Source organism: Sulfitobacter sp. G5_S2_6_S6 (assembly GCF_054968505.1).
Genome location: NZ_JBQKUI010000003.1, coordinates 222,519 through 335,021 on the forward strand (window position 1 = coordinate 222,519; position 112,503 = coordinate 335,021).

Annotated in this window: 105 protein-coding genes, 1 tRNA gene and 1 riboswitch (2 of these 107 running past the window's edge); of the genes, 70 read left to right on the forward strand and 36 right to left on the reverse strand. The window is 62.2% G+C overall.

Annotation, left to right across the window (positions count from 1 at the left end; genetic code table 11):
- The 3 genes from murJ to ACTRWK_RS07380 all read right to left on the reverse strand — a co-directional run.
- On the reverse strand, positions 1-907 hold the 5' portion of the coding sequence (murJ, locus tag ACTRWK_RS07370; RefSeq protein ID WP_074636055.1) for a murein biosynthesis integral membrane protein MurJ. The gene continues 686 nt to the left of window position 1, outside the view; the window shows 907 of its 1,593 coding nt (coding positions 1-907); the start codon lies at positions 905-907; its stop codon lies off the left edge, out of view.
- Positions 908-1,015: 108 nt separating this feature from the next.
- Positions 1,016-3,799 carry a [protein-PII] uridylyltransferase gene (locus ACTRWK_RS07375; protein WP_037964853.1) on the reverse strand — a complete coding sequence of 928 codons (2,784 nt, stop codon included), beginning with the start codon at positions 3,797-3,799 and terminating at the stop codon, positions 1,016-1,018.
- A 13-nt stretch (positions 3,800-3,812) separates the two neighbouring features.
- Positions 3,813-4,997 (reverse strand): penicillin-binding protein activator, encoded by a 1,185-nt coding sequence (locus ACTRWK_RS07380; protein ID WP_009825954.1) that lies wholly within the window; start codon positions 4,995-4,997, stop codon positions 3,813-3,815.
- 89 nt (positions 4,998-5,086) lie between these two features.
- Here ACTRWK_RS07380 and rsmI point away from each other — a divergent pair, with 89 nt between their 5' ends.
- The 4 genes from rsmI to ACTRWK_RS07400 are packed head-to-tail and all read left to right on the forward strand — an operon-like array spanning position 5,087 to position 8,246.
- On the forward strand, positions 5,087-5,947 hold the full coding sequence (gene rsmI / locus ACTRWK_RS07385) for a 16S rRNA (cytidine(1402)-2'-O)-methyltransferase (protein ID WP_005851274.1): 861 nt from the start codon (positions 5,087-5,089) through the stop codon (positions 5,945-5,947).
- A gap of 1 nt (position 5,948) precedes the next feature.
- Positions 5,949-6,338, forward strand: a complete 390-nt coding sequence (locus ACTRWK_RS07390) for a YraN family protein (protein WP_005851276.1) — start codon at positions 5,949-5,951, stop codon at positions 6,336-6,338.
- Positions 6,339-6,396: 58 nt separating this feature from the next.
- Complete coding sequence (gene gshB, locus ACTRWK_RS07395) at positions 6,397-7,332, forward strand: glutathione synthase (RefSeq protein WP_009825956.1); 936 nt, start codon at positions 6,397-6,399, stop codon at positions 7,330-7,332.
- Positions 7,329-8,246, forward strand: a complete 918-nt coding sequence (locus ACTRWK_RS07400; protein WP_462843856.1) for an alpha/beta hydrolase — start codon at positions 7,329-7,331, stop codon at positions 8,244-8,246. Before gshB ends, ACTRWK_RS07400 begins: the two co-directional genes overlap by 4 nt.
- Here the strand turns inward: ACTRWK_RS07400 and ACTRWK_RS07405 are convergent.
- Entirely contained in the window at positions 8,212-9,726 is a 1,515-nt protein-coding gene (locus tag ACTRWK_RS07405; protein WP_289081814.1) for a YifB family Mg chelatase-like AAA ATPase, read from the reverse strand. The genes ACTRWK_RS07400 and ACTRWK_RS07405 overlap by 35 nt on opposite strands.
- Positions 9,727-9,846: 120 nt before the next feature.
- On the reverse strand, positions 9,847-10,428 hold the full coding sequence (locus ACTRWK_RS07410; protein WP_037943144.1) for a histidine phosphatase family protein: 582 nt from the start codon (positions 10,426-10,428) through the stop codon (positions 9,847-9,849).
- Between the two features lie 172 nt (positions 10,429-10,600).
- Between ACTRWK_RS07410 and ACTRWK_RS07415 the strand changes: the two genes are divergently transcribed.
- The 8 genes from ACTRWK_RS07415 (at position 10,601) to ACTRWK_RS07450 (ending at position 18,056) form a co-directional block, all read left to right on the forward strand.
- Positions 10,601-11,488 carry an RNA polymerase factor sigma-32 gene (locus ACTRWK_RS07415; RefSeq protein WP_005851286.1) on the forward strand — a complete coding sequence of 296 codons (888 nt, stop codon included), beginning with the start codon at positions 10,601-10,603 and terminating at the stop codon, positions 11,486-11,488.
- 107 nt (positions 11,489-11,595) lie between these two features.
- Positions 11,596-12,789 carry a bifunctional phosphopantothenoylcysteine decarboxylase/phosphopantothenate--cysteine ligase CoaBC gene (gene coaBC, locus ACTRWK_RS07420; protein ID WP_037943145.1) on the forward strand — a complete coding sequence of 398 codons (1,194 nt, stop codon included), beginning with the start codon at positions 11,596-11,598 and terminating at the stop codon, positions 12,787-12,789.
- 64 nt (positions 12,790-12,853) lie between these two features.
- Positions 12,854-13,303, forward strand: a complete 450-nt coding sequence (gene dut / locus ACTRWK_RS07425; protein WP_037944894.1) for a dUTP diphosphatase — start codon at positions 12,854-12,856, stop codon at positions 13,301-13,303.
- A 99-nt stretch (positions 13,304-13,402) separates the two neighbouring features.
- Entirely contained in the window at positions 13,403-14,212 is an 810-nt protein-coding gene (gene phnC / locus ACTRWK_RS07430; RefSeq protein ID WP_037943147.1) for a phosphonate ABC transporter ATP-binding protein, read from the forward strand.
- Between the two features lie 67 nt (positions 14,213-14,279).
- Positions 14,280-15,191 carry a phosphonate ABC transporter substrate-binding protein gene (gene phnD / locus ACTRWK_RS07435; protein WP_005851293.1) on the forward strand — a complete coding sequence of 304 codons (912 nt, stop codon included), beginning with the start codon at positions 14,280-14,282 and terminating at the stop codon, positions 15,189-15,191.
- A gap of 71 nt (positions 15,192-15,262) precedes the next feature.
- Positions 15,263-16,147 carry a phosphonate ABC transporter, permease protein PhnE gene (gene phnE / locus ACTRWK_RS07440; RefSeq protein WP_462843857.1) on the forward strand — a complete coding sequence of 295 codons (885 nt, stop codon included), beginning with the start codon at positions 15,263-15,265 and terminating at the stop codon, positions 16,145-16,147.
- Positions 16,144-17,442 carry a phosphonate ABC transporter, permease protein PhnE gene (gene phnE, locus ACTRWK_RS07445; protein WP_037943149.1) on the forward strand — a complete coding sequence of 433 codons (1,299 nt, stop codon included), beginning with the start codon at positions 16,144-16,146 and terminating at the stop codon, positions 17,440-17,442. Before phnE (ACTRWK_RS07440) ends, phnE (ACTRWK_RS07445) begins: the two co-directional genes overlap by 4 nt.
- Positions 17,442-18,056, forward strand: coding sequence for an LbetaH domain-containing protein (locus ACTRWK_RS07450; RefSeq protein ID WP_037943150.1), 615 nt, complete (start codon positions 17,442-17,444; stop codon positions 18,054-18,056). The genes phnE (ACTRWK_RS07445) and ACTRWK_RS07450 overlap by 1 nt, the downstream gene beginning before the upstream one ends.
- Positions 18,057-18,068: 12 nt before the next feature.
- On the opposite strand, the gene phnF is transcribed toward ACTRWK_RS07450, so the two are convergent.
- Positions 18,069-18,782 carry a phosphonate metabolism transcriptional regulator PhnF gene (gene phnF, locus ACTRWK_RS07455; protein WP_005851300.1) on the reverse strand — a complete coding sequence of 238 codons (714 nt, stop codon included), beginning with the start codon at positions 18,780-18,782 and terminating at the stop codon, positions 18,069-18,071.
- A 102-nt stretch (positions 18,783-18,884) separates the two neighbouring features.
- Here phnF and phnG point away from each other — a divergent pair, with 102 nt between their 5' ends.
- The 10 genes from phnG (at position 18,885) to ACTRWK_RS07505 (ending at position 28,415) form a co-directional block, all read left to right on the forward strand.
- Positions 18,885-19,340, forward strand: a complete 456-nt coding sequence (phnG, locus tag ACTRWK_RS07460; protein ID WP_375071251.1) for a phosphonate C-P lyase system protein PhnG — start codon at positions 18,885-18,887, stop codon at positions 19,338-19,340.
- On the forward strand, positions 19,340-19,900 hold the full coding sequence (gene phnH / locus ACTRWK_RS07465; RefSeq protein ID WP_037943153.1) for a phosphonate C-P lyase system protein PhnH: 561 nt from the start codon (positions 19,340-19,342) through the stop codon (positions 19,898-19,900). The genes phnG and phnH overlap by 1 nt, the downstream gene beginning before the upstream one ends.
- The gene (locus tag ACTRWK_RS07470; protein ID WP_037943154.1) at positions 19,900-21,048 is read left to right on the forward strand and encodes a carbon-phosphorus lyase complex subunit; all 1,149 of its coding nucleotides are present in this window, start codon (positions 19,900-19,902) and stop codon (positions 21,046-21,048) included. Before phnH ends, ACTRWK_RS07470 begins: the two co-directional genes overlap by 1 nt.
- Positions 21,045-21,914: an alpha-D-ribose 1-methylphosphonate 5-phosphate C-P-lyase PhnJ gene (locus ACTRWK_RS07475; protein WP_005851308.1), complete on the forward strand. Its 870-nt coding sequence runs from the start codon at positions 21,045-21,047 to the stop codon at positions 21,912-21,914. Before ACTRWK_RS07470 ends, ACTRWK_RS07475 begins: the two co-directional genes overlap by 4 nt.
- Entirely contained in the window at positions 21,911-22,681 is a 771-nt protein-coding gene (gene phnK / locus ACTRWK_RS07480) for a phosphonate C-P lyase system protein PhnK (RefSeq protein WP_005851310.1), read from the forward strand. The genes ACTRWK_RS07475 and phnK overlap by 4 nt, the downstream gene beginning before the upstream one ends.
- A 5-nt stretch (positions 22,682-22,686) precedes the next feature.
- On the forward strand, positions 22,687-23,370 hold the full coding sequence (gene phnL / locus ACTRWK_RS07485) for a phosphonate C-P lyase system protein PhnL (RefSeq protein ID WP_289081813.1): 684 nt from the start codon (positions 22,687-22,689) through the stop codon (positions 23,368-23,370).
- The gene (phnN, locus tag ACTRWK_RS07490; protein ID WP_289081812.1) at positions 23,367-23,942 is read left to right on the forward strand and encodes a phosphonate metabolism protein/1,5-bisphosphokinase (PRPP-forming) PhnN; all 576 of its coding nucleotides are present in this window, start codon (positions 23,367-23,369) and stop codon (positions 23,940-23,942) included. The genes phnL and phnN overlap by 4 nt, the downstream gene beginning before the upstream one ends.
- A complete protein-coding gene (locus tag ACTRWK_RS07495; protein ID WP_037943159.1) occupies positions 23,939-25,081 on the forward strand; it encodes an alpha-D-ribose 1-methylphosphonate 5-triphosphate diphosphatase in 1,143 nt (380 codons plus the stop codon). The genes phnN and ACTRWK_RS07495 overlap by 4 nt, the downstream gene beginning before the upstream one ends.
- A 181-nt stretch (positions 25,082-25,262) precedes the next feature.
- The gene (locus ACTRWK_RS07500) at positions 25,263-26,312 is read left to right on the forward strand and encodes a HesA/MoeB/ThiF family protein (protein WP_037943162.1); all 1,050 of its coding nucleotides are present in this window, start codon (positions 25,263-25,265) and stop codon (positions 26,310-26,312) included.
- 87 nt (positions 26,313-26,399) lie between these two features.
- A complete protein-coding gene (locus ACTRWK_RS07505) occupies positions 26,400-28,415 on the forward strand; it encodes a M3 family metallopeptidase (RefSeq protein WP_289081811.1) in 2,016 nt (671 codons plus the stop codon).
- 114 nt (positions 28,416-28,529) lie between these two features.
- On the opposite strand, the gene ACTRWK_RS07510 is transcribed toward ACTRWK_RS07505, so the two are convergent.
- From ACTRWK_RS07510 to ACTRWK_RS07535, 6 genes are all read right to left on the reverse strand, one after another.
- A complete protein-coding gene (locus ACTRWK_RS07510) occupies positions 28,530-29,462 on the reverse strand; it encodes a 2-hydroxyacid dehydrogenase (RefSeq protein ID WP_289081810.1) in 933 nt (310 codons plus the stop codon).
- Positions 29,463-29,469: 7 nt separating this feature from the next.
- Complete coding sequence (gene rodA / locus ACTRWK_RS07515) at positions 29,470-30,609, reverse strand: rod shape-determining protein RodA (RefSeq protein ID WP_462843858.1); 1,140 nt, start codon at positions 30,607-30,609, stop codon at positions 29,470-29,472.
- Positions 30,606-32,549, reverse strand: a complete 1,944-nt coding sequence (gene mrdA / locus ACTRWK_RS07520) for a penicillin-binding protein 2 (RefSeq protein ID WP_005851326.1) — start codon at positions 32,547-32,549, stop codon at positions 30,606-30,608. Before mrdA ends, rodA begins: the two co-directional genes overlap by 4 nt.
- Positions 32,550-32,559: 10 nt before the next feature.
- On the reverse strand, positions 32,560-33,195 hold the full coding sequence (locus tag ACTRWK_RS07525) for a hypothetical protein (protein ID WP_005851327.1): 636 nt from the start codon (positions 33,193-33,195) through the stop codon (positions 32,560-32,562).
- Positions 33,192-34,097, reverse strand: a complete 906-nt coding sequence (gene mreC, locus ACTRWK_RS07530) for a rod shape-determining protein MreC (RefSeq protein ID WP_005851329.1) — start codon at positions 34,095-34,097, stop codon at positions 33,192-33,194. The genes ACTRWK_RS07525 and mreC overlap by 4 nt, the downstream gene beginning before the upstream one ends.
- Positions 34,098-34,166: 69 nt before the next feature.
- Positions 34,167-35,213 (reverse strand): rod shape-determining protein, encoded by a 1,047-nt coding sequence (locus ACTRWK_RS07535; RefSeq protein ID WP_037944896.1) that lies wholly within the window; start codon positions 35,211-35,213, stop codon positions 34,167-34,169.
- A gap of 174 nt (positions 35,214-35,387) precedes the next feature.
- Between ACTRWK_RS07535 and ACTRWK_RS07540 the strand changes: the two genes are divergently transcribed.
- Together ACTRWK_RS07540 and ACTRWK_RS07545 are read left to right on the forward strand one after the other, a co-directional pair.
- Positions 35,388-35,972, forward strand: coding sequence for a VOC family protein (locus tag ACTRWK_RS07540; RefSeq protein WP_037943171.1), 585 nt, complete (start codon positions 35,388-35,390; stop codon positions 35,970-35,972).
- A gap of 145 nt (positions 35,973-36,117) precedes the next feature.
- Positions 36,118-36,981, forward strand: coding sequence for a porin (locus ACTRWK_RS07545; RefSeq protein WP_037943172.1), 864 nt, complete (start codon positions 36,118-36,120; stop codon positions 36,979-36,981).
- Between the two features lie 83 nt (positions 36,982-37,064).
- Here ACTRWK_RS07545 and ACTRWK_RS07550 read toward each other — a convergent pair whose 3' ends face one another.
- Complete coding sequence (locus tag ACTRWK_RS07550) at positions 37,065-38,636, reverse strand: 2-isopropylmalate synthase (RefSeq protein ID WP_005851337.1); 1,572 nt, start codon at positions 38,634-38,636, stop codon at positions 37,065-37,067.
- Positions 38,637-38,901: 265 nt separating this feature from the next.
- On the opposite strand from ACTRWK_RS07550, the gene ACTRWK_RS07555 reads away from it, so the two are divergent.
- Together ACTRWK_RS07555 and ACTRWK_RS07560 are read left to right on the forward strand one after the other, a co-directional pair.
- The gene (locus ACTRWK_RS07555) at positions 38,902-39,567 is read left to right on the forward strand and encodes an SDR family NAD(P)-dependent oxidoreductase (RefSeq protein ID WP_289081809.1); all 666 of its coding nucleotides are present in this window, start codon (positions 38,902-38,904) and stop codon (positions 39,565-39,567) included.
- Positions 39,561-41,090, forward strand: coding sequence for a cryptochrome/photolyase family protein (locus tag ACTRWK_RS07560; RefSeq protein WP_289081808.1), 1,530 nt, complete (start codon positions 39,561-39,563; stop codon positions 41,088-41,090). The genes ACTRWK_RS07555 and ACTRWK_RS07560 overlap by 7 nt, the downstream gene beginning before the upstream one ends.
- Here ACTRWK_RS07560 and ACTRWK_RS07565 read toward each other — a convergent pair.
- Entirely contained in the window at positions 41,087-42,610 is a 1,524-nt protein-coding gene (locus ACTRWK_RS07565; protein ID WP_289081807.1) for a 2-isopropylmalate synthase, read from the reverse strand. The two genes, ACTRWK_RS07560 and ACTRWK_RS07565, sit on opposite strands and share 4 nt — an antisense overlap.
- 173 nt (positions 42,611-42,783) lie before the next feature.
- Between ACTRWK_RS07565 and ACTRWK_RS07570 the strand changes: the two genes are divergently transcribed.
- The 3 genes from ACTRWK_RS07570 (at position 42,784) to ACTRWK_RS07580 (ending at position 47,339) form a co-directional block, all read left to right on the forward strand.
- Entirely contained in the window at positions 42,784-44,442 is a 1,659-nt protein-coding gene (locus ACTRWK_RS07570; protein WP_462843859.1) for an NAD+ synthase, read from the forward strand.
- Positions 44,443-44,519: 77 nt separating this feature from the next.
- On the forward strand, positions 44,520-45,845 hold the full coding sequence (gltX, locus tag ACTRWK_RS07575) for a glutamate--tRNA ligase (RefSeq protein ID WP_005851347.1): 1,326 nt from the start codon (positions 44,520-44,522) through the stop codon (positions 45,843-45,845).
- 96 nt (positions 45,846-45,941) lie between these two features.
- Positions 45,942-47,339 (forward strand): MATE family efflux transporter, encoded by a 1,398-nt coding sequence (locus tag ACTRWK_RS07580; RefSeq protein ID WP_289081805.1) that lies wholly within the window; start codon positions 45,942-45,944, stop codon positions 47,337-47,339.
- Here ACTRWK_RS07580 and ACTRWK_RS07585 read toward each other — a convergent pair.
- The gene (locus ACTRWK_RS07585) at positions 47,319-47,873 is read right to left on the reverse strand and encodes a gamma-glutamylcyclotransferase family protein (protein ID WP_168592801.1); all 555 of its coding nucleotides are present in this window, start codon (positions 47,871-47,873) and stop codon (positions 47,319-47,321) included. The two genes, ACTRWK_RS07580 and ACTRWK_RS07585, sit on opposite strands and share 21 nt — an antisense overlap.
- A 152-nt stretch (positions 47,874-48,025) precedes the next feature.
- A riboswitch (glycine riboswitch) is annotated at positions 48,026-48,112 on the forward strand.
- A 153-nt stretch (positions 48,113-48,265) separates the two neighbouring features.
- Here ACTRWK_RS07585 and gcvT point away from each other — a divergent pair.
- From gcvT to gcvP, 3 genes are all read left to right on the forward strand, one after another.
- Positions 48,266-49,390: a glycine cleavage system aminomethyltransferase GcvT gene (gene gcvT, locus ACTRWK_RS07590; protein ID WP_289081804.1), complete on the forward strand. Its 1,125-nt coding sequence runs from the start codon at positions 48,266-48,268 to the stop codon at positions 49,388-49,390.
- Positions 49,391-49,409: 19 nt separating this feature from the next.
- Positions 49,410-49,769: a glycine cleavage system protein GcvH gene (gcvH, locus tag ACTRWK_RS07595; protein WP_037943184.1), complete on the forward strand. Its 360-nt coding sequence runs from the start codon at positions 49,410-49,412 to the stop codon at positions 49,767-49,769.
- 67 nt (positions 49,770-49,836) lie between these two features.
- On the forward strand, positions 49,837-52,680 hold the full coding sequence (gcvP, locus tag ACTRWK_RS07600; RefSeq protein WP_462843860.1) for an aminomethyl-transferring glycine dehydrogenase: 2,844 nt from the start codon (positions 49,837-49,839) through the stop codon (positions 52,678-52,680).
- A 66-nt stretch (positions 52,681-52,746) separates the two neighbouring features.
- Here gcvP and ACTRWK_RS07605 read toward each other — a convergent pair whose 3' ends face one another.
- Genes ACTRWK_RS07605 through ACTRWK_RS07615 form a run of 3 tightly spaced genes read right to left on the reverse strand, consistent with a single transcriptional unit; the run spans position 52,747 to position 56,864 of the window.
- On the reverse strand, positions 52,747-53,622 hold the full coding sequence (locus ACTRWK_RS07605) for an inositol monophosphatase family protein (RefSeq protein WP_132997555.1): 876 nt from the start codon (positions 53,620-53,622) through the stop codon (positions 52,747-52,749).
- Positions 53,623-53,655: 33 nt separating this feature from the next.
- Positions 53,656-56,184: an ABC transporter permease gene (locus tag ACTRWK_RS07610; RefSeq protein ID WP_462843861.1), complete on the reverse strand. Its 2,529-nt coding sequence runs from the start codon at positions 56,182-56,184 to the stop codon at positions 53,656-53,658.
- Positions 56,181-56,864 (reverse strand): ABC transporter ATP-binding protein, encoded by a 684-nt coding sequence (locus ACTRWK_RS07615; protein WP_184583234.1) that lies wholly within the window; start codon positions 56,862-56,864, stop codon positions 56,181-56,183. Before ACTRWK_RS07615 ends, ACTRWK_RS07610 begins: the two co-directional genes overlap by 4 nt.
- A gap of 48 nt (positions 56,865-56,912) precedes the next feature.
- Here ACTRWK_RS07615 and ACTRWK_RS07620 point away from each other — a divergent pair, with 48 nt between their 5' ends.
- The gene (locus ACTRWK_RS07620) at positions 56,913-57,563 is read left to right on the forward strand and encodes an arylesterase (protein WP_005851366.1); all 651 of its coding nucleotides are present in this window, start codon (positions 56,913-56,915) and stop codon (positions 57,561-57,563) included.
- A gap of 66 nt (positions 57,564-57,629) precedes the next feature.
- On the opposite strand, the gene ACTRWK_RS07625 is transcribed toward ACTRWK_RS07620, so the two are convergent.
- A complete protein-coding gene (locus tag ACTRWK_RS07625; RefSeq protein WP_005851368.1) occupies positions 57,630-57,836 on the reverse strand; it encodes a cold-shock protein in 207 nt (68 codons plus the stop codon).
- A 284-nt stretch (positions 57,837-58,120) separates the two neighbouring features.
- Between ACTRWK_RS07625 and ACTRWK_RS07630 the strand changes: the two genes are divergently transcribed.
- The gene (locus tag ACTRWK_RS07630; RefSeq protein WP_037943191.1) at positions 58,121-59,443 is read left to right on the forward strand and encodes an NAD(P)-dependent oxidoreductase; all 1,323 of its coding nucleotides are present in this window, start codon (positions 58,121-58,123) and stop codon (positions 59,441-59,443) included.
- A 20-nt stretch (positions 59,444-59,463) separates the two neighbouring features.
- Positions 59,464-60,768: an NAD-dependent dihydropyrimidine dehydrogenase subunit PreA gene (gene preA / locus ACTRWK_RS07635; protein ID WP_005851372.1), complete on the forward strand. Its 1,305-nt coding sequence runs from the start codon at positions 59,464-59,466 to the stop codon at positions 60,766-60,768.
- 15 nt (positions 60,769-60,783) lie between these two features.
- Here the strand turns inward: preA and ACTRWK_RS07640 are convergent, their stop codons facing one another.
- Positions 60,784-61,419: a TetR family transcriptional regulator C-terminal domain-containing protein gene (locus ACTRWK_RS07640; RefSeq protein ID WP_289081802.1), complete on the reverse strand. Its 636-nt coding sequence runs from the start codon at positions 61,417-61,419 to the stop codon at positions 60,784-60,786.
- Positions 61,420-61,588: 169 nt separating this feature from the next.
- Between ACTRWK_RS07640 and ACTRWK_RS07645 the strand changes: the two genes are divergently transcribed.
- The 6 genes from ACTRWK_RS07645 (at position 61,589) to ACTRWK_RS07670 (ending at position 68,091) form a co-directional block, all read left to right on the forward strand.
- The gene (locus ACTRWK_RS07645; RefSeq protein ID WP_005851376.1) at positions 61,589-62,839 is read left to right on the forward strand and encodes a Zn-dependent hydrolase; all 1,251 of its coding nucleotides are present in this window, start codon (positions 61,589-61,591) and stop codon (positions 62,837-62,839) included.
- Positions 62,840-62,932: 93 nt separating this feature from the next.
- Positions 62,933-64,393: a dihydropyrimidinase gene (hydA, locus tag ACTRWK_RS07650; RefSeq protein WP_037943194.1), complete on the forward strand. Its 1,461-nt coding sequence runs from the start codon at positions 62,933-62,935 to the stop codon at positions 64,391-64,393.
- 106 nt (positions 64,394-64,499) lie between these two features.
- The gene (locus tag ACTRWK_RS07655; protein ID WP_005851381.1) at positions 64,500-65,282 is read left to right on the forward strand and encodes an ABC transporter ATP-binding protein; all 783 of its coding nucleotides are present in this window, start codon (positions 64,500-64,502) and stop codon (positions 65,280-65,282) included.
- A 69-nt stretch (positions 65,283-65,351) separates the two neighbouring features.
- Positions 65,352-66,218, forward strand: a complete 867-nt coding sequence (locus ACTRWK_RS07660) for an ABC transporter permease (protein WP_184583230.1) — start codon at positions 65,352-65,354, stop codon at positions 66,216-66,218.
- Positions 66,215-67,054: an ABC transporter permease gene (locus ACTRWK_RS07665; RefSeq protein ID WP_289081801.1), complete on the forward strand. Its 840-nt coding sequence runs from the start codon at positions 66,215-66,217 to the stop codon at positions 67,052-67,054. Before ACTRWK_RS07660 ends, ACTRWK_RS07665 begins: the two co-directional genes overlap by 4 nt.
- 47 nt (positions 67,055-67,101) lie before the next feature.
- The gene (locus ACTRWK_RS07670; RefSeq protein WP_260004821.1) at positions 67,102-68,091 is read left to right on the forward strand and encodes an ABC transporter substrate-binding protein; all 990 of its coding nucleotides are present in this window, start codon (positions 67,102-67,104) and stop codon (positions 68,089-68,091) included.
- 102 nt (positions 68,092-68,193) lie between these two features.
- On the opposite strand, the gene ACTRWK_RS07675 is transcribed toward ACTRWK_RS07670, so the two are convergent.
- Together ACTRWK_RS07675 and ACTRWK_RS07680 are read right to left on the reverse strand one after the other, a co-directional pair.
- Positions 68,194-68,745: a L,D-transpeptidase gene (locus tag ACTRWK_RS07675; RefSeq protein ID WP_462843862.1), complete on the reverse strand. Its 552-nt coding sequence runs from the start codon at positions 68,743-68,745 to the stop codon at positions 68,194-68,196.
- Positions 68,746-68,882: 137 nt separating this feature from the next.
- Positions 68,883-69,089: a cold-shock protein gene (locus ACTRWK_RS07680; protein WP_005851393.1), complete on the reverse strand. Its 207-nt coding sequence runs from the start codon at positions 69,087-69,089 to the stop codon at positions 68,883-68,885.
- 395 nt (positions 69,090-69,484) lie between these two features.
- Between ACTRWK_RS07680 and ACTRWK_RS07685 the strand changes: the two genes are divergently transcribed.
- The gene (locus ACTRWK_RS07685; RefSeq protein ID WP_037943198.1) at positions 69,485-70,444 is read left to right on the forward strand and encodes a response regulator; all 960 of its coding nucleotides are present in this window, start codon (positions 69,485-69,487) and stop codon (positions 70,442-70,444) included.
- Positions 70,445-70,544: 100 nt separating this feature from the next.
- Here the strand turns inward: ACTRWK_RS07685 and ettA are convergent, their stop codons facing one another.
- A complete protein-coding gene (ettA, locus tag ACTRWK_RS07690; protein ID WP_005851397.1) occupies positions 70,545-72,200 on the reverse strand; it encodes an energy-dependent translational throttle protein EttA in 1,656 nt (551 codons plus the stop codon).
- A gap of 368 nt (positions 72,201-72,568) precedes the next feature.
- On the opposite strand from ettA, the gene ACTRWK_RS07695 reads away from it, so the two are divergent.
- The 3 genes from ACTRWK_RS07695 to ACTRWK_RS07705 all read left to right on the forward strand — a co-directional run bounded on the left by ACTRWK_RS07695 (position 72,569) and on the right by ACTRWK_RS07705 (position 75,281).
- Positions 72,569-73,009, forward strand: coding sequence for a universal stress protein (locus ACTRWK_RS07695; protein WP_005851399.1), 441 nt, complete (start codon positions 72,569-72,571; stop codon positions 73,007-73,009).
- 11 nt (positions 73,010-73,020) lie between these two features.
- A complete protein-coding gene (locus tag ACTRWK_RS07700; RefSeq protein ID WP_037943199.1) occupies positions 73,021-74,574 on the forward strand; it encodes an alanine/glycine:cation symporter family protein in 1,554 nt (517 codons plus the stop codon).
- A 77-nt stretch (positions 74,575-74,651) separates the two neighbouring features.
- Positions 74,652-75,281 (forward strand): nicotinate-nucleotide adenylyltransferase, encoded by a 630-nt coding sequence (locus ACTRWK_RS07705; RefSeq protein WP_081858767.1) that lies wholly within the window; start codon positions 74,652-74,654, stop codon positions 75,279-75,281.
- Here the strand turns inward: ACTRWK_RS07705 and ACTRWK_RS07710 are convergent.
- Positions 75,246-76,070, reverse strand: coding sequence for a DMT family transporter (locus tag ACTRWK_RS07710; protein ID WP_037943203.1), 825 nt, complete (start codon positions 76,068-76,070; stop codon positions 75,246-75,248). The two genes, ACTRWK_RS07705 and ACTRWK_RS07710, sit on opposite strands and share 36 nt — an antisense overlap.
- Before the next feature lie 88 nt (positions 76,071-76,158).
- Between ACTRWK_RS07710 and ACTRWK_RS07715 the strand changes: the two genes are divergently transcribed.
- A complete protein-coding gene (locus ACTRWK_RS07715) occupies positions 76,159-77,670 on the forward strand; it encodes a D-alanyl-D-alanine carboxypeptidase/D-alanyl-D-alanine-endopeptidase (RefSeq protein WP_037943205.1) in 1,512 nt (503 codons plus the stop codon).
- Between the two features lie 29 nt (positions 77,671-77,699).
- Here the strand turns inward: ACTRWK_RS07715 and ACTRWK_RS07720 are convergent, their stop codons facing one another.
- Positions 77,700-78,122, reverse strand: a complete 423-nt coding sequence (locus tag ACTRWK_RS07720) for a tellurite resistance TerB family protein (protein WP_037944901.1) — start codon at positions 78,120-78,122, stop codon at positions 77,700-77,702.
- A 119-nt stretch (positions 78,123-78,241) separates the two neighbouring features.
- Here ACTRWK_RS07720 and ACTRWK_RS07725 point away from each other — a divergent pair, with 119 nt between their 5' ends.
- From ACTRWK_RS07725 to ACTRWK_RS07735, 3 genes are all read left to right on the forward strand, one after another.
- The gene (locus ACTRWK_RS07725) at positions 78,242-79,822 is read left to right on the forward strand and encodes a lysine--tRNA ligase (protein WP_289081800.1); all 1,581 of its coding nucleotides are present in this window, start codon (positions 78,242-78,244) and stop codon (positions 79,820-79,822) included.
- 62 nt (positions 79,823-79,884) lie between these two features.
- Positions 79,885-80,298, forward strand: a complete 414-nt coding sequence (locus ACTRWK_RS07730; protein ID WP_289081799.1) for a DUF4864 domain-containing protein — start codon at positions 79,885-79,887, stop codon at positions 80,296-80,298.
- 160 nt (positions 80,299-80,458) lie between these two features.
- Complete coding sequence (locus ACTRWK_RS07735; RefSeq protein ID WP_462843863.1) at positions 80,459-82,747, forward strand: glycosyl hydrolase family 28-related protein; 2,289 nt, start codon at positions 80,459-80,461, stop codon at positions 82,745-82,747.
- Here the strand turns inward: ACTRWK_RS07735 and ACTRWK_RS07740 are convergent.
- Both ACTRWK_RS07740 and ACTRWK_RS07745 read right to left on the reverse strand, forming a co-directional pair.
- Entirely contained in the window at positions 82,744-83,418 is a 675-nt protein-coding gene (locus tag ACTRWK_RS07740) for a hypothetical protein (protein WP_184583218.1), read from the reverse strand. The two genes, ACTRWK_RS07735 and ACTRWK_RS07740, sit on opposite strands and share 4 nt — an antisense overlap.
- Before the next feature lie 127 nt (positions 83,419-83,545).
- Positions 83,546-83,731, reverse strand: coding sequence for a PLDc N-terminal domain-containing protein (locus tag ACTRWK_RS07745; RefSeq protein WP_005851419.1), 186 nt, complete (start codon positions 83,729-83,731; stop codon positions 83,546-83,548).
- Positions 83,732-83,886: 155 nt separating this feature from the next.
- Here ACTRWK_RS07745 and ACTRWK_RS07750 point away from each other — a divergent pair, with 155 nt between their 5' ends.
- Complete coding sequence (locus tag ACTRWK_RS07750) at positions 83,887-84,165, forward strand: hypothetical protein (protein WP_037964936.1); 279 nt, start codon at positions 83,887-83,889, stop codon at positions 84,163-84,165.
- Positions 84,166-84,238: 73 nt separating this feature from the next.
- Here the strand turns inward: ACTRWK_RS07750 and ACTRWK_RS07755 are convergent, their stop codons facing one another.
- The gene (locus ACTRWK_RS07755) at positions 84,239-84,493 is read right to left on the reverse strand and encodes a hypothetical protein (protein ID WP_005851424.1); all 255 of its coding nucleotides are present in this window, start codon (positions 84,491-84,493) and stop codon (positions 84,239-84,241) included.
- Between the two features lie 167 nt (positions 84,494-84,660).
- Between ACTRWK_RS07755 and ACTRWK_RS07760 the strand changes: the two genes are divergently transcribed.
- Positions 84,661-84,846: a DUF3008 family protein gene (locus ACTRWK_RS07760; RefSeq protein WP_005851426.1), complete on the forward strand. Its 186-nt coding sequence runs from the start codon at positions 84,661-84,663 to the stop codon at positions 84,844-84,846.
- A gap of 9 nt (positions 84,847-84,855) precedes the next feature.
- Here the strand turns inward: ACTRWK_RS07760 and uvrB are convergent, their stop codons facing one another.
- Both uvrB and ACTRWK_RS07770 read right to left on the reverse strand, forming a co-directional pair.
- The gene (gene uvrB / locus ACTRWK_RS07765) at positions 84,856-87,072 is read right to left on the reverse strand and encodes an excinuclease ABC subunit UvrB (RefSeq protein ID WP_037964938.1); all 2,217 of its coding nucleotides are present in this window, start codon (positions 87,070-87,072) and stop codon (positions 84,856-84,858) included.
- A 101-nt stretch (positions 87,073-87,173) separates the two neighbouring features.
- A complete protein-coding gene (locus ACTRWK_RS07770; RefSeq protein WP_289081796.1) occupies positions 87,174-87,458 on the reverse strand; it encodes an antifreeze protein in 285 nt (94 codons plus the stop codon).
- A 140-nt stretch (positions 87,459-87,598) separates the two neighbouring features.
- Here ACTRWK_RS07770 and ACTRWK_RS07775 point away from each other — a divergent pair, with 140 nt between their 5' ends.
- The 7 genes from ACTRWK_RS07775 to ACTRWK_RS07805 all read left to right on the forward strand — a co-directional run bounded on the left by ACTRWK_RS07775 (position 87,599) and on the right by ACTRWK_RS07805 (position 94,667).
- Complete coding sequence (locus ACTRWK_RS07775; RefSeq protein WP_005851432.1) at positions 87,599-87,910, forward strand: ETC complex I subunit; 312 nt, start codon at positions 87,599-87,601, stop codon at positions 87,908-87,910.
- Positions 87,911-88,040: 130 nt separating this feature from the next.
- The gene (locus tag ACTRWK_RS07780; protein ID WP_037943215.1) at positions 88,041-88,967 is read left to right on the forward strand and encodes an MYG1 family protein; all 927 of its coding nucleotides are present in this window, start codon (positions 88,041-88,043) and stop codon (positions 88,965-88,967) included.
- A 105-nt stretch (positions 88,968-89,072) separates the two neighbouring features.
- Positions 89,073-90,464 (forward strand): L-seryl-tRNA(Sec) selenium transferase, encoded by a 1,392-nt coding sequence (gene selA, locus ACTRWK_RS07785; RefSeq protein ID WP_289081442.1) that lies wholly within the window; start codon positions 89,073-89,075, stop codon positions 90,462-90,464.
- Positions 90,461-92,332 carry a selenocysteine-specific translation elongation factor gene (gene selB / locus ACTRWK_RS07790; RefSeq protein WP_462843864.1) on the forward strand — a complete coding sequence of 624 codons (1,872 nt, stop codon included), beginning with the start codon at positions 90,461-90,463 and terminating at the stop codon, positions 92,330-92,332. Before selA ends, selB begins: the two co-directional genes overlap by 4 nt.
- Positions 92,333-92,373: 41 nt before the next feature.
- Positions 92,374-92,468, forward strand: a tRNA-Sec gene (locus ACTRWK_RS07795).
- A gap of 63 nt (positions 92,469-92,531) precedes the next feature.
- Complete coding sequence (locus ACTRWK_RS07800) at positions 92,532-94,121, forward strand: TlpA family protein disulfide reductase (RefSeq protein ID WP_353628187.1); 1,590 nt, start codon at positions 92,532-92,534, stop codon at positions 94,119-94,121.
- Between the two features lie 24 nt (positions 94,122-94,145).
- Positions 94,146-94,667, forward strand: a complete 522-nt coding sequence (locus ACTRWK_RS07805; RefSeq protein ID WP_258182285.1) for a UGSC family (seleno)protein — start codon at positions 94,146-94,148, stop codon at positions 94,665-94,667.
- Between the two features lie 86 nt (positions 94,668-94,753).
- On the opposite strand, the gene nagA is transcribed toward ACTRWK_RS07805, so the two are convergent.
- The gene (nagA, locus tag ACTRWK_RS07810) at positions 94,754-95,884 is read right to left on the reverse strand and encodes an N-acetylglucosamine-6-phosphate deacetylase (RefSeq protein ID WP_462843865.1); all 1,131 of its coding nucleotides are present in this window, start codon (positions 95,882-95,884) and stop codon (positions 94,754-94,756) included.
- The gene (locus ACTRWK_RS07815) at positions 95,881-96,756 is read right to left on the reverse strand and encodes a glucosamine kinase nucleotide-binding domain-containing protein (protein WP_005851462.1); all 876 of its coding nucleotides are present in this window, start codon (positions 96,754-96,756) and stop codon (positions 95,881-95,883) included. Before ACTRWK_RS07815 ends, nagA begins: the two co-directional genes overlap by 4 nt.
- Positions 96,757-96,925: 169 nt before the next feature.
- Here ACTRWK_RS07815 and edd point away from each other — a divergent pair, with 169 nt between their 5' ends.
- Complete coding sequence (gene edd / locus ACTRWK_RS07820) at positions 96,926-98,728, forward strand: phosphogluconate dehydratase (protein WP_462843866.1); 1,803 nt, start codon at positions 96,926-96,928, stop codon at positions 98,726-98,728.
- Between the two features lie 21 nt (positions 98,729-98,749).
- On the forward strand, positions 98,750-99,397 hold the full coding sequence (gene eda, locus ACTRWK_RS07825) for a bifunctional 4-hydroxy-2-oxoglutarate aldolase/2-dehydro-3-deoxy-phosphogluconate aldolase (protein WP_005851466.1): 648 nt from the start codon (positions 98,750-98,752) through the stop codon (positions 99,395-99,397).
- Here the strand turns inward: eda and ACTRWK_RS07830 are convergent.
- Positions 99,394-99,918, reverse strand: coding sequence for a winged helix DNA-binding protein (locus ACTRWK_RS07830; protein WP_174226595.1), 525 nt, complete (start codon positions 99,916-99,918; stop codon positions 99,394-99,396). The two genes, eda and ACTRWK_RS07830, sit on opposite strands and share 4 nt — an antisense overlap.
- A 183-nt stretch (positions 99,919-100,101) precedes the next feature.
- Here ACTRWK_RS07830 and ACTRWK_RS07835 point away from each other — a divergent pair, with 183 nt between their 5' ends.
- Positions 100,102-101,019, forward strand: a complete 918-nt coding sequence (locus ACTRWK_RS07835) for a lipid A-modifier LpxR family protein (RefSeq protein ID WP_037943229.1) — start codon at positions 100,102-100,104, stop codon at positions 101,017-101,019.
- 93 nt (positions 101,020-101,112) lie between these two features.
- Positions 101,113-102,186, forward strand: a complete 1,074-nt coding sequence (locus ACTRWK_RS07840) for a Hint domain-containing protein (RefSeq protein WP_462843867.1) — start codon at positions 101,113-101,115, stop codon at positions 102,184-102,186.
- A 34-nt stretch (positions 102,187-102,220) separates the two neighbouring features.
- On the opposite strand, the gene ACTRWK_RS07845 is transcribed toward ACTRWK_RS07840, so the two are convergent.
- A complete protein-coding gene (locus tag ACTRWK_RS07845; RefSeq protein WP_009826027.1) occupies positions 102,221-102,790 on the reverse strand; it encodes a TlpA disulfide reductase family protein in 570 nt (189 codons plus the stop codon).
- A gap of 22 nt (positions 102,791-102,812) precedes the next feature.
- Here ACTRWK_RS07845 and argH point away from each other — a divergent pair, with 22 nt between their 5' ends.
- The 5 genes from argH to ACTRWK_RS07870 all read left to right on the forward strand — a co-directional run bounded on the left by argH (position 102,813) and on the right by ACTRWK_RS07870 (position 108,625).
- Entirely contained in the window at positions 102,813-104,204 is a 1,392-nt protein-coding gene (argH, locus tag ACTRWK_RS07850) for an argininosuccinate lyase (RefSeq protein WP_462843868.1), read from the forward strand.
- Complete coding sequence (locus ACTRWK_RS07855; RefSeq protein WP_005851482.1) at positions 104,201-104,380, forward strand: hypothetical protein; 180 nt, start codon at positions 104,201-104,203, stop codon at positions 104,378-104,380. Before argH ends, ACTRWK_RS07855 begins: the two co-directional genes overlap by 4 nt.
- Positions 104,377-104,580, forward strand: a complete 204-nt coding sequence (locus ACTRWK_RS07860) for a hypothetical protein (RefSeq protein WP_340237491.1) — start codon at positions 104,377-104,379, stop codon at positions 104,578-104,580. The genes ACTRWK_RS07855 and ACTRWK_RS07860 overlap by 4 nt, the downstream gene beginning before the upstream one ends.
- A 148-nt stretch (positions 104,581-104,728) precedes the next feature.
- The gene (gene lysA / locus ACTRWK_RS07865) at positions 104,729-105,994 is read left to right on the forward strand and encodes a diaminopimelate decarboxylase (protein WP_289081437.1); all 1,266 of its coding nucleotides are present in this window, start codon (positions 104,729-104,731) and stop codon (positions 105,992-105,994) included.
- A 39-nt stretch (positions 105,995-106,033) separates the two neighbouring features.
- Entirely contained in the window at positions 106,034-108,625 is a 2,592-nt protein-coding gene (locus tag ACTRWK_RS07870; RefSeq protein WP_462843869.1) for a TIGR02302 family protein, read from the forward strand.
- A gap of 52 nt (positions 108,626-108,677) precedes the next feature.
- Here the strand turns inward: ACTRWK_RS07870 and ACTRWK_RS07875 are convergent, their stop codons facing one another.
- Complete coding sequence (locus ACTRWK_RS07875) at positions 108,678-109,586, reverse strand: zinc-ribbon domain-containing protein (RefSeq protein WP_289081435.1); 909 nt, start codon at positions 109,584-109,586, stop codon at positions 108,678-108,680.
- Between the two features lie 165 nt (positions 109,587-109,751).
- Between ACTRWK_RS07875 and ACTRWK_RS07880 the strand changes: the two genes are divergently transcribed.
- Genes ACTRWK_RS07880 through ACTRWK_RS07890 form a run of 3 tightly spaced genes read left to right on the forward strand, consistent with a single transcriptional unit; the run spans position 109,752 to position 112,062 of the window.
- Complete coding sequence (locus tag ACTRWK_RS07880; protein WP_037944903.1) at positions 109,752-110,429, forward strand: cell division ATP-binding protein FtsE; 678 nt, start codon at positions 109,752-109,754, stop codon at positions 110,427-110,429.
- Positions 110,426-111,331, forward strand: a complete 906-nt coding sequence (locus ACTRWK_RS07885; RefSeq protein ID WP_168593048.1) for a cell division protein FtsX — start codon at positions 110,426-110,428, stop codon at positions 111,329-111,331. The genes ACTRWK_RS07880 and ACTRWK_RS07885 overlap by 4 nt, the downstream gene beginning before the upstream one ends.
- Entirely contained in the window at positions 111,331-112,062 is a 732-nt protein-coding gene (locus tag ACTRWK_RS07890; protein WP_289081434.1) for a lysophospholipid acyltransferase family protein, read from the forward strand. The genes ACTRWK_RS07885 and ACTRWK_RS07890 overlap by 1 nt, the downstream gene beginning before the upstream one ends.
- Positions 112,063-112,172: 110 nt before the next feature.
- Here the strand turns inward: ACTRWK_RS07890 and lpdA are convergent, their stop codons facing one another.
- Positions 112,173-112,503, reverse strand: the 3' end of a protein-coding gene (lpdA, locus tag ACTRWK_RS07895) for a dihydrolipoyl dehydrogenase (protein WP_037943245.1). 1,058 nt of this gene lie beyond the right edge of the window; the window shows 331 of its 1,389 coding nt (coding positions 1,059-1,389); its start codon lies off the right edge, out of view; its stop codon occupies positions 112,173-112,175.

Genomic DNA, 112,503 nt, shown 5'->3' on the forward strand with positions numbered 1-112,503 from the left:
GCACCACGCCAATCGCGATCCCCACCACGCCCAAGGGCAGTTGGTAGAGGCGGTCTGCGTAATTGAGCCAGGCCACGGCCCCTTCGTAGAAGCTGGCGACCTGACGGCCTACCAACAGGTTGATCTGCATGACCCCGCCCGCCAGGGCCGCAGGGGCGGCGATGATGGCGAGGCGTTTCAGCTCGGGCGTCAGGCGGGGGCGACGGCCGAAGGTCAGTGTGAAGCCTGCGCGTTTCGCGGCCCACCAGACCAGCGCCAGTTGCGCGATCCCCGCCAGCGGGACAGACAGCGCCAGCGTGTCGCCGATCTGCAGGCCAAGCGCCTTGTCGATGCCCATGCCGATCGCCTCCGATCCGTCGCGGCCAAGGGCGGCCCCGATCAGGACGGCGAGGATGAAGATGACGTTCAACACCACAGGGGCTGCTGCCGCCGCCATGAAGCGGCCCGTGGCGTTCAGCACGCCCGATACAAGTGCGGCGAGGGAGATGAACAGGATATAGGGGAAGGCCAGACGCCCGTATTCGACCGCCAGATCGAAGCGTTCGTCCCCCGCAAAGCCCGAGGCCATCAGCAGCACCAGCCCCGGCATCGCGACGATCCCGATGATGGTGAACAGCGTCAGGATGAACGCCATACCGACGAAAGCATCCTGCGCGAATTTTTCCGGATCATCGCCGCTTTCGAGCTTTTTCGAGAACATCGGCACAAAGGCCATGTTGAACGCCCCCTCGGCAAAGAAGCGGCGGAACATGTTGGGTAAGGAAAAGGCGACCAGAAACGCTTCGGCTGCGGGGCCGGAGCCAAGGTAGCCCGCGATCATCACATCACGCACGAACCCCATGACCCTGCTGAGGAGGGTCCAGATCCCGACGGTGAAGAAGCCGGACATAAGGCGGATAGGTTTCATGGTGGTGCTGCCCCGTAACTGCGGTGCAAATGGCCTAGCCGTTGGCGCCGCACTGCGCAATCAGGGAAATGCGAACACAGCCGTCATGCCCGCGCGAAAGCGCCGATGTCAGTCCTGTGCCCGCGCAACACCGTCGATGATCGCCGCGCGCAACCGTTTCTCGAGCGTCTTCTGCTTGCTTTCGGTATAGTATTTCAGCCCGAACATATCCTTGACGTAGAAGGTATCGACCACCTGTTCGCCATAGGTCGCGATCACCGCATTGGCGATATAGACGTTGGATTCAGACAGCGACCGCGTGAGGTCATAGAGCAGGCCGGGGCGGTCGCGGGTATCCACCTCGATAATCGTGTAGATCTCGGAGCCTTCGTTATCAAAGGTGATATGCGTGGGCACCTTGAACACTTTCTCGCGCTTTTTCACCTTGTCGCGGGATTTCAGCGCATCGCGGGCCAGAATTTCACCCTTGAGCGTCTTGGAGATCATCTGCCGCAGCCGTGGCAGGCGCGAGACGTCGTAGGGGTTGCCCTCGGCGTCCTGAATCCAGAACGCATCAGTCACCCAGCCGTCCTTGGTGGTATAGCTGCGGGCATCGACGACATTGGCCCCGACCAGCGCCAGCGCACCGGCGAGCCGTGCAAAGATGCCCGGGTGGTCTGCCATGACAAAGCAGGCGCGGGTGGCGTCGCGGTCATCGTCAGGGTGCAGGTCAATGCGGATTTCACCGTCCTGAATATCGCGGAGCTGTTCGGCGAATACCACCTGCGATGCCGTATGAAGCCCCTGCCAATAGGGCGGGTAGTGGCGTGCGGTTTCGGCCTGAAGATCCTTGCGCGGCCAATGGGCAAGGGCCGCACGCAGGGCCTTTTTGGCCCCCGCGCCGCGGTTCTCGCGGTTGAGGTCTTCGAGCCCGGTTTCAAGCGCGCGTTTGGTTTGCCGGTAGAGCCCGCGGATCAGCACGGCTTTCCAGTTGTTCCATGTGTTCGGGCCGACGCCGCGGATATCGCAGACGGTCAGCACACACAGCAGATCAAGCCGTTTGACGGTCTGCACAGCCTTGGCAAAGTCCCGCACGGTGCGCGGATCGGAAATATCGCGTTTTTGCGCCATATCCGACATCAACAGGTGGTAGCGGACCAGCCATTCGACCGTGTCGACCTCGGCCTTGTTGAGGCCCAGACGGGGCGCGATCTTGCGGGCCATTTGGGCCCCGAGGATCGAATGGTCTTCGGGGCGGCCTTTGGCGATATCATGCAGCAAGAGAGCCACATATAGCACCTTGCGGTTCACCCCACGTTGAAGGATCGACGAGGCGACGGGCAGGTCTTCTTCCAGCTCGCCCTTCTCGATCAGGGCAAGGTTTGTGATGCACTGGATCGTGTGCTCGTCCACCGTATAGCTGTGGTACATGTTGAACTGCATCATCGCCACGATGGGCTCAAACTCGGGGATGAAGGCCGACAGCACGCCCAGTTCATTCATCCGGCGCAGGCCGCGTTCGGGGTTGCCGTGTTTCAGCATCAGATCAAGGAAGATCCGCCGCGCTTCGGGCGTGTTGCGCATGTCGTCGTCGATCAGGGCGAGGTTCGCTTTGACCAGACGCATCGCATCGGGGTGGATCAACATGCCGGTGCGCAATGCCTCTTCGAAGATGCGCAGCAGGTTCAGCTTGTCGCTGATAAACGCCTTGCCATCGGTGACGGCCAGCCGCCCGCCCACGACCTCATAGCCGTCCCGCAGCTTGGGGCGACGGCGAAAGATACGTTCGAGCAGCGGTTCCGCCTTGACGTGCAAGGCTTCGAGCTTGGTGAGGAAGATGCGCGTCAGCTCTCCCACTTCGGTGGCGTGGCGGAAATAGGCCTGCATGAACACCTCGACCCCGCGGCGGCCCCGCGTGTCGCGGTATCCCATCGCCTCGGCCACGGCGACCTGCATGTCAAAGGTCAACTGTTCGGTCGCGCGTCCTGAAATGAGGTGCAGGTGTCCGCGTACCGCCCAAAGAAAATTCTCGGCCGCGACGAAGGTCTTGAATTCTTCCTCCAGAAACACGCCGCGGTCGACAAGATCGGCGGCATGTTCGACACTGTAGATATGTTTGGCGATCCAGAACAACGATTGCAGATCGCGCAAGCCGCCCTTGGCCTCTTTGACATTGGGTTCCACAACATACCGTAGACCCTGCTTGCGGTGCCGCGCGTCGCGTTCCTCCAGCTTGGCTTCGATAAAGCTGCGACCGGTGCCTGCAAAAAGATCGGTCTTGAGCGTTTCATCCAGATCCTGCGCCAAAGCCACGTCCGCGGCGATAAAGCGGTGCTCCAGCAGGGCTGTCTGGATCGTAAAATCCTCGCGGCCAAGGGTCACGCAGTCGCGGATGGTGCGGGTGGAATGGCCGACCTTCAACTTGAGATCCCATAGCATGTAGAGCATGGATTCGATCAGGTTTTCAGTGCGCTGGCTGGGCGTTTGGGGGATGAGGAACAGTAGGTCCACATCAGAATAGGGGGCCATCTCTCCGCGGCCATACCCGCCGACGCCGATCACGGCGAGCCGGTCGTTCGGGCCAAGCGTTTCAACCGGGTGGAGCCGTTGTCCGGCGATCTGCAGGGTCGTGCGGACAAGCTGATCGGTGAGGTAGCAATAGGCCGACGTCATGGGGCGCGCGTTGAAGGGTGACGCCGCAAAGGCGCGGGCGATTTCGGCGCGCCCGTTCTTTTGCGCGTCTTGCAGGACGGCGACGGCGGCGGCCTGAATCTCTGCCGGATCGGTCAAACCGTCCAGCACGTCCTTGAGCGCGGCAGAAACAGCCGCTTCGTCAAAGATGCGTTTGGGGGTGCTGATCAGGTGACGCGCGGTGGCCTCACCTGATTCTGCTGGTGCAACAAGGGGTTTCACAAAAGGCGGTCCCTTAGAAACCGGCCCCGCCAAAGGCTTGGGGGGCAGGGCTGATGATGACGACCTGCTGGTTGCGGATCGTGGCAATGGCAAGGCCGCGTTCGGCGGTGCCGTCGGCCTTGAGGCGGAACACGCCGCTCGCCCCGCGGAAGCCCGCGCCTTGGGTCAGACGTGCCGCGGACAACGCGTCGGATTTGCCGGATTTCGCCAAGGCCCCCACGGCTGCGATCCCGTCAAAGGCCAGACCAGCGATCGGGCCCGGTGTGTCGCCATAGGCTGCGGCATAGCGCTGCGAAAATGCGGTTGTCGCACCGGGATCGGGCAGGGCGAACCAGCCACCTTGCACACCGGGCAGGGCCAGCGTTTGGGGCGGGATGTCCCAGCGGGTCAGACCGATGTACTGCGTGGTGGCCCCGCTGATCCCTGCCTCTGGCAGCATCTGTGCGAAGAGCGGCAGCGCACTGGCCGAGGATGTCGTCAGGAAGACCGCATTCGCCCCGTTGCTTTCTACGGCAGCTTTCACGCGCGGCACGGCAGACATTACGGCTTCTTGGCTCAGCGCGTAATCAACCGTACCGGCAGAGGTCGCCCCGTTTGCGGCAATCGCCTTGAGGATGGCATCGCGGCCCAGCTGGCCGGCCAGATCCTGACCGTGCAGTACGAGGATCTTGTCTTTTCCGTTGCTTTTGGCGTAGCGGACCAGACGGTTGGAGGTGTCGTTAAAGTTCTGACCCAGCACAAAGACATTGCCGCCCGCGATGCTGGGGTTGTTCGAGAAGGACAGCACATTCACGCCCTGCGCGGCAACCGCGTTACCCGCCGCATTTGCGGCCTCGCCATAAAGCGGCCCCAGAATGATCTGAGCCCCGTCGGTGACGGCCTGAGCCGCCGCGGTGCCGGCAGTGCCAGCATTGCCGCCCGTGCCATAGACCCGCAGGTCAATCTGCACGCCGCCCAGATCACGGATCGCCAGACGCGCGGCATTCTCAAGTTCTTGCGCCAGCAGGTTATCTGCCGCTGAACCGCCACGCGGGATCAGCAAGGCCACCGGAATAGGTTTGCTCGAGTCGACTTTGGGGCCCTTGGACCCGTTCATATTGGTCATCGCCACAGGTTCACAGGCGGCAAGCGCCAATGCGATCAGTGGCAGGATCAAAAGCCGCAGTGGCTTGCGAAGGATGTTGAAAACAGCGATCATAACGGTGTCACTCCATTGGTGGCAGGTCGGCGGCGATGGCCCCGGGGACATATGCACTGATCATAGAGGGTGCGAAAGGCGGGTCCAGCTTGAATTACCAAAAGATTCCCCTTGCGGCGGGGCTTTACTTTGTCGGGGTGCCGATCGGCTCTGCCCGCGACATAACCTTGCGGGCGCTCGACGTGCTGGCCTCGGCTGATGTGCTGGCGGCGGAGGACACGCGGAGCCTGCGTAAGTTGATGGATATCCATGGGGTGCCTCTCAACGGGCGGCAGATTGTGGCGCTGCACGACCATTCGGGCAGTGGCGTGCAGGACAAGCTTGTCGCCGCGATCCGCGATGGGCAATCCGTTGCCTATGCCTCTGAGGCTGGCATGCCGCTGATCGCGGATCCGGGGTTCGAACTGTCCCGCGGTGTGGGCGAGGCAGGGCTCATGCTGACCTGCGCCCCGGGCCCCTCGGCGGTGCTGACCGCGCTGGCTTTGGCAGGGCTGCCGACGGATGCCTTCTTTTTCGCAGGGTTCCTGCCCAATGCGAAAGGCGCACGGCTCACGGCGCTGCAAAAGTTGAAAGAGGTGCAAGGCACGCTGGTTTTCTACGAATCACCCAAGCGGGTGGGGGCGATGCTGCGCGATGCCGCACAGGCGCTGGGCGGGGAACGTCCGGCGGCTGTCTGTCGCGAGCTGACCAAGAAGTTCGAGGAAATTCAGCGCGGTACCCTAGATGAGTTGACCGAACACTACAGCGGTAAAGCCCCGAAGGGCGAGATTGTTGTGCTGATCGATCGCGGGCGTTTACCGGCTGTTAGCGAAAGTGATCTAACCTCTGACCTTGCGAACGCATTGGAAACGAATTCGATGCGCGATGCCGTCGATATGGTGGCGCAGGCATATGATGTGCCGCGCCGACAGGTGTATCAGGCGGCATTGGAACTGGGGAAAGAAACCTAAGATGACCGACACACTGACGACATTGGCGAAATCCGTTCAAGGGGCTGTTTCCTACCACGCAGGTCGTGCGGCTGAACTGCAGGTTTCGGATGACTACCGCCGCCGCGGCTTTGATCTGGCACATGAACGGTGGCGCGGTAAGGCGGGCGAAATTGATCTGATCATGCGAGACGGCGACGGGATCGTCTTTGTCGAAGTGAAGAAAAGCAAAAGCCATGACAGCGCCCTGCAGCGTCTGAACCGGAAACAGATGCGCCGTATCTATCGATCCGCCGAAGAATTCATTGGCGGCGAACCCAAGGGCGCGCTGACGGATGTGCGGTTTGACGTGGCGTTGGTCGATCAAACCGGTGACCTGCGTATCCTTGAAAACGCCTTCGGGCACGACTGACCCATTGCACCCCACGCCCTGCTGCGCCATCTAGAAAGGAACAACAGGGAGACCCCTTATGAAAATCGCCTTTCAGATGGACCCGATCGGGGACGTGAACATCAACGCGGACAGCAGCTTTCGCCTGGCCGAGGAAGCACAGGCGCGCGGGCACGCGCTGTTCTACTACACCCCCGATCACCTCGCCTATCAAGAGGGGCGCATAACCGCGCGGGGTCATGATCTGACCGTGCAGAGGGTGCAGGGCGATCACGCCACCTTGGGGCCTGAACGCGAGGTTGATCTGGCGGATTTCGACGTGGTCTGGCTGCGGCAGGATCCGCCGTTCGACATGCATTACATCACCTCGACCCATTTGCTGGACCGTCTGAAAGAGACAACGCTGGTGGTGAATGACCCGTTCTGGGTGCGGAACTACCCCGAAAAACTGCTGGTGCTCGATTTCCCGCAGCTGACCCCGCCGACCACAATCGCCCGTGATCTGGACACGATCAAAGCGTTCAAGGCGAAACATAAGGATGTCATCCTCAAGCCGCTATACGGGAACGGGGGCGCGGGGGTCTTCCGTCTGGACACGAATGATCGCAACCTCAGCTCTTTGCACGAACTGTTCACCGGTTTTTCGCGCGAGCCGTTGATCGTACAGAAATTCCTGCCGGCTGTGTCCAAGGGCGATAAACGGGTGATTCTGGTGGATGGCGAAGCCGTCGGGGCCATCAACCGCGTCCCGGCAGAGGGGGAAACCCGGTCGAATATGCATGTGGGCGGCCGCCCCGAGAAGGTCGGCCTGACAGAGCGTGACCTTGAAATTTGCGCCGCCATCGGCCCGTTGCTACGCGAGAAAGGGCAGATTTTCGTCGGCATCGATGTCATTGGCGACTATCTGACAGAGATCAACGTGACCTCTCCCACGGGTATACAAGAACTGGAACGTTTCGACGGCACCAATATCGCGGCCAAGATATGGGAAGCGATCGAGCGTAAGCGCGCATGAGCTTGCTGCGCCCTCTGCTGAACGGCTATTTACGTTTGGTAGAGAAGCGCAAGCTGGCGCGCACGCGTGATGTGCACAAGATACGTCGTGATTTCGCGAAAACCGCGCGGCTGCTGTTTCGCGCACCGCGCGGCACCCAGATCACCCGCAGCCGCTTGGTTGGCGCGGGCGATGTTCTGCGGGTGAGCCCTACGCAAACACGCTCTGATCTGGTGATCTTTTATATTCATGGGGGCGGTTTCGTGTTTGGCAGCCCCGATACCCACGGCGCGATGCTGGGGGCCTTGGCGCAGCGTCTGGGGGCTGCGGCGATATTGCCCTATTACCGTCTTGCCCCCGAAGCGCCGTTTCCCGCCGCAATCGAAGATGTCGCCGCGGCCTATCGGGCGCTGCTCGACAGTGGTGTGCCGGCGAAGAATATCATTGTCGGCGGCGATAGCGCTGGCGGCGCGCTGGCGTTCAATCTGCTTAGCCGGCTTTGTGCAGGCAGTGGCCCCCTGCCGCGCGCGCTTTTTGCTTTTTCACCGCTGACCGATTTTCTGCACGAGGGGGCCAGCTTCCGCGAGAATGCGGCACGAGAGGCCGTATTGCCCGCCGCGCAGGCCGGTCTTATGGCAGAGGTGTATCTGGCCGGTGCAGACCCCCGAGATCCCGATATAAGCCCCTTGCTTGCGAGCTATCCGGGGGCACCGCCAGTCTGGATCACCGTCGGGTCCACAGAGATTTTACGCGATGACGCGCGCCGGATGGCAGCGCGTTTGCGGGATCAAGGTGTTAGCGCGTCGTTGGAAGAGGAGCATGACCTGCCCCACGTTTGGCCGATCTTCCACAATACCCTGCCCGAAGCGCGGGTCACGTTGGACGCATTGGCGGCCTGGATCACGCAACTACCACCGACGGCAACCGAAAGCTGAGCGCTTCGGCCAGATGCGGTTTGCGCACGTCGCCAGCCCCGTCCAAATCCGCGATGGTGCGCGCCACACGCAATACCCTGTGATACCCACGGGCCGATAGGTGAAACCGCTCTGCCGCGCGGGACAGCAGCTGCCGCGCCTCCGTATCCGGGGCGGCGATCTGTTCCAGCAGGTCCCCTTCTGCATCTGCGTTCAGGGCCGCTGTGGGATGGTCGGCAAAGCGGTCGTGCTGGCGCCGCCGCGCGGCTTGCACCCTTTGGGCGACCTCCGCCGAGCCTTCCGCACTGGGGGGCAGGTCGAGGTCGGTATAGCCCACGGGCGGCACATCTATGCGCAGGTCGAAGCGGTCGCGCAGCGGGCCCGAGACGCGATTCATATAATCCTCTCCGCAAGCGGGGGCCTTGCTACATGCGCGGGACGGATCGCTGAGGTAGCCGCATTTGCAGGGATTCGCGGCGGCGACGAGCATGAATTTGCACGGGTATTTCACATGTGCATTGGCGCGGGCGATCATCACCTCGCCCGTCTCGACGGGTTGGCGCAGGGTTTCCAGCACGGTGCGCGGGAATTCGGGGAATTCATCCATGAACAGCACGCCGTTATGGGCAAGGCTGACCTCTCCCGGTTTGGCCAGCCGCCCGCCGCCAATGATCGCCGCCATAGACGCCGTGTGGTGCGGTTCGCGGAACGGGCGCAGACGAGAGATGCCACCGTCATCCAGAAGCCCGGCAAGCGAGTGGATCATAGAGGTGCTGAGCGCTTCTTGTGGGGTCAGCGGGGGGAGGATGGAGGGTAAACGCGCCGCCAGCATGGATTTGCCCGAGCCGGGCGTGCCGACAAACATCAGGTGATGACGTCCCGCGGCCGCGATTTCCAAGGCGCGTTTGGCGCGTTCCTGACCTTTGACATCGCGCAGGTCATGCTGGCTGGGGCTTTGCGAGACTTCGCCCGGTGTGGCAGGGGGCAGCGGGGTTTGGCCGGTATAATGCTGCACCACCGCACCGAGGCTGGGGGCCGCGATCACCTGCGCATTGCCGACCCATGCCGCTTCGGCACCAGAGGCAGCGGGACAAAGCAGGCTACGCCCGTTTTCCGCCGCAGCCATCGCCGCAGGCAGCGCGCCGATCACGGGGATCAGGCTCCCGTCCAGCGACAGTTCGCCCAAGGCGACGGTGCTTTGGATGACATCATTCGGCAGGATATCGATCGCCCCCAGCAGGGCCAGCGCGATCGGCAGGTCGAAATGGCTGCCTTCTTTGGGCAGGTCGGCAGGGCTGAGGTTGATCGTGATCCGTTTACTGGGCAGGGCGATGGCCATCGCACCAAGCGCGGCACGAACCCTTTCGCGCGCTTCTGACACCGCTTTGTCGGGCAGGCCCACGATTGAAAAGGCGGGCATGCCGGCGGAGAGCGCGCATTGCACCTCGACGATGCGCGCGTCGATGCCCTGGAATGCGACCGTATATGCCCGTGCGACCATTCTACCCCCGATGCCTTGCGATACCTCAGGGGTAGGGCGGGGGTGTTTAATAAGCGTTAACGAACGTGGGAAGCGCGGGATTTGAGTTTAATTGGCAAAATGAAGGTAGGGGCGGGACCGTCAGACCTGATGGTTGATGGTGCCGATGTCCCACCCCTGCGGGGTGATGTGTATATCCGTGACCGACAGGTTGTCGATCTTATGGGCCATCGCGGCATGGGCATCCACACCAAGCGCGCGTTGGACCTGTGTCAGGATCACGCCGAAATGCGCCACGGCGATGATATCTGTGTTCGGATGGGCCTGTGTGATCCGGTCAACGGCGGCGTTGATCCGGCGGGCCGCGTCGTTCCAGCTTTCGCCTTCGGGGGCGGCGATGTCACCCGGGGTGGTCCAATAGGCGCGGCTGAGCTCGGGGTGGCTTTGCGATACATCGCGGGCGTGCATGCCGTCCCACAGCCCGAAATCAAGTTCGCGCAGGTCGCGGTCATGGGGCAGGCGCAGGCGGCTGGCAGAGGCCAGCGTATCGGCGGTGGCAGAAGCGCGGATGAGGTCCGAAGATACCATCACGGCAGTCTGCGGCAGATGCGCGTTGAGCCGCCCGAGCTGTGCGACATCGGACAGATCGGCAGGGACATCGCGCCAGCCGACAAAGTTTTTCTCGTGGGTCGGGCCGTGGCGCACCCAATGCCAGATAGTCATGATCAGCGCGCCTTATTCGCCCAGTGGTTTGCGATTTATTTAGCGTCATTGTCACAAAGTCAAAGCAAGCTGCGCGGAAAAAAGCCGATTCTTTTTCGATTCCGCGTGAACCAACTGGCGGTTTTCCGCGTTTACATGAAAAGGCGCAGACAGATGTGCCTCAATAGTAGGGATGGACATCATGACGCTGGCGCAATCACGTGAATTTTCTTTGACCCGCACCGCAATGAAGGCAGAGCTTTTAGATGCGGAGACAGAACTGAAGCTTGCCTATGCCTGGCGGGACGAACGCGACGAGGAAGCGCTGCACCGGCTGATCACAGCTTATATGCGTCTAGCTATCTCGATGGCGGGTAAGTTCAAGCGCTATGGCGCGTCGATGAATGATCTGATCCAGGAGGCCGGATTGGGCCTGATGAAAGCTGCCGACAAGTTCGACCCCGACCGCGGGGTGCGCTTTTCTACCTATGCCGTCTGGTGGATCAAGGCGAGCATTCAGGATCACGTCATGCGCAACTGGTCGATGGTGCGCACCGGCTCTACGTCCTCTCAGAAATCGCTGTTCTTCAACATGCGCCGTGTACAGGCACGCCTTGAGCGCGAGGCCCAAGCCGCGGGCGAGACCTTGGACAAGCATCAGCTGCGTCAGATGATCTCTACCGAGATTGGCGTGCCGATGCATGACGTCGAGATGATGGAGGGGCGTTTGTCCGGCTCTGATTTCTCGTTGAACGCGACGCAATCGGCAGAGGACGAGGGCCGCGAGTGGATCGACGCGTTGGTCGATGACAGTGCGCAGGCCGCCGAACGTGTCGAGGAAAGCCACGACACGCTGACGCTGCGCAGCTGGCTGTTGTCGGCGATGCAGGCCCTGAACGAACGCGAACAATTCATTGTGCGCGAACGCAAGCTGCGCGATCAGCCGCGGACGCTTGAAAGTTTGGGTGCCGAGCTGAGCTTGTCGAAAGAACGTGTCCGCCAGCTAGAGGCCGCGGCCTTTGGCAAGATGCGCAAAACGCTTGAGACACAATCCTCCGAGGTGCGCCACTTCCTGATGTGAGCCCCCAGATATGATCCCGCGGTCTGCGCGCTCTGCCGCAGGAACGGGCTGGCGGAAAATGAACCGCCCCCCTATGGTCGGGACGAACACCGACGACGGGGGCGATCATGCTGGCTGGCAAACATATTCTGCTGATAATCGGGGGCGGTATTGCCGCTTTCAAATCCCTTGATCTGATCCGTCGCCTGCGCGAACGCGGGGCCACTGTGACGCCCGTGCTGACCCGCGCGGGCGAAGAGTTTGTGACGCCTTTGTCTGTTTCAGCGTTGGCGGGGCAGAAGCTGTATCGCGACTTGTTCGATCTGGGCGACGAGGCCGAGATGGGGCATATCCAGCTAAGCCGTGTCGCGGATTTGGTTGTGGTGGCCCCTGCCACGGCGGATCTGATGGCCAAGATGGCGAGCGGTGTGGCGAATGATCTGGCCTCTACCCTATTGTTGGCAACAGATACGCCGGTGCTGATTGCGCCGGCGATGAACGTGCGCATGTGGGACCACCCCGCGACGCAGCGCAACCTTGCGACCCTGCGCGGTGATGGCATCCATGTGGTCGGCCCGAATGATGGTGATATGGCCTGCGGGGAATTCGGCCCCGGGCGCATGTCCGAACCGCTTGAGATCGTCGCCGCGGTCGAGGCGCAGCTGGCCGATGGTCCGCTAAAGGGGCGACGTATTCTGGTGACCTCCGGCCCGACGCATGAGCCGATTGATCCTGTCCGCTATATCGCTAACCGGTCCTCGGGCGCGCAGGGCACCGCGATTGCGCGCGCGTTGGCGGCGTTGGGGGCTCAGGTGATCTTTGTCACTGGCCCTGCCGACGTGCCCCCGCCCGACGGGGTAGAGGTGATCCGCGTGCAAACGGCGCAGCAGATGCAGGAGGCGGTAGAGGCAGCCTTGCCCGTCGACGCAGGCGTATTCGCCGCGGCGGTGGCGGATTGGCGCATGGCCAGCGCCAGTGATCGAAAGCTCAAGAAATCGAAAGACGGGCTGCCGGTGCTGAGCTTTGCTGAAAATCCCGATATTCTGAAAACCGTCAGCGCGGCGGGGGCGCGGCGGCCCAAGCTGGTCGTGGGCTTCGCTGCGGAGACGAATGACGTCGTTGAAAACGCCACGGCGAAACGGCTGCGCAAGGGCTGCGACTGGATCGTTGCGAATGATGTCTCACCGGCGACAGGCATTATGGGCGGGGCGGAAAATGCTGTGACCCTGATCACGGATGCGGGGGCCGAAAGCTGGCCGCGCATGGGCAAGGATCAGGTGGCACAGCAGTTGGCCGCGCGCATTGCAGAGGCGTTGAGCTAGAGTTTTCTTGCCTTCGGCGAGGATTTAAAACCATTTGGAAAGCGCGCGTGCGGTGGAGCGGATGATGAGCGAGATCAAATTCAAACGGGTCAGCGGCAATGATGATCTGCCGCTGCCGTCCTATGCCACTGCCGGGGCGGCGGGGATGGATTTGCGGGCCTTTCTGCCCGACGGGCCGATGGAATTTGTGAAAGGGCAGATCAGTCTGATCTCTATCGGGTTCTCGGTCGAGCTGCCGCGCGGGACAGAGATGCAGATCCGGCCACGGTCGGGCCTGGCGTTGAAGCACGGGTTTCTGATTCCCAATGCGCCCGGCACGGTGGATGAGGATTACCGCGGCGTGGTGATGGTCGGGCTGTACTATGTAGGGGATGCGCCTTTCGTTATCCGGCACGGGGATAGGATCGCACAGGCTGTTATTGCGCAGGTTCAACAATACGTCTGTGTCGAGGTCGATGCCTTGTCCGATACCACGCGCGGGGACGGCGGATTCGGCTCTACCGGCCTGAAATAGACGAGGATCGTGAAAGGTTCCGCTGTCGTGAAACTTTCATAAAGCTGAAACGAATGTGAATTAATGCCGCCCTAGGTTCCCCGAAAAAAGGGGAACCGAATGCTTCAGCTTCAAGCCGTCACAAAAACATTTGGCGCGAATACAGCCGTTCACGCGGCGAGCTTTTCCGTCGACCGCCCGATGATGATTGGCATCATTGGCAGTTCCGGTGCCGGTAAGTCGACGCTGCTGCGGATGATGAATTGCCTGACCCCTGCCAGTTCGGGCGAGATTCTGGTCAACGGGCGCGACATCACCAAGCTGCGCGGGGCGGAGAAGCGCGATTGGCAATCCCATTGCGCGATGATCTTTCAGCAGTTCAATCTGGTGCCGCGTCTGGATGTGGTGTCGAACGTGCTGCATGGCACGTTGAACCGCCGGTCGACATTGGCGACGATGTTCAACCTCTACCCCGAAGGCGACATCATCCGCGCCATCGATATTCTGGATCGTCTGGGCATTGCCGAGCACGCTCCCAAACGCGCCGAGGCCCTGTCGGGCGGTCAGCAGCAACGTGTCGCCATTGCGCGCGCACTGATGCAGGACCCCACGATTATTCTGGCCGATGAACCCATCGCCTCGCTTGATCCGATGAACGCACAGCTGGTGATGCAGGCGCTGCGGGATATCCACGAACAGGACGGGCGCATGGTGATCGCGAACCTGCACACGCTGGACACCGCGCGTCGTTATTGCGACCGCGTGATCGGCATGCGGCAGGGGCGCATCGTGTTTGACGGCACGCCCGCGCAGCTGACCACCGGTGTGGCGCGCGACATTTACGGGGCGGATGCCAGCTTTTCCGAAGCGACGACATCGACCCAGATCGAAACGCTGTCCGCCCGTCCCGAAACGGTGGCGGCGCAATAACCCCAATTATCTTTTCATCCCCAGCCTCCGATCCTCGGGGGCCTATCTGCAAAAAGAGAGACGACCGATGAACAAACTACTTGCTGCTGCTTTCGCGACGACCGCCCTTGCGACGGGTGCTGTGGCCCAAACCGAAGCCATTTCCGAATTCCGCATCGGTATTCTGGGTGGCGAGAACGCGCAGGACCGGATGAATTCGAACGAATGTATGCGCGCCATGACCGAGGATGCCTTGGGCGTCCCGACCAAGCTGTTCGCCCCTGCCGATTATAACGGCGTTATCCAGGGTCTGCTGGGCGGCACGCTGGATATGGCATGGTTGGGTGCTTCCGCCTATGCCGCCGTGTATCTGCAAGACGCCGAAGCGGTCGAGCCTGTGCTGGTGAAAATCAACGTGGACGGGTCTTATGGCTACCACTCCATCGGGTTTGCCCGCGCCGACAGCGGCATCACCAAGCTTGAAGACGTCAAGGGCAAGGTCTTTGGCTTCGGTGACCCGAACTCCACCTCGGGCTATCTGATCCCGTCCATCGAGATCCCCCAGATGGGCGAAGAGATCACCATGGACTCCGGCGCGTATTTTGGCGAGGTCAAGTTCACCGGCGGTCACGAGCAGACCATCGTTGCGGTCAACAATGGCGACATCGATGCAGGCGTGACCTGGGCTGATGGTCAGGGCAACTGGGAAGACGGCTACAACTCCGGCGCGCTGCGCAAGGCCGTGGACGCAGGCCTGGTCGATATGAACGATCTGGTGGAAATCTGGCGCTCCAAGCCGATCCCCGAAGGCCCCGTCGTGCTGCGCACCAGCCTGCCTCAGGACGTCAAAGACAAGATGACCGCGCTGGTCGACAACCTGTACGAGAACGACCCCGACTGCGCCTATGGCGTGGCGGCGGGCGACAGCCTTGGGTTCGACCCGATTACCCATGACGCCTATGTGTCGATCATCGAAGCCCGCAAGGCAAAATCGAATTGATCCAAGTGATTTAAGCACTGTCGCTGGCTCCGATCCGCATCGGGGCCAGCATTTTTACGTAAGGGCTTCCCATGACCGCGACATCGCAAACCGACCCCGACCTGGCAGGGATTCAGGAAAACTATCTGGCACTGGCCCGATCAAAGCGCTGGATGAATCTGGTGCTGCTGATCCTTTTCGTAGCGCTGCTGGTGGGTGGATTTAACACCGCAGGCAACCGCAATGCGGGCGGGTTCTGGGACGGCTTGCCGAATATTCTGGATTTCCCCGCCGATGTGATCGGCGAAGCGATTGAACGCGGGCACCTGCTGCCCGGCTATATGGCGAAATACCTGCCGTCGCTGATAGAGACGGTGAATATCGCCGTCGCCTCGACCCTGCTGGGGGCGATGGTCGGGCTGTTCTTGTCGCTGATGGTCACGCGCGGGTTGGCTCCGGTGCCGTGGCTCGTGGGCCCTTTGCGCCGCGTATTGGATCTGCTGCGTGCCATACCCGAGATTGTCATCGCGCTGGTGCTGATCTTTCTGCTGGGGGGCGGGCCAGTGCCTGCGATGATCGCCATCGCGCTGCATACCATCGGTGCCTTGGGCAAATTGTTCTCGGAGGTGAATGAAAACGCATCGCTCAAACCGGTAGAGGGTCTTGCCTCTGTCGGGGCGGGGTGGAGCCAGCGCATGTGGCTTGGCGTGATCCCGCAGGTGGCCCCGAACTACATCAGCTATGCGCTCCTGCGGTTCGAGATCAACATCCGCGCCTCTGCGATCCTTGGCTTCGTCGGGGCAGGGGGCATCGGCTATGACCTGCGCAACACCATGAGCTGGGGGCAAGGCAAATTCGACGAGGCCGCCGCCATCTTCCTGCTGCTGTTCCTGACGATTGTGATCGTCGACCAGCTTTCTTCTGTTTTCCGTAACCGTCTGACCCACGGCCTGCCGAGCGCAAAGGTGACCCTATGACCGCGACCGCCCTTCATACCCAGACGATGGTCCATTTCTCGCGCAAGCGGATGGCTGCGCTGGCGCTGCCCGTGATCGTTCTGGCCTATTTCGTCTATATCTTCTTTGCCTTCGATATTCCGGGGCTGGGGGATCGGATCAACGTGGGAAATGCCCGCACGCTGGTGGCCGATGCCTATAGCTACAAGACCCATGTCACGCAGGACAACCGCGACGGCGCGTTTTCCGTCGCGATCGAAGGCGAGCGTAAGGGCGCATATGAAGCCGGCACGGCCCCCGATTGGGTCACGTTGGGGGATCGCCCTGTCGCGGATCTGGGGGGCGGTCATATCGTGACCTTTGGCCCGCAGGTGAGCTATGACATCCCGGGCTATGGCACGGTCATGGCCGAGCCGGGGCAGCGCGGTGTTCAGGCGACATTCCCGCCCGGCGATATTCCCGACTATATCAGCGCGTCCAAGAACCGCGTGATGATCAACACGGAGGCAGGGCGGCTGACGATCACCCGCAACCGGACCGAGGTGTTCAAATACGACTACGGGTGGGAGCTGTTCTTTTTCACGCTCGACAGCCCCTACCACGGGCTGGGCCCGGTCGCGCTGATGGGGCGTGCGTTCAGCGGTGAAGCGGGCGCGATCTTCCATGACTTCTGGACCAACCGCATGTGGCGGCACAGTGATGTGGCCTGGGCGCTTTACGAGACTTTGCTGATGGCCTTTCTGGGCACATTCGGCGCGGCGATCATCGCCCTGCCGCTGGGGTTTCTTGCGGCCAAGAACTTTACCCCGCTGCGGTCCTTGCGCTTTGCCGCACGGCGGATGTTCGATTTCCTGCGCGGTGTCGACGGGCTGATCTGGACCATCGTCCTGTCGCGCGCCTTCGGGCCGGGGCCGCTGACCGGAGCCTTGGCGATCCTGCTGACCGATACGGGGTCTTTCGGCAAGATGTTCTCGGAAGCGCTGGAGAATGTGGACGGCAAACAGATCGAAGGTATCGCCTCTACCGGGGCCAAGCCGCTGCAACGCTACCGTTTTGGGGTGCTGCCGCAGATCGTGCCCGTGCTGCTCAGCCAGGTCCTCTATTTCCTCGAATCCAACACCCGCTCTGCGACGATCATCGGGGCGATCACCGGCGGCGGCATCGGTCTGCTGCTGACGCAGGCGATTGCCACCCAGAAGGACTGGGAAGAGGTGACCTATTATATCGTGCTGATCGTGCTCATGGTCATGGCGATGGACAGTTTCTCGGGCTGGCTGCGCCGCAAGCTGATCAACGGTGACGAGGGCGGTCACTGATGCCGCGCCTGACTGCCGACAGCCCCCTCATCCACCCCGACTGCGAGATCAAAGATGCCACATTCGGAGCCTATACAGAGGTCGGGCGCGGGTCGCGGATCGCCCATAGCCAGCTTGGCGATTACAGCTATTGCGACCGCTACGCCGACATTGCCAACACCACCGTGGGTAAATTCTCGAACATCGCGGCCTATGTGCGGATCGGGGCCACAGACCACCCGATGGAAAAAGCCAGCCTGCATCACTTTCACTACCGCGCGGGCGACTACTTTGACGGCGCGGCTGACGATGACGCTTGGTTCGCACACCGTCGCAGCCGGCGCGTTACCCTTGGTCATGACACATGGCTTGGCAATGGCGCACAGGTGCGGCCAGAGGTAACGATCGGCCACGGCGCGGTCGTCGCGGGTGGGGCCATCGTGACCAAGGATGTCGCCCCCTATATGATCGTCGCGGGTATTCCAGCGGTGCCGCTGCGGGCGCGGTTCAGCGCGGGCATCGCTGACCGGATGATGGCGTTGGCATGGTGGGACTGGCCCCATGACGCCTTGCACCGCGCGCTGGATGATTTCCGCACGCTTTCAGCCGAGGCATTTCTGGAGCGCTACGAATAGCGCCTCGGGATTTCAGGTATCTGCCAGTGTCAGGGTCACTTTGTCCCCCGCAAACCACGTGCGCCCGTATTCCAGGGGTTGCCCCTGATCATCCACATTCAGGTTGATCGTGCGCAAGATCGGCGCGCCCTCGGCCACGCGTAGATGCAGCGCCTGGGTGGCGCTGGCGAGCTTGGCGTTGATGCGGGTTGAAGCGCGGGTATAATCCGTCACGCCCCCGAGCCGCAGCGCCGCCGTCACCGATTGCGCCTGTTCAAGATGCGCCAGCATGTCGGGGAAGCGCGCGGCAGAGAAGACGCTGCGAAACAGCGCGATCACCTGACCGTCGGCAAAGGACAGCCCCTCGCAGACCTGCACCTGTGCGTTCTGCGCCAGCGCGAGTGCGTCGCTTTCTTCGGGGCGCGCTGTGCGGGTTTCCAACGTCAGGAACTCTTTGCTTGGCATCCGCCCCTGCGCCGACAGGTTCTGGTGAAACCGCACGCGGCGGCCGATGGGGTAATCGGTGGGCGTCGAGGTCACGAACACTCCTGCACCGCGCCGCGGCAACACCAGCCCTTCGCCCGCCAGCGCCTTGATCGCGTGCCGCACCGTATGCCGGTTCACCCCGAACCGCGCGGCCAGCGCGCTTTCGGTCGGCAGCTTGTCGTCGGGGCCATAGACACCCGCTGCGATGTCGCTGCGCAGACTATGGGCGATGGCGGTCCAGATCGGGGTGCGTTGGGGCATGTCACAAATATTTCGCAAAAGGAGGGCTTGGCGCTGATCGGTGCTACAGGTAGTATTTGTCTAGTTGTATAGGCAACTCGAAAAGGTGTCTAGATGAATATGATGAACTCAGAAATCGACCCTCATGCGCGGCGTAAGGCATGGTTGGGTCTGCTTGCCAAATCCCCCGCCGCCGAGGTCGCGCTCCTTTGGGCCGCCTATGGCACCCACCCTGATCACAGCATTCTGCGCGCGCCGGAAATCGGCGGCGTAATGGTGCGCGGTCGGGCAGGGGCCGTCGGTGCCGCGTTCAACCTTGGCGAGATGTCCGTCACCCGTGCGTCTGTCAAGCTGGGCTGCGGTACGGTGGGTCACGGCTATGTGCAGGGCCGCAGCAAGGATCACGCGCTGCAGACGGCGCTGATTGACGCGCTGATGCAAACCGATGCGGCGACGCAGATAGAGGCCGCGATCCTCGCGCCCCTGCGCAAGGGGCGTGACACGGCCAAGGCCACCCGCGCGGCCAAGGCGGCGGCGACCAAGGTGGATTTCTTTACGATGGTACGAGGGGAAGACTGATGCAGACCCATGCTTTGGAGGGCGGCTTTACCGACGCCCCGATCGACGCCGCCCGCGCCTTTCGCGGGCTGATGACCGCGATGGCGCGCCCGGGGACGATCTGTGACGTCTCTGGGGCCACACCGCCCGCCCCGCTTGGCGCGGCGGCGGGCACCGCGATCCTGACGCTGTGTGATCCCGATACGCCAATCTATCTCGGCAGCGCTTGTGACACTCAGGATGTGCGCGATTGGATCACCTTTCAGACCGGCGCGCCCTTTGTGCCGCCCGCACAGGCGATGTTTGCCGTCGGGGCTTGGGAGGAGCTCCCGCTCTGCGAATTTGCCATCGGCACCGCCGAATATCCCGACCGCTCGGCGACGGTGGTTGTCGAGATGCCAGACCTCACGTCTCTGGGTGCGACCCTAAGCGGGCCGGGCATCAAGGATACCGCCAGCCTGTCGCTGCCGGATACTGCCGCGTTCCAACGCAACGCCGCGCTGTTCCCGCTGGGGCTGGATTTCATTTTCACCTGCGCAAACCGGCTTGCCGCGCTGCCGCGCACGACGAGGGTCCGCTGATGTATGTTGCTGTCAAAGGGGGCGAACGCGCCATCGACAACGCCCATGCCTGGCTGGCCGAGGAACGGCGCGGGGACCGTGATGTGGCGGAACTGGGGGTAGACCAGATTCGCGAGCAGATGACGCTCGCCGTTAATCGCGTGATGGCGGAAGGGTCGCTGTATGATCCCGACCTTGCCGCGCTGGCGATCAAACAATCGCGTGGTGATCTGATAGAGGCGATCTTTCTGATCCGCGCCTACCGCACCACGCTGCCGCGTTTTGGCGGCTCTAACCCGGTGGATACGGCCACCATGGCCTGCGACCGCCGCGTGTCTGCAACGTTCAAGGATGCACCCGGTGGGCAAGTGCTGGGGCCAACATTTGACTACACCCACCGTCTGCTGGACTTCAAACTCGCCGCCGATGGCGAGTTTGGCGAGATGCCGCAAACAGAGCCTAATGCAGGCGAAACGCCGCATATCATGGGGTTCCTTGATCGCGAGGATCTGATCCAGTCGGAACCCGCAGGGGCGGACACACCGGACGATCTGACCCGCAGCCCGCTGGAGCTTCCGGCGAGCCGTGCCCTGCGTTTGCAGGCTCTAACACGGGGGGATGAGGGGTTTATCCTTGGCATGGCCTATTCCACCCAACGGGGCTATGCGCGCAACCACGCCTTTGTGGCAGAGCTGCGCATCGGTGCGGTCGCGGTCGAGATGGAAATCCCCGAGCTCGGCTTTGCCATCGACATCGGCGAGATCACCCTGACCGAATGCGAAACCGTCAACCAGTTCAAAGGCTCAAAAACCGAACCGCCGCAATTCACGCGCGGCTACGGGCTGGTCTTTGGGATGACGGAGCGCAAGGCGATCTCTATGGCGCTGGTCGACCGCGCGTTGCGCTGGAAAGAACTGGGCGAGGATAACCTAGGTGCCCCCGCGCAGGACGAGGAATTCGTGCTGTATCACGCCGACAACATCCAGGCGACGGGGTTTCTGGAGCATATCAAACTGCCTCACTACGTCGACTTCCAATCCGAACTGGAACTGATCCGCAAACTGCGCCGCGAGGCACAGGCATCAGAGCAAGCGGCGGGACAGGCCGAGGGGGAGGGCCCCTCCGGGGGGAGTTTAAAGGGCAAAATGAAGGAAGGGGTGGCGTCATGAGCGACTATAACTTCGCCTATCTGGACGAGCAGACCAAACGCATGATCCGCCGCGCTATACTGAAAGGATTGGCGATCCCGGGGTATCAGGTGCCTTTTGCCAGCCGCGAGATGCCGATGCCTTATGGCTGGGGCACGGGTGGTGTGCAGGTTTCGGCAGCGGTTCTGACGCCCGAGGACCGGTTCAAGGTGATCGATCAGGGCGCCGATGATACGACTAATGCAGTCTCTATCAGGCGGTTTTTCGAGAAAACGGCGGGTGTCGCCGTGACCGAGGCCACCACAGAGGCCAGCGTTATCCAGACCCGTCACCGCATCCCCGAAACACCCCTGCGCGAAGACCAGATCCTTGTCTATCAGGTGCCGATCCCCGAACCCCTGCGGTTTCTTGAACCGTCAGAGGTCGAGACACGCAAGATGCACAGCCTTGAGGAATACGGATTGATGCACGTGAAACTTTACGAAGACATCAGCCAGCACGGCGCGATTGCCACGGCCTATGCCTATCCGGTGAAGGTCGAGGGGCGCTATGTCATGGACCCGTCCCCGATCCCCAAGTTCGACAACCCCAAGCTCGAGATGGCCGGTATCCAACTGTTCGGCGCAGGCCGCGAACAGCGCATCTATGCGGTGCCGCCCTATACGCAGGTGGTCAGTCTGGACTTCGACGATTATCCGTTCGAGCCGACCAAGGCGGATCATGCCTGTGACCTATGCGGCGCGACGGACAGCTATCTGGACGAGTTGATCATGGATGACGCCGGCGGGCGGATGTTCATGTGTTCGGATACGGATTACTGCGGCGCGCGGCGTGCGGCAGGGCATCTGGGTGCGCAGGGCGCCCCCTTGGCGGAGGACGCGGCATGACCCCTTTGTTGCAAGTGGAAGGCATCGCCAAGATGTACGGCGCACGAATCGGCTGTACCGACGTGTCGTTTGATCTTTATCCGGGCGAGGTGATGGGCATCGTCGGGGAAAGCGGGTCGGGCAAGTCGACGCTTCTGAACTGTTTGGCAGGGCATTTGCAGCCCGACGCCGGGGCCGTCCGTTTCGACACCCGCGCCGAGGGTTTGCGCGATACGGTCACGATGAGCGAGCCTGAACGCCGCATGTTGTCGCGCACCGATTGGGCCTTTGTGCATCAGCACGCCCGCGACGGGCTGCGCATGAATGTCAGCGCAGGCGGCAATGTGGGCGAGCGGCTGATGGCCGTGAACGCCCGCCATTACGGCGACATCCGCGACAAGGCGATCGACTGGCTGGGCCGCGTCGAGATCAGCGCCGACCGCATTGATGACCGGCCCACGGCGTTCTCTGGCGGTATGCAGCAGCGCTTGCAGATCGCGCGCAATCTGGTGACAGGCCCGCGGTTGGTGTTCATGGATGAACCCACGGGGGGTCTGGATGTCAGCGTGCAGGCGCGGCTGCTGGATCTGCTGCGGGGTCTCGTGCGCGAGATGGGGTTGAGCGCCATCATCGTCACCCATGATCTGGCTGTGGTGCGTTTGCTGGCCGACCGGCTGATGGTCATGAAAGACGGCCATGTTATCGAAAGCGGGCTGACCGATCAGGTGCTCGACGATCCGCAGCATGCCTATACGCAGCTTCTTGTTTCCTCTGTCCTACAGGTATGAACTCGATGATTACTGTTGAAAACGTGTCGAAATCTTTTGTGTTGCACAATCAGGGGGCTGCCGAAATCTCTGTTATGGCGGGGGCGTCGCTGTCGGTGGCACAGGGGGAGTGTATCGCTTTGGTCGGGGCCTCAGGCGCAGGTAAATCGACCCTGATGCGGATGATTTACGGCAATTACCTGACCCAGTCGGGGCGCATTGTGGTGGGCGATCTGGATGTCGTGACTGCGGCACCAAGGCAGGTGATCCAGCTGCGCCGCACCACATTGGGCTATGTCAGCCAGTTCCTGCGGGTTGTGCCACGGGTATCGACGCTGGACGTGGTGGCAGAGCCGCTGATGGCCACCGGATCTGATCGCGCCAGTGCCGAAGCGCAGGCGAAAACCCTGTTGCAGAGACTGAATATACCTGAACGTCTGTGGCAGCTGAGCCCCACGACCTTCTCGGGCGGAGAGCAGCAGCGCGTCAATATCGCACGTGGTTTTGCCTATCCCTATCCCGCGCTATTGCTGGATGAACCGACCGCCAGCCTTGATCCCGTGAACCGCGCCACCGTGCTAAAGATGATCGCCGAGGCGAAGGCGCGTGGCGCTGCCATCATCGGGATTTTTCACGACCACGCCGCGCGCGACGAAATTTGCGACCGGCAGTTTGACGTGACCCGGTTCACCCCGGGGATGGCCGCATGACGGGGCGGTTTATTGCAGTCGTCGGGCCTTCTGGTGTGGGGAAAGACAGCGTAATGGAGGGGCTGGCCGCTGCGGACCCGACGCTTTGCCTTGCGCGGCGCGTGATCTCGCGGCCCGCAACCCTTGGCGGAGAAGCGTTCGACGGCGTGTCGGAGCGTGCCTTCAGGAAGGCAGAGGATGACGGTGCGTTTATCCTCAGCTGGCATGCGCATGGTTGGCACTACGGCATCCCGCAGTCCGTCGCGCTAGAGGTGGCGCAGGGGCGTGATGTGCTGGTGAACCTGTCGCGGGCCGTCCTGCCACAGGCACAGGCCCTCTTTGCGCGGTTTTGCGTGATTTTGCTGCGAGCGGATCATGACATCCTCGCCGCGCGTCTGACGGCGCGCAACCGCGAGGACGCCGCCGAGATAGAGCGCCGCCTGGCCCGTGCGGATTTCGCCATGCCCCTCGGTATGCCCCATCAGGTGATCGACAACAGCGGCCCCTTGGCGCAGACCATTGCCGCGATACGCCAGCACCTTTCCCAGACAGCCTGCGACGCTGGCCAGTCCAATCAGAAGATAATGCCATGACCCAAGAGACAATTTTCGCCAACGCCCGCCTGATCCTGCGGGATCGCGTCGAGACCGGAACGCTCCGCATCGCAGACGGGGTAATCACCGACATCGATTTCGGCACCGCCGTGCCCAAAGGCGCGCAGGACATGCAGGGCGACTACATCGCTCCCGGTCTGGTCGAACTGCACACCGATAATCTGGAACGGCATATGTCGCCGCGCCCCAAGGTCGACTGGCCGCACCGCGCGGCCATCCTCGCCCATGACCGTGAACTGGCGGGCACCGGCATCACCACCGTGTTCGATGCGATCCGCGTCGGGTCGATGATCTCGGCCGAGCACCAGTACCAGAGATATGCGCGCGGCATGGTCGATACCATTCTGGCGATGCGCGCCGCCGGAGCCCTGCGGATCAGCCACCACATCCACCTGCGGGCCGAGATCTGTTCGGAAACGCTGGCCGAAGAGCTGGCCGAATTCGGCCCAGAGGATCGCGTTGGCATCGTCTCGATGATGGACCACACGCCGGGTCAGCGTCAGTTCCGCGATCTGTCGAAATTCGAGGCCTATGTGCGCGGCAAACACAGCTTTGATGCCGCCGCCTTCCAGCGTCATGTGGACACTCTGTACGATGTGCAAAAGCAATATGGCAAAACCCACGAGGCCGCGACCGTTGCGGCAGCCACCCGATATGGCGCAGCGCTTGCCAGCCACGACGACACCACCGCCGAGCAGGTCGAGACGAGCCACCGCTACGGCGTCCGGCTTGCCGAGTTTCCCACCACGATCGAGGCGGCGCATAGCTGTCATGCCAATGGGATCGCGACCATCATGGGCGCGCCCAACGTCATTCGCGGCGGGTCGCATTCGGGCAATGTCGCCGCCCTTGATCTGGCGAAGGCGGACCGGCTGGATATCCTGTCGTCCGACTACGTGCCCGCGGGCCTGTTGATCGCGGCATTGCAACTGGGGGATCTGTGGGGGGATCTGGCGCGCGGGCTGGCGACGGTCACCCACGCGCCTGCACAAAGCGTGGGGCTGACGGACCGCGGCACGATAGAGGTCGGCGCACGCGGCGATGTGATCCGGTTTGCGCGGCTCGATGCCTTGCCGATCCTGCGCGAGACATGGGTCGAAGGGCAGCGCGTCTTTTGACCTGATGCAGCGGCGCGACGCTTGCGGCGCTCTGGCGGGCGGGGCGTAGCTTTGGGGTTGGTGTCGGCGGAAAAATGCTTAGGTTGCCGCTTTAGGGTCTGAACACCCGGAAACAAAGCGGGGGCCTTATGCGCCAATCATTAATGCAACCACATCCCCATGTCACAGGCGGAGGCGTCTGATGCTGTTGGTGCTGGGACTGGCCGCGTTGATCTGGGGCGCGGGGGCTGCGTTCGGCCAGCCGCGTGAACGGCGCGTCGTGGTGTTGGGCATGCTGTTTGGTCTGGTGATCGGGTTGAACCTCTTGCTGCCCCAAGCGCACCCCTTGCGCGTGGCGACGGGTGGCTCGGCAGCCCCGTGGCTGCTGCTGACGGGATTTCTGCTGCTGATCTTTGGCTATAGCTGGGTGTTGAACCGCCTGCGCGCCCGCGCCGAACCGGTGGCCGCACCGACGCCCGCCGCGCAAACTGGCACTTTCTCGGAAACGGAGCTGAACCGCTATGCCCGCCACATCGTGCTGCGCGAGGTTGGTGGACCGGGCCAAAAGGCGCTAAAGCAGGCGCGGGTGCTGGTCATTGGCGCGGGTGGGCTTGGCGCGCCGGTGCTGCAATACCTGACGGCGGCCGGTGTCGGCACGATTGGTGTGATCGACGATGACGTGGTCGAGAATGCCAATCTGCAACGACAAGTGATCCACAAAGACAGCGCCATCGGCACGCCCAAGGTCTTTTCAGCGCAGGCCGAGATGGAGGCGCAGAACCCTTTTGTCACCGTGCGCCCCTATCACCGCCGCCTGACGGAAGACATCGCGGCAGAGCTTTTCACCGACTACGATCTGGTGCTGGACGGCACGGATAATTTCGACACGCGCTATCTGGTGAACCGCACCTGTGTCGCGGCCGGTTTGCCGCTGATCTCGGGGGCGCTGTCGCAATGGGAAGGACAGCTGAGCATCTTTGACCCCTCCAAGGGCGCGCCATGCTACCAGTGCATTTTCCCGCAGGCCCCGGCGGCCCATCTTGCCCCCAGCTGTGCGCAGGCCGGGGTGATCGGCCCCTTGCCCGGCGTGATCGGCGCGATGATGGCATCCGAGGCGATCAAGCTGATCACCGGTGCCGGTGCGCCGCTGCGTGGTCAAATGCTGATGTATGATGCGCTCTACGGCGAGAACCGCGTGATCGGCGTCTCCAAACGCGACGACTGTCCGATCTGCGGGAACGCGGGCGACTAGACGACCCGCCATGGCGGCTTTGCGCGCGGGTATTGCGATTGTATTGCCCCGCCGCAGTGCATAGCTTGATCCGTAAAGGAGACCGCCATGACAAACCCTTTGCTACAGGATTGGGACACCCCGTTTCAGATCGCCCCTTTCGACAAGATTTCCGACGATGATTTCGCCCCCGCGCTGGACGAGGCCCTGCAGACGCACCGGATGGAGATCGACGCCATCGCCGACTGCGAATATGATCCGACGTTTTCCAACACGATCGAGGCGCTCGAGGAAGCAGGCAGCCAGCTGGACCGCGTGTTGGGCGTGTTCTTCACCGTCGCAGGGGCCGACAGCAACCCCACGCGCGAAGACCTGCAGCGCAAATTCTCGCCGCTGCTGTCTGCGCATTTCTCTGACATCTCAAGCAACAAGGCGCTGTTTGCGCGCGTGGCCTCCGTCTGGGAAAATCGCGACAGCTTCGATCTGACGCCCGAACAGGCACGGGTGTTGATGCTGACCCACCGCGGCTTTGTGCGCGCAGGCGCGGCGCTGGAGGGTGCGGATGATGCGCGGATGAAAGAGATCAAGAACCGGCTGGCGGTGTTGGGGACACAGTTCACCCAGAACCTGCTGGCGGATGAACGCAGCTGGTTCATGCCGTTGGAGGAATCCGATCTGGAAGGGCTGCCCGACTTTGTCATCGATGCCGCCCGTGCGGCGGGCGAGGAGAAAGAGGCAGGCGCGCCGGTCATTACCCTTTCGCGGTCTTTGATCACACCGTTCCTGCAATTCTCGCCGCGCCGCGATCTGCGCGAAAAGGCGTTTCTCGCTTGGCAGTCCCGTGGGGCCAATGGCGGCGAGACCGATAACCGCGCCATCGCTGCCGAGATCCTCGCCCTGCGCGAGGAACGGGCCAAGCTTCTGGGCTATGACAATTTCGCGGCTTACAAGCTGGAAACAGAGATGGCGAAAACACCCAAAGCGGTGCGCCAGCTGCTGATGGATGTCTGGACCCCGGCAAAGCGCCAAGCGCAGGCGGACGCCGAGGTGCTGACCCGTATGATGCATGACGATGGCGTGAACGCCGATCTGGCCCCGTGGGACTGGCGCTACTATGCGCAGAAACGGCGCGTGGCAGAGCATGATCTGGATGAAGCCGCGTTGAAACCGTATTTCCAGCTGGACCGGATGATCGACGCGGCCTTCGACTGCGCCACGCGATTGTTCGCTCTCGAATTCAAGCCCCTCGACGTGCCGCTCTATCACCCCGATTGTCGCGCGTGGGAAGTGACCCGCAACGGCGAACATGTGGCCGTGTTCATCGGTGACTACTTTGCACGCGGATCGAAACGGTCGGGCGCGTGGTGCAGCGCCATGCGGTCTCAGGCGAAATTCCCCGACGTGCAGTCGCCCGTCGTGATCAACGTGTGCAACTTTGCCAAAGCCGCGCCTGCGCTGCTGTCCTATGACGATGCACGCACGCTGTTTCATGAATTTGGCCATGCGCTGCACCAGATGCTGTCGGATGTGACCTACGAATCCGTGAGCGGCACATCGGTCGCGCGTGATTTTGTCGAACTGCCCAGCCAGTTGTTCGAACATTGGCTCGAAGTGCCCGACGTGCTCAGCCAATTTGCCACCCACGCCAAAACAGGCGACCCCATGCCGCCCGAGATGTTGGAAAAGGTGCTGGGGGCCGCGAATTTCGACATGGGGTTCGCCACGGTCGAATATGTCGCCTCTGCGCTGGTAGACCTCGAATTCCACGACGGTGCGGCACCTGCCGATCCGATGGAGAAACAGGCGCAGGTACTGGCCGGTCTGGGCATGCCGCCGGCAATCACCATGCGCCACGCCACGCCGCAGTTTGCCCATGTCTTTTCCGGCGACGGCTATTCCAGCGGCTACTACAGCTACATGTGGTCCGAGGTGATGGACGCAGACGCCTTCGCCGCCTTTGAAGAGGCCGGTAGCGCCTTTGATCTCGACCGCGCCGCCGCGCTAGAGCAGCACATCCTGTCCACCGGCGGCAGTCAGGACGCGGCGGAACTGTACAAGGCGTTCCGTGGCCGGTTGCCGGGGGTAGAGGCTTTGCTGAAGGGTCGCGGTCTGACAGCAGGCTGAGCGCCCGCGGCCGGCCTGCCTTCGGCGAGAGTTTAAGAGGCAAAATGAAGGGGCGCGCGGCTGCAGCTTCATTTTGCCAAATAAACTCAAATCCCGCCCTCGATACGGGGCGGGTCAGTAGCCTTTGGCGCGATCCACCAGATGCAGGAAATCCTCACCCGCTTCACCGCGGCGGATGTTTTCGACGATGGCCTGTGCAGCGGTTGTCGCGCGGGTTTCAGCGGCGATGTGGGGCGTGACGGTGACGTTGGGATGCGCCCAATAGGGGTGGTCTGCGGGCAAGGGCTCGACACGGAACACATCCAGCGTGGCATGGGCGATCTGGCCGCTGTCGAGCGCTGCCAGCAGCGCGTCGTCATCGATCAGCGCGCCGCGGCCCGGGTTGATGATACAGGCACCAGCGGGCATTTGCGCCAGCGTCTCGGCATTCAGCGTGTTTTCGGTATCGGGCGTGTTGGGCAGCAGCAGCACCGCGATCTCGGCACTGCGCAGGGCATCTGCGTGCCCGGCGTCCCCATGCAGGCAGGTGACGCCCGCGATGTCCTTGGGGCTGCGCGACCAGCCGGTGACGTTGAACCCCAGATAGACCAGAGTTTCCGCCACCGCCGCGCCCAAGGCCCCCAGACCCAGAATAGTGACCTGTCGTTCCTGTGCCAGCGGTGGGGTGCGCGGGGTCCAATCGCTCTCCGTTTTGCGAATGTCCGTGTCCAGCCCCAGATGATAGCGCATCACATGGCCCGTGACCCATTCCACCATCCCCTTGGTCAGCCCCGGGTCCACCATCCGCGCCAGAGGGATCTTCAGCGTCGCGTTATTGGTGATGTTTTCCACCCCCGCCCAGAGGTTCAGCACCGCCTTGGCCCGCGTGTAGGGCGTGAAATCCTGCAAGGGGCTGTTGGGGGCATAGACGATGTAGTCCACGTCCTGCGGGGCGATATCCGTTGATAGGTGAGCCGCGATCCCCGCGGCATCAAGCGCTTGGCGCAGCGGCGTTTCATACGTCACCCAGCGTTCGGGGCGCGCGGCGAAAAGGATATTGAGGGGCATGGGCTTCCTATCTGGGGCGGTGGACATGGGCCGATTGTACAAGGCCAAAAGCCAGCAGCAACACCAGCATCGCCGACCCGCCGTAGCTGACCAGCGGCAAGGGGACCCCGACAACGGGCGCCAGCCCCATCACCATCGACATGTTCACCGCGAAGAACAAAAAGAAGTTCAGCGCGATGCCGAGGGTCAGCAGCGACGAGAAGCGGTCCTTGTTGATCAGCGCTGCCGCGACGCAGAAGACGATGATCAGCGCATAGAGACCCAGCAGGGAGAACCCGCCGACAAAGCCGAACTCCTCGGCCAGGGTGGTAAAGATGAAGTCGGTGTGTTTCTCGGGCAGGAAGTTCAGGCGCGACTGGGTGCCTTGCATGAACCCGCGCCCCGTCCAGCCGCCGGAGCCGAGCGCGATCTTGGATTGTGTGATGTGATACCCTGCGCCCAACGGGTCGGTGCTGGGATCGATAAACGTGTCAATGCGCCGGAACTGGTAATCTTTGATCAGCTGCCACGGCGTACCGCGGGACTGGAACACCGCCGTCACCAGTCCGACGGCTCCGGTGATGACCACGGCGAAATAACCCCAGTGCACTCCGGCCAGAAACATCAGCCCGCCGCCCGCTGCCATCAGCAGGATCGCGGTGCCCAGGTCGGGCTGTTTCAGCACCAGTGTCGTGGGGATCAGGATCAGCAGCACCGGCAGCAACACCCAAAGCGGGCGCGAGGTTTTCTTGGGCGGGAGCCAATCGTAATAGGCGGCCAGCATCATCACCAGCGTGATCTTCATCAGCTCGGAGGGTTGGAGGCGAAACGATCCGATCTCGATCCAGCGCTGCGCGCCCATGCCGACAGCGCCGAAAAGCTCTACCCCGATCAGCAGGATTACGGTCCCGAAATAGGCCACGCCTGCAAGGTTTCGCCAAAGCCAGATCGGCACCATCCCCGCGGCGATCATCAGCGCGATACCAAGGGCAAAGCGTTTCATCTGCGGTTCGGCCCAGGGGGTAAAGCTGCCACCGGCCACGGAGTAGAGCATCAGGAACCCCACCCCCGAAACAGCGGCCAGCAGGATGGTCAGCGGCCAGTTCAGGTGCAGGATCTTGGCAAAGCCCGTGGGGACATGTTTGACCGTATATTCAAGGTAGCTCATGCTTGGTCTTTCCCGCTGAAGTCCGCTTGGGGCTGGATCGCGCGCAGGGCTTTTTGCTGCTCGGCGATGCGGCCGCGGTCGGCGGTGGGGTAGGCCTCTAGCGGCGGTTCGCCGCCATAGATCGCTTGCAGTATGACATCGCGGGCGATGGGGGCCGCTGCGGTCGATCCGCCGCCGCCGTGTTCCACCAGCACCGATACCGCATAGCGTGGCTTGTCATAGGGGGCGAAGGCGACAAACAGCGCGTGGTCGCGGCGTTCCCAGGGCAGGTCCTCGTTGCGGCTGACCCCGCGCGCGCGTTCGGCCGCGGTGATGTTGCGTACCTGGCTGGTGCCGCTTTTGCCGGCCATGCGCACACCCTCGGCGATGACGCGCGACCGGTAGCCGGTGCCGCGTCGGTCGTTCACCACCGAATACATGCCCTTGCGCACCTGCCGCATGTTGTTTTCGTTCATGCCCAAAGGCTCGCCCGCGCCGCTGGGTTGTTCGACACCGTCAATAGATTTAATCAGACGCGGGACCACGGCGCGGTTGGTGGCGATCCGCGCGGTCATCACCGCCAGTTGCAGCGGTGAACTGAGGGTGAAGCCTTGCCCGATAGAAGCATTAACCGTGTCGCCGATCACCCATGAATCGCCTTTGGTCGCCTGTTTCCACTCTTTCGTGGGGGCCAGACCGGCGGCGACCGAGGACAGCGGCAGGTCGTGTTTCCAGCCCAGACCAAAGCGGTTTGCCATGGCCGAGATTTTCTCGATCCCGACTTTCATCGCCAGATCATAGTAATAGACGTCGCAGGATTGCTTGAGCGAGTTCTCGAGGTCGATCCAGCCGTGACCTGCGCGTTTCCAGCAGTGGAAACGGCGACCGCCGACCTCTAGGTGGCCGGGGCAATAGACGGTTTCTTCGGGGCCGACGATACCCTCTTCGAGGGCGGCCATGGCCACGACCATCTTGTAGGTCGATCCGGGCGGGTAGGTGCCCTGCACGGTCTTGTTGACCAGCGGGCGGTATTCCGATTGCAGCAACGGGTTATAATCGGCCGAGGATATCCCCCCGATGAACAGGTTCGGGTCGTAGCTGGGCGAAGAGGCATTGGCGACCAGATCGCCGTTCTCGCAATCCATGATCACGACGGCGGCGCTTTCGCTCCCCAATCGGGCCTGCACAAAGTTCTGCAGCTTGGAATCGATGGTAAGCTGCAGATCCGCACCCGATTGCCCTTCGCGGCGGGCCAGTTCGCGCATCACACGGCCGGTGGCGTTGACCTCGACCTGTTTGGTGCCGGCAGAGCCGCGCAACAGGGATTCCTGACGCGCCTCGACGTTGATCTTGCCGATCTGGAATCGGGGGATGCGCAGCACCGCATCGGGGTTTTCCAGCGCATCCAGATCGGCTTGGCTCACGCGGCCCACACGGCCGACAATATGCGCAAAGTCCGACCCACGGGGATAGACACGGGTCAGGCCGACCTCGGGGCTGACACCGGGTAGGGCGGGGGCGTTGACCGACACGCGGCTTACCTCGTCCCATGTGACATCATCGGCGACGGTCACCGGCAGGAACGGGGCGGAGCGTTTGATTTCGGCCATCGCGCGGTCGCGCATTTCGGGATCAAGGTCGATGACCTTGCCCAGCCGGTCCATCACCGCATCCACATCATCGGCATCCTCGCGCACGATCACGATCCGGTACGACGGCACGTTTTGCGCCAACCGCACGCCGTTACGGTCAAAGATTTCGCCTCGTGCAGGCGGGATCAACCGGATGTTGATCCGGTTCTCTTCGGCCAGCAGGCGGAACTGGTCAGCCTGATCGACCTGCAAGTAATTCATCCGCGCGGCCAGACCGCCCATGAACAGCAGTTGCGCGCTGCCCAGCAAAACAGCACGGCGGCTGAGCTTGGAATGGCTGGCTTCGCTATCGGCCCTGCTGCGTCTCATCTTGGTCTCCTCATGAGCGGTTGCCCATACTGTCCAGATCGCCGGGGGCGGATTTGCGCACGCCCATCAGCGCATGGGTCACAAACACCACAGCCGGATAGGTCAGGATCGTGACGGCCAGTTCAAACAGGCTCAGCGACCATTGTGGCGGTGGGACCAGCAGCAACGATAGCACGATCCGGTTCAGCATCAAAATAGCGATCAGCCATACGGAGACCGCCAGCCATTCCGCGCCAAAGGTGCTGTCGCGCAGTGTGCGACCACGGGTTTTCATATTCTCGCATGCCAGCAACGCCAGCAGCGCCCAGAGGCCGGGTGGACGTTGCAGCAACAGGTCCGTCAGCAGGAAGGCGACGGCGAGCAGCAGGGCGGGGACATAGTCGGGCCGCCGCACAGACCACGCCAGCGCAAAGGCGATCAGCAGGTCGGGGGCGATCCAGATGCGGTCGCTGCCTTGGTCCAGCAGGGCCCGCAGACGCGCCTCTGCGGGGTCGATGGTGGCCAGTGGGGGCGACAGCTCGGGCGCGAACAGCGCGATGGGCTGGGTATCAAGCGGCAGCAGATGGAAAAACAACAGGACCACTGTCAGCGCCAGAAACGCCGCGCGCATCAGCCACAATCGCAGGGGCGACAGTTCGTCCATCATTCGGTCGCAGGATCAAAGGGCAGGGGCGCGATCATGCCCGTGGCGTCATCCCGCACCACGGCCGCATCCTCGTTCACTTTTTCGGAGCCATGGTGGCGCAGCACGCGCAGGAATTCGAGCCGCTCGAAATCCGCCGCAAGACGCACGCGCAGCCGCCCGCCGGGGTCGGCGGCGACCTGACCGATCAGGATACCCGCAGGAAACACGCCGCCATCGCCAGAGCTGCTGACCCGATCACCGGGACGCACGAGGTCGGGGTTCTCGAGGAAATCAATCGGTGGCGCGGCGGAGTTGTCGCCCGCAATAATCGCCCGCTGTCCCGACGGCTGGATCACCGCCGGTATGCGGCTAGAGGTATCGGTCACCAGAATGACGCGCGCGGTGTTTTCGCCCACGCCGGAAATACGCCCTACCAGCCCGATGCCGTCCACCGTGGCCCAGCCATCGACAATGCCGTCACGGGCCCCGACGTTCAGCAGCACAGATTGGCGGAAGGGCGACCCGGAGTCCGCCTGCACTACACCGGTGATATGGGTCAAACGCGGATCAAGCCGCACCTTGTTCAGGTCCAGCAAACGGGCGTTTTCCTGTTCAAGCTGCAGCGCCGCTTCTTTCCAGGTCTGCATCTTGCGCAGCTCGGACCGCAGTTCCTGGTTCTGCACGGTCAGACGTTGATAGCTTTGGAAATCGCGGAACAGGTTCACCGTGCCGGTAACAGGGGCCATCGCCCAATCCAGATTGGGGACGATCCGGTCGGTGATCTGCGCGCGAAACCGTTCGACACGGGGGCTGTCGATCCGCCACAGCAGAAAGATGCCCGCCAGCACCAGCACGATGACGGCCAGCAGCAAGCGGCGCAGCGGGCGCCCAAAATCGTTCGAAGAGGATCGGTCGATGGCCATGCGTTATACGTTTCCCACCGCGAGGGCAGCGCCGTCCTGCCGCATCCCGGGCTATTATAGCTGAGCTGATTAGCTGTCGTAGTCGATGGCGTGGCGCAGCTGCTTTTCATACTCCAACGCTTTGCCGGTGCCCAAGGCCACGCAGTTCAACGGTTCATCCGCCACGGAAATGGCCAGCCCGGTCTGTTCGCGCAGCGCCAGATCCAGATCGCCCAGCAAGGCACCGCCACCGGTCAGCATGACGCCACGGTCCACGATGTCAGCCGCCAGATCGGGCGGGGTGGTTTCCAGCGCGGTCATCACCGCCTCGCAGATCTGCTGCACAGGCTCGGCCAGCGCTTCGGCGATCTGCGCCTGGGTCACTTCGATCTCTTTGGGGACACCATTCAGCAGGTCGCGCCCGCGGATCTGCATCGAGGTGCCGCGCCCGTCGTCGGGCATCCGTGCGGTCCCGATAGAGGTTTTCACCCGCTCGGCGGTTGTTTCACCGATCAGCAGGTTCTGCTGGCGACGCAGGTAGCTGATGATCGCCTCGTCCATACGGTCGCCGCCCACGCGGACAGAGCGTGCATAGACGATATCGCCCAAGGACAGCACCGCGACCTCGGTTGTGCCACCCCCTATATCGACAACCATGTTCCCGGTCGGATCGGTGATCGGCATGCCCGCCCCGATGGCCGCTGCAATCGGTTCGGCAATCAGGCCGGCGCGGCGTGCGCCCGCAGACAGCACCGACTGACGGATCGCGCGTTTTTCAACAGGCGTCGCCCCATGCGGCACGCAGACGATGATCTTGGGCTTCGAGAAGGTCGACCGTTTGTGCACCTTGCGGATGAAATGCTTGATCATCTCTTCGGCGGTGTCAAAGTCGGCAATCACGCCCTCGCGCATGGGGCGGATCGCTTCGATGCTGCCGGGGGTCCGGCCCAGCATCAACTTTGCGTCTTCGCCCACGGCCAGCACCTTTTTGACGCCGTCCTTGACGTGATAGGCGACAACCGAAGGTTCGGACAGGACGATGCCCTTGCCTTTGACATAAACCAAGGTGTTCGCGGTCCCGAGGTCGATGGCCATATCGGACGAGAACAAACCACGGAATTGATCAAAAACGGACATGGGCAGCAGGACCTTGCAAAAATTCATTTTGGCCCGTCGACTCTGACAAGTCACGGGCTAAACGGCTTATAGGCCGATGAGGTCAAAGACGAAAGGGGGGTTGACCTTTGTGGTGGCATGATGCCGCCACCGCGCTATGGTTTGCGGCAAGCCGGACAATAGGGGGAGAGAGAAATGCAGAAGATTCAAGTTATTGGTGTGCATCACATTACGCTGATGGGCGCGGACCGTCAGACCAGTATCGACTTCTGGGAGGGTCTGCTGGGCATGCCGTTCATCTTCGACCAGCCAAATCTGGACGATCCCGACGAAGGGCACCTGTATTTCGATCCCGGCGACGGCCGGTTGATCACGATCTTTACCAATGAAAACCGCAAACCCGTCTACAGTCGCACGCCGACGGATGCGGGTTGCGTGCACCATCTTGCGTTCGAGGTCGACCGCGCCATGTTTGATCAAGTGCTCGACCGGCTCAAGGAGCGGGGGATCGGCAATTCGGGCGTGAAGGATCGCGGGTTCATGCATTCGATCTACTTCAAGGATCCGCTGGGGTTCCTGATCGAACTGGCCTGCTACACCTTCATCCCGCCGCGCGGATCGTCCCACGCGGAAGTGATGCTAGAGGCGCATAAGCTGCGCGTCGCACGCGGAGATCACCATATCGAACGCCAGCATCTGGCCGATGCCACAGTGATGATCGTCGAACGCTCGCAACGGTCGCTGTCAGAGGATCGCAGCCCCAAGGATCCCTATCGCTAAAGGGCGGCGGGCAGCGGTTCAGGCGGGTCAAAAATACCACAAGTAAACGGATCGTAACGGCGGTTTCGCTTGGGTGTTGCGGGCGGATTCCGCTGCGCCTAAGAGCCATGGTACGAGCAACCGTAAATTGTGCGAAGGAACCAGCATGATCCGTAATATTTTTGTCGCCTCGCTTCTGAGCGTGACCGCAACCGCAGCTGCTGCCGAACTGACCTATGGCACGGCTTTCGCGAAATTCCACGACTTCGATGTTGACGGCGCAGGCACGATCGACGTGAAATCCTTTGGCGGCGGCATCGAATACCGCTACGACAACTTCATCTTCTCGGGAGAGCTGTCGAACATCTCTATCGAGGGCGTCGATATCGATCTGGGCACAGTGGGCGTTGAATACGCTCTGGCCAACGGCTTTAACATCGGCCTCGACTATTCGCGTTTTGACATCGAAGGCTTCGACGCGGATGTCACCAGCCTGTTCGGGTCCTATCAGTCCGGTGCGCATACCTTTGGTGCCGCGATCGGTGATTCCTCCGATCTGGACGACATGACCTTCAGCATCTTCGCCGCTTGGGATGTCACCCCCACCGGCACCGTCGGTCTGGATCTCGTTCACATCGAAGACGAGACGCTTTACGCCGCCTATGCCGACTATGACGTCGCGCAATACAACGTGCAGGCCGACCTGCTGAAACTGGATGATCTGAGCGTTGTCGCTGTCGCAGGCGGCTATGAATTCGCCAACGGCTTCTCTGCCATCGGTTCTGTCGGGTTCCTGGATCTGGGCCCCGAAGACGTGCGGTCGATCACCATCGGCGGTCAGTATGAATTCACCCCCGGTGCGAACGTAGAGCTGGCCTTGGGCCGTCTGGACTTTGACAGTGGCGAGGACGTGGACCAGCTGACTTTCGGCGTGAACTATGAACTGGGTCGCCGTACCTCCAAACGTCGTTCGCTGGGTAACATCTTTTCAAGCGCGACCGGTACTTTTGCGGGTCTGACCGATTTTTAATCTGCGCTGACAGAACACCGGATACAGAAAAGGCCCCCGACGTCGGGGGCCTTTTTGCGTTCGCGGGGGGAAGAACGGGCGGGTTAGCCCACCACGTCTTTATAGCTGATCTCGCGCTTGTCGGTGCCGCCTTTCTCGCGGCGCACCAACAGACGGTTGAGCGCGTGGATATAGGCGCGGACCGATGCGACCACGGTGTCTGTGTCCGCCGACTGACCGGTCACGATGCGGCCGTCTTCCTCAAGCCGGACAGAAACGGTGGCCTGCGCGTCGGTGCCTTCGGTCACGGCGTGCACCTGATACAATTGCAAGCGCGCGCTGTGATCGACCAGTGCCTTGATGCAGTTGAACGCGGCATCCACAGGCCCGTCACCGGTTTGCGAGGTAGAGGTTTCCGCACCATCCACCGTCAGCGACATCTCTGCCTTCTGCGGGCCTTCGGTGCCACAGACGACGGTCATGCTACCCAGCACAATGCGGTCGCTTTCAGGATCGGTGGCGGTGCGCATCAAGGCGATGAGATCGTCGTCGTAGATCTCTTTCTTGCGGTCGGCCAGTTCTTTGAAACGGACAAACACATCCTTGAGCTGGTTATCCCCCAGTTCATAGCCGAGGTTTTCCAGCTTCGAGCGTAACGCCGCACGTCCCGAGTGTTTGCCCATCACGATGTTGGTCTCGGTCAGGCCCACGTCTTCGGGGCGCATGATCTCGAAGGTCTCGGCGTTCTTCAGCATACCGTCCTGATGGATGCCGCTTTCATGCGCAAAGGCGTTCTTGCCGACGATGGCCTTGTTGAACTGAACGGCAAAGCCCGAAACAGCGGCAACGCGGCGCGAGATATTCATGATCTTGGTGCTGTCGATCTTGGTCTGGAACGGCATGATGTCATTGCGCACTTTCAGCGCCATCACGACCTCTTCCAACGCGGTGTTGCCCGCGCGTTCGCCCAAGCCGTTGATCGTACATTCGATCTGGCGCGCGCCCGCTTCGACGGCGGCAAGGCTGTTGGCAGTCGCCATGCCAAGATCGTTGTGGCAGTGCGTGGCAAAGACGATCTCGTCCGCGCCGGGGACATTTTCCAAGAGCTTGCGGATCAGATCAGCGCTTTCGCGCGGTGCGGTATAGCCGACGGTATCGGGGATGTTGATCGTGGTCGCCCCCGCCTTGATCGCGATTTCGACGACACGGTACAGGTAATCAAGCTCGGTCCGCGTGGCGTCCATCGGCGACCATTGCACATTGTCGCAAAGGTTGCGTGCATGGGTCACCGTTTCGTGGATGCGGTCGGCCATTTCGTCCATCGTGAGGTTCGGAATGGCGCGGTGCAGCGGCGAGGTGCCGATAAACGTGTGGATGCGGGGCTGGGCCGCGTGTTTGATCGCCTCATAGCAACGATCAATGTCGCCGAATTGTGCGCGGGCCAAGCCGCAGATGACCGAGTTCTTCGACAGTTTCGCGATTTCGCTGACGGCGGCGAAATCCCCTTCGGAGGCGATAGGGAAACCGGCCTCGATAATGTCGACGCCCATCTCGTCCAGCAGGCCCGCGATCTCGATCTTTTCGGCGTGGGTCATGGTGGCGCCGGGGGATTGTTCGCCGTCGCGCAATGTCGTGTCGAAAATCAAGACGCGGTCTTGTTGTGTGGTATCTGTCATCGTTTGGGTTCTTTCATTCTGCTGTATAAATCCGTGGCGCGCGGCACATCCCTCTGAGCGGGCGCGCCGGATGGCACGCTCAGAGGCGGATTAGCAGCAGTAGGTTGGCACGCAGGAAAGTCGCGCAGCGGCGCGGCAGGATCGCAATATGATCGGCGTGTGTCATGGCGACAAGTTATACCCGTGCATTCGCAAATGGGAAGGGTTTTTCTGCGCCCTTTTTTCCGCGCTTGAAGGGGGGCTGTTTTCCGCTACCTCCCCTTGCATGAAACAGGTTTTGATCATCGGGGCGTCGGGCGGTGTGGGTGCCGCCTTGGCCGCCGCTTACGAGGCGCGTGGCGATGCGGTCACGCGGCTGTCACGGTCGGTCGATGGGTTCGACATCACGGACGAACGCAGTGTGGACCAGCACTTGACCGCGCTGAACGGGCCGTTTGATGTGGTGCTGGTGGCCACAGGCGCGCTTGAGATTGACGGGGCCGCACCGGAAAAGACGATCAAATCCATCAGCCAAAAGGCGATGTTGGACCAATTCGCGTTGAACGCCGTGGGCCCTGCACTGGTATTGCGCCACGCGGGCGACCTGCTGCGGCGGGACGCGCCTTGCGTCTTTGCCGCATTCTCGGCGCGGGTGGGGTCGATCGGCGACAACCGCATCGGCGGCTGGATCAGCTACCGCAGCGCCAAGGCGGCGGTGAACCAGATCGTGCGCACCGCCGCGATCGAACTGGCGCGCAGTCACAAGAGCAGCATCTGCGTCGCCCTGCACCCCGGCACGGTCAAGACCGCCTTTACCGCGAAATACCTTGCCCGCCATCCCGCTGTCGCACCGTCGGAGGCGGCGGAAAATCTGCTGGCTGTGATCGACGGGCTGACGCCTGCGGACACAGGCCAGTTCTTTGACTGGGCCGGAAAGCCGGTGCCATGGTAGGGCGCTTGGTGCTGGTTCTGGGCGACCAGCTGACAGAAACGCTTAGCGCCTTGGCGCAGGCGGATAAGGCGCGCGATACCGTCGTGATGGCCGAGGTCGCGGACGAGGCGGCCTATGTCCGGCATCACCCCAAGAAGATCGCCCTGATCTTTGCCGCGATGCGCAAGTTTGCCCATGCGTTGGAACAGGACGGCTGGAAAGTCGTCTATACGCAACTGGACGATACGGATAACGCGGGTTCTATCGTGGGGGAATTGCTGCGTCGCGCAGCGCAGACGGGGGCAAGCGAGGTGCTGGCGACAGAGCCGGGGGAGTGGCGCTTGATCGACAAGCTGAAATACGCCCCGCTGAAGGTGCATCTGCTGCCCGACGACCGCTTTCTTGCCACTCATGCAGAATTCGAGGCATGGGCCGAAGGCCGCAAAGCGTTGCGGATGGAGTATTTCTACCGCGAAATGCGCGGCAAGACCGGCCTGCTGATGGAAGGGGACCAACCCGCTGGCGGCAAGTGGAACTTTGACCACGACAACCGCAAAGCCGCGCCCGAAGATGTCACCGTAGATGGCCCCCTGCGGTTCGACCCCGATGCCACGACGCGCGAAGTGCTGGAGCTGGTTCAAGCGCGTTTCGGCGATAACTTCGGCGCGCTAGAGCCGTTCTGGTTCGCCACCACCCGCGCCGAGGCGCTGCAGGCGCTCGATCATTTCATCGCGAATGCCCTGCCGCGGTTTGGGGACTATCAAGACGCGATGCTGAACGGGAATGAATTCCTGTATCACGCGATCCTGTCGCCCTACCTCAACATCGGGTTGCTGAATGTGACCGAGATTTGCGAGGCCGCTGCCAACGCCTATGCCGCAGGACACGCGCCGATCAATGCCGCCGAAGGGTTCATCCGGCAGATCATCGGCTGGCGCGAATATGTGCGGGGCATCTATTTCCTTGAAGGGCCGGACTATACCGCCCGCAATATTCTGGGGCACGACCGCGACCTGCCGTGGTTCTACTGGGGTGGCGAAACGCGGATGAACTGTGTGGCCAAGGCCGTGGGGCAGACCAGGACCCAAGCCTATGCGCATCATATCCAGCGGCTGATGGTGACGGGCAACTTTGCCCTGCTGGCGGGGATTGATCCGGCGCAGGTGCATGAGTGGTATCTGGCGGTCTATGCCGATGCCTTTGAATGGGTAGAGGCCCCCAATACCATTGGCATGAGCCAATTCGCCGACGGCGGCGTCATCGCGTCCAAGCCCTATGTCTCGTCCGGGGCCTATATCAACCGCATGTCGGATCACTGCAAAAGCTGCCACTATTCTGTCAGCGCAAAGACGGGTGACACCGCTTGCCCGTTCAACCTGCTTTACTGGCACTTTCTGGACCGCCATCGCGACCGGTTCTCGAACAATCCGCGCATGGGCAATATGTACCGCACGTGGGACCGGATGGACGCCGACAAACGCAAGACAGTTCTGGCCGAAGGCGATGCGTTGCTCGCCCGTCTGGACGCGAGCGAGGTGATCTAGCCGTCGTTGCTTTCGGCCTCGTCCGTACTGTCGGCGGGTGCCTCTGACGGAGTCTCGGCGTCTGCCGGGGCCTCATCCGTGGCGTCAGGCGTGGGTGCCGCCTGTGTATCCTCGGCAGGGGCTGTGCCCGCTTCTTGCAGCGCGCCGTTGACCCACTGGCCCGAGACTTCCTCGCCCGATTTATAGCGCATGGTGCCCTGACCCTGACGTTTGCCGCCCTCGAACGCGCCTTCGTAGATGTCGCCGTTAGGGTAGGTGGCGGTGCCGGTGCCTTCGATCTCTCCGCCGGACCACTGGCCGTCATAGGTGAACCCGTCGGGCATGGTGATCTTGCCGGTGCCGTCGCGCAGCCCGTCGACAAAGCCGCCGGTATAGACGGTGCCATCGGGATAGGTCGCGGTGCCCATGCCGTTGCGTTGGCCGTCTTTCCAGCTGCCGTCATACTTATAGCCGTCGGCATAGGTCATCACGCCCTGACCGTCATTGCGCGCGTTCTTGAACCCGCCCTCGTAGACGATGCCGTTGGGGTAGGTCGCGCGGCCTTCGCCTTCGATCACGCCCGCGACCCATGACCCTTCGTAGGTTGATCCGTCGGGATAGGTGATCTTGCCCTCCCCATCGGCCAGATCATCGCGGAAACTGCCCTCGTAGACAGAGCCGTCGGGGTAGGTCACCTTGCCTGTGCCTTCGATCTGCCCGGCAACCCATGATCCGGTGTAGACATAGCCATCTGTGCCGGTGAACGTGCCCTGACCCTCGCGGCGGTCGTCCTCGAAGCCGCCCTCGTAGGTGTCGCCATTGGCATAGGTCACCTTGCCCGTGCCCTGGCGCTGACCGGCGACCAGATCGCCTTCGTAGACATCGCCATTGGGTTGGGTCAGCGTGCCGGTGCCGTCGATCTGCCCGTCTTTCCACTGGCCGGTATAGGTCAGCCCGTCGGGCATGGTCAGCGTGCCCGTGCCATTGCGTTCGCCATCGGCGATGTCACCGTCATAGAGCGCGCCATCGGGATAGGTGATCTTGCCCACGCCCTGCTTGACGCCATCGACCCAGTCGCCCTGATACTCGTACCCGCCGGGGGATTGCATGACGCCCTTGCCGTGGTGGTTGGCATTGCGGAACGACCCTTCGTAGCGCACCCCGTTGGCATAAAGCGCGATGCCCTGACCGGTGATCGCACCGGCCTCCCATTCGCCCTCATAGGTGCCGCCATCGGCAAAGGTGATCTTGCCAAAACCGTCCGGTTTTCCCTTTTCAAAGTTGCCCTCGTAGACGGACCCGTTGGGGAAACGCGCGACGCCTTTGCCCTTGATCTCTCCGTCCACCCAGGCGCCTTCGTATTCATAGCCGTTGGGCAGCGTATAGGTGCCGGTCCCGTGCTGTACGCCGTCCTTGAACGTCCCCTCATAGACGCCGCCATCGTCGTATTGCTTGCTTTGAACCTCGCCGTCCTGCGCAAGCGCGGTGAAGGGCAGCAGCCCAAGGCAAAGGATCAGCGGGGTCAGGGTCAATTTCGTCATACAGCAACTTTCAAAAGAGAGTGCGGCCAAGAGCGGCGGGCGAGTTTGTTAACGCTTAGCCTATTCAATGGCCTGCAAGGGGGCAATCGTCTTTTGCCCGGCGGTGCGCCTTGGCCTTTCACTTGGCGCGTGATCTGCTACATCACTTGCGTAGATTATCGAAGGACCGCCCTATGACATCGCGTTTTCGCATCACGCTTGGCCAGCTGAACCCCACCGTCGGGGATCTGGCCGGAAACGCAGACCTCGCGCGTGAGGCCTGGGCGCAGGGCAAAGAGGCAGGCGCCGATCTGGTTGCTTTGCCCGAGATGTTCCTGGCCGGGTATAACGCGCAAGATCTGGTGATGAAGCAGGCGTTCCAGCTGGATGTGATGACCCACCTCGAAGCGCTGGCGGCTGATTGTGCCGACGGGCCCGCGCTGGCCATCGGTGCGCCCTGGGTCGAAGGGGCCAAGCTCTATAACGCCTATCTGATCCTCAGAAACGGCAAGATCGCCAGCCGTGTCTTCAAGCACAACCTGCCGAACGAGACCGTGTTCGACGAGGTGCGCATCTTCGACAGCGCGCCTTTGGGTGGGCCGTACGCCGTTGGCGATACCCGCATCGGCAGCCCGATCTGCGAAGACGCATGGCACCCCGATGTGGCCGAAACGTTGGCCGAAACCGGGGCGGAGTTTCTGTTGGTGCCCAACGGGTCGCCCTATTATCGCGGCAAATTCGAGACGAGGTTGAACCATATGGTCGCCCGCGTGGTCGAAACTGAACTGCCGCTGATCTACCTCAATATGGTGGGCGGTCAGGATGATCAGGTCTTTGACGGGGCGAGCTTTGCGCTGAACCCCGGCGGCAAGCTGGCGTTCCAGATGCCCGCCTTTGACGCGCAGATCGCGCATGTCGATCTTGAACAGACCCCCGAAGGCTGGCGCGTGGTCGAGGGCGAGAAGGCGCATATGCCGTCGAACCTTGAGCAGGACTACCGCGTCATGGTGCAGGGCTTGCGTGACTACATGGGCAAGACCGGGTTCAAGAAAGTGCTGCTGGGCCTGTCGGGCGGGATCGATTCGGCGATTGTGGCGACGATCGCTGTGGATGCGCTTGGCGCCGATAATGTGCGCTGCGTGATGCTGCCCTCCGAATATACCTCCCAAGCCTCGCTGGATGATGCTGAATCCGTCGCCAAGGCGCTTGGCTGCCGCTACGACTATGTGCCGATTGCGCAGGGCCGTGCCGCGATCACCGATACGCTGGCCCCGCTGTTCGAGGGCACCACCCCAGACCTGACCGAGGAAAACATCCAGTCGCGCCTGCGCGGTTTGCTGTTGATGGCGGTCAGCAACAAATTCGGCGAGATGCTTTTGACCACGGGCAACAAGTCAGAGGTGGCGGTGGGCTACGCCACGATCTATGGCGACATGGCGGGAGGCTATAACCCCATAAAGGATATGTATAAAACCCGCGTCTTCGACAGCTGCCGCTGGCGCAACGAGAACCACCGCGACTGGATGAAGGGCCCGGAGGGAGAGGTGATCGCGCCGCGCATCATCGACAAGCCGCCCTCGGCCGAGCTGCGCGAGGATCAGAAAGACAGCGACAGCCTGCCCGACTATCCCGATCTGGACGCGATGCTGACGATCCTTGTGGATGACGACGGGTCCATCGCCGATTGCGTGGCAGCGGGCTTTGACCGCGAGGTTGCCAAAAAGGTCGAACACCTGCTCTATATCAGTGAATACAAACGGTTCCAGTCCGCCCCCGGTCCGCGTTTGACCAAGGGCGCGTTCTGGTTGGACCGCCGCTATCCCATCGTGAACCGCTGGCGCGACCCCAGTTGACCGCGCGGGCGACGCTGCACGTTATCTAGACAATGGTGCCGCGCTGTGACAAGCCAGCGGCCAATCAGGAGAACCCAATGACCATCACCCGCTTCGCCCCGTCCCCGACCGGCTATATCCACGTAGGCAACCTGCGCACGGCGCTGATGAACTATCTGATCGCCCGCAAGAACGGCGGAGAGTTCATCCTGCGGATCGACGACACCGATCCGGTGCGCAGCAAGGAAGAATACGTCGACGGTCTGAAAGAAGACCTGACATGGCTGGGCCTGCATTGGGACCGCGTTGAGCGTCAGTCCGAACGGTTGGACAAATACCACGCCGCCGCGGACGAGCTGCGCAAGATCGGGCGTTTCTATGAAGCCTGGGAAACCCCGACCGAGCTGGACCTCAAGCGCAAGAAACAGCTCAACATGGGAAAGCCGCCGGTCTATGACCGCGCCGCGTTGAACCTGTCGGATGCGGAAAAAGCCAAGCTGCGCGACGAACGCGGCCCCGGCGTGTGGCGTTTCAAGCTGGATCAGGAACGGATCGAGTGGAAAGACGGTATCCTGGGCGATATCTCGATTGATGCGGCGTCGGTGTCCGACCCTGTGTTGATCCGCGGTGACGGGCAGATTTTGTACACGCTGGCGTCTGTGGTCGATGACACGGAAATGGGTGTGACCAATGTCGTGCGCGGGTCCGACCATGTGACCAACACGGCGACACAAATCCAGATCATGCAAGCGCTTGGCGGCACCGTGCCGACCTTTGCGCACCATTCGCTGTTGACTGGCCCGCAGGGCGAAGCGCTGTCGAAACGTCTGGGTGTGCTGGCGCTGCGCGACCTGCGCGAACGCGGTGTGCATCCTTTTGCGCTGCTGTCGACAATGGCGCGCCTGGGCTCTTCGGACCCGATTGAACTGCGCACCGATATGGAGAGCCTGATCGACGGTTTCGACATCGAACGCTTCGGCTCAGCGCCGACCAAATTTGACGTCGAGGACCTGTTCCCCATGACTGGCCGCTATCTGCAGACCCTCCCGCTTGAGGCCGTCGCAAGCGACATCGCCGCCCTCGGTGTGCCCGAGGATAAAGCCGCGCTGTTCTGGCAGGTCACCCGCGAAAACATCACCACGTTGCACGATCTGAAAGGTTGGTGGCAGATGTTCAGCGAAGGCGCAGAGCCTGTGATCGCGGACGAGGATAAAGAGTTCGTCGCCGAAGCCTTGGCGCTTCTGCCCGAGGGCGAGTTTGACGAAAGCACCTGGGGCACATGGACGGCCGCCGTGAAAGAGCAGACCGGCCGCAAGGGCAAGGGGCTGTTCATGCCGCTGCGTCTGGCGCTGACTGGCAAACCCCACGGCCCCGACATGGGCGCGGTGCTGCCATTGCTGCAAGTCGTGAAGGCACGCGGGTGAAACGGGCCGGGTTCACGGGCGCAAGTTCGGGAGCCTTCGGCGAGAGTTTATCTGGCAAAATGAAGCCGCTGTCGGCTGATATAGGGCGCGTCCATCATGGTTGATGGGCGCGCCAAATTTTTGTCGGGCAATCTGTTCGGGCATGTCGCCAATATGTCTTTGCTGGCCTCTGTCGGGCTGGTGGCGGTGTTTCTTGTCGATTTCGTCGACATGATTTTCATTTCTATGTTGGGCAAGGCAGAGCTGGCGGCGGCCATCGGCTATGCCGGTGCGATCTTGTTTTTCACCACCTCCTTCGGGATCGGATTGGGCATCGCGGCGGGGGCCTTGGTCGCGCGGGCCTTGGGGCAAGACAACGCGCAGCTCGCGACAGAGAGGACGACCCATGCGCTGTGCTATGGCGCGGTCTTTGGCGTGATCTTTGCGCTTTGTGTGTTCCTGTCGCTGGATGTGCTGGTCGGCTGGGTCGGCGCAGGCGGTGAGACGGCGGCGCTGGCGGTGGATTTCCTGCAGATCGTCGTGCCGTCGGTGCCATTTCTGATGGTCGGTATGATGGGCAGCGCGATCCTGCGGGCCCATGGGGATGCACGGCGGGCGATGATGGCGACGATCGCGGGGGGCATCGTGAATGCCATCCTCGATCCGATCCTGATCTTTACCTTTGATCTGGGCCTGACCGGTGCGGCCTGGGCGTCTTTCGTGGCGCGGGTGGTGATTGCCTATACCGCCCTGATGCCGATTGTGCGCCACTATGGCGGGATCGCGATGCCGCGCCCCGCGGGGCTATGGCGCGATCTGATGCCCGTCTTGTTCATCGCGGTGCCCGCCATTCTGACACAGGTCGCCACGCCGGTGGGGCAGGCCTATGTGACCCGTGCAATGGCCGCCTATGGCGAGGATGCTGTCGCAGGCATGGCGATTGTCAGCCGCATGATGCCCGTTGCCTTTGCCGTGATCTTTGCCCTGTCGGGGGCGGTGGGGCCGATCATCGGGCAGAACTTTGGCGCGGGCGATCTGGGGCGGGTCAAGCGGACCTATGCCGCGGGGGTCAGTTTTGCCGCTTTGGTGATCGTCGTCATCTCGGCCGCGCTGTTTGCGTTCCGCGCGCCGCTGGCGGCGATGTTTGATGCGCAGGGGATCACCTTGACGTTAATCTATCTGTTCTGCGGGCCGCTATCCCTGGCGTTCTTCTTCAACGGCGTGTTGTTCGTGTCGAATGCGGCGTTCAACAATATGGGACACCCCTATTATTCGACCGTGACCAACTGGGGCCGCAACACGCTGGGGATGATCCCGCTGGTCTGGGGTGGCAGCCTGCTGTTCGGGGCCCCCGGTGTACTGATCGGGCAGGCGGCGGCGGGGGTGCTCTTCGGGGCGCTGGCCTGGGTGCTCGCGCGGCGGATGATCGCGCAAGGCGGGCAGCGCAAACGCGCCAAGCCCGAGGTTTTCGCCCGTGACGGGCGGTTGATGTCGCTACTGCACCTGCGCCGATAGGCGGGACAGATGCTGGTCGACCAGCGCGGTTTCCTGCGCGGTAAGCTCTTGCGCGCGCGGGTATTTTGGCGCGGCGCGATCGTTCAGGATCGGCGTATCCCAGCCCCGCGTCGTGTCAAAGAAGCGCTGCACCCCGTCGATGCCATATTCGCGCAGGAACCCCTGCACCACCACATCAAGATAGCTGAGCAGGATGGTATGGTCGCCCGATGTCACATGGGTGTCTGTGGGCACGGAATAATGCGCCATATCTGGGGCCGGGATGATGTCATGCACCACCGCCCCGTTCGACCCGATGCGATCATAATTGGTTTCGCGCGTATCCAGCGCCACCCAGTCGGCACCGGGGACCGCCGCGATCAACCCGTCGATCACGGTGCCCTCTTCGGGCAGCACGCTCAGGAACACATGCGCGGCACCTTCGATGCGCACCCAAAGCCGGTGCCAGCCGCGAAGCTGCGCCGGACGGGCGTCTGGATAGGCGTGGGTATTGCGGTTTACGAGGCTGCCGTAGCCGAAGAAATATGGTGTCATGCGGGTGTTTTGGCGCCGCTGCGCGATGATGTCCACATCTTGCGCGCGCCGCACCCGACGTGCTGCCCAATATCGCGGCGCCGGATGAAAGTTTTCGCGCCGCCCTGTCAACTTTGCTTGACGCAGCGCCGCGTTCCGGCATAGCACTTGCCCACACCGTTACGGGAGAACTGGCGCAAGCCGGTGCCGAAGGAGCAACCGCCCCGGAAACTCTCAGGCCAAAGGACCGCAACGGGACCTAACAACTCTGGAGAGTGACGCGACAGCGTCCGCCGAAGGGATAACGATCTCAGGCGAAAGGACAGAGGGGGCATTTGACAGGCTGCATTCCCGCGGTCTGCTGGGTGCCAGTATGGTCGATGGCCTTCTGGATAGGGAAAGGCCGCGTGACCATGAGCGATTTGCAACAGACACCGCTATACGATCTTCATCTGGCACTGGGGGGCAAGATGGTGCCCTATGCGGGCTATTCCATGCCTGTGCAATATCCGATGGGCGTGATGAAAGAGCACCTGCACACCCGCGCCGCAGCGGGCGTTTTTGATGTCAGCCACATGGGGCAGGTGATGGTGACCGGCCCGTCGTGGGACGCCGTGGCGCTGGCGTTCGAGACTTTGGTGCCGATGAATGTGCTGGGGCTGGAAGACGGGCGGCAGCGCTATGGGTTTTTCACCAATGACGCCGGCGGGATCGAGGATGACCTGATGTTCGCGCGCCGTGGGGATGACCTGTTTGTTGTGGTCAACGCCGCCTGCAAGGATGCCGATATCGCACGCATGAAGGCGGCGTTGGAGCCAGAGATCACCGTGACCCCGATCACCGACCGCGCGCTGGTGGCGGTGCAGGGCCCTGCGGCGGGGGCGGCTGTGGCGTCGCTTGATGCCGCTGCGGACGGAATGCGGTTCATGGATTTCGGCACATTGACGCTTAACGGGGTAGAGGTCTGGGCCTCGCGGTCGGGCTATACCGGCGAGGATGGCTTCGAGATTTCGGTGCCGGAGGCCCACGCCGAAGCGCTGGTCCGCCGGCTACTGGAGGTCGAGGGTGTGGAACCCATCGGTCTGGGCGCGCGGGATTCGCTGCGGCTTGAGGCGGGCTTGTGTCTTTATGGCAATGACATCGACGCGGGCACCAATCCGGTAGAGGCCAGCCTGACCTGGGCGATCCAGAAAGCGCGCCGCGCCGGTGGTGAACGCGCGGGCGGCTACCCCGGTGCCGATGCCGTTCAGGCGGCGTTCGACGATGGTGTCGGCCGCAAGCGTGTCGGTCTGGCCCCCGAAGGCCGTGCGCCGATGCGCGACGGGACACCGCTGTTCGACGCCGCGACAGGGGGCACACAAGTGGGCGAGGTCACCTCGGGCAGTTTCGGGCCGACGGTAGGCGGGCCTGTCGCAATTGGCTATGTCAGTGAGGCGCAGGCGGGTATTGATACGATGCTGTGGGGCGAAGTCCGTGGCAAGCGTCTGCCGGTGACTGTGGCCAAGCTGCCCTTTGTTGCGGCGAATTTTAAAAGATAATCTAGCGAAGGATGAAAGAATGAAGTTTACCGAAGAGCACGAATGGCTGCGGGTTGAAGGCGACGAGATCGTCGTTGGCATCACCATTCACGCCGCTGAACAACTGGGCGACGTGGTGTTTGTCGAACTGCCCGACGAAGGCACGACCGTCAGCAAGGACGACGAGGTCGTCGTGATCGAATCCGTCAAGGCTGCGTCTGATATTTTGGCACCGATCGATGGAGAGATCATCGAGGTCAACAGCACGCTGTCCGATAACCCCGCGATGGTGAATGACGATCCGCAGGGCGATGCGTGGTTCTTCAAGATGAAGGCGTCCGATCCGAGCCAGATGGACGAGTTCATGGACGAAGCCGCCTATCAGAAGTTCATCGGGTAAATCCCGCTGCCCCCGTCGGAGCCTCCGGCGGGGATTTTTATACCATTTGGAAGAGGGGCCCCGCGCCATGGTTTTCAAACCGACCGAATATTTGCCGTATGATTTTGCCAATCGCAGACATATCGGGCCGTCCCCGGCAGAGATGTCGGACATGTTGAAAACCGTCGGCGCACAAAGCCTTGGCGCGTTGATCGATGACACGATGCCCGCGCAGATCCGCCAGAAAGAGCCGCTGGATTTCGGCAAGCCCATGTCAGAGCGCGAAGTGCTGGAATACATGCGCGTGGTGGCGGGCAAGAACAAGGTGCTCACCTCGTTGATCGGGCAGGGCTATCACGGCACGGTGACGCCGCCTGCGATCCAGCGCAATATTTTTGAAAACCCCGCATGGTACACGGCCTACACCCCCTACCAGCCCGAGATCAGCCAGGGGCGTCTTGAGGCATTGCTGAACTTCCAGACCATGGTCAGCGATCTGACCGGGCTTGAGGTCGCCAATGCGTCCCTGCTGGACGAGGCGACGGCCTGTGCCGAGGCGATGACCATGGCGATGCGCCTGTCGAAATCGAAGGCCAAGGCGTTCTTTGTCGACCGCGATTGCCACCCCCAGAACATCGCCGTGATCCAGACTCGGGCAGCCCCGCTGGATATCGAGGTGATCATCGGCGACCCTGACAAAATGGACGCGAGCGCTGTCTTCGGGGCGCTATTCCAGTACCCTGGCACCTACGGCCATGTGCGCGACTTTACCGACCATATGGCCGCGCTGCATGAGGCAGGTGCCTTGGGCGTCGTATCCGCTGATCCGATGGCGCTGACGTTGCTGAAAGAGCCAGGTGCCATGGGGGCCGATATCGCCGTCGGGTCCACCCAGCGGTTTGGCGTGCCCGAAGGCTATGGCGGTCCGCATGCGGCTTATATGGCATGCAAGGATGCCTATAAGCGCGCAATGCCGGGGCGGATTGTGGGCGTGTCAGTCGATGCGCATGGCAACCGCGCCTACCGTCTGTCCCTGCAGACCCGCGAGCAGCACATCCGCCGCGAAAAGGCGACCTCCAACGTGTGCACGGCGCAGGCTTTGCTGGCGGTGATGGCGTCAATGTATGCGGTGTTCCACGGGCCCGAGGGGCTGAAGGCTATCGCGCAGCGCATCCATCGCAAGGCGGTGCGTCTGGCGAACGGGCTGGAGGAGGCCGGCTTTAAGGTCGATCCCAAATCCTTCTTCGACACGGTGACGGTTGATGTCGGCCCCTTGCAGGCCGCGGTCATGAAATCCGCAGTGGACGAAGGCATCAACCTGCGCCGCGTCGGTGAAACACGTGTCGGCATCACGCTGGACGAACGTACGGTGCCCGAGACGATCGAAGCCGTCTGGCGCGCCTTTGGCATCCGCCGCAGCGACGAGACATTCGAGGCGCAGTATCGGTTCCCCGATGATATGCTGCGTGAAAGCGCTTATCTCACTCATCCGATCTTCCACATGAACCGCGCGGAGACCGAGATGATGCGCTACATGCGCCGTCTGGCCGACCGCGATCTGGCGCTGGACCGCGCGATGATCCCGCTGGGGTCCTGCACGATGAAGCTGAACTCGGCTGCGGAGATGATGCCCGTCAGCTGGCGCGAGTTTTCGATGATCCACCCGTTTGTGCCGCAGGATCAGGCGCTTGGTTACAAGCATATGATCGACGACCTATCGGCCAAGCTGTGTGACATCACCGGGTATGACGCGATTTCCATGCAGCCGAATTCCGGCGCACAGGGGGAATATGCGGGTCTGCTGGCGATTGCGTCCTATCACCGTGCCAACGGGCAGGGGCATCGCAACATCTGCCTGATCCCCATGTCGGCCCATGGCACCAACCCCGCCAGCGCCAATATGGTCGGCTGGAAGGTGGTCGTGATCAAGACGGCGGCCAATGGTGACATCGACTTGGATGACTTCCGCGCCAAGGCGGAAAAGCACAGCGAGAACCTTGCCGGTTGCATGATCACCTATCCATCCACCCACGGCGTATTCGAGGAAACCGTGACCGAGGTGACCAAGATCACCCATGACCACGGTGGGCAGGTCTATATCGACGGGGCGAATATGAACGCGATGGTCGGTCTGGCGCGTCCGGGCGATGTGGGCGGGGATGTCAGCCACCTGAACCTGCACAAGACCTTCTGCATCCCGCATGGGGGCGGTGGCCCCGGCATGGGGCCGATTGGCGTGAAATCACATCTCATCCCCCATGTGCCCGGTCATCCGAACGGCGGTGAAGGCGCTGTTTCGGCGGCGCCCTACGGATCGCCATCGTTGCTGCCGATCTCGTGGTCATACTGCTTGATGATGGGGGGTGACGGGCTGACGCAGGCGACGCGGGTGGCGATCCTGAACGCCAACTACATTGCCAAGCGGCTCGAAGGGGCGTTCGAGGTGCTGTACAAAGGGCCGACGGGACGCGTTGCACATGAATGTATCTTTGACGTGCGCCCGTTCGAGGACAGCGCAGGCGTGACGGTGGATGACATTGCGAAACGTCTGATCGACGCCGGCTTCCATGCGCCAACGATGAGCTTCCCTGTCGCAGGCACGCTGATGGTCGAGCCGACCGAGTCGGAAACCAAGGCCGAGCTGGACCGTTTCTGTGATGCGATGCTCGCGATCCGTGACGAGATCCGCGCGATTGAAAATGGCGATATGCCGCGCGAGAACAACGCGCTGAAGAACGCGCCGCACACGGTCGAGGATCTGGTCGGCGAGTGGGATCGTCCCTACACGCGCGAACAGGGCTGCTTCCCCCCCGGTGCGTTCCGCGTCGACAAATACTGGCCTCCGGTCAACCGTGTCGACAACGTGCATGGCGACCGCAACCTGATCTGCACCTGCCCCCCGATGGAGGAATACGCAGAGGCGGCTGAGTAAGCTGTTCCCTATATATGCGATCGAACGGGCGCGGGGGAAACCTCGCGCCCGTTTTGTATTGCGGGCTCAGTCGTCGGCGAGGAAGGCAAAGACCTTGCGCAGGCGGTTCCATGTCGTTTTGTCCGGTGCCACCAGAATATGCCCTGTGCGCAGCGTCGCGTCATAGGGGCCGCCCGACAGCATCTCGACATGGGCACCGGCTTGGGCGCAGATCAACGCGCCGGCAGCGTGGTCCCAAGGGTGCAGCGTCCCGCTGAGCACGAAATCGGCGTGCCCTTGGGCGACAGTACGGTATTCATGCGCCGAGCAACGAAGCGAGTTTACCTTGGCAAAGCTGGGCAGGGTGGCCGCGACTTTGACCCGCAGCTCTTTGCTGAAGTTCCCCAGCGGGACGAAACCGCTGAGGTCCTCAATCTGTTTGCCCATGCTGACCCGCAGCGGGCGCGACTGCCCAAGGGCGCGTTCAAAGCGCGGCGTGCTGGTGTCGTCGCTGATCACCCAGTCGTCATTGACCGGGTCATAGATGACGCCGAAGGCCGGTTTGCCAAAGCGCGTGACCGCGAGGATCATGCCGAAGGTGGACAGCCCGTGGGCGAAATTCGATGTGCCGTCGATGGGATCAAGGATAAAGGCCAGCGGGGCGTCGGCGATCTTGTCCTGCAGGGCGGGGTCGGCCGATACCGCCTCTTCGCCGATGATCAGCGCATCCGGATAGGCCGTGGCGAGGGCGCGGGTGATCATTGCCTCGGCAGCCAGATCGGCAGCGGTCACCAGATCATGGGGGCCGGATTTGGTGTCGATGTCAGCGGGGGCGAGGTTGCGGAAACGCGGCAGCACCTCGGCCCGTGCGGCACGGCGCAGGACGTTCACCACATGCGTTTGCTGGGCTGCCGTCAGAACGGGTGGCAGGGGGGCGGGCAGTGTCTGGGTGGTCTGCGTCATTGTTATATCCCTCTTTCGGTCTATCGGTTCCATCTATTCGCGGGCGCGCAGCACCTGTGCGGGTCTGGCGTTCAAGGCTTTGATCGCAAAGCCAAGCGAGGCAAGGATCGACGCCAGCGCGCCCCCAGTGACGATCAACAGCGCCGAAGGCCATACCACGGCAAAGCTGGTGTCCATCACAAAGCGGCTCACGGCCCATCCGCCCAAAATACCTGCCAGCAGGGCAACGGCACCGGCGAAGAGCCCCAGCAGAGCGGCACGCATCAGAAAGCTGGCGGCGATGCTGCGGCGCGAGGCCCCCAGCGTTTTCAGCAAGGCGGCTTCATAGCGACGGGCATCCGCCCCGGCGGCGGCTGCCCCGATCAATACCAGAAAGCCGGTCAGAAGAGTAGCCGCCGCGCCGTAGGATGTCGCCGCTGCCAACCCGCTAAGCACCGCCGCCACGCGGTCGATCGCATCGCGCACGCGGATCGCGGTGATGTTGGGGTAGGCGGTGGCCAGATCGCGCAGGATAGGTGCCTCGGCCTCTGCGTCAGCGTAGACGGTCGAGATATAGGTATGCGGCGCGCCGGTCAGGGCGGCGGGGTTCATGGTCAGGATAAACCCGATCCCCGCGGTCGAGAAGTCGACCTCTTGGAAGCTGGCGATGGTGCCGGTGATGTCGCGCCCCAGCACGTTGATGGTCAGCGTATCGCCAAGCTCTAACCCGATCTCCTCGGCCTCTTCGGCGGCAAAGCTAATGAGCGGCGGGCCCGCGTAATCAGGCGCCCACCATTCGCCCGCGGTGATCACGGTGTCGTCGTCGGGGGCCTCGGCATAGGTTAGCCCGCGGTCGCCGCGCACCACCCAGTGATCGCCCGCGACCTCTTTGGCGGGCCTGCCGTTGATCTGGGTCACGACGCCGCGCAGCATTGGGGCGCTGTCGATGCGGCGCACGGCGGGGTCGTCGGTCAGCCGTTTGGTATAGCCGTCGATCTGGTCTTTCTGGATGTCGACAAAGAAATACGACGGGGCCACATCGGGCAGGTTGCCCGAGATCGCCTGCCGCAGGTTGCCGTCGATCTGCCCCACGGCGGCCAGCACCGACAGGCCGAGCCCCAGCGAGAGCACCACGGCCCCGGCACCTTCGCCACTGCCGCCAATCGCGGCGAGGGCCCAACGCAGCCGCGGGCGCCCGCGTGCCAGAACCGCGGCGCGTTGTGCGAGGAACCGCACCAGCAGCGCTGCCAGCGTGAGTATCCCGAGCGCGCCTGCGATGCCGCCCAAGGTCCAGAGCGTCAGCCACCAACTGCCATTGAACCACCCCGCCAGCGCGACCAGCAGCGCCACGGTCATCACGATAATCGCCACATAGCGCGGTGCCGGAAAACGCGCGGCCCCGTCCCAGGCATCGCGAAACAGGGTCGCTGCGCGGATATTCTCGCTGCGGGCCAGCGGCCACAGCGTGAAGGCAAAGGCGGTCAGCAACCCGTAAATCGCCGCCTCGGCCAAGGGGGCCGGATAGATGGCAAAGGCCGCAGGGATCGGCAGCCGCGCAGAGATCAGCGGCGCAAAGACCAGCGGGGCCACCGCCCCAAGCACCACGCCGATGGCGACGCCCAGAAGCGATAAGGCACCAATCTGAATGAAATATGTCTGGAAGATCGTCGCGCGGTCTGCCCCTAGCGCGCGGAGCACGGCGATCACCTCGGTCTTGCCGGTGAGGTAAGATCGCACCGCAGCCGATACGCCCACACCGCCCACAGCCAGACCGGATAGGCCCACAAGGATCAGAAACGCCGTCAACCGTTCGACAAAGCGCGACACCCCCGGTGCTCCGTTGCGCGCATCGGTCCAGCGCATCCCGCTGTTTTCGAACCGCGCACGGGCGGCAGAGCGCAGTTGATCAAGGTCGGTATCGGCAGGCAGCAACATCCGGTATTTGGAGTTGAACAGCGTCCCTTCCGCCAGCAGGCCGGCCCCATCCAGCGCCTCGGTCCGAAGCAGGGTACGCGGCCCAAGGGCAAAGCCGCTGGCGGCGCTGTCGGGTTCGCGCACGATCAGGGCGGAGAGGCGGAATTCCTTGACGCCAAGCTTGAAGGTGTCGCCGGGGGACAGGCCTAGACGGTCGGACAAGGCGCGCTCCATCACCGCGCCGGACAGGCCGTTTTCCAGCCCGAGCGCCTGCTCCAGCGGCATCGCCGGTTCCAGCACCATCTCGCCCACCAGCGGATAAAGATCATCGACCGCCTTCACCTGCGTCAGCGCACGGTCAGCGGCGGCCCCGTCACCCGCGACAGCCATGGACCGGAACTCGACAACCTCGGAGACGGCGCTGGCTTGGCTCTCGATCCAGTCGCGTTCGGCATCGGTGGCGAAATGATAGGTGAAATCAATCTCTGCCGCGCCACCAAGCAGGGCCGCACCTTCGCGCTGCAAGCCACCCTCGATCGCAGAGCGGACAGAGCCGACGGCAGCGATTGCCGCGACGCCAAGGGCGAGGCAGGCCAGAAACAGACGGAACCCCCGCAGCCCCCCGCGCATCTCGCGGCGGGCAAAGCGGCTGGCCAGACGCAGGCTCATGCGCCTGTCCCGCTGACGATCCGCCCGTCGGTCAGGGTGACGATCCGATCACAGCGCGCGGCCAATTCATCGGCGTGGGTCACCAACACCAAAGTCGCGCGATGTTTTTCGCGCAGATCGAACAATAGCTCCATGATCGCGGCACCATTGGTACTGTCGAGGTTCCCTGTCGGCTCATCCGCCAACAGGATCGCCGGACGCGGGGCAGAGGCGCGGGCCAATGCAACCCGCTGCTGTTCGCCGCCCGACATCTGTGCGGGATAGTGGTTGAGCCGGTGCCCCAGACCCACCGCGTGCAATTCTGCCTCGGCCCGGTCAAAGGCGTCCGCGACGCCGTTCAGTTCCAGCGGGGTGGCGACGTTTTCCAGCGCGGTCATGGTGGGGATGAGGTGGAAGGACTGGAACACGATGCCCATCCGCCCGCGGCGAAATTTGGCCAGCCCGTCTTCGGACAGGGTGCTCAGGTCTTCGCCCAAGGCGCGCACCGATCCGCCGGTCGCACGCTCCAGCCCGCCCATGACCATCAGCAGCGACGACTTGCCCGACCCCGAAGGGCCGGTAAAGGCGACCGTCTCTCCTTGTGCGACGTCCAGCGTGATCCCATGTAGGATATCGACCTTTCCGGCGTTGCCATTCAGTTTCAGGGATGCATCTTGAAGCTGGAACACCGGGTCGGTCATAGGGCTGCCTTTTGAAATACGGTCCCTGTTGGATATGGAGGTTCGACCATGATGCGCAAGGTTACGACGGCACTTGTTCTGGTATTATCAGGCCCCGCACTGGCGGAACCGCTTGTTATTGCAGCATTGGGCGACAGTCTGACGCAGGGCTACGGCCTGCCCGCCGAGGACGGGTTCGTGCCACAGTTGCAAAACTGGCTGGATCAGAACGGTGCGGATGTGACGGTGATCAACGCCGGTGTGTCGGGGGATACGACCGCTGGCGGGTTGGCGCGGGTCGCCTGGACCATGACGCCCGAGGTCGATGGCATGATCGTGACCCTTGGCGGGAATGACCTGTTGCGCGGGATCGACCCCGCGGTCAGCCGCGCCAATCTGGATGGAATCATGAAGGCCGCCCAAGACGCCGAGGTAGAGGTGCTGCTGGTCGGCATGACCGCGCCGGGCAACTTTGGCCCTGAATATAAAACCGCCTTTGACAGCATCTATCCCGATCTGGCCGCGCAATATGACGCGAGCCTGATGGGCAGCTTCTTTGACGGCCTGTCCGACAATGGCGAGACGCCAGATCTGGCGCAGGCGCGCGGGTTTTTCCAGGCCGACGGGGTGCATCCGAACGCGCAAGGCGTCACGAGAATCGTTGATGCTTTGGGCCCGAAAGTGCTGACGCTGATCGATCAGATCAACGAAAACGAGTAGTTTTGCACAAAAAACGGGCACCGAAGCGCCCGTCGTCAAAAATATTACGAACCGGTTTTGGGCCGGTTAGGCCAATGCGATATTCGCGGCGCTTTCGCGGCCATCACGGCCCGCTTCTACGTCGAATGTCACCTTCTGGTTGTCGGCAAGCCCGGTCAGGCCAGCGCGTTCAACCGCCGAGATGTGAACAAAGATATCTTTGCCGCCACCATCAGGCGCGATAAAGCCGTATCCCTTTGTGGTATTGAACCATTTTACGGTGCCAGTCGCCATGCCCCGTTTCTCCTCGTGTTTGTCCTGCCCACATTATGCGGCAGCGTGGCTCGGTCAGAACTTGATCGCACCAGCGCCGGAGGGCTGAGGGGTCGAAAGTCTTTCGCGTCGCACCTCTGACTTTGGCGCCAAATAGGACAAAATCAAGAGTTTTTGCCCCGAAACGCGTAACCGGCGGGCATTTGCGCAAGAAATTTCACAGTTATGAAATAATTTTACCAGTTGATAAAAAAATCATTCCGTGGGAGCGTTTCAGCATAAATAGTGACAGCAGGGATAAAAAAATGTCGCAGAAAATCTTTGAACCGGGGGTGGCTGCCGGACGGCTGGACGCCGACGTCTATGCCGCGCAGTTTTCCGATTTGCACCCGCCACTGGATGTGCACGAAGCGCTTGTCGCGGCGGACCGATGCTACTTCTGTCACGACGCGCCGTGCATCACGGCCTGCCCGACGGATATCGATATTCCGCTCTTCATCCGGCAGATCGCCACGGGCACACCGGATGCCGCCGCCAAAACGATCCTGAGCCAGAATATCATGGGCGGCATGTGCGCCCGCGTTTGTCCGACCGAACAGCTTTGTGAACAGGCCTGTGTGCGCGAAGTGGCCGAGGGCAAGCCGGTCAAGATCGGCGAGCTTCAGCGCTATGCCACCGACCATCTGCAAGCACAGGGCGCACATCCGTTTGAACGCGCGGCCTTGACGGGCAAGCGCGTGGCCGTGGTCGGTGCAGGTCCGGCGGGGCTGTCTTGTGCGCACCGTTTGGCGATGATGGGGCATGATGTCACCGTCTTTGACGCGCGGCCCAAGCCCGGCGGTCTGAACGAATACGGGATCGCTACCTATAAGACACCCGACGGCTTCGCGCAGGCAGAGGTGGACTGGCTGCTTAAGATCGGCGGCATCACCGTGCAGAACAACGCAGCCCTTGGGGCGGCGATGACGCTGGACAGTTTGCGGGCCGACTATGACGCCGTGTTCCTTGGTATGGGCCTTGGCGGTGTGAACGCCTTGGGGGCCGAGGGCGAGGATAAGACCGGCGTGCTGGATGCGGTCGATTTTATCTCTCACCTGCGTCAGGCGAGCGATGTGGCTGCGGTCCCGATCGGTCGTGACGTGGTGGTGATCGGCGGCGGGATGACCGCGATCGATGCCGCCATTCAGGCGAAACTGCTGGGCGCGCTCAATGTGACGCTGGTCTATCGTCGCGGGCGCGACCGGATGAACGCCAGCGTGTTTGAACAGGATCTCGCGGCCTCCAAGGGCGTGCGGATCGTGACCCATGCCACGCCGGTCGCCGTGATCGGCAACGGTGCAGTGCGCGAGATCGAGTTCGAGTATGTGGATGACCAGATGCAGGGCACGGGTCAGACCCTGCGCCTCGCTGCGGATCAAGTGTTCAAGGCCATCGGCCAGACCCTTCAAGGTGACGCGCTGCCCACGCTGGAGGCGCGCAAGATCAAGGTGGATGGCACCGGACGCACCAGTGTCGACGGGGTCTGGGCCGGTGGCGATTGTGCGAGCGGCGGCGATGACCTGACCGTGACCGCTGTCGCCGAAGGGCGCGACGCGGCGATGGACATTCACATGGTATTGATGGGCTAAGCCCCTACAGGAGAACGCAAATGGCTGATCTAAGAAGCGACTTCGTGGGCATCAAAAGCCCCAACCCGTTCTGGCTGGCATCCGCGCCACCCACGGACAAGGAATACAACGTCCGCCGCGCCTACGAGGCAGGCTGGGGCGGTGTCGTGTGGAAGACCCTCGGCATGGAGGGCCCGCCCGTCGTCAATGTCAACGGCCCGCGCTACGGCGCGATCTGGGGCGCGGACCGGCGGCTGCTGGGGCTCAATAACATCGAATTGATCACTGACCGCCCGCTTGAAGTGAACCTGCGCGAGATGAAAGCGGTGAAACGGGATTACCCTGACCGCGCGCTGATCGCGTCGATCATGGTTCCGTGCGAGGAGGAAGCGTGGAAAGCGATCCTGCCGCATGTGGAGGAAACCGGTGCCGACGGGATCGAGCTGAACTTTGGCTGCCCACATGGCATGGCGGAACGCGGCATGGGATCGGCTGTGGGGCAGGTGCCGGAATACATCGAAATGGTCACCCGCTGGTGCAAGCAATACACGCGCATGCCGGTGATCGTGAAGCTGACGCCGAACATCACCAATGTGCTCTACCCCGCCGAGGCCGCCAAACGCGGCGGCGCGGATGCGGTGAGCCTGATCAACACGATCAACTCCATCACCTCGGTTGATCTGGACCTGTTTGCGCCCGAACCGATGATCGACGGGAAAGGCACCCACGGCGGCTATTGCGGCCCGGCGGTAAAGCCGATTGCCTTGAACATGGTGGCGGAAATCGCGCGCAACCCCGAGACGGCGGATATGCCGATCAGCGGCATCGGCGGCGTGACCACATGGCGCGACGCGGCAGAGTTTCTGGCCCTTGGCGCGGGCAATGTGCAGGTGTGCACGGCGGCGATGACCTATGGTTTCAAGGTTGTGCAAGAGATGATCTCGGGCCTGTCGGAGTATATGGACGACAAGGGGATGACCTCGGTCGATCAACTGGTGCGCCGTGCGGTGCCGAATGTGACCGACTGGAACCAGCTGAACCTGAACTATGTCGCCAAGGCCAAGATCGATCAGGATCTGTGTATCTCGTGCGGGCGCTGCTTTGCCGCCTGCGAAGACACCTCGCATCAGGCGATTGCCATGTCCGAAGATCGCACCTTCAGCGTGATCGACGACGAATGTGTGGCGTGCAACCTCTGCGTCAATGTTTGCCCGGTCGAGGATTGTATCTCGATGGTGGAGCTGGCCCCCGGCACCACGGACCCGCGCACGGGCAAGCCCGTCGATCCGAATTACGCCAACTGGACGACGCACCCCAACAACCCCTCCGCCACTGCGGCCGAGTGACCCTTGCCCCCGCCGCTACTGTTGAGGCGCGGCGGGGGTCAACAACGTCGAGAACATCAGTCGCAGATGGTCCGACGCCTGCTGGTGCTGATCGGCATCGCCTTCCAGCAGCAGCGCGACTTGCGGCGCGAAATCGGCATAGTGTTGCGTGGTCGACCAGATCGAGAAAATCAGATGGCGCGGGTCCATCCGCGCGATCTTTCCCGCCGCCATCCAATCGGAAATAACGGCGCATTTCTCGTCGAACAGCGGTTTCAGATCGCTTTGCAAACGCGGCTCCATATGGGGCGCACCGCGTAAAATTTCACCAGCAAACAAGCGGCTTTCACGGGGCAGATCCCGCGCCATATCCAGTTTGCGCTGCACATAATCCAACAGCTCTGTGCGCGGGTCACCATCGGCGTCGAGCTCGACCAAAGGGTCGAGCCATGTCTCCATCAGCTGGCTCAGCAGGGTCGTGTGGATTTCTTCCTTCCCGCTGAAATAATACAATATATTCGGTTTGCTCAGCCCCGCCTCGCTGGCGATCTGATCCAGCGTGGCCCCGCGAAACCCGTAGGTCGAAAACACATCAAGCGCCGCATCCAGGATCACACGGCGGTTGCGCCTTTGGATTCGGCTGGGCTTTTTCTTGGCGGTTGTCTCGGGCATGGCGCGTCCCCTTTCGGTGTAAGTGCCTGAAAATGCGGCACCCCACTTCGGACGGGTGGTCCTATGGGAAAGCATTTCTTGACAGACTTAACCCTAGCCGCAATCGTGGATTTACCAAATGGTAAAAATTTACGCCTTGCACAAGGTAGAAAACGCAAAGGAAACCGCTATGGCCGCGCCCGGTGAAAACCTGAAGATCAACCCGGATCGTTTGTGGGACAGTCTGATGGAGATGGCCAAGATCGGCCCCGGTGTGGCGGGGGGCAACAATCGCCAGACGCTGACCGACGAAGATGCCGAAGGTCGGGCCCTGTTCCAGAAATGGTGCGAGGAGGCGGGCTGCACCATGGGTCTTGATACGATGGGCAACATGTTCGCGCAGCGCGACGGCACCGACCCCGATGCGCTGCCGGTCTACGTCGGGTCGCATCTGGATACGCAGCCCACAGGCGGCAAGTATGACGGCGTGCTGGGTGTGCTGGGCGGGCTGGAACTGCTGCGCACGATGAACGATCTGGGGATCAAGACGAAACACCCCGTGGTCGTGACCAACTGGACCAACGAAGAGGGCACCCGCTATGCCCCCGCGATGCTGTCGTCTGGCGTTTTTGCCGGCATCCACACGCAGGAATGGGCCTATGCCAAGACCGATGCCGAGGGCTTGCGCTTTGGCGACGAGCTCAAGCGGATCGGCTGGCAGGGCGACGAAGAGGTCGGCGCGCGCAAGATGCATGCGTTTTTCGAGCTGCACATCGAACAGGGCCCGATCCTGGAGGCCGAAGGCAAGGACATCGGTGTCGTGACCCACGGGCAGGGGCTGTCGTGGACCCAAGTCACCGTGACCGGCAAGGATGCGCATACCGGATCAACGCCGATGCCGATGCGCAAGAATGCGGGGCTTGGCATGGCGCGTATGCTTGAAGCGGTGGACCAGATCGCATGGTCCCACGCGCCGCATGCGGTTGGTGCCGCGGGGCATATCGAGGTCTACCCGAACTCGCGCAATGTGATCCCGGGGCAGGTGATCTTTACCGTCGATTTCCGGTCGCCCGATCTGAGCGTGATCGAGGATATGGAAAAGCGCCTGCGCGTCGAGGGTCAGAAGATCGCCGATGACATGGGACTTGAGGTCGCTTTCGAAAAGGTCGGTGGCTTTGATCCCGTCGCCTTTGACGAAGGCTGCGTCTCGGCCATCCGTTCCGCGGCAGAGCGGTTGGGGTACAGCCATATGGACGTCATCTCGGGGGCGGGGCACGATGCCTGCTGGATCAACGGGGTGGCCCCGACCGCGATGGTCATGTGCCCCTGCGTGGATGGGCTGAGCCATAACGAGGCCGAAGAGATCACCAAGGAATGGGCCAAGGCCGGTGCCGATGTTTTGCTGCATGCGGTGCTGGAAACGGCGGAGATTGTGGGCTGAACCCGTCGGGGACCTGAGCGGGCGCGCCCTGGGGGCCAGCCCCCAGACCCCCGGGATTTGGACCATTTGGAAGACAGATAGGGGAGAGGACAGATGAGCAAGGTTATCAAGGGCGGCATGGTCTGCACGGCGGATCGCACCTGGAAAGCAGACGTGTTGATCGAGGGCGAGATCATCAAGCAGATCGGTGAGGATCTGGTGGGCGACGAATATATCGACGCCGAAGGGGCCTATGTCATCCCCGGCGGGATCGATCCCCATACCCATCTTGAGATGCCCTTTATGGGCACCACAGCGGCCGAAACATTCGAGACAGGCACCTGGGCCGCGGCCGTGGGCGGGACCACGATGATCGTCGATTTCTGTCTGCCGGGGGCGGACGGGTCGATCAAGAACGCGATCAACGAATGGCACCGCAAATCCGCGCCGCAGATCTGTTCGGATGTCGGCTATCACATGGCGATCACCGGCTGGAACGAGAACGTCTTTGACGAGATGAAAGACGCCGTCGACATGGGGGTGAATTCGTTCAAACACTTTATGGCCTATAAAGGGGCCTTGATGGTCGAGGATGACGAGATGTTCGCGTCCTTCCAGCGCTGTGCCGAACTGGGGGCGCTGCCGATGGTCCATGCCGAGAACGGCGATCTGGTCGCGGCCTTGCAGGAGAAGTATTTCAATCAGGGGATCACGGGACCGGAGGGGCATGCCTATTCCCGCCCGCCCGAACTGGAGGGCGAGGCCGCCAACCGCGCGATCACCATTGCCGATGCCGCCGGTGTGCCGCTTTATATCGTGCATGTCTCGTGCGAGCAGACCCACGAAGCGATCCGCCGTGCGCGGCAAAAGGGGATGCGGGTCTATGGCGAGCCGCTGATCCAGTTCCTGACCCTGGACGAGAGCGAGTATTTCAACAAAGATTGGGATCACGCCGCACGCCGTGTCATGTCGCCGCCCTTCCGGTCCAAGGACCATCAGGACAGTCTATGGGCGGGCTTGCAGTCGGGGTCGTTGCAGGTGGTTGCCACGGATCACGCTGCGTTTTCGACCGAGCAGAAACGCGCGGGCCGCGATGATTTCCGCATCATCCCCAACGGGTCCAACGGGTTGGAGGAACGTCTGGCGGTGCTCTGGACCGAAGGGGTGGAGACGGGCCGTCTGACGCCCAATGAATTCGTCGCTGCCACCTCGACCAATGTGGCGAAGATCCTGAATATCTATCCGCGCAAGGGCGCGATTGTCGAAGGGGCCGACGCGGATATCGTGGTGTGGGACCCCAAGATCAGCAAGACGATTTCGACGGCGAACCACCACTCCATTCTGGATTACAACGTCTTTGAAGGCTTCGAGGTGAAGGCACAGGCGCGCTATACCTTAAGCCGTGGTGAGGTCATCTGGGCCTGGGGGCAGAATTCGCAGCCCAACCCCGGACGCGGGCGCTTTGTGCCGCGGCCTGCTTTCCCATCGGCCAACCTTGCGCTGAGCAAGTGGAAAGAGTTGACTGCGCCGAAACTGATCAAACGCGATCCGCTGAACATCCCTGCGGGGATCTGAACGCGGGACTATCAACGCAGCGCGGCGGTTGCGCCGCGCTGCCCTGAAGAAGAAAGAGGCCAGCATAGATGCGAGCACGTTGTACGGCAGAAGAGGGACGCAGCTTATGAGCACCGCGCCCGTGATCTCGGCCCAGAACCTATCCCTGACATTTGAAACCAACGACGGCCCTGTGCATGCGCTGAAAGACGTGTCGCTTGATATCGAGAAAGGCGATTTCGTCAGCTTTATCGGGCCGTCGGGCTGCGGCAAGACGACGTTCCTGCGCTGTATGGCCGACCTTGAGCAGCCCACGGGGGGCGAGATCACGGTGAATGGCGTCAGTGCTGCCGAGGCCCGGCGGGCGCGGGCCTATGGCTATGTGTTTCAGGCGGCGGGGCTTTATCCCTGGCGGACGATTGGCGGCAATATCCGGCTGCCGCTTGAAATCATGGGGTATTCCAAGGCGGATCAGGCGGCGCGGGTTCGCCAAGTGTTGGAACTGGTGGAGCTGGCAGGGTTCGAGCGCAAGTTCCCTTGGCAGCTGTCGGGGGGCATGCAGCAACGGGCCTCGATCGCGCGGGCGCTGGCGTTTGATGCGGATATCTTGCTGATGGATGAACCCTTTGGCGCGCTGGACGAGATCGTGCGCGACCATTTGAATGAACAGCTGTTGCGCCTGTGGGCGCGCACGCAAAAGACGATTGCCTTTGTCACCCACTCGATCCCGGAGGCGGTGTATCTGAGCACCAAGATCGTGGTAATGAGCCCGCGTCCCGGACGGATTGCAGATGTTATCGACAGTCCTTTGCCGAAAGAGCGCCCTCTGGACATTCGCGAAACGCCCGAGTTTCTGGAGATCGCGCATCGGGTGCGGGAAGGATTGCGGGCGGGGCATGCGGATGATTGATCGCGCGCCCGCTGCTATCCGGCCCTTCGGGGAGGATTTTCGGACCATCTGGAAGCAGGGGGGCGCGCGATGAAGTCGAGCTTCTTGCCTGTCCTGACTGTGGTCGGGGTATTGTTTGCGCTGTGGTATGCGGCGGCGGTCTGGCTGAATGCGGACTGGACCTATGACAAGGCCACACGGTCGGGCGAGACGGTGACCGCCACGTCTTTGGTCGCGGATACCTGGGCGCAGAAAAAGCCCAAACTGCCCGCGCCGCATCAGGTCGCGTCAGAGATCTGGGACACGACGGTGATGAAGAAAGTCACGTCGAAGCGGTCCTTGGTCTATCATTCCTGGATCACGCTCAGCGCGACCCTGCTGGGCTTTGGCATGGGCACCTTGCTGGGCGTCTTGCTGGCGGTGGGGATCGTGTTCAACCGGGTGATGGATATGTCGGTGATGCCTTGGGTGATCGCCAGCCAGACCATTCCCATTCTGGCGATTGCGCCGATGATCATTGTGGTGCTGAACGCCGTGGGCGTGTCGGGGCTGCTGCCGAAAGCGATGATCAGCATGTATCTGTCGTTCTTCCCCGTCGTTGTCGGCATGGTGAAGGGGCTGCGCAGCCCTGACCAGATGCAGCTGGACCAGATGCGCACCTGGCATGCCAGTGCGGGCCAGACCTTCTGGAAGCTGCGGTTGCCTGCGTCGATGCCGTATTTCTTTACCTCGCTCAAGATCGCGATGGCTGCGTCGCTGGTGGGGGCCATCATTGGTGAGCTGCCAACGGGTGCCGTTGCGGGTCTGGGGGCGCGGTTGTTGGCTGGCAGCTACTATGGCCAGACGATCCAGATCTGGAGCGCGCTGATCATGGCGGCGGCCCTGGCGGCGTTGCTGGTGGGGATCATCGGCTTGATCCAGCGTGTGACATTGAAACGGATGGGGATGGCGCGATGATCTGGCTGGTTTTTGCCGCAGTGGCCTGGGCCTTTGGCATGTGGGTCAACATCCGGTTGGCGCGATTGCGGCCGGCCCGCTGGGTGTCTTTTGCAGCGCCCTTGGTTTTTGGCGCGACGTTGATCGCTGTCTGGGAAGGCATTGTGCGCGGGCTCGAGATTTCGCAGGTCTTGCTGCCTGCGCCGTCGCTGATTGCCCTGCGGCTGGTGTCATCGTTTGATATCCTTTGGGTGGATTTCGTGCAGACCGTGCTGAAGGGCGCGTTGTCGGGCTATGTGCTGGGCTGCGGTGCGGCCTTTTTGATCGCCGTTGCGATTGACCGTTTCCCATTCTTGCAACGGGGGCTTTTGCCGGTAGGGAACTTTGTGGCCGCGCTGCCCGTGATCGGGATGGCCCCGATTCTGGTGATGTGGTTCGGCTTTGACTGGCAGTCCAAGGCCGCCGTGGTCGTCGTCATGGTGTTCTTTCCGATGCTGGTGAACACGGTGCAGGGCTTGCAAGCCACCGACGCCATGCAGCGCGATCTGATGCGGACCTATGCGGCCAGCTATTGGGCGACGCTGTTCAAGCTGCGCTTGCCTGCCGCGATGCCTTTCGTGTTCAATGGGCTGAAGATCGGCACGACCCTTGCCTTGATCGGGGCGATTGTTGCTGAATTTTTCGGCTCTCCTGTGCGGGGGATGGGGTTTCGGATCTCTACCTCGGTGGGCCAGCTTGCGCTTGATCTGGTCTGGGCCGAGATTGTTGTCGCGGCGATTGCCGGGTCCGCATTCTACGGCGCGATATCATTGTTTGAACGGCGGGTGACCTTTTGGCACCCGAGCCAGCGGAACTAACGCGGAACTAACCAAGACGACCAACCAACCAAGAGGGAGATATAAAAATGAAAAAACTATCAACATATGTCGCCGGGGCCGCTGTGGGCCTGATGGGGACCATGGCCCAAGCGGCGGATGATGTGACGCTTCAGCTGAAGTGGGTCACGCAGGCGCAGTTCGCGGGCTATTATGTGGCGCAGGACAAAGGGTTCTATGACGAAGAAGATCTAAACGTCACGATCAAGCCGGGCGGTCCAGACATTGCGCCGACACAGGTGCTGGCCGGTGGTGGTGCCGATGTCGCCGTTGAATGGATGCCCGCCGCATTGGCCGCGCGCGAGAAGGGTCTGCCGATGGTGAACATCGCGCAGCCGTTCAAATCCTCGGGCATGATGCTGACCTGCCGCAAGGATGCCGGGATCGAGACCACGGATGACTTCAAGGGCAAGACGTTGGGCGTCTGGTTTTTTGGCAATGAATTCCCCTTTCTCAGCTGGATGAGCAAGCTTGAGCTGCCCACCGAAGGCGGTGAGGATGGTGTGACCGTGCTGAAACAAGGCTTTAACGTGGATCCGCTGCTGCAAAATCAGGCCGCCTGCGTGTCGACCATGACCTATAATGAATACTGGCAGGTGATCGACGCAGGTCTGACGCCGGATGATCTGAACGTGTTCAAATACGAAGAGCAGGGCGTTGCCACATTGGAAGACGGGCTTTACGCGCTGGAAGAGAACCTTGCCGATCCGGCGTTCGAGGACAAGATGGTGCGCTTTGTGCGGGCCTCTATGAAGGGCTGGAAATACGCCGAGGAAAACCCCGATGAAGCGGCGGAAATCGTGTTGGACAACGATGCCTCCGGTGCGCAAACCGAAGAGCATCAGAAACGCATGATGGGCGAAGTGGCCAAGCTGACCGCAGGCAGCAACGGCGCGCTGGACGAGGCGGATTACGAGCGGACCGTGGAATCGCTGCTGTCCGGTGGATCAGACCCCGTCATCACGGTAGAGCCGTCGGGCGCATGGACCCATGCGATCACCGACAAAGCCTTGAACTAAGGCGCGCTGAACTAAGGGGATAGGTCCCCGACACAGTGCAGAAATGCGAAGGGGCTGGCAGCGATGCCAGCCCCTTTTGCGTGGTGAATAAAGTCAGCGGCGTTAAAGCACCGTGACCTTGGTGCCGATGGGCACACGTTGGTACAGGTCTTTGACGTGTTCATTCAGCATGCGGATACACCCGTTCGAGACAGAGCGCCCGATGCTGCTGGGTTGGGTGGTGCCGTGGATGCGGAAATATGTATCGCGGCCGTTCTGGAACAGATAGAGCGCACGCGCCCCCAGCGGATTGGACGGGCCACCGGGTTGCGCATCGGTATTGCCGATGAACCGCGCATAGGTCTTGGGCTCCCGTTCGATCATCTCGTCCGTGGGGCGCCAGGTGGGCCATTCCTTTTTGACATCGATCGTCGCGGTGCCGGTAAACTCCAGCCCGGCCTTGCCGACGCCCACACCGTATCGCATGGCCTGACCGGGGGCGATCACCAGATACAGGTAGTGGCTGCGGGGCAGGATCAGCAGCTCGCCCACGGCATATTGTGGTTTGATCGACACCATTTGCGGCGTGGGGTCATAGGCGGCACCCGCGGCAAACAGCGCGCGGGGAAAGGCGAGGGCGGCCAAAGAACCTGCGATAAACTGACGGCGGCGCATGGGGGGCTCCTTTAGGATGTGATGGCGGTATTTTGCCCCTTGGGTTGTGTTTGGCAACCCTGAGGACATAAAAAAACCGGCTGTCCCGTGAGGGTCAGCCGGCAAATTCATCCTGCGGGCCTAAGGCCCTGCATGGCTTATGCCAGTGCGATGTTCGACGCGGATTCGCGACCGTCACGGCCAGCTTCGATGTCGAATGTCACTTTCTGGTTGTCGGCCAGACCGGTCAGGCCTGCGCGCTCAACAGCGGAGATGTGTACGAATACATCTTTGCTGCCGCCATCGGGTGCGATAAAGCCGAAGCCTTTTGTTGTGTTGAACCATTTTACGGTGCCAGTGGCCATATCCGTAGTCTCCTCTAGTATGCCATCCGCGTCGTGCGATGGCTTGGCGTTGTCGGTCTGGATCGAAGTCTGAACGCCGTATGAGGGAGACAGTTGGTCGAAAAAGAATAACGTTAGCCATTCGGATATGGCAGGTCGTGGGGATTCGCGCAAGGGGCTGTCAATGGGCCTTGAAAAACAGGCCGATCCTTGCTGATTCCGGCACATTTGCGCCGTATTCTTCGGAGGGGCAAGGCGAAACCCTAACGTGCATTGGCAGAGGCAGCGGGGCAAAGGGTTAACGGATTGGCCGAAATTGCCTAACTGCTGCCAGATTCATCTGCGATTTTGCTCCGAGCCGTAAGAGAATTTAACCAGTCCCCCTTCTGCCGACACGACAACGAGTGAGCCACCGTATGAAAATCCTAGCCGTAGATGACGACCCCACCATTCTTGACCTGTTGCGCGACTGTCTGACGCCGTCGCTGGGGTTCGATCTGGTCTGTGCAGACTCGGCCGAGGATGGGTTGGCCAAGATCGACGAACACGGGGCAAGCTTTGACTGCTTCTTGCTGGATATCATGCTGCCCGGCGTTGACGGGATCACCCTATGTGACGACATCCGCAATATGCAGGCCTATAAAAGTGCGCCGATCATCATGATCACCGGCAGCCGGAAACATGACCTGATGGACACCGCCTTCCGCGCCGGGGCGACGGATTTCATCTTCAAGCCCTTGAACGGGATCGAGTTGGGCGCGCGTATCAACATGGCGGGCATGCTCAGCGACAGTCTGCGCCGTGAACGCGAGGCCGCGCATACGCTGGCGGAGCTGTCGGGCCTGATGAAGGTACGGGTCGAGGAAAGCTTTGATCTGAACGTTGTCGGCGTCGACGATCTGCACGGGTTCGAAAACCATATGCTGCGTCTGCCCGAAGGCTGCTATGCCATGAGCCTTTTTGCGGTCAAACTCCCGCAGATCCGCAATATCTTCGAGGCCGCAAGCCCGGCTGAGTTCTGTCGCCAGATGGGCTTGGTCGCGCAGGCCACGGTCGCGGCGCTGGCGCATGAGAAATGCTTTATGGGCTATGCGGGCGAGGGGATTATCGTGGGCACCGTGATGGGCCGCCACCGGATCAAGCCCGAAGAGATCCAGAAAGACATCGAAGACATCCTGTCCCATGATGGCACCGCCGCACGTATCGGCGGTGATTTCAGCGCCGATGTCACGGTGAAGCTGGTGTCGAACCAGCGGCTGTGGTCGGGGCTGTCTGCCTGCAACACGCTGCGCGATTTTCTGGGCCGTGAAACGGTGCCCGACAGCACCAGCACCGACCGCACCGATGGCTATACGGAACTGGCCGACGGGCTGTAACGGGAAACCCGTGCCGCGTCGCTGCGGCGCGTTGACCGACACATAAAAAGGCCCCCGCAGTTTCCTGCGGGGGCCTTTTTTCTTAGAACTTTCGCCTAGATCAGCGCGAGAATTTCTTGTGCTTCATGCGCTTGGGTTCCATGGCGTCTTCGCCCAGACGACGCTTCTTGTCCTCTTCGTAGTCAGAGAAGCCGCCCTCGAACCATTCAACATGCGCGTCGCCTTCAAAGGCGAGGATGTGCGTACAAATCCGGTCAAGGAAGAAACGGTCGTGCGAGATGACCACGGCACAGCCCGCGAAATCGACCAGCGCGTCTTCGAGCGCGCGCAGGGTTTCAACGTCCAAATCGTTGGTAGGTTCATCGAGCAGCAGCACGTTGCCGCCTTCTTTCAGCAGACGTGCCATATGCACACGGTTGCGTTCACCGCCCGACAGCAGGCCGACTTTCTTCTGCTGGTCACCGCCCTTGAAGTTGAAGGCACCGCAATAGGCGCGGGAGTTCACTTCGGCATCGCCAAGCTTGATGATCTCGGCCCCGCCCGAAATGGCCTGCCAGACGTTGTCATCAGGGTTCAGGTCATCGCGCGACTGGTCGACATAGGACAGATCAACGGTATTTCCGAGTTCGATCGTGCCGGTATCGGGTTGTTCATGGCCGGTGATCATCTTGAACAGGGTTGATTTACCCGCGCCGTTGGGGCCGATCACGCCGACGATCCCGCCTGGCGGCAGAGAGAAGTCCAGCTTTTCGATCAACAGCTTGTCGCCCATGGCTTTGGACAGGCCCTCGACCTCAAGCACCTTGTTGCCCAGACGGGGACCGTTGGGGATAACGATCTGGGCGCGCGTCAGGCGTTCGCGCTCTGAGCTGTCGGCCATCTCGTTATACGACTTGATCCGCGCTTTGGATTTCGCCTGACGGGCCTTGGCCCCCTGACGCATCCATTCCAATTCGCGCGACAGTGTCTTTTGCTTGGACTTGTCCTCGCGGGCTTCCTGTTCAAGCCGTTTGGCTTTCTGGTCGATCCAGCTGGAATAGTTCCCCTCGTAGGGGATGCCATTGCCGCGGTCGAGCTCGAGGATCCAGCTGGTGATGTTATCCAGGAAATACCGGTCGTGGGTGACGATCAGGATCGTGCCCTTATAGTCGATCAGGTGCTGTTGCAGCCAGGCGATGGTTTCCGCGTCCAGGTGGTTGGTCGGTTCGTCAAGCAGCAGCATTTCGGGCGCTTCAAGCAGCAGCTTGCACAGCGCCACGCGGCGGGCTTCACCACCGGACAGTTTGGTCACATCGGCATCGTCTGGCGGGCAGCGCAGGGCTTCCATCGAGACGTCGATCTGGCTGTCGAGATCCCAGAGGTTCTCCGCGTCGATCTGATCCTGCAAGGCGGCCATTTCGTCGGCTGTCTCGTCGGAATAGTTCATCGCCAGTTCGTTGTAGCGGTCCAGAATGTCCTTCTTGGCTTTCACGCCCAGCATGACATTCTCGCGCACGGTCAGGGCGGGGTCCAGATAGGGTTCCTGTTCCAGGTAGCCGACCTTGGCCCCTTCAGCGACCCATGCTTCGCCCGAGTAATCCTTGTCCTTGCCAGCCATGATCTTCATCAGCGTGGATTTACCCGCGCCGTTGACACCGACCACACCGATTTTCACACCGGGCAGGAAGTTCAGGTTAATGTTGTCGAAACACTTTTTGCCGCCCGGGTAGGTCTTTGAGACACCGGACATGTGATAGACATATTGATAGGCGGCCATTGAGAATCCTCGGATAAGCTGAATACGGTTTGGAACGTGCAATATCGCCACAGGCGGGCAAGAGCAAACATTCAATATATAAGGCCTGTGCCGCGGTTTTGAAGCCCGTGTGTTCCCGGGCGATTCACAGGGCGCAGGGGCGTTACGCACAAAGCGCTGATCGCGCGGGCGGCAAAGGCTGTTTTTCCGATAACTATCCCTTTTTACCGTTTTCGAGCGGTGAACTGGGGACGAATGACCGAATTTTACGCGAAATTCAGTCGAAAAAAATTTTGGACCTCGTTTATATTCGCCTAATCCGGGTGCGTTCAGCGCCCCGGTACAACGCGGCCGCAAAAAGACCGCGTCATACACAAAGGGACAAATACATGACAGCATCCACTATTGTTGTTGGACTGGACGGGGGGGAAGCCGGGGCGCGCGCTTTGGATTTCGCAACGAAACAGGCCAAATTGATTGGCGATTGCGAGCTCAAGCTCGTTTACGTGATTGAATGGTCTCCATTCAGCTTCCAGACCTCGGAAGAGAATGACCAGCGCCACAAACGGCGCGAAGAGGAACTGGCACTGGCCCGCGAACGTATCGTCGATCCGGCGGTCAAGAAGGTCAGCGAAGACGGCGTCACCGTTCAGGGCATCGTGAAGCATGGCGATGTGGCCGATATTCTGGACGATCTGGCCAAGAAACACGGCGCACAGCAGATCGTGGTGGGCCGTGTCGGTCTGCGCGGCCTGAAAGAGCGTATGTTCGGCGGCGTAACCGGCCGCTTGGCTGTGGCGTCTCGCGTGCCTCTGACGATCATTCCTTGAAAGGTCATATCATGAAAAAATTTCTGACAACGGGTGCGGGGGCTACTGCTGTCTCTGCCTTGCCCATGGTTGCCGCGGCACAAGAAACCGTCGGCATGGATCAACGCATCAATGATATCTTCGCGGGTTCGACGGGCTGGTTCGTCAATCTGATCTTCATGTCGCTACCCGGCACCAACTTCCCGTGGATCGTGCTGTGGCTGGTGGTCGCGGCGTCGGTGTTTACGCTGTATTTCGGCTTCATTCAGGTCAAAGCGTTCTGGCATGCGATCTCGCTGGTGAAAGGCGATTATTCCGATCCCGATGACGCGGGCGAGGTGAGCCACTTTCAGGCGCTGGCAACGGCGCTGTCGGGGACTGTCGGTCTGGGCAACATCGCGGGCGTCGCGGTGGCCGTGGGCATCGGCGGTCCGGGGGCGACCTTCTGGATGATCCTGGCCGGTTTGCTGGGCATGGCCTCCAAGTTCACTGAATGTACGCTGGGTGTGAAATACCGCAATGAATACGCCGATGGCACCGTTTCCGGTGGTCCGATGTACTATATGACAAAGGGCTTCAAGGAGCGCGGCCTGCCTTTGGGCGGGGTGCTGGCGGTGATCTTTTCGATCTTTACCATCGGTGGTGCCTTGGGCGGCGGGAATATGTTCCAGGCCAATCAGGCCCATGCGCAGCTGTCCGGTATCATCGGCGACTACCCTGGCTGGATCACGGGCATCGTCTTTGCCGCAGTGGTCTTTGCGGTCATTGTCGGCGGGATCAAATCCATCGCCAATGTCACCGAGAAAATCGTGCCGTTGATGGGCGTGATCTATGTTGGTGCCGCGCTGATCATCCTGATCGTTGAATACGACAAGATCGGTTGGGCCTTTGGCCAGATTTTTGAAGGTGCGTTCAGTGGTCTGGGCGTTGCAGGCGGTCTGGTTGGCGCGCTGATCCAGGGCTTTAAACGGGCGGCGTTCTCGAACGAGGCGGGTGTCGGCTCGGCGGCGATCGCACACTCTGCCGTGCGCACCAAAGAGCCGGTGACCGAAGGCGTCGTATCCCTGTTGGAGCCCTTCATCGATACCGTTGTCATCTGTACGATGACCGCGCTGGTGATCACCATCTCTGGCGTGCTGGTGATGGACCCCGAAACGGGCCGCTTCATCCTGAATGACGCAGGCACCGCGATCCAGACCATCGACGGGTCAAGCGGCGTTCAACTGACATCGGCTGCCTTTGCGACCGGGTTCAGCTGGTTCCCCTATGTGCTGGCGCTGGCGGTGATCCTGTTCGCCTTCTCCACCATGATCAGCTGGTCCTACTACGGGCTGAAGGCGTGGACCTATCTGTTCGGTGAAGGCAAAACCAAAGAGATCGTGTTCAAGGTGATCTTCTGCCTGTTCATCATCGTGGGGGCGGCGGCCAATCTGGGCGCGGTTATCGACTTCTCTGATGCGATGATCTTTGCGATGGCGGTTGTGAACATCACGGCGCTGTACTTCCTGATGCCGATCGTGAAGCGCGAGATGAAGAGCTATTTCGCGCGTTTGAAATCCGGCGAGATCAAGAAGTTCGTCGATTAACGCTCGGATAACGCGATTGACAAAGGGGCGTTGCTGCCCTTCTTTCGGCCCCTGATGTATATCGGGGGCCGTTTTCGTTGGGTTATCCATTTCCATATGCGCCCCCGGGGCAGGTGATCGGGCTGCTTGGCGGGTCGTTTGATCCGGCGCACGAGGGTCACGCCCATATCACGCGCGAGGCGATCAAGCGTTTCGGGCTGGATCGGGTGTGGTGGATGGTCAGCCCGGGCAATCCGCTCAAGGCGCATGGGCCGGCCCCGATGGCGTCCCGTCTGGCCCGCGCGCGCGAGGTGATGCAGCACCCGCGGGTCGAGGTCACGGATATCGAGGCCCATCTTGGCACCCGCTACACCGCGCAAACCCTTGCCGCGCTGCGGGCCCGCTATCCCGGTGTGCGCTTCGTCTGGCTGATGGGGGCGGATAATCTGGCGCAGTTCCACCTGTGGCAGGATTGGCGGCAGATCATGGAGACTGTGCCCCTGGGGGTGCTTGCACGGCCCGGCCAGCGCATATCGGCACGGATGAGCCACGCCGCGACGCTTTATGCACCCTACCGGATTTCGGGGCGGCAAAGCCAGCTCTTGGGGCAGACACCGGCCCCCGCGTGGTGTTTCGTGAACGTCCCGATGGTCGATGTCAGCTCAAGCGCGATCCGGGCCGCGGGCAAATGGTCAGCGCAATCTGGCAGAGGCGATACCCGCCCCTAGGATCATCGCCATGCCGGCCCATGTCAGGGCGTCGGGCCATGCGCCGAACACCAGCCACCCCAGCCCCACGGCGGACAGCAGTTGCAGATACACCAGCGGCGCGACCTTGGTCGCAGGGGCCATGCGATAAGCGTATAACATCAGCAGGTTGCCCAGCATCGAACACAGCGCGCTTGCGAGGCTCAGCCCCAGGACGGGGCCGGACAGCGGCGGGAAATAGACCAGCCCCAGAGGCAAAAGCAGCAGCCCGCTGATCACCAGCTGGCTGAAGGTCAGCGCAAGGGGCGGGGCCAGATGCGACAGCCAGCGCGACATCGTGAGAAACACGCCATAAAGCGTCCCCGCGGTCAGCGCCCAAAGCAGCCCCGCACTGGGTTCAAGCCCCGGTCGGACCACGACCAGCACCCCCAGAAACCCCGCTACGATCAACGCGCTGCGCTGAAGCGATATCGCCTCGCGCAGGAAGAGCGCGGCCAGCACATAGCTGAGCAGCGGACCGATAAAAAAGGCGGCAAAGACATTGGCCACGTCCTCGGTCACCAGTGCTGTCTGGATGCAGGTGATGCTGCCGCACAGGATGGCGGCACGGACCCAGATGCGCCAGTTGCCGAACAGGGCGCGCGTTTGCGGCGGGGCGAAGGGCACCAGCAGCAGCGCCCCGATGGCAAACCGCGACCACGCCACAAAAACGGGGGCCACGCCAAGCTGTGAGGTCAGGATCTTGCCCGCGCTGTCGCCTGCGGGAATCAGTGACATGGCGACAAACATGATCAAAATAACGCGTTGCATGTTTTGTCAGTTAGCATGGGCCCCCGCCCATGAAAATGTGATTTGCAAGCGCTTGTGTCGCTCTGTCCTGTCAGGTTTAAGTCGCCCCATGAAAACTGTTTTATCCCGTCGTTTGTTTCTGAGTACCGCTGCGGCGGCTGTTGCGGCTCCGGCGGCCTTTGCGGCACCGCCAACTCAATCGCTGCGTCCCGTGTTGCGCGGGGACGATCTGTTCCGGCAGGCGATCCCCTCGGCGCAAGAGCTGATCGACAAGGCGCGGTTGAACGGGGCTGTGACCTTTAGTCTGGCGGATGCGGAAACCGGTGCGGTGCTGGAACAGAACGGCCCGCTTGACGGGATGCCCCCGGCGAGCGTGACCAAGGCGATTACCGCGCTTTACGCGCTGGATACCTTGGGCGCGGCGCATCAGTTTCAGACGCGCATCATGGCGACCGGTGGCATTGTGGACGGCGAAGTGCAGGGCGATCTGATCCTTGTGGGCGGGGGCGATCCGACGCTGGATACGGACGGGCTGGCCAAAATGGCCGATGACCTCAAGGCGGCGGGCATTATCGGCGTCAAAGGCGGGTTGAAAATTTACGAACGCAGCCTGCCGGTCTTCCCGTTGATTGATGCGGATCAGCCGGATCATGTGGGCTATAACCCCGCTGTGTCGGGGCTGGCGCTGAACTTTAACCGCGTCCACTTTGAATGGAAGCGCGAGAATGGCAGCTATTCGGTGCTGATGGACGGGCGGTCGGGGTCTTATCGCCCTGACGTGGCGATGGCCGCGATGGAGATCAGCGACCGCAGTGCGCCGGTCTTTGCCTATCGTGACGCAGGCACCCGCGATGACTGGAGCGTCGCGAAAAGCGCCTTGGGCAATGGGGGGGCGCGCTGGCTGCCGGTGCGCAAGCCGGGACTGTATGCGGGCGATATCTTTAAGACATTGGCGGGGGCACAGGGCATCCGTCTGCGCGACATGGCGTTGATCACCAGCTTGCCCGAGGGCGAGGTGCTGGTGACCCGTTCCAGCGCGCCGCTGCGCGATATCCTGCGCGATATGTTGAAGTATTCCAATAACTTGATCGCAGAGATGGCGGGGCTGTCCGCCACGGTTTACCGCACGGGCACGCCCGCGTCCCTGCGCGCGTCTGCGGCAGAGATGAACGTGTGGGCCAAGGCCAATCTGGGCATGGATGCACCCGCGCTGGTGGACCATTCGGGGCTGGGCGAAGACAGCCGCGTGACCGCGCAGGATATGGTGACGGCGCTGGTGCGGGTCTATGGATCGGGCACGTTGAAACCGTTGCTCAAGTCGATTTCCCTGCGCGATTCCAAGGGGCGGCCCGTGCAGGATCACCCGATCAAGGTGGAGGCGAAGACCGGCACGTTGAACTTTGTCTCGGCCTTGGCGGGGTATCTGACGGCACCGGACGGGCGGGTGATGGCCTTTGCCGTGTTCACCGCCGATATGCCACGTCGCGCCACCCTGACCCGCGCGCAACGCGAACGCCCCGAAGGGGGGAGGGCGTGGAACGGGCGCTCCAAACGGTTGCAGCAAGGGCTGATCGAACGCTGGGGGGCGTTCCATGTGGCTGCGGATTCGGCCTCTCTTTGATCGCGGTGTCGCGGCCTATTTGTCGCGGCCTATTTGACGTGACGGGCGCGGGCACCGCGTTCGATGGCGGCGGCGTGCAGGCGGTCGAGGTCAAGCTCGTAGCGGATTTCTTCCAGCAGACGCAATTCGGCTTCGTCCAACGTGCCGTCGGCCGCGGCCACGTCGCAGGCCAGCGCATAGGCCGTTTCGTTCAGCCGGTCGGGCAGCGCGCCCTTGATCAGGCCGAACAGGGCATCCAGCCCGTCTTCCTGTTCGAACAGGTCGAACACCATCGAGCTGACAGAGCTGATGCGGTCCACATCATAGCCCGAAAAGACGGGGAGCATGTTTACAGCCGTCTGGATCTTGAGCAATTCGGTGGTGCGGATGTCCTCGTCTGATGCGGAAACCGCGATCATCACGGCGACAAGGCAATCCTGCGCGCTGAGGGTGAGGGAGGTGTCGTCATTCATGCGCATTTCCGTTCGGTCATTCCGTTGATCTGCAGATTATTGACGGGCCTACGGGGACGCAATAGGTACGGGCTGCCTGCGCGCATTGGGTGCGGGGTGAAAATGATGGAATTGATGACATGTCGCAGATGCGTGAAGCAGCCCTAATCAGTAAAGCGTGGCCGTTCGAGGAAGCACGTCGGGTGTTGAAACGCTATGCAAACAAGGCCCCCGAGAAGGGGTACGTCTTGTTCGAGACCGGCTATGGCCCGTCGGGTCTGCCGCATATCGGGACCTTCGGCGAAGTTGCGCGCACGACGATGATCCGCCGCGCATTTGAGCAGATCAGCGACATTCCGACGCGGCTGGTGTGCTTTTCGGACGATCTGGACGGGATGCGCAAGGTGCCGGGTAACGTGCCCGACCCCGCCGCATTGGAAGAACATCTGCAGCGCCCGCTGACATCGGTGCCCGATCCTTTCGGCAAATACGACAGCTTTGGCGCGCATAACAACGCCATGCTGCGGCGTTTTCTGGATACCTTCGGGTTCGAGTACGAGTTCATCTCTGCCACGGAGTTCTACGGCTCCGGCAAGTTCGACGAGGTGCTTTTGCGCGCCGCCGAGAAGTATGACGAGATCATGGAAGTGATGCTCAAGTCGCTGCGCGAGGAGCGTCGGCAGACCTATTCGATCTTCCTGCCGATCCACCCTGAAACAGGGCGGGTGATGTATGTGCCGATGAAAGCGGTCAACGCCAAGGAAGGCACGATCACCTTCGACGATGAAGACGGCACCGAAATGACTCTGCCGCTGACCGGCGGCAATGTGAAGTTGCAGTGGAAGCCCGACTTTGGCGCCCGTTGGGCCGCCCTTGATGTCGACTTTGAGATGTACGGCAAGGATCACAGCACCAACACGCCGATCTATGACAAGATCTGCCGTATTCTGGGCAACCGCCCGCCCGAGCATTTCACCTATGAGCTGTTCCTTGATCAGGACGGGCACAAGATCTCCAAATCGTCGGGCAATGGTCTGACCATCGACGAATGGCTGACCTATGCCAGCGCGGAATCGCTGTCGTATTTCATGTACCTCAAGCCCAAGACGGCCAAGCGCATGTATTTCGACGTGATCCCCAAGGCGGTCGACGAATACCACCAGCAGCTGCGCGCCTATGAGACACAGGACGACAAGGGCAAGCTGAACAACCCCGTTTGGCATATCCACGGGGGCGATGTGCCCAAGTCGGATATGGTTGTGCCCTTCTCGATGTTGCTGAACCTCGCGTCGGTCTCCTCGGCCGAGGACAAGTCGCAACTGTGGGGCTTTATCCAGCGGTATGCGCCGGATGCGACGCCCGAAGGCAACCCCGGTATGGATGCGGCGGCCGAGCATGCGGTGCGCTATTACAATGATTTCGTGAAGCCCGCCAAAGTGTTCCGCGCCCCGTCAGATCTGGAGCGGGAAGCCCTGGAAGACCTGCGGGACCAGCTGAAAACATGGGACGGCGGGCTGGATGCCGAGGCATTGCAAACGATGGTTTTCGCCGTCGGGAAAGAGCGTTTCGACCCGCTGCGCGACTGGTTCACCGCGCTGTACGAAGTGTTGCTGGGCGCCAGCCAAGGTCCGCGTTTCGGTGGGTTCATCGCGCTGTATGGCGTGGATGAAACGGTCGCCCTGATCGACGACGCGTTGGCGGGCAAGCTGACCACGGCGTGAAACTATTGCCCTATGATGTGCGTGGCTTAGGTTAAGTTCAACACATCATAGGGAGCATTCTCATGCGTGGCGCGGTTCTTTCGGCCTTTTTCGGGATGGTTTTGACCTTTGCGACGGCGTTTGGTGCCATGGCGCAGCAGGCGGATATCGAAAGCACGATCAGCGGCCAGTTCGACGCTTTCAAGGCAGATGATTTCGAGGGTGCCTTCGCATATGCGAGCCCCAATCTGCAGATGATGTTTCAGTCTTCGGAAAATTTTAAACGTATGGTGACCACGGGCTATCCGATGGTCTGGAAACATGCCGAGGTGCGGTTTCTGGATCTGCGCGAGATCGCCGGTGCGCAGTGGCAGAAGGTGCAGGTCACGGACCTGAAAGGATTTACCTATTTGCTGGATTATCAGATGGTTGAGACGCCCGAGGGCTGGCGTATTGCCGCCGTTCAACTGCTGGATGCGCCAAGCGTTTCTGCCTGACAGGCGCGACATCTTTGGTACGCTCATGTGACCGCCTGCGGCGTACGCTGCGGTTAGGCGTGGTTAACCCTTTGTGCATAAATCTTTCCCCCTGCCGGCCAAGCGCCGGAGTTTTGCAATTCATGGGGGGCGACATCGCAACCCGACGAAGGGGATGACGATGAATAAGGCAATCACGGACGGTCTGCTACTGACACCTGCGGCATTTGCGCAAGGCTTGGATGTGTATTCAAGCGGGGATGGCACAGCGGGGTCTGATACCTATGCCAATGCCATAAATGCGGCGTTTATCCCTGCGGATCAGGACTTTGGCGGGGCGCTTGAGCTGATAAAAACGCAATCCACGCAAAAGCTGCGATACATGGGACAGACGCCACTTCTGCCGGGGTGTTATCTGCGGATCACGGCGCGGGTGAAGGCGATCAGTGGGAATCTACCGTCGGTGCGGATCGCGGGGTATCCGGCGCTTGGCAATGGCAGCCGCGCGGGCGGGCTGGTGGAGGCCGGTCCGGCGGTGACGCTGACCAGCTATGGCGAGGTGGTCGAGGTCAGCGCGATTGTCGGGTCGGGGCTGCGCGGCGGGGTCGATATGGTCTGGGGCAATGCGCCGGTCTATGGGCATTTCGGGCTGGACCTGACGGGGCAGAATGGCGGGGTCGTTCGCATTGACGATTTGCAGATCGAGGATGTGACGAGCGTCTTTCTGCGCGACATGCTGGCACAGGTGGACGTGCGGGACTATGGCGCGATAGGGGATGGCAGCACCGATGATACGGCGGCCTTTGTGGCGGCGAATGCGGATGCGCAGGGGCGCAGCGTGTTGATCCCGCGCGGGACGTATCTGCTGAACGGGGACGTGACCTTTGACGCGCCGACGCGGTTTGAGGGGACGGTGACCATGCCCGCCAGCGCGATCCTGCTTTTGCGCCGCAACTTTGATTTGCCGAACTATATCGAGGCTTTCGGGAATGAAGAGATCGCCTTTCGCAAGGCGTTTCAGGCCTTGCTGAACAATGCAGATCATGAATCGCTGGATCTGGGCGGGCGCAAGGTCAACGTGACCGGCCCGATCGATATGCAGGCCGCGACGCCCGAACGCAGCAGCTATGCCACGCGGCGGGTGATCCGCAACGGCCAGTTTGAAGCGGCCACGAATGGCGATTGGGATACGGTCACGGTGACCTCGCAGGCCAGCTATTCGCCCTCGGATGCGCGCAAGCTGACAAATGTGGTGAATGTGGCGAATGTGCCTGTGGGGGCGCTGATCACGGGCAATGGGGTCGGGCGCGAGATTTATGTGCGCGCCAAAAACGTCGCCACACAAGAGATTACCCTGAATGCACCCTTGTACGATGCGGCGGGGACGCAGAATTTTACCTTTACGCGGTTCCAGTATCTGCTGGATTTCAGCAACTACAGCCAGCTGAGCAAATTCGTTCTGGATGACATCGAATTCCAGTGCAACAACGTGGCCAGCGCTATCAACCTTGCGCCATCGGGGACGATTTTCCATGTGCGGGACTGCTTTATCTCGCGCCCGAAGGATCGGGGGATCACGTCGATCGGGGGGGGCTGTCAGGGGATGTTCGTGGACCGTTGCCAGTTCCTGTCCGCCGAAGATGCGCTGGACGTGCCGGACCGGACCACGATCGCGATCAACTGCAACGCCAATGACGTCAAGATTCGCGACAACCGTGCCACGCGCTTTCGCCATTTTGCGCTGCTGGCGGGGCAGAATAATATCGTCACGGGGAACCACTTCTTTCAGGGGGATACGGTCAAGAACGGCGTCCGCTCTGCCGGGTTGATCCTTGCGGCGCAGCACACGGCGAGCGTGGTCAGCGGGAACTATATCGACAATTGCTTTGTCGAATGGACCAACGAACAAGACCCCGCGCCGGACTACAGCAGCGAGTATTCTTTCAGCTCCCTGTCGATCAGCGGTAATATCTTTCTGTCGGGTGAGGTGGCCCCGTGGTTCAGCTATATCGTGATCAAGCCCCATGGGGCGGGTCATGTGATCAATGGGCTGACAATCAACGACAACCGCTTCCGCAGCATCAACGGGTTCATTGATCGGGTCGAACGGATCGACACGAGCTTTGCCGATATGGATTTCTCGCGCATGCGCAATATCGAGATGACGGGAAACTCGTTCCACGGCATCCACAATCCGGTGTCGAACCCTGTGCAGGTTGAACATACCGAAGCCAGTCTGGCCAAGACCTGGGTGGTGGATATTGCCGACCGCTTTCCGTTCGGCGGGTGGGCGATTGCGGTGGATAGCATCACGATGGATGGGCCGGTGCGCAACGGATCGAATGTGGCGCAATACAGCGTGCCCTATGTGCTGACGGATCAGGGGGCGGATCGTGATCTGCTGCATCTGGTCTGGAGCACCAGCGTCAAAGGGTCGATCTTTATGCAGGCGCGCATGGATAAACGCTAGAACTCGCGCCAGAGCGAGAGTTTTAGCGCGGGGTTGGACGTGTCGTTGATCAACGTCTCTGCCCCGATCTGGAAGCGGATATCGGGGCGGCTTTTCAGCGGGCGCATAACGATAGAGGGCGCGACAGAGGTGGCGCTGACGGCAGAGGTCGAGGCATAGTAGATTTGCAGCATTCCCGAAAACCGGTCGCCGAAGTTGATGCCTATGGTGCCGTCGACTTTGGCGAGATGCTCTTGCAGGTAGATGTCCCACGCGAGGGAACTGTCGATGGTCACCCAGCCGTGTTTCTGCCCCAGCGTATAGCCGCGGCCCCAAGACAGCCCCGCTTTGACATTGGGATAGACCGCATCCCCCACCCATGCCGCGCCGAACCCCAGCTCTGCGGACCAGACGGTCGGGCGGTCGCGGCGGCCTAAGGGGCGGCGCAGGAAAACCGACGCAAATCCCGATTGCAGGCCGATGGAACTGGCGAGAAAGCCGACCTCTGCCCCCAGGGTCAGGTCGTCGCGCACGCCATATTCCATGAAGGTGCTTTCCGAAATGTCGTAGTTGCGCGTGACGTTTACCGTGGTGGACGTAAATCCCGTGCCCTTTTCGCGCAGCCACGCGCCGCCCTGTGCAGGGGTGGGAAGCTGCAGTAAGCCAAGCAGAAGGATCGGCCAGTAGCGCATGGGATACCCTTTCGGCGGGTAGCTTGGCGCGTCATGCTTAACAAATTACTTACAGACCTTTGAGGCAGGCGCAAAAAGGCCCGCAGCAATGCTACGGGCCTTTCTCGTTGAATCGTGTGTGCGTCGCTTAGACGTTAACGCTGCCGCCGCGTGGGCCAGCGATCAGCCATACGATAAAGCCGACAACCGGGAAGATCAGGACGCCGAGAATCCAGAGGATTTTCGCAAGCCCCGAAGCGCCGGAGGTGAAGATTTGATAGATCGCGTAGATGTCTGCGATCAGGATAATGAGTCCGAGAAGGCCGAATTCCATTGTAAAGCTCCTGGGTTGTAATCTGCATTACTGTCTGGGTTCACAACTTCCCGCGCGGCCCAGATGTTCCCGAAAATGTTACTGGAACCATTTCCCGCTTCGCCGAGTTGCCCTTGCATCGCCTAGAACGGCAAGTGAATTTGGAAGGAAATACTATGAAGACCTCTACCGCAGTAATCGCAGGCCTTGCCGCAATTCTGGTCATCGCATTCGCAATCTTTTTCATCGATATCGATCAGACTGAAGAAGGCTCGTTGCCGGATGTTGATGTGTCCGTCGAAGGCGGCAACCTGCCCGAGTTTGACGCACAGACCGGTTCGGTTTCCGTGACTGAAGAAGAGGTCGACGTTGAAGTTCCGGACGTTGAAGTGACCACCGAAGAGAAAACGATCACCGTCCCCGGCGTTGAGGTTACTCCGCCCGCAGGTGACTGATATCGTTTGATGGTTTGAACGCAGAAAGCGCCCTCTGATTTGGTCAGGGGGCGCTTTTGTTATCGAATAGAGCTTAGTTGCGGGTCAGCTTGGTCGCGGGTTTCGCACCGTTGTCGCCGTCGGAGGCGAAGGTCAGCGTGACCTTATCGCCGGCCATCAGGTCGGACGGGACAAGGGTTTTGGCGTCCAGCGTCCAGGATGATTTGTCTTGCAGGACGATGATATTCGCAAGACGGTCATAGGCAAGGATCGTGCCGGTTGTCTCATCGGCAAAGGCGGGGGCAGAGAGGGCGGTCAGGCCCAGTGTAGCAAGGGCGATCAGGCGCATTTGGGATCCTCCGGATAAAGCGCAGACTCCGAATGTGGGGTGGGTGCGGGCGCAAAGCAATCACCTTGCAACGGGCGCGTGAAAATAATTATGCGCCACGCCGTAGTAGGGGAACTGCGGGCGGGTGGACGGGTTGTGCCGCTACATCCAACCGACAGGAGACAGCGATGAAAGCCCAATCGAAAGCCCAACAACGCGCCGCCGGTGCAGCCCTGTCTGCCAAGAGGGGCGAGACCAAGGTCAAGGATCTGCAAGGCGCGTCGAAAGATATGTACGACAGCATGTCAGAGGACGAGCTGGAGGAGATGGCCTCGACCGACCATGACGGGTTGCCGGACGAGGTGGATGACTAGACGCGCTGCCTAGCGTTTTTTGCCGCCGTAGCGGGATTTGCCACCGCGCATCCCGCCGCGACCGCCGGTTGATCGGCCCGACGCCTTTTGCGCGTCATCGACGGCTTTTTCGACAGCGTACTGACGCGCCATCGGATCGTCGGCGATGGCCAGATCGACGGATTCGAGCCGTTTGACCTCGTCGCGCAGGCGTGCGGCTTCTTCGAACTCGAGGTTCTCGGCCGCTTTGCGCATATCGGTGCGCAGCCCATCGAGCACGGTTTGCAGGTTGCCGCCTGCGAGCGGGTTGTCGATCTTGGCCGTGACGCGGCTCATGTCCACATCGCCTTTGTAGAGACCGGCGAGGATATCATCGACATTCTTCTTGACCGTTGTCGGCGTGATCCCGTGTTCTTCGTTATAGGCCAGCTGCTTGGCGCGACGGCGGTCGGTTTCGCCAATCGCACGCTCCATCGAGCCGGTGATGCGGTCGGCGTACATGATCACGCGGCCTTCGGCGTTCCGCGCGGCCCGCCCGATGGTCTGGATCAGCGAGGTCTCCGAACGCAGGAACCCTTCCTTATCCGCATCGAGAATCGCCACCAGCCCACATTCGGGAATGTCCAAGCCTTCGCGAAGAAGGTTGATCCCGATCAGCACATCGAAAGCACCAAGCCGCAGGTCGCGCAGGATTTCGATACGTTCGATCGTGTCGATATCGCTGTGCATATAGCGCACGCGGATGCCCTGTTCGTGCATGTATTCGGTCAGGTCTTCGGCCATGCGTTTGGTCAGCACGGTGCAGAGCGTGCGATAGCCGTCGGCGGCGACCTTGCGCACCTCGTCCAGCAGATCGTCGACCTGCATTTCGACAGGACGGATTTCGATTTTGGGGTCGATCAAGCCGGTGGGGCGAATGATCTGTTCAGTAAACACACCGCCGGATTGTTCGATTTCCCACGCGGCGGGGGTGGCCGAGACAAAGACCGACTGCGGGCGCATGGCATCCCATTCCTCGAACTTGAGGGGGCGGTTGTCCATACAGGAGGGCAGGCGGAACCCGTGTTCGGCCAGCGTGAATTTGCGTCGGTAGTCGCCTTTGTACATCCCGCCGATCTGCGGCACGGAGACGTGGCTTTCGTCTGCAAAGACAATCGCGTTGTCGGGGATGAATTCGAACAGCGTGGGGGGCGGCTCTCCGGGGGCGCGGCCCGTGAGATAGCGCGAATAGTTCTCGATCCCGTTGCAGACGCCGGTGGCTTCAAGCATCTCGATGTCGAAGTTGCAGCGCTGTTCAAGCCGTTGCGCTTCCAGCAGTTTTCCTTCGGCGACAAGCTGGTCCAGCCGCATCCGCAGCTCTTTCTTGATGCCGATCACCGCTTGGTTCATCGTTGGTTTCGGCGTCACATAGTGGCTGTTCGCATAGACGCGGATCTGGTCGAAAGTGCCGGTCTTCTCGCCGGTGAGCGGGTCGAATTCGGTAATGCTTTCCAGCTCTTCGCCGAAGAAGGACAGACGCCATGCGCGGTCCTCAAGGTGGGCCGGAAAGATTTCAAGGCTGTCGCCGCGCACGCGGAAGGTGCCACGCTGGAAGGCGGCGTCATTGCGTTTATACGCCTGCGCAATCAGGTCCGCGATCACTTGGCGTTGGTCATAGTTGTTGCCGGTCTTGAGGTCCTGCGTCATCGCGCCATAGGTCTCGACCGAGCCGATCCCGTAGATGCACGACACCGACGCGATGATGATCACGTCATCGCGTTCCAGCAGCGCCCGCGTGGCAGAGTGGCGCATCCGGTCGATCTGTTCGTTGATCTGGCTTTCCTTCTCGATGAAGGTATCGGACCGCGCGACATAGGCTTCTGGCTGGTAGTAGTCGTAGTATGAGACGAAATATTCCACGGCGTTGTCGGGGAAGAACCCTTTGAATTCGCCGTAAAGCTGCGCCGCCAGCGTCTTGTTCGGCGCGAGGATGATCGCGGGCCGCTGCGTTTCCTCGATCACCTTGGCCATCGTGAACGTCTTGCCCGTCCCTGTGGCCCCCAAAAGCACCTGATCGCGTTCGCCCGACCGCACCCCTTCAGACAGTTCCTTGATCGCCGTGGGCTGGTCGCCTGCGGGTTCGAATTCGGTCGCCAGCTTGAACTTCTTGCCGCCCTCGAGCTTGGGGCGTTCGCGCACGTTGGGCGCGGGATTGGCAAGATAGGCGTCTTTGCGCTCGGGCAGGCTGTCAGAGTGGGCGTAGGCCATAACATCGTCCTTTGGGGGGTGTTCCCTAAGGTGTCATGTTTTCGCGCGGGTTCAAGGGGCACAGCCTTGCGCGACGCGCATATGTCGCTTTCGTCGCAGGCTTATTTGGTCAGTCGCTTGCGGTTGGCGCGGACCTTTTTGCTGACCGGGACCATCGCGGCCGAGAAAATCTGGTCGGGCGTGCCCCCGGCAAAGGCGGCTTTGGTGGCCGCCTGATAGGCTTTGGCCATGGCGGGGCCTTTTTCATTCACCATTCGGGCGTTCTCTCCGCGGGTCTGGGGAAGGGCACCGGCCATCCCCAAAAGCCTAAGCGTCATAACGGCTTGGGTGTCGATCATCAGCTTGGCGAAGTTGGCATTGAGCGTCATCAGGGTCAGGGGGTTCATGAGAGGTGCTCCGATTGCATAAGCTCAGTCTATGCTGCGCCGCAGCATATGTAACGCGAATTCGGCACAAATCACTGTGATGCCTTGATCCTTGGCCGTATTTGGCTGATAAACCGCCTGATCACAGCGGAGATTCAGCTATGCGCGCGCGTATTTATCAGCCTTCCCGAACTGCCATGTCCTCTGGCACGGCCAAAACCCGTGTCTGGTTGCTGGAATTCGACCCAGAGCACGCGCGCGAGATTGACCCGTTGATGGGCTGGACCTCGTCGAAGGACACGCAAACGCAGGTGCGTTTGCAGTTCGCCACCAAGGAAGAAGCGGTGGAATACGCCCGCGACCACAACATCGACGCGCTGGTGCAAGACCCCAACAAACGCCGCGCAAATGTCCGCGCCGGCGGCTATGGCGAGAATTTCGCCACAGGTCGCCGCGGGGCCTGGACGCATTAACTCTTTCTACGTTTTCTTATGCTAGGCCCGTGACGGGCGGTGTGAGCAATACATATTCACAGGGCGGCCTCTCCCACGGTCGCCCGTTTTCATTTCGACCTGCTGAACAGATGCGCAAAGGTACAGAAACATGACGATCACCCAACTCGTGACCCACTCAGGCGGTTTTCATGCGGATGAACTCCTATCCTCTGTCATCCTGACGCGGCTGTTTCCAGACGCCACGGTACTGCGCAGCCGCGACAAGGCGCTGATCACACCGGCCGAGGGGCGCATCATCTACGACGTGGGCGGTGATTTTGATGCCGAAGCAGGGATTTTCGATCACCATCAACGTCCCAATCCGCTGCGTGAAGACGGGCAGCCCTATAGCTCTTTCGGGCTGATCTGGGCGCATTACGGGCATGATTATCTGCGCGCGCTCGACGTGCCCGAGGCGGATGTGAATGCCATCCACGACAGTTTCGATCGCGGGTTTGTTCTGCCGATCGACCTGCTGGACAATGGTGCCGTCAACGCGTCAGAGGCGGGGCCACTGTTTGCCGGTCTGACCTTGCCCGCGCTGTTGGAAAGCCTGAAACCCGTCTTCGATGACCGCGAGGAAGGCGTGGACGACCGCGCCTTTGCCGCCGCCTTGCCCATTGCGCGCGCCTTTGTCGAAGCGTCGATCCGTCGCAAAGCCGCCAAGTTCCGCGCCGAAGCGATGGTCATGACCGCCATTGATGCCGCGGGCGAGGGGCATGTGCTGGACCTGCCCATGGGCATGCCGTTTCGCGGGGCCGTGGTGAAGGCGGGGGCGGATCATCTGCTGTTCGTCATCCACCCGCGCGGCGAGGAATGGACGCTGACAACGATCCGGTTGGGGGATGATACGTTCGAGAACCGCGCTGATCTTCCGGTGGCTTGGGCGGGTCAAAAAGACGCCGCGCTTGAGGAAGCATCAGGCGTCAAAGGGGCAAAGTTCTGCCACAACGGCCGCTTTATCGCCGTCGCCGATAGCCGCGAGGCGATTTTGCAGATGGCCGACATCGCGGTGAAGGAAGCGCTGGCGGCGTAACCCGCACGGCGGGCCTTCTTGTTGCCCGCTATTGGCCTGCGTTCCGGCTTGCCCCCGTGGCCCGCGCGATTACACTGCGCGTTCAGCCATCGGGGGGCGTGACGCGTGAACAGCCAGCTTAGACATTTGCCACAGATCGATACGCTGTTGCAGCAACCGCATGTGGCGTCCTTGGTTGCGACCTACAGCCACGACGAGGTGCGCCGCGCCCTGCGCGAAACGCTCGACCAGCTGCGCCGTGATATTCGGGGCGGCGGGGTGGTCGATCTGCCCGATTTCGCCAGTGAACCCTTTGCCCATAGCCTTGCCGACCGGATAAAGGCAGCTCGCCGGCCGAACTTGCGCCCTGTCATCAATGCCACGGGTATCATCATCCACACCAATCTGGGCCGCGCCCGTCTTGCCCCCGAGGCGCTGCAGGCGATGGACCAGATCGGTGCGCGGCCTTCGAACCTTGAGCTGAACCTAAAAACCGGCAAGCGCGGGTCGCGCTATGACCATGCCGAGGCGCTGATCTGCCAGTTGACGGGCGCTGAGGCGGCGCTGATCGTGAATAACTGTGCCGCAGCGGTGGTCTTGGCGCTGATGGGCACTGCGGCAGGGCGCAAGGTGATCGCCTCGCGCGGGGAGCTGATCGAGATTGGCGGGTCTTTCCGTCTGCCCGATGTGATCGCGCAAAGCGGTGCAGAGCTGAAAGAGGTCGGTGCCACCAATAAAACGCGGCTTAGCGATTATGCCGATGCGGTGGACGAGGATACGGCGGTTCTGTTGAAAAGCCACACCAGCAACTTTCGCATTGTGGGCTTCACCTCTGCCCCGTCCCGCACAGATTTGGCGCAACTGGCGGCGGAGCGGGATCTGATCCTGATGGAAGATCTGGGCAGCGGCGTGCTGATTGACCTTGCCCCCTTTGGGCTGCGCGACGAACCCGTGGTGGCGGATATCCTCAAAGCGGGTGTCGATCTGGTCATGTTCTCGGGCGACAAGCTGCTTGGTGGGCCGCAGGCGGGGATCATCGCGGGACGGGCGGATATTATCGCGGGGCTGCGCAAGCACCCGTTGCTGCGGGCGTTGCGCATCGACAAGCTGTCGCTGGCCGCGCTCGAGGCGACCTTGCGTCTGTACCTGCCGCCCCATGATCCGCTGGCGCGGGTGCCGGTCTTGCGTGCGCTCTCGCAGCCTTTGGCAGAGGTAGAGGCGCGGGCGCAAAGGCTCGCGGGTTCCCTTGCTGCGGTGAAGGGGGTGGTTGTTGAGGTGATGGCGTCAGCCGCCTATGTCGGCGGCGGGTCGCTGCCGCAGCAGGATCTGGACAGTTTCAGTGTCGTCGTGGCCTCTGCCGCGCTGTCTGCTGAAACCCTTGGGGATCGTTTACGGGGCGGGGGGGTGCCCATTGTCGGGCGTATCCATCAGGGCAAGCTGTGGCTGGACATGCGCACGGTAACGGATGACGAGCTACCCGATGTCGTCGCGGCGCTGGGCGCGATCGCCGCCATATGACATCGGCCTGCGTGATCGTGATCGGCCATGTGGATCATGGCAAGACGGCGCTGGTGCGCTCCCTCACGGGGATGGAGACGGACCGGCTGGCCGAGGAAAAAGCCCGTGGCCTGTCGATCGCGCTGGGGTTTGCCCATTGCGAGATGGCGGGTGGGACGCTTGACCTGATTGACGCGCCGGGGCACGAGGATTTCATCCGCACCATGGTGTCGGGAGCGAGCGGCGCGCAGGGCGCGATGCTGGTCGTCTCGGCCGTGGAGGGCATCGCCGCGCAAACCCGCGAGCATGTGCAAATCGCAAGACTGTTGCAGGTGCCCGTGGCCGTGGTCGCGGTGACGAAGGTGGATTTGATCCCCGTGGCGACATTGCCCGCCCGTCTGGTGGAAATTGAGGATGCCCTTGCCGCGCAAGGCGTTACCGTGGCCGAACTGGTGCCCTGTTCGGCCACGACCGCTGGCGGGACGGATCATCTGCGGCAGGTCTTGGCGCGGCGGTTCAACGCTTTGCCCGCGCGGGCCGCGCCGATGGGGGCGTTCCTGCCGGTGGACCGCGCGTTCACACTGGCGGGACGCGGAACGGTGGTGACGGGCACGCTGCTTGGCGGCGCGTTGGCGGTTGGCGCGGCGTTGACCGTGCAGCCAAGCGGTGCGGCCACGGTGGTCCGTGGCCTGCAAGCACGCGGCGCGGCGCGGGAGAGGGTCGCGGCGGGAGAGCGGGTCGCGGTGAACCTGCGCGGTATCGCGCTGGAGGATATTGCCCGCGGCGATGTGATCTGTACGGGCGGGCAGGGGGCGACGCTTTGTATGGATGTGTGGTTGACCGTCTCTGACATGGCACCGCGACCGGTCAAACATATGCAGGATTTGCGCGTGCTGTGGGGCACGGCGCATGAGGTCGCGACCCTGCGGCTGATGGGCGGTGGCCAGATCGCGCCGGGGGGCGCGGGGCTGGGGCAGTTGCGCTTCAAACGCCCCGTGGTGGGGTTCGCGGGGCAGGCGGCGGTGTTGCGTCAGCTTTCCCCTGCGGCGACGTTGGCGGGCGCGGTGATCCTTGACCCGCAGGCCACGGCAGTCGGGGCGGGCGACAGACGGCGGTTGGCGGTGATGCAGGCGGCACAGCAGCAGGATGGAGCCGCCCTTGCCGCAGCGCTTTGTGCGCAGGGGCGCGGGGTGGCGCTGTGGTCTGATCTTGTCCGGTTGGCGCGCTGCGATGCGACGGCTGCGCTGCCCACGGGCGTTGTGCGGCTAGCGCCGGAACATGTCGCGCTGGCCGACGACCTCGCCACGGTGCAGACGGCGGTGGTGGCGGCTTTGCAGCGCTTTCACGCTGACCACCCGATCAAGCAGGGGGCGGCGCTTTCGATGCTGCAACAGGTGACACCACTGCGGGGTTTGGTGCCCTTTGCCCAAGCTGAGTTGCACAGGGGTGGAGAGGTTGTTTTGCGCGACGGTTTGGTCAGTCTCGCACGGCATGACCCCTTTGCAGCCCTGGCCCCGCAACAGCTTGCCCGCCTGACCGAGATCGAAGAGAGGATGCGCGCGGGCGGCACCTCCCCCCCTGATGTGCGGCAGTTCGATGCGCCTGATGACGCGGATCTGATCGCGCTGCTGGTGGCGCAGGGGCGGTTGGTGTCCTTGGCGAATATCGCGTTGAAACAGCAGGTCGTGTTTCACGCGGCGACCATCGGCCAAGCGCAGCGGAGCCTTGCGGCAAGCTTCCCCCCGCCCACGGCCTTTACCACCAGCGCAGCGCGCACCGCCTTGGGCACCACCCGCAAGTTCATCGTGCCACTGCTTGAGCATCTGGATGCGCTTGGTATGACGCTGCGCGATGGTGACACGCGGCAGATCGCGCCGCAGGCGCATTAGGCTTTCGCTTGCCCTGCGGCAGGGCTACGGTGTGGCAACGCGGAGACGACCGGAGTCTGGTGGCTTCCCTGGTCTTCAAAACCATGGACGCGTCGATACGGCGTGTGGTGGGTTCGATTCCCATCCGTCTCCGCCAAGCTGTCTGGACATGCCTGACGATCCCCCACAGTATGCAGCGGCATACTTGGGAGGGGGCGACATGAGTGATCGGAAACCGGAATTTACCCTGAAGGATCTGCAAGGCGCGGCCCATCATTTTGACGGAACCGGCCCTGCGCTGGTCTGTTTCGTGAAAGAGGATTGCGAGACCTGCAATATTGCGGGGCCGGTGCTGCAAGCGCTGTCGCAGGCCTATGGCGATGCGGTGCGGTTTCTGGTGCCGGGGCAATCCGGCGAGAAGAACGGCGATTTCGCGCAGCGCCACGGGCTGACCATGCCGGTGCTTGAGGATGCGGGCTGCAAGACCTCGTTCGACTGGGATTTCGAGATCGTGCCCGCGCTCTACTGGATTGATGAAAGCGGCGCTGTCGTGACCCACTTTGAAGGCTTCGTGCGCGATGACTGGCAGGCATTGTCCGACCAGATGGCCCGTGCGACGGGCAAGGCTGCCGCGCAGATCGATTGGGACAGCCTGCCCGCCTGGCGTCCGGGATGCGGGTCGAAACACTTTGACCCCGAGGTCTACGACGCGCTGCGGGCAGAAGCCGAAGGCAGCCGTCTGCGCGCCCGCAAGGTCGAGGTCGCCAGCGGCGATGACATGGCGGAATTCATGTTCGATCAGGGGTTCTCGGACGGGTTGCCCTTGGTGCCGCCGACGCCCGAACGGGTGATCCGCATGTTGGAAGGGACGCATCGTGATCCGCAGGATGTCATCGCCACAGTGCCGCCGAATATGGGCATCGCCACGGTCGAAAAGATCGCGATCAACGCGGTGATGGCGGGGTGTAAACCCGAATATCTGCCTGTGGTGATCGCAGCGGTCGAAGCCGTCTGCACGGATGAATTCAACGTCCACGGGGTCACCGCGACAACCATGGGCGCGGCGACGGTCATGGTGGTGAACGGGCCGATCGTGGACAAGATCGGGCTGAACGGCGGCTTGGGCGCTTTGGGTGCGGGGAACCGTGCCAATGCCACCATCGGGCGCGCGCTGCGGCTGATCATCCGCAATGTCGGCGGGGCGACCACGGGCGGGGTCGAACGGTCTGTCCTGGGCAATCCGATGAAATACACCATGTGCTTTGCGGAGAACGAGGCGGCCTCGCCATGGGAGCCGCTGCATGTGGAACGCGGGTTCGAGGCGGAAGATTCGGTCGTGACCGTCTTTGCCATGACGGGCGGGCCGGTGCATCTGGTGGACCAGACCTCGCGCAGGCCGGACCAGATCGCGGGGTCGTTGGGGCAGGGGCTTGAAGGGGTGTTCCTGCCGAAGATGCACAACCTGCCGATTGACGCGCTGCTGGTGGTCTGTCCCGAGCATATCCAGACGCTGACCGTCGATGGCCCCTATTCCAAGGACAGGCTGCGCGACCGTATCCAAGAGGTCACGGCGCGCCCCTTGTCGGAGATGGTGCAGGATGACCATTCGGGCGCGGGTATCCCCGTGGCGGACGCGGAACGGATGGGGCCGGAAAAACTGGCGCAGTTGGCCCCTAAATTTGCGGGCAAGGAATATATCCATATTGTCGTGGCCGGTGGCGATGCGGGCAAATTCTCGTCCGCGTTCCACGGGTGGGCCACGGGGGAGGTGGGGTCGATTTCCGTTTCCAGAAAGATCGATCTAGGCTAGCTTTCACAGCAGAGGAGGACGTGAATGACAATAATTCTTGACCCGACGGACGAACGTGTCCCCGTCGCGCGTCAGATCAGCGAACGGTCCGGTTCGGTGCAGGGGGTTGTCGGGCTGCTGAACATCAGCAAGCCGCGCGGCAATATCCTGCTGGATGAACTGGACAGGTTGTTGACCGAAAACGCACCCGGCGTTGAGATCCGGCATTATACCAAGCCGACTTTCGCCAAACCGTGCCCCGACACGCTGCGCCACCAGATCCGCGATGAATGCGACTTTCTGGTCGAAGGGCTGGCGGACTGAGGATCATGTACCACGTGCAGTATGCACGATACAGTCTGGTTTGAAATCCAGGGGATCCCGTCTGTTTCCATCGCTTCTAGCGTGTTTGGCCAAGCCGCTGAAACGCAGCGCAAGGCCTTAGGCATGGAGGGCGCGCGCTATGTGCTGGTGCCGCATCCTATTCAGGATGCCACGGACGACGAAATGCGCGCCAAGGCGCGTGAGGCGTTCGACCAGATCATCGGGGCGTTGCGCGACGCGTGAGTGACGTGAAAGACATAGACGTAAAAGACATAGGGCGGCGCGGGTAACCTGCGCCGCCTTTTTCGTGGGCGCGGGGTGGGCGGGCGTTACAGCTCGGTCAGCCAGTGCAACTCTGACAGGTCGTCGTTGATCCAGATCATCGCATCGACGCTGTCCGCTTCGGGGGGGTGCGCCAGCAGTTGCGCAGGGATTACTGTGGCACGGGCCAGCGCCCGCTCTAACGGCTCGCCCACGGTGTTGTGCATATAGCGCACGGCTTGCAGCAGGGTCAGATCGGCCCCGGCCAGCGTTCCGTCTGCCAGCGTCAACCGTCCGTCGCGGCGCAGGATCTCGCGGTCGTTCAGGATGAAGCTGGTGATATCAGAACCGCCAGTCGCCATCGCGTCGGTCACCAGAAACACCTCTGCCGCGCCGCGATTGGCGGCAAGTGCGGCGCGGATCATGGCCGGATGTACATGCACCCCGTCGGCAATCAGGCCGGATGCCACGCGCGGATGATCAAGTGCCGCCCCCACCAGCCCCGGGCTGCGCGCGTTGGCCTGGCTCATGGCGTTGAACAGATGCGTTGCCATGCGGGCACCGGCGTCAAAGGCGCGCATGGCGGTGTCATAGTCGCAATCGCTATGGCCCAGCGACACCAGCACGCCCGCCTGCGTCAGCGCCGCGATCTGATCGGGGGTGGCGTTTTCGGGGGCGAGGGTCATCATCAGGTTCGGGATCCGGGCCACGGCATCGGTCAGCATCGCCATATCATCGTCAGACAGGGGGCGGATCAGGCTGCCGTCATGGGCACCTTTGCGGGCAACGCTCAGATGCGGCCCTTCAAGGTGGAGCCCCGCAATACCGGGCATGCCCAGGTGCAACGCCTCTGCCACGGCGGCGATGGCGGCGCGGCTATGGGCGGGGGTGTCGGTGATCAACGTGGGAAGAAATGCGCGGGTGCCAAGCCGTCGATGCGCGGCGGCCATCGCGCGCAGCGTGTCCAGATCGGGCGCGCTATTGAGCATCACGCCGCCCCCGCCGTTCACTTGCAGATCCACAAACCCGGGGGAGAGGATGCCCCCGCTAAGCGTCTGGGTTTTGGCCCTCGTCGGCAGCGCGGTCAGGGGTGTGATGCGCGGGATGCCGTCGGGGTGCACCACAAGCGCGTGACCGGTCAGCAGATCGTGCCCGTCAAAAATGCGCGCGCCGGTATAGGCGGTGAGGGGGGCGGTCATGCCCGCGCGGCGCGCAGGGCCAGTGCGACGGCCCCGTCGAGTGCGCGACCTTTGGTTTCGACCAGATGGGCAGTCTGCGTGTCGGGCAGATAGGCGGCGTAATGGGGGCCGACGCCGCCGGTCAGGCACAGCGGGCCGCCGGGTTGGTGGTCGAGCGCGATCAGGGCGCGGGTCAGGTAATCGGCCCCGCTTGCCATCAGCGCCCGTCCGATGCTGTCGCCCGCCGCGGCGGCCTGTACCACATCGGGGGCAAGGGTGGCGAAATCGCCGGGCCGCGCCTTGAGGCTGAACTGCACGATGCCCGCGCCGCCGCCGAATTTATCCAGCATCTGCTGCGACAGGGGGCTGGCGGGGGTGATCCCGTCAACGACGAGCAAGGTCTGCTCTAGCACGCCATGCCCCAGCCACGCGCCCGACGCCTGATCCGAGACCTGATAACACCAGCCGCCGATACAGGTCTGCACGCCGGCCTTTTGGCGGCCCACGATGGTGCCGGTGCCAAGGGCGATCAGGTGGCAGTCCTGCTCTCCGACGGCACCGACGATGGTGGTGGTGGTGTCTTCGGTCACGACGGATTTGGCAAAGGGCAGACCCGCCTGCACGCGCGGGCCCATTTCCGGCCCCGTGTATCCCGCAAGCCCCAGATGCGCCACGGCACGGGGCATGTCGGCGACATCCAGACCGGCACTCTCTATCGCGTTGCGCGTCGCGGTCAGCACGCTGTCGATCGCGGTGGCGCAATCGGTGCTGACATTCGCCCGCCCGCCTTTGCCTTCGGCAAGGATACGGCCATCGGGGGTGGCAACAGCGGCGCGGCAACCGGTGCCGCCTCCGTCAACGCCGATCAGGAAAGGAGGGTCTATTTGTGTCATCCGAATTGTTTAGGGCACCTGTTTTGGCGGGGAAAGACAATTTTCGCCATTCGTTTTACCCAGGGTCGCAACGGGTTTGCAAATGGCACATGCGCGTGATAAGTTAGCGCTAACATACTCACGTCTTTGTAGGAAGGCCCTTAGGCCCGCCCACGTCACGAAGGAAAGCATGATGTTGAACGATACCGTAGCCCGTGTCACCGACCGGATCATCGAACGCAGCGCGCCAAGCCGGGGGGCCTATCTGGCGCGGATGCGTCGCGCCGCCGAGGAAGGGCCGGCACGGGCGCATCTTTCGTGCAGCGGGCAGGCGCATGCCTATGCCGGTGCGGGGCAAGACCAAGCCGCGCTGGCGACGCAATCGGCGGGCAATATCGGGATTATCACGACTTATAATGACATGCTCTCGGCGCACCAGCCGTTCGAACGCTTTCCGACCCTGATCCGCGACACCGCGCGTGCGGCAGGCGGGACGGCACAGGTTGCAGGCGGCGTGCCTGCGATGTGTGACGGCGTGACCCAGGGCACCCCGGGGATGGAGCTGAGCCTGTTTTCGCGTGACATCATCGCCATGGCGGCGGGCGTCGGGCTTAGCCACAACACTTTCGATTCCGCGATCTATCTGGGGGTCTGTGACAAGATCGTGCCCGGTCTGGTGATCGCGGCGCAGGCTTTCGGGCATCTGCCGGCGGTGTTCCTGCCTGCGGGACCGATGACCTCGGGTATCTCCAACGACGAGAAAGCGATCGTGCGCCAGAAGTTCGCCGCAGGCGAGGCCACGCGCGAAGAGCTGATGGCGTCGGAGATGGCGGCCTACCACGGGCCGGGCACCTGCACCTTCTATGGCACCGCCAACACCAACCAGATGTTGATGGAGTTCATGGGCCTGCACCTGCCCGGCGCGTCCTTTGTGAACCCCAATACGCCCCTGCGTGATGCGCTGACCGTTGCGGGGACGCAGCGGGCGCTGGCGATCAGCCATCTGGGCAATGAATACACACCCGTTTGCGATGTGCTGGACGAAAAAGCCTATGTGAACGGCATCGTCGGCCTGCATGCGACAGGCGGGTCGACCAACCTGCTGATCCACCTTGTCGCGATGGCGCGGGCCGGTGGGATCGTGCTGGACTGGCAGGATTTCTCGGATCTTGCCGATGTCACGCCGCTGCTGGCGCGGGTCTATCCGAACGGCTTGGCCGATGTGAACCACTTCCACGCGGCGGGAGGCTTGGGATTTATGATCGGTCAGCTCATGGCGGGCGGCTTGCTGCATGACGAGGTCAAGACCATCGCGGGCGACGGGTTGTCGCGCTACACCCAAGACCCCAAGCTCAAGGATGGCGCCGTCGAATGGGTCGCAGGCCCGACCGAGACGCTGAACGAAAAGATCGTGCGCCCCATTGGCGACCCTTTCCAGCCCACGGGCGGGTTGAAACGTCTGGCGGGGAACCTTGGCAATGCGGTCACCAAAGTCTCTGCCGTGAAGCCGGAGCATCACATCGTCGAAGCCCCGATCCGCGTGTTCCATGATCAGGAAAGCGTGAAAGACGCCTATCGCAATGGTGAGTTCAACGAGGATGTCATCGTCGTCGTGCGTTTTCAGGGGCCCAAAGCCAACGGCATGCCCGAATTGCACAGCCTGACGCCGGTGCTGGCGAACCTGCAGGCGCGCGGGTTGAAGGTGGCGCTGGTCACTGACGGGCGCATGTCCGGTGCCTCGGGCAAGGTATTGAGCGCGATCCACGTGTGTCCCGAAGCGGTGGACGGCGGGCCGATTGCACGTTTGCAAGACGGTGATATCGTGCGCGTCGACGCCCGCGACGGGCAGCTGACGGTCCTGACCCCCGGCGCGATGGTGCGCCCGGTTGCCACAGCTGATCTGTCGGGCAATGAATACGGGCAGGGGCGCGAGCTGTTTGCCACTTTCCGCAACACGGTTGGCGCGGCTGATACCGGCGCCAGCAGCATTTGAACCTGACCAGAGGATGATCCGATGACCCCGCAAGACGCCAGCGCCGCTGCCTATGCCATCTGTAAACGTGCCCCCATCGTGCCGGTCCTGGTGGTGCATGACGCACTGCACGCCCGCCCCCTGGCCGAAGCTTTGGTTGCAGGCGGATTGCCCGCGCTAGAGGTGACGCTGCGCACCGATGCCGCGCTAGAGGTGATTGCCGAGATGGCCAAAGTCGAAGGCGGCGTTGTCGGGGCGGGCACGTTGCTGACCCCCGATGATGTCAAACGTGCTGTGGATGCGGGCGCGACCTTTGGGGTGTCGCCCGGTGCCACGGATAAACTGCTGCAAGCGGCCGAAGATCTGGGCCTGCCGATGTTGCCCGGTGCCGCCACCGCGTCAGAGGCGATGCGTCTTTATGAACGCGGCTATGATATGCTCAAGTTCTTCCCCGCCGAAGCTGCGGGTGGGGCACCCTTCCTGAAATCGCTGTCCTCGCCGCTGCCTCAGGTGCGGTTCTGCCCCACGGGCGGCGTGAGCCCTGCCAATGCGGAAAGCTACCTGTCGCTGCCCAATGTGGTGTGCGCGGGCGGCAGCTGGGTCGCGCCGGACAATCTGATGCGCAAGGGCGATTGGGCGGCGATCACCGAACTGGCCCGCGCCGCCAGCACCCTAGGCAGCCGCGGTTAAAGCGACGCCGCCGCGCGACTGGCCTGATCATACTGACCCGAGATCGCGCGCAGCTGCGCCGCGATCTCGCGCAGGTCGTCGCCTTTGATATCGGTGCGCCCCATGCTGTCGATCAGGCAGGTGTTGCGCACCGCGCGGTAGGTCTCTATCAGCTCGGCCCCGCTGGCGGAGGTGCGATAGAACACCTCCTTTCCGCGTTTCTCGGCCTCTAGCAGGCCGGATTTCAGCAGTTTGCGCAGCGCGTAGTTCACCGTATGCGTATCTTCGATGTTCAGCAGAAAGCAGATGTCCGTCAGCCGTTTTTCACGGTCTCGGTGGTTGGTGTTGTGCAGCACCAGAATTTCCAACGGGGTCAGATCGGCATTGCCTGCCGCCGCCATGCAGCGCGACATCCAGCGCGAGAAGGCGTTGTAGGCGATGATCATCCCGTATTCGAGCTCGGACGCTTCCCATCCTTCGCCCTCGGCAAGGTGACGGGACGAAACGATACGGCGGGACGGGTGCGATTTTGGGTCTGACATCAGTGCCTCAAGGCTGGTTTTCACTGTCGTTATGTTAGCGAATTGTCGGTATCGCGCAATCCGTCTGTGCGCCAAGGACACGCCGCCCGAGAAAAATGTACCAAGGATAGCGCGACGCGGCAGGGCGCGGTAGCAAAGGGGCAACGGGTGCCGACCCTTACAGCCATTGCGATAGGAGTGACGATGCTGCGATTTCTTGTGCCGGTATTGGCCGCGCTTTTGCTTTTGCCCGTGGGTGCGCAGGCGGCAGAGCGGGAACGCCTTGGCTATGGCCGTCTGATTTCCAATGATTCCATCGGAGAGTTTCGCGACCGCGAGCGCACGGGCGCCTATGTGTCGTCCCGCGTCTGGGGGCCTGAGTGGACGGGGCGCTTGCCGGACCGCTTTGGGCAGTTGATCGAGCTGCGTTTGGGGGTAGAGGTATTCTCCCCCGCGAACCTGCGTCGCCCGCAAGCCGGATCGCGCCCATGGGCCGGTGCCCTGTCCGTCGGAATGCACACCCATTTCGAACGCGATGCTGTGGAATATTCGGTCGGGGCCGCGATCTACGCCACCGGTCCACAGACCCATCTGGATGATCTGCAACGGGGCATTCACGACATCATCGACGCGACCTCGCCCTCTGATCGGGTGTTGGATAACCAGATCGAAAACGGCTTTCACCCCACGGTTCTGGTCGAGATCGGGCGCAGCTTTCCGATTGGCGCGCGGACAAGCCTGCGCCCCTTTGTCGAAGGGCAGGCGGGGATAGAGACATTCGTTCGCGCGGGCTTCGACCTGACCTTTGGCGATATCACACGCGGGGAAATGTTGGTGCGCGACAGCACCACCGGCCAGCGTTACCGCGTGGTGCAGCACCGCGACGCCACGGGCTTTGGCTTTGTCGTTGGGGCCGATATCGCGCGCGTCAGCGACAGTGTGTTCCTGCCGTCGGATCGTGGCTATGACCTGACCCCGCGCCGCGATCGTGTGCGTGCCGGGGTGCATTGGCAGGGCAAGCGCGCCTCGGCGTTCTATGGTCTGACGTGGCTGGGCAAGGAATACGAGACGCAGCCCGATCACCAGCTTGTCGGCTCTGTACGCATCAAGATCGACTTCTAACGCGCAGGCCCCGTGCATCGGGTGATTCGTTCTTTCCAGCGGAGAACGGTTTTGATAGCCTCGGGGCAATAATAATACGACGAGGCACGAACAGTGGTCAAAACGGGCTTTCGAGGCACGTTTGTCATAAGCTGGTCGCAGACAGAAATAGACGGGCTGGACGCCGCACCGGTGCAATCCCTCAAGGTGGGGGCAGCCTGGGCGTGGCGGGGCGATTCAATTCGCGTTGACGGGCCGAATGACGTGTTGCGGCTGGATCAGGCGGACGAGGCAGGGGATCTGCGCAGACGGGCTGCGCGGATGGTGCATCGTTTGGTCGGGGCCGCCTTGGACGGCACCACGCCGCCGCACCGGTCTTTCGCCAGTGACCGCGACACCCCGTTGATGGATAACAGCTTTACCGTGACCGACGGCGCGCAGACCTATCTGGTGACAGTGATCGAGGTCGGGCAAGGCAGCCAGCCGCTGCTGATGTTCCTTGACGCGCTGCCGCCGCGCAATACCGATCTGTGGGTCGTCGCGCATACGTTGAACACCGCCGCAGCAGATCGGGCGGCGCAATACAGCAGCGGCGTCATCTGCTTTACCCCCGGCACGATGATCCGCACCGCCGATGGCGCGCGCCGGATCGAACAACTGCGCGAGGGCGATCACGTCCAGACGAAAGACAACGGCCTTCAACCCGTGCGCTGGATCGGCAGCCGCCGGATGAGCGGGGCGCGATTGTTCGCGATGCCGCAGCTGCGCCCCATCCGGTTTCGCGCCGGTGCTTTGGGGGGCGCGCAGCCTGACGCGGATTTGCTGGTGTCGCCCAGCCACCGGATGCTGGTGAAGGGGCGCGTCGCGCATGACTTGTTCAACACGGACGAGGTGCTTGTCACCGCGCGGGATCTGGTGAACGGACGCAGTGTCGCCATCGATGCACATGCGCGCGAGGTGACCTATATCCACCTCCTGCTCGATTTCCACGAGGTGCTTTGGGCCAATGGCGTAGAGACGGAAAGCTTTCACCCTGCCTCTGCCGCGCTAGAGACATTGGACGCGACGGACCGCGCGCGGCTGCTGGACCAGTTTCCACAGATCGCCTTTGATCCGCATACCTATGGCGGCTATGCGCGGCGCAATCTGTCGATGTCCGAAGCGGCGATCCTCGCGCACGCCGCCTGACGCTGCCGGATCGCCTGCTTTCTTGGGGGCGGGCCTAGCTGTCTGCCTTGCCCGCGATCAATGCCTGAACGATGGCTTTTGCGCTGTCGCTCGACCAATCCGCATCACCGCGCAGGCGCGCGATTTCACGTCCCTCGGGGTCCATGATCACGGTGATCGGTAGGCCGAAAATGCCCATCTGACTGGCCAGCGCCTGTTTCGGGTCTTGGTGGCGTGGCAGGCTATCGACGCCCGCATCCGCGAAGAACCGTTTGATCCCGTCGGGCGTGTTGCGGCCCGTGGCGATGGTCAGCACCTCGAAATCATCGCCGCCGAATTCCTTTTGCAACGCGTTCAGCTGCGGCATTTCCTTGCGGCAGGGCGCGCACCATGTGGCCCAGAAGTTGATCAGCACATATTTGCCCTGCCATGCCTCAAGCGTCGTCTCGCCGCCGTCATCCTCAAGCTGGAACGCGACAGAGGAGGTGGCAACGGGGGAATCGTGCACGACCAGTTTCTTCATATCACCGTCGCGCAGGGGCTTGATGTCGGCGCTTTGCCCAAAGCTGGGGTTTGCACCAAGGGCAAGGGCCGTATAAACGAGCGCGAGCATAATCTTTTTCATTTTCCCTCCGAGGGGTTGCCTGATGACCGATACGACTTCGAACAAAATGTGGGGTGGCCGTTTTGCCGCCGGACCAGACGCGATCATGGAGGCGATCAACGCCTCGATCTCGTTTGACCAGCGTATGGCCGCCCAGGACATTGCCGGGTCGCGTGCCCATGCTGCCATGTTGGCTGCACAAGACATCATTAGTGATAGCGATGCCGACGCCATTCGGAAAGGGTTGCTCACGGTGTTGTCAGAGATCGAGGGCGGGACATTTGCCTATTCGACCGCGCTGGAAGACATCCACATGAACGTCGAGGCGCGCCTGAAAGAGGTGATCGGCGAACCCGCAGGCCGTCTGCACACGGGCCGGTCGCGCAACGATCAGGTGGCGACCGATTTCAAACTGTGGACCCGCGACCAGTTCGACGCCGCCGAAAGCGGATTGTTGGCGTTGATCAAGGCCTTGCTGGGTCAGGCAGAGGCCGGAGCCGATTGGGTCATGCCCGGTTTCACCCATTTGCAGACCGCGCAGCCGGTCACCTGGGGCCACCACATGATGGCCTATGTCGAGATGTTTGGCCGCGATCTGAGCCGGATGCGCGACGCACGGGCGCGGATGAATGAATCGCCTTTGGGCGCGGCTGCGCTTGCGGGCACGTCCTTTCCGATCGACCGCGACATGACCGCACAGGCGCTTGGCTTTGACCGTCCGGCCGCCAATTCGCTGGATGCGGTCAGCGACCGTGACTTCGCGCTTGAATTCCTGAGCGCTGCGTCGATCTGCGCCATGCACCTGAGCCGTTTCGCCGAAGAGCTGGTGATCTGGTCCTCGGCGCAGTTCCGTTTCGTGACCCTGTCGGACCGTTTCTCGACCGGGTCGAGCATCATGCCACAGAAGAAGAACCCCGACGCGGCAGAGTTGATCCGCGCCAAGATCGGCCGGATCATGGGGGCCAATGTGGCCCTGATGATGGTGATGAAGGGGCTGCCGCTGGCCTATTCCAAGGACATGCAGGAAGACAAGGAACAGGTCTTTGACGCCGCTGACAACCTGATGCTGGCGCTGGCCGCGATGGAAGGCATGGTCAAGGATATGTCCGCCAACCGCGAAAGCCTTGCTGCGGCGGCGGGATCGGGCTTTTCCACCGCGACCGATCTGGCCGATTGGCTGGTCCGCGTGCTGGGGCTGCCGTTCCGCGATGCGCATCACATCACCGGATCGCTGGTGGCGCTGGCCGAACAGAACGGCTGCGACCTGCCGGACCTGACGCTGGAGCAGATGCAATCGGCCCATGGCGACATCACAGCAGATGTCTTTGACGTTTTGGGCGTGGAAAATTCCGTCAATTCGCGTATGTCTTACGGGGGCACCGCGCCCGCACAGGTGCGCGCGCAGGTGGCCCGCTGGAAAGGGAACATCGGATGAAACCCGTTGCTGCTATTGCCTTGTTGCTGACTCTCGCCGCCTGTGGTGTGGACGGGGAACCCGTGCCGCCGCAGGTCAATAGCACGGTGACGCTGTCGTCGTCAGGCATGTCGGTGGGCACTGGCGTCACCCTTGGCCGTGGCCCGTTCCGGCTGGGTCTGGGGGCGGCGCTGTGATCCGCGCGGCGGTGCTGGCCGTGGTTGCACTGGCGGTGCTGGTGGGCTGTGACAGCGCGCAACGTCATGCGCCAAGCGCCCATGACAGCCGCGCCTATCCCCCCGCGACGGATACCGCCACCCGCAAGCATCGCAGCAACTATGAACCCGGTGTGCATATCTCGGGGCATGTGGATGTGGGCGTTTCAAAGACATTCTGACCGGCGGGGCGGGTGGCGCTGATTGCCATTCCCGCCGCCTTTGGTATTGGGGTAAGCTGTGGTCTGCCGCGATGCCTTTCCCTGCGGTCCGCCGCCCGTAAACGATCGCCGGCAGCTTTCGGCGGGAAAAGCTTAGGAGCCTGAAACTATGGATCATTTCCTGTACCGCGATGGCGCGCTGTTCGCCGAGGATGTCGCCATCTCCGAGATCGCAGCCGCGGTCGGCACACCCTTTTACGTCTATTCGACCGCCACGCTGTTACGCCACTTCAAGGCATTTGACGATGCGCTGGACGGGATGGACCATCTGGTCTGCTACGCGATGAAGGCGAACTCGAACCAAGCGGTGCTGAAAACGCTCGCGCAGGCGGGGGCGGGCATGGATGTGGTGTCGGCGGGGGAATACCTGCGTGCCAAGGCGGCAGGCGTGCCCGGCGACAAGATCGTGTTCTCGGGCGTGGGCAAGACCGTGTCGGAAATCCGGCTCGCGCTTGAGGGCGGCATCCGCCAGTTCAACGTCGAATCCGAACCCGAGATGGAGGTGCTGGACGCCGTCGCACGGTCGATGGACAAGGTCGCGCCGATCACCATCCGCGTGAACCCCGATGTCGACGCCAAAACCCATGCCAAGATCGCGACGGGCAAGTCCGAGAATAAATTCGGTATCCCCATTGCCCGCGCCCGCGAGGTCTATCGCATGGCCGCCGCGATGCCGGGCCTGGAGGTCGTGGGCATCGATGTGCACATCGGCAGCCAGCTGACCGATCTGACGCCGTTCGAACTGGCGTACCAGAAGGTTGCGGAGCTGACAGAGCAGCTGCGCGCCGACGGGCATACCATCCGTCGTCTGGATCTGGGCGGCGGGCTGGGAATCCCCTACGAGCGTAGCAATGCCGCCCCGCCGCTGCCCACGGATTACGGCGCAATGGTGCTAAAGACGCTTGGCCATCTGCGCTGCGAGATCGAGATCGAGCCGGGCCGCCTGATCGCGGGCAACGCCGGCCTCATGGTGAGCGAGGTGATCTATGTCAAATCCGGCGAGGGCCGCGATTTCCTGATCATCGACGGTGCGATGAACGACCTGATCCGCCCCGCCATGTACGAAGCCCATCACGATATCATCCCCGTCGTCGAAGCCGAAGCAGGGGCAGAGCAGCAGCCCTATGACATCGTTGGGCCGGTCTGCGAATCCGGTGATACCTTTGCCAAGCAGCGCATGATGCCAAAGCTGGCCGCGGGCGATCTGGTGGCCTTCCGCAGTGCCGGTGCCTATGGCGCGGTGATGGCCAGCGAATACAACTCTCGTGCGCTGATCCCCGAGGTGCTGGTCCATGGCGATCAATTTGCGGTTATCCGCCGACGCCCGACCTTTGACGAAATGATAAATCGCGATACCATTCCTGAATGGCTGTGACCGCGCCTTGCGTGTCCGGCTTTTGAAAGCAGGGCCCGCATGACGCTTTTCACCGCCAAGGATGACGACCACTCGCCCGAGCAGGGTCTCAAGTCGATCCGTTGGCCCCTGCGTCTGACCTGGGCCGGTATCTGGGCCGAGGTGTTGGTGCAGGCGTTCTGGCCGCTGATCGCCTTGGTGCTGGCTGTTCTGGCGGTGCTGATGCTGGGGCTGCACGATAGCGTTCCGATGTCCGTCGTGAACGGCGCTGTCGTGGCGGTGACGCTGGCCGCTGTCGGGGGGCTGGTCTATGCGCTGCGGCATTTACGCATCCCCCGCCGGATAGAGGCGCTGACCCGCCTTGACGCCAGCCTGCCCGGACGCCCCATTCAGGCGCTGATGGATGTGCAGGCGATCGGCACGGGGGATGATGCCTCTGCTGCGGTGTGGCAGGCGCATCAGCGCCGCATGGCCGCCCGTGCCGCCGCTGCGCAGGCGGTGCCTGCGGACTTGCGCATGGCGCGCCGTGATCCCTTTGCCCTGCGCTATGTCGCGCTGCTGGCTTTCGTTACGGCGCTGGTCTTTGGGTCGGTGCTGCGCATCGGGTCGGTAGCGGGTCTGACGGCGGGCGGGGGGGCTTTGGCCTCCGGTCCGGTCTGGGAAGGATGGGCGGAGCCACCGCGCTATACCGGCAAGCCGACGCTCTATCTCTCCGACCTTGCCGAAGGCCCGCTGAACCTGCCTGCCGGCACGCTGATCACCCTGCGCATGTATGGCGAAGTGGGGGCGCTGTCGGTTTCCGAGACCGTCTCGGGCCAGTCTCAGCCAGAGGGGGACACCCCCGCCATCGTGCAGGATTTCAAAGTCAGCCAAAGCGGGCAGATCGCCATCGACGGGCCGAACGGGCGCGCGTGGGACGTGACGATGCTGCCTGACGCCAAGCCGCAGGTCGAGATTGCAGGCCCGCCCGAGGTGACCGCCCTTGGCGAGATGCAACTGCCCTTTGTGGCGCGGGACGACTATGGCGTCGAGGCGGGCGAGGCGCGGATTGATCTGGATCTGGCCGCTGTGGACCGCCGCTATGGGCTGGCGATTGACCCTGATCCGCGGGCCGAGATGATCGTGCCGCTGTCGCTGCCCATTGCAGGGGACCGCCGCGATTTCGAAGAAAACCTGATCGACGATTTTTCCAAACATCCGTGGGCCAACCTGCCGGTCACCGTCACGCTGAGCGTGCTGGATGCGTCGGAACAACAGGCGACCACCCCGCCGACGCAGATGACCCTGCCGGGACGACGCTTTTTCGATCCGCTGGCGGCGGCCGTTATTGAACAGCGGCGCGATCTGCTGTGGGCAAAGGGCAACGCCGACACCCTCGCGCAGGTCTTGCGGGCGGTGTCCTATCGTCCGGAGGATGTGTTCCGCTCTGACACGGCGGCGCTGCGCTTGCGGCGGCTGATTGAACGGATCGAAATTCGCGCCCGCTATGGTTTGTCCGACGAGGTGCAGACCGAGATCGCGGATGATCTGTGGGACTTGGCGATTGAGCTGGAGGAAGGCGTGCTGGCTGATGCGCTGGACCGGATGCGCCGCGCACAGGAGCGTTTGCAAGAGGCGATGAAGAACGGTGCCTCGGACGCCGAGATCGCAGAGCTGATGGAAGAGCTGCGCCGCGCCACCGACGATTATATGCGTCAGTTGCAACGCCAGCAGGCGCAAGAAGGCGAAAACGGCGACCAGCAGCAAGGCCAGCAGGGCGAGACCATGCAGATGACGCAAGACGACCTGCAACGCATGATGGACCGGATTCAGGAGCTGATGGAGCAGGGCCGCATGGCCGAGGCGGAACAGGCGTTGCGCGAGCTGCAAGAGATGATGGAGAACATGCGTGTTACCCAAGGCCAGCCGGGCGAAGGTGGGCAATCCGAGGGTGAACAGGCGATGGAGGGGCTGGCCGATAGCCTGCGTGAGCAGCAAGAGCTAAGCGATCAGGCGTTCCGCGATTTGCAGGACAGGTTCAACCCCAATGCCGATGACGGCCAGCAACAGGGACAAGACCAGGGCCAGCAACCCGGCCCGCAGCAGGAGGGCAACCAGCCCGGCCAACCGGGGCAGCAGCCGGGCCAGAACAACGGCCAGGGCGAACCGGGGCAGGGACAGGGATCGATCGCCGACCGTCAGCAAGCGCTGCGCGATGAGCTGCGCCGTCAGGAAGGGCGCCTGCCCGGTAGTGGCACCCCCGAAGGTGACGCCGCGCGCGATGCGCTGGACCGTGCCGGCCGCGCGATGGACGGTGCCGAAGAGGCTTTGCGCCGCGACGATCTGGCCGAAGCGATCGATAACCAGTCGCAGGCGATGGAAGCACTGCGCGAGGGGATGCGCGCCTTGGGCGAGGCGATGGAACAGGATCAGCAGGCGTCCGAACCCGGGCAAGGCACCGCGCAGGGCAACCGCCGTGCCGAGAACACGGACCCTTTAGGGCGCGAACAGGGGGCGAATGGCGCGCAGGGGTCAGAGGGTGATCTGGCGCTGGATAACGACGCCTATGGCCGCGCGCGTGAACTGCTGGACGAGATCCGCCGACGCTCGGGCGAGGCGACGCGGCCGGAGGTCGAACGCGACTACCTGCGCCGTCTGCTGGACCGCTTCTGATAGGATTGATGACGCAAGGACGGGGCCGCCAAAAGGACGGGCCCGATCCGTTTTAGCTGCCCGACTGCGACGCCCGTGCATCCAGCCATTGCAGCGTTGATTGCAACATCTCGTCCAGCCATTGTCGCGCGCTGTCCACCTGCGCGACGTAAAGCGCAAGATAGGGGCGCAGCGCGGGCACCGCTTCCGAGATTTGCGGCGAAAAGACGTATAGCAGCACCAGCACAGAGGCGAGCGCGACAATCAGCACGAACCCGCGGCTGAACCCGCTACGCTGTTTCGGGGCCGCATGGGTATCGCGCCCGGCGTCTGCGCCCGTGTTCGGGATCACGCGCCGTTCTGATCCGGTGCGCAGGGTGGAGTTGATCTCTTCGATATCGGGCAGCAATTCGCGGCGCGATGCAACGGCCGCAGCGGCGGCTGTGGTCTCGGCAGCGCTGTGCTGCTCTTCGCCGCGCAGACGCGACATGCGGGCCTTGGCCTGCTGCGCACGGTCGCTTTCGCTGGGTTGGTCTGCTTCTTCAAGCCCCAGATCGGGCTGGCTTTCAAGGGTCTGAGCCTGACGGCGACGGCGGGCTTCTTGTTCCGCCTCGGCCTCTTGCCGGAGAATATCGGCGACCGAAGGGTCAAGCTGCTTGCGCGGTGGCGGGGCGGGATGCGCGGATTCGCCCGCGTCGGGGTCTTCCGCTGCGTCTTCGTCGGGCTCGGGTGTGCTTGCCGGGGCGGGCGTATCTGCATCGCCTTCGCGCGCGACGCCGTCATCCGCATCCTCGCGCGCGGACAGAGCGGCGGAAACCGTGCTGATCCTGCCGTCATCCTCTTCATCGAGAGGGGGGAAATCGGGGTGGTGCTGGAACCAGGTCTGGCCACAGTTCGAACATTGCACATCGCGACCGGAAGAGGGCATCACCTCGTCCGGGACCTCGTACTGCGCATCGCAATTGGGACAGATCAGTCTCATGTTGCGCCCCGAACCATTGGAAACCTCTTCGTTTTCACGTCAGATCAACCTTATGTCCTAGAAAACCGTAGGAAAAGTGCAATCTTCATGCAATGGCTGCGCCGGGGTGCATTGAAACCCAAGCGGTGCTGGGGCACAACAGTTCAAACCAAGCGGGATATGCGTGTGATCGAGTTTGAAAACGTGGCCTACAGCTATGGCGGGGGCGAGCTTTTGTCCGATATCTCGGTCAAGCTGGCGCCGGGGTCGTTCCATTTTCTGACGGGTCCGTCCGGCTCTGGCAAGACCACTTTGATGAAGCTCTGCTATGGCGCGCTGCTGCCCACGGCGGGGCATGTGTCCCTGTTTGGCAAGGACGTGCGTGCGATGGACCGCGATGATATCGCGATGATCCGGCGACGTGTGGGCGTGGTGCACCAGGATTGCCAATTCCTGAACCATTTGCCGGTTGCCGAAAACATCGGTTTGCCGCTGACCGTGTCGGGCCGTCATGCGGAAACCGGCGGCGACGACCTGCTTGAGCTGCTGTCGTGGGTCGGGCTGAGCAGCCGCGCCGATGCCCTGCCGCCAGAGCTGTCGGGCGGTGAGCGCCAGCGTGCGGCGCTGGCCCGTGCGGTGATCATGTCGCCCGATGTGGTGCTTGCGGATGAACCCACCGGCAACGTTGACTGGGAAATGTCACAGCGCCTGCTTCGCCTGCTGGTAGAACTGAACCGCATGGGCAAGACCGTGTTGATCGCGACCCACGATCTGGGGCTGATCCGTGCCACCAAGGCGCAGGTGCAGGCGCGTGTCTTGCGTATCGCCAACCGGCGCATCCAGCTGGCGGGGGCGGATCTATGAAGATGCTGCGCATTGCGCTGACCGCGCTATGGAACGGCGACCGTCAGGCGGACCGTGTGGTGCCGCCGTCGGGTTTTACCGCGCAGTTGACCCTGTTTGCCGCGGGAACGATGGCGTTTCTGGCGGTCTTTGCGCTGGCGCTGTCGCTGGCCTCGGGACGGTTGGCGAATATCTGGGGGCAAGAGTTGGCACGTACCGCGACGATCCGTGTTGTGGCCCCCATCGACCAGCGCAGCGCCCAGACCGAGGCCGCCTTGCGCATCCTCGAGACGACCAAAGGCGTCGCCACAGCCCGCGCCCTCACGGATGAAGAGCAGCAATCCCTGCTGGCCCCCTGGTTCGGTCCGGAACTGGCCATTGATGCCCTGCCGGTGCCCCGCCTGATCGAGATCATCGAAGAGGACGAGGGCATGGACGCCGATGGCCTGCGCCTGCGCCTCGCGGCAGAGGTGCCGGGGGCGGTTCTGGACAATCACAGCCGCTGGCGCGCGCCGCTGGTCAAGGCCGCGTCGCGGCTGAAGCTTCTGGGCTGGGTCTCCATGATCCTGATCATCGCGACGCTGGCCGCGATGGTGACACTTGCCGCCAATGCGGCGCTGTCGGCCAACGCTCAGGTCATTGCCGTCTTGCGTCTGGTGGGCGCGACCGACAGCTATATCGCGCAGGCTTTTATCCGGCGTTTCACCCTGCGTGCGCTGACCGGCGCTGCGGCGGGCACGGGGGTCGGGCTGCTGGCGATACTGCTGTTGCCAAGCACCGCTGACGCGGGGGGCTTTCTGACGGGTTTGGGCTTTCAGGGCTGGCACTGGGTTGTGCCGCTGGTGATCCCGTTTCTGTCCGGTGGCGTCGCCTTTGCGGCGACAGGGGCGGCCGCGCGCCGTACATTAAAGGAACTCGCATAATGTTGCAGTGGATACGATCGTTGACCTTCATCGTGCTGGCCACGGTCTATATGCCGCTTTTGGGGCTGCTTTACGCGCCTTGGGCGATGTTCTCGAGGCGGGGGGCCTATGCCGCGTGCAAGGCCTATGCGGCGGGGACCATGTGGATGGCGAAGGTCATCGTCGGGCTGCGGTGCGAGGTGCGGGGCGACGTGCCGGACGGGGCCGTGTTGGTCGCCGCCAAACACCAGTCTTTCCTTGATATCCTGATGATCTTTCACATTCTGCCGCGCGCGAAATTTATCATGAAACGCGAGATTTTGATGACGCCGGTGATCGGGCAATATGCCAAGCGCATGCAGATGGTCGCGGTGAACCGTGGCAAACGTGGCGCGGCGATTTCCAAGATGCTGGCCGATGTCAAAGCGGGCGAAGCCGAACCGGGCCAGCTTGTCATCTATTCGCAAGGCACACGCGTCGCGCCCGGCCTGTCGGTCCCCTATAAGGCAGGCACTGCCGCACTTTACGAGCAGATGAACCAGCCCTGCGTCCCCGTCGCCACCAACGCCGGATATTTCTGGCCCCGGCGCGGGCTGTACCGGCGTCCGGGTGTGGCAGTGGTCGAGTTCCTGACCCCCATCGCGCCGGGGTTGGAGCGGGCCGCCTTCATGAAACGGCTTGAAGAAACGGTCGAGACACGGTCGGACGTGCTCTTGGCCGAGGCGGGGTTCAAAGCCCCTCAACCGAGATAGGCGCTGCCCCTACCGATCGGCGCGCACGACGGTTAGGACACAACGGTTAGAACACAAAAAAGGGTGGGCCAATCGGTCCACCCTTTGTCGTTTCGATGCAGTCGGCTGCCTTACATGTGGATCGGGCCATCGCCACAGGCCAGCGCCGCTTCGCGGACCGCTTCGGAGTAGGTCGGATGCGCATGGCAGGTCATCGCCAGATCCTCGGCAGAGGCACCGAATTCCATCGCAACGCAGACCTCGTGGATCAGATCGCCGGCACCGGGGCCGATGATATGCGCGCCGAGGATGCGGTCGGTTTCCTTGTCGGCGATCAGCTTGACGAAGCCTTCGCCCGCGAAGACGGCCTTGGCACGGGCGTTGCCCATAAAGCTGAATTTGCCGACCTTATAGGCGCGGCCTGCTTCTTTCAGCTGCTCTTCGGTGGCACCGACATTGGCA

Bases quoted from the DNA above. Each gene is read 5' to 3' on its own strand.
- ACTRWK_RS07380 (WP_009825954.1), bottom strand. From the start codon at position 4,997: ATGATCGCTGTTTTCAACATCCTTCGCAAGCCACTGCGGCTTTTGATC.
- ACTRWK_RS07390 (WP_005851276.1), top strand. From the start codon at position 5,949: ATGACCGACACACTGACGACATTGGCGAAATCCGTTCAAGGGGCTGTT.
- gshB (WP_009825956.1), top strand. From the start codon at position 6,397: ATGAAAATCGCCTTTCAGATGGACCCGATCGGGGACGTGAACATCAAC.
- ACTRWK_RS07400 (WP_462843856.1), top strand. From the start codon at position 7,329: ATGAGCTTGCTGCGCCCTCTGCTGAACGGCTATTTACGTTTGGTAGAG.
- ACTRWK_RS07405 (WP_289081814.1), bottom strand. From the start codon at position 9,726: ATGGTCGCACGGGCATATACGGTCGCATTCCAGGGCATCGACGCGCGC.
- ACTRWK_RS07410 (WP_037943144.1), bottom strand. From the start codon at position 10,428: ATGACTATCTGGCATTGGGTGCGCCACGGCCCGACCCACGAGAAAAAC.
- ACTRWK_RS07415 (WP_005851286.1), top strand. From the start codon at position 10,601: ATGGACATCATGACGCTGGCGCAATCACGTGAATTTTCTTTGACCCGC.
- coaBC (WP_037943145.1), top strand. From the start codon at position 11,596: ATGCTGGCTGGCAAACATATTCTGCTGATAATCGGGGGCGGTATTGCC.
- dut (WP_037944894.1), top strand. From the start codon at position 12,854: ATGAGCGAGATCAAATTCAAACGGGTCAGCGGCAATGATGATCTGCCG.
- phnC (WP_037943147.1), top strand. From the start codon at position 13,403: ATGCTTCAGCTTCAAGCCGTCACAAAAACATTTGGCGCGAATACAGCC.
- phnD (WP_005851293.1), top strand. From the start codon at position 14,280: ATGAACAAACTACTTGCTGCTGCTTTCGCGACGACCGCCCTTGCGACG.
- phnE (WP_462843857.1), top strand. From the start codon at position 15,263: ATGACCGCGACATCGCAAACCGACCCCGACCTGGCAGGGATTCAGGAA.
- phnE (WP_037943149.1), top strand. From the start codon at position 16,144: ATGACCGCGACCGCCCTTCATACCCAGACGATGGTCCATTTCTCGCGC.
- ACTRWK_RS07450 (WP_037943150.1), top strand. From the start codon at position 17,442: ATGCCGCGCCTGACTGCCGACAGCCCCCTCATCCACCCCGACTGCGAG.
- phnF (WP_005851300.1), bottom strand. From the start codon at position 18,782: ATGCCCCAACGCACCCCGATCTGGACCGCCATCGCCCATAGTCTGCGC.
- phnG (WP_375071251.1), top strand. From the start codon at position 18,885: ATGAACTCAGAAATCGACCCTCATGCGCGGCGTAAGGCATGGTTGGGT.
- phnH (WP_037943153.1), top strand. From the start codon at position 19,340: ATGCAGACCCATGCTTTGGAGGGCGGCTTTACCGACGCCCCGATCGAC.
- ACTRWK_RS07470 (WP_037943154.1), top strand. From the start codon at position 19,900: ATGTATGTTGCTGTCAAAGGGGGCGAACGCGCCATCGACAACGCCCAT.
- ACTRWK_RS07475 (WP_005851308.1), top strand. From the start codon at position 21,045: ATGAGCGACTATAACTTCGCCTATCTGGACGAGCAGACCAAACGCATG.
- phnK (WP_005851310.1), top strand. From the start codon at position 21,911: ATGACCCCTTTGTTGCAAGTGGAAGGCATCGCCAAGATGTACGGCGCA.
- phnL (WP_289081813.1), top strand. From the start codon at position 22,687: ATGATTACTGTTGAAAACGTGTCGAAATCTTTTGTGTTGCACAATCAG.
- phnN (WP_289081812.1), top strand. From the start codon at position 23,367: ATGACGGGGCGGTTTATTGCAGTCGTCGGGCCTTCTGGTGTGGGGAAA.
- ACTRWK_RS07495 (WP_037943159.1), top strand. From the start codon at position 23,939: ATGACCCAAGAGACAATTTTCGCCAACGCCCGCCTGATCCTGCGGGAT.
- ACTRWK_RS07500 (WP_037943162.1), top strand. From the start codon at position 25,263: ATGCTGTTGGTGCTGGGACTGGCCGCGTTGATCTGGGGCGCGGGGGCT.
- ACTRWK_RS07505 (WP_289081811.1), top strand. From the start codon at position 26,400: ATGACAAACCCTTTGCTACAGGATTGGGACACCCCGTTTCAGATCGCC.
- ACTRWK_RS07510 (WP_289081810.1), bottom strand. From the start codon at position 29,462: ATGCCCCTCAATATCCTTTTCGCCGCGCGCCCCGAACGCTGGGTGACG.
- rodA (WP_462843858.1), bottom strand. From the start codon at position 30,609: ATGAGCTACCTTGAATATACGGTCAAACATGTCCCCACGGGCTTTGCC.
- mrdA (WP_005851326.1), bottom strand. From the start codon at position 32,549: ATGAGACGCAGCAGGGCCGATAGCGAAGCCAGCCATTCCAAGCTCAGC.
- ACTRWK_RS07525 (WP_005851327.1), bottom strand. From the start codon at position 33,195: ATGATGGACGAACTGTCGCCCCTGCGATTGTGGCTGATGCGCGCGGCG.
- mreC (WP_005851329.1), bottom strand. From the start codon at position 34,097: ATGGCCATCGACCGATCCTCTTCGAACGATTTTGGGCGCCCGCTGCGC.
- ACTRWK_RS07535 (WP_037944896.1), bottom strand. From the start codon at position 35,213: ATGTCCGTTTTTGATCAATTCCGTGGTTTGTTCTCGTCCGATATGGCC.
- ACTRWK_RS07540 (WP_037943171.1), top strand. From the start codon at position 35,388: ATGCAGAAGATTCAAGTTATTGGTGTGCATCACATTACGCTGATGGGC.
- ACTRWK_RS07545 (WP_037943172.1), top strand. From the start codon at position 36,118: ATGATCCGTAATATTTTTGTCGCCTCGCTTCTGAGCGTGACCGCAACC.
- ACTRWK_RS07550 (WP_005851337.1), bottom strand. From the start codon at position 38,636: ATGACAGATACCACACAACAAGACCGCGTCTTGATTTTCGACACGACA.
- ACTRWK_RS07555 (WP_289081809.1), top strand. From the start codon at position 38,902: ATGAAACAGGTTTTGATCATCGGGGCGTCGGGCGGTGTGGGTGCCGCC.
- ACTRWK_RS07560 (WP_289081808.1), top strand. From the start codon at position 39,561: ATGGTAGGGCGCTTGGTGCTGGTTCTGGGCGACCAGCTGACAGAAACG.
- ACTRWK_RS07565 (WP_289081807.1), bottom strand. From the start codon at position 42,610: ATGACGAAATTGACCCTGACCCCGCTGATCCTTTGCCTTGGGCTGCTG.
- ACTRWK_RS07570 (WP_462843859.1), top strand. From the start codon at position 42,784: ATGACATCGCGTTTTCGCATCACGCTTGGCCAGCTGAACCCCACCGTC.
- gltX (WP_005851347.1), top strand. From the start codon at position 44,520: ATGACCATCACCCGCTTCGCCCCGTCCCCGACCGGCTATATCCACGTA.
- ACTRWK_RS07580 (WP_289081805.1), top strand. From the start codon at position 45,942: ATGGTTGATGGGCGCGCCAAATTTTTGTCGGGCAATCTGTTCGGGCAT.
- ACTRWK_RS07585 (WP_168592801.1), bottom strand. From the start codon at position 47,873: ATGACACCATATTTCTTCGGCTACGGCAGCCTCGTAAACCGCAATACC.
- gcvT (WP_289081804.1), top strand. From the start codon at position 48,266: ATGAGCGATTTGCAACAGACACCGCTATACGATCTTCATCTGGCACTG.
- gcvH (WP_037943184.1), top strand. From the start codon at position 49,410: ATGAAGTTTACCGAAGAGCACGAATGGCTGCGGGTTGAAGGCGACGAG.
- gcvP (WP_462843860.1), top strand. From the start codon at position 49,837: ATGGTTTTCAAACCGACCGAATATTTGCCGTATGATTTTGCCAATCGC.
- ACTRWK_RS07605 (WP_132997555.1), bottom strand. From the start codon at position 53,622: ATGACGCAGACCACCCAGACACTGCCCGCCCCCCTGCCACCCGTTCTG.
- ACTRWK_RS07610 (WP_462843861.1), bottom strand. From the start codon at position 56,184: ATGAGCCTGCGTCTGGCCAGCCGCTTTGCCCGCCGCGAGATGCGCGGG.
- ACTRWK_RS07615 (WP_184583234.1), bottom strand. From the start codon at position 56,864: ATGACCGACCCGGTGTTCCAGCTTCAAGATGCATCCCTGAAACTGAAT.
- ACTRWK_RS07620 (WP_005851366.1), top strand. From the start codon at position 56,913: ATGATGCGCAAGGTTACGACGGCACTTGTTCTGGTATTATCAGGCCCC.
- ACTRWK_RS07625 (WP_005851368.1), bottom strand. From the start codon at position 57,836: ATGGCGACTGGCACCGTAAAATGGTTCAATACCACAAAGGGATACGGC.
- ACTRWK_RS07630 (WP_037943191.1), top strand. From the start codon at position 58,121: ATGTCGCAGAAAATCTTTGAACCGGGGGTGGCTGCCGGACGGCTGGAC.
- preA (WP_005851372.1), top strand. From the start codon at position 59,464: ATGGCTGATCTAAGAAGCGACTTCGTGGGCATCAAAAGCCCCAACCCG.
- ACTRWK_RS07640 (WP_289081802.1), bottom strand. From the start codon at position 61,419: ATGCCCGAGACAACCGCCAAGAAAAAGCCCAGCCGAATCCAAAGGCGC.
- ACTRWK_RS07645 (WP_005851376.1), top strand. From the start codon at position 61,589: ATGGCCGCGCCCGGTGAAAACCTGAAGATCAACCCGGATCGTTTGTGG.
- hydA (WP_037943194.1), top strand. From the start codon at position 62,933: ATGAGCAAGGTTATCAAGGGCGGCATGGTCTGCACGGCGGATCGCACC.
- ACTRWK_RS07655 (WP_005851381.1), top strand. From the start codon at position 64,500: ATGAGCACCGCGCCCGTGATCTCGGCCCAGAACCTATCCCTGACATTT.
- ACTRWK_RS07660 (WP_184583230.1), top strand. From the start codon at position 65,352: ATGAAGTCGAGCTTCTTGCCTGTCCTGACTGTGGTCGGGGTATTGTTT.
- ACTRWK_RS07665 (WP_289081801.1), top strand. From the start codon at position 66,215: ATGATCTGGCTGGTTTTTGCCGCAGTGGCCTGGGCCTTTGGCATGTGG.
- ACTRWK_RS07670 (WP_260004821.1), top strand. From the start codon at position 67,102: ATGAAAAAACTATCAACATATGTCGCCGGGGCCGCTGTGGGCCTGATG.
- ACTRWK_RS07675 (WP_462843862.1), bottom strand. From the start codon at position 68,745: ATGCGCCGCCGTCAGTTTATCGCAGGTTCTTTGGCCGCCCTCGCCTTT.
- ACTRWK_RS07680 (WP_005851393.1), bottom strand. From the start codon at position 69,089: ATGGCCACTGGCACCGTAAAATGGTTCAACACAACAAAAGGCTTCGGC.
- ACTRWK_RS07685 (WP_037943198.1), top strand. From the start codon at position 69,485: ATGAAAATCCTAGCCGTAGATGACGACCCCACCATTCTTGACCTGTTG.
- ettA (WP_005851397.1), bottom strand. From the start codon at position 72,200: ATGGCCGCCTATCAATATGTCTATCACATGTCCGGTGTCTCAAAGACC.
- ACTRWK_RS07695 (WP_005851399.1), top strand. From the start codon at position 72,569: ATGACAGCATCCACTATTGTTGTTGGACTGGACGGGGGGGAAGCCGGG.
- ACTRWK_RS07700 (WP_037943199.1), top strand. From the start codon at position 73,021: ATGAAAAAATTTCTGACAACGGGTGCGGGGGCTACTGCTGTCTCTGCC.
- ACTRWK_RS07710 (WP_037943203.1), bottom strand. From the start codon at position 76,070: ATGCAACGCGTTATTTTGATCATGTTTGTCGCCATGTCACTGATTCCC.
- ACTRWK_RS07715 (WP_037943205.1), top strand. From the start codon at position 76,159: ATGAAAACTGTTTTATCCCGTCGTTTGTTTCTGAGTACCGCTGCGGCG.
- ACTRWK_RS07720 (WP_037944901.1), bottom strand. From the start codon at position 78,122: ATGAATGACGACACCTCCCTCACCCTCAGCGCGCAGGATTGCCTTGTC.
- ACTRWK_RS07725 (WP_289081800.1), top strand. From the start codon at position 78,242: ATGTCGCAGATGCGTGAAGCAGCCCTAATCAGTAAAGCGTGGCCGTTC.
- ACTRWK_RS07730 (WP_289081799.1), top strand. From the start codon at position 79,885: ATGCGTGGCGCGGTTCTTTCGGCCTTTTTCGGGATGGTTTTGACCTTT.
- ACTRWK_RS07735 (WP_462843863.1), top strand. From the start codon at position 80,459: ATGAATAAGGCAATCACGGACGGTCTGCTACTGACACCTGCGGCATTT.
- ACTRWK_RS07740 (WP_184583218.1), bottom strand. From the start codon at position 83,418: ATGCGCTACTGGCCGATCCTTCTGCTTGGCTTACTGCAGCTTCCCACC.
- ACTRWK_RS07745 (WP_005851419.1), bottom strand. From the start codon at position 83,731: ATGGAATTCGGCCTTCTCGGACTCATTATCCTGATCGCAGACATCTAC.
- ACTRWK_RS07750 (WP_037964936.1), top strand. From the start codon at position 83,887: ATGAAGACCTCTACCGCAGTAATCGCAGGCCTTGCCGCAATTCTGGTC.
- ACTRWK_RS07755 (WP_005851424.1), bottom strand. From the start codon at position 84,493: ATGCGCCTGATCGCCCTTGCTACACTGGGCCTGACCGCCCTCTCTGCC.
- ACTRWK_RS07760 (WP_005851426.1), top strand. From the start codon at position 84,661: ATGAAAGCCCAATCGAAAGCCCAACAACGCGCCGCCGGTGCAGCCCTG.
- uvrB (WP_037964938.1), bottom strand. From the start codon at position 87,072: ATGGCCTACGCCCACTCTGACAGCCTGCCCGAGCGCAAAGACGCCTAT.
- ACTRWK_RS07770 (WP_289081796.1), bottom strand. From the start codon at position 87,458: ATGAACCCCCTGACCCTGATGACGCTCAATGCCAACTTCGCCAAGCTG.
- ACTRWK_RS07775 (WP_005851432.1), top strand. From the start codon at position 87,599: ATGCGCGCGCGTATTTATCAGCCTTCCCGAACTGCCATGTCCTCTGGC.
- ACTRWK_RS07780 (WP_037943215.1), top strand. From the start codon at position 88,041: ATGACGATCACCCAACTCGTGACCCACTCAGGCGGTTTTCATGCGGAT.
- selB (WP_462843864.1), top strand. From the start codon at position 90,461: ATGACATCGGCCTGCGTGATCGTGATCGGCCATGTGGATCATGGCAAG.
- ACTRWK_RS07800 (WP_353628187.1), top strand. From the start codon at position 92,532: ATGAGTGATCGGAAACCGGAATTTACCCTGAAGGATCTGCAAGGCGCG.
- nagA (WP_462843865.1), bottom strand. From the start codon at position 95,884: ATGACCGCCCCCCTCACCGCCTATACCGGCGCGCGCATTTTTGACGGG.
- ACTRWK_RS07815 (WP_005851462.1), bottom strand. From the start codon at position 96,756: ATGACACAAATAGACCCTCCTTTCCTGATCGGCGTTGACGGAGGCGGC.
- edd (WP_462843866.1), top strand. From the start codon at position 96,926: ATGATGTTGAACGATACCGTAGCCCGTGTCACCGACCGGATCATCGAA.
- eda (WP_005851466.1), top strand. From the start codon at position 98,750: ATGACCCCGCAAGACGCCAGCGCCGCTGCCTATGCCATCTGTAAACGT.
- ACTRWK_RS07830 (WP_174226595.1), bottom strand. From the start codon at position 99,918: ATGTCAGACCCAAAATCGCACCCGTCCCGCCGTATCGTTTCGTCCCGT.
- ACTRWK_RS07835 (WP_037943229.1), top strand. From the start codon at position 100,102: ATGCTGCGATTTCTTGTGCCGGTATTGGCCGCGCTTTTGCTTTTGCCC.
- ACTRWK_RS07845 (WP_009826027.1), bottom strand. From the start codon at position 102,790: ATGAAAAAGATTATGCTCGCGCTCGTTTATACGGCCCTTGCCCTTGGT.
- argH (WP_462843868.1), top strand. From the start codon at position 102,813: ATGACCGATACGACTTCGAACAAAATGTGGGGTGGCCGTTTTGCCGCC.
- ACTRWK_RS07855 (WP_005851482.1), top strand. From the start codon at position 104,201: ATGAAACCCGTTGCTGCTATTGCCTTGTTGCTGACTCTCGCCGCCTGT.
- lysA (WP_289081437.1), top strand. From the start codon at position 104,729: ATGGATCATTTCCTGTACCGCGATGGCGCGCTGTTCGCCGAGGATGTC.
- ACTRWK_RS07870 (WP_462843869.1), top strand. From the start codon at position 106,034: ATGACGCTTTTCACCGCCAAGGATGACGACCACTCGCCCGAGCAGGGT.
- ACTRWK_RS07875 (WP_289081435.1), bottom strand. From the start codon at position 109,586: ATGAGACTGATCTGTCCCAATTGCGATGCGCAGTACGAGGTCCCGGAC.
- ACTRWK_RS07885 (WP_168593048.1), top strand. From the start codon at position 110,426: ATGAAGATGCTGCGCATTGCGCTGACCGCGCTATGGAACGGCGACCGT.
- ACTRWK_RS07890 (WP_289081434.1), top strand. From the start codon at position 111,331: ATGTTGCAGTGGATACGATCGTTGACCTTCATCGTGCTGGCCACGGTC.